The organism is Ruegeria sp. BG9 (assembly GCF_056538305.1).
Genome location: NZ_JBQFSY010000002.1, coordinates 225,373 through 337,448, shown reverse-complemented (window position 1 = coordinate 337,448; position 112,076 = coordinate 225,373). Strand labels below are relative to the sequence as shown.

At 57.7% G+C, this 112,076-nt stretch carries 116 protein-coding genes, 3 tRNA genes and 1 pseudogene (2 of these 120 only partly in view); 58 read left to right on the top strand and 62 right to left on the bottom strand.

Going from position 1 to position 112,076, the window contains the following annotated elements:
- Positions 1-920 carry the 5' portion of an HlyD family secretion protein gene (locus ACR0I8_RS05340; RefSeq protein WP_170689365.1) on the bottom strand. It extends 76 nt beyond the left edge of the window, so the window shows 920 of its 996 coding nt (coding positions 1-920); its start codon is at positions 918-920; the stop codon falls past the left edge of the window.
- A 270-nt stretch (positions 921-1,190) separates the two neighbouring features.
- Between ACR0I8_RS05340 and ACR0I8_RS05335 the strand changes: the two genes are divergently transcribed.
- Entirely contained in the window at positions 1,191-2,894 is a 1,704-nt protein-coding gene (locus ACR0I8_RS05335) for an alkaline phosphatase family protein (protein WP_170689366.1), read from the top strand.
- Between the two features lie 88 nt (positions 2,895-2,982).
- Here ACR0I8_RS05335 and ACR0I8_RS05330 read toward each other — a convergent pair whose 3' ends face one another.
- From ACR0I8_RS05330 to ACR0I8_RS05320, 3 genes are all read right to left on the bottom strand, one after another.
- Complete coding sequence (locus tag ACR0I8_RS05330) at positions 2,983-3,840, bottom strand: DUF302 domain-containing protein (RefSeq protein ID WP_170689367.1); 858 nt, start codon at positions 3,838-3,840, stop codon at positions 2,983-2,985.
- Positions 3,841-3,856: 16 nt separating this feature from the next.
- Positions 3,857-4,294 (bottom strand): DUF4345 domain-containing protein, encoded by a 438-nt coding sequence (locus ACR0I8_RS05325; protein ID WP_480702827.1) that lies wholly within the window; start codon positions 4,292-4,294, stop codon positions 3,857-3,859.
- Positions 4,295-4,357: 63 nt separating this feature from the next.
- A complete protein-coding gene (locus ACR0I8_RS05320) occupies positions 4,358-5,920 on the bottom strand; it encodes an arylsulfatase (RefSeq protein WP_170689368.1) in 1,563 nt (520 codons plus the stop codon).
- 205 nt (positions 5,921-6,125) lie between these two features.
- Here ACR0I8_RS05320 and ACR0I8_RS05315 point away from each other — a divergent pair.
- Positions 6,126-6,881: pseudogene (locus ACR0I8_RS05315) on the top strand (IS5 family transposase).
- A gap of 176 nt (positions 6,882-7,057) precedes the next feature.
- On the opposite strand, the gene ACR0I8_RS05310 reads toward ACR0I8_RS05315, so the two are convergent.
- A complete protein-coding gene (locus tag ACR0I8_RS05310) occupies positions 7,058-7,975 on the bottom strand; it encodes a homocysteine S-methyltransferase family protein (protein WP_480702825.1) in 918 nt (305 codons plus the stop codon).
- Between the two features lie 433 nt (positions 7,976-8,408).
- Here ACR0I8_RS05310 and ACR0I8_RS05305 point away from each other — a divergent pair.
- The 8 genes from ACR0I8_RS05305 (at position 8,409) to ACR0I8_RS05270 (ending at position 13,170) form a co-directional block, all read left to right on the top strand.
- Positions 8,409-8,502, top strand: a tRNA-OTHER gene (locus ACR0I8_RS05305).
- Positions 8,503-8,521: 19 nt separating this feature from the next.
- Positions 8,522-9,028, top strand: a complete 507-nt coding sequence (locus tag ACR0I8_RS05300; protein ID WP_170515988.1) for a eukaryotic translation initiation factor 4 gamma — start codon at positions 8,522-8,524, stop codon at positions 9,026-9,028.
- Entirely contained in the window at positions 9,028-9,207 is a 180-nt protein-coding gene (locus ACR0I8_RS05295; protein WP_170689370.1) for a hypothetical protein, read from the top strand. Before ACR0I8_RS05300 ends, ACR0I8_RS05295 begins: the two co-directional genes overlap by 1 nt.
- Positions 9,208-9,210: 3 nt before the next feature.
- A complete protein-coding gene (locus ACR0I8_RS05290) occupies positions 9,211-10,269 on the top strand; it encodes a hypothetical protein (protein WP_170515984.1) in 1,059 nt (352 codons plus the stop codon).
- The gene (locus tag ACR0I8_RS05285; RefSeq protein WP_170689371.1) at positions 10,262-10,426 is read left to right on the top strand and encodes a hypothetical protein; all 165 of its coding nucleotides are present in this window, start codon (positions 10,262-10,264) and stop codon (positions 10,424-10,426) included. The genes ACR0I8_RS05290 and ACR0I8_RS05285 overlap by 8 nt, the downstream gene beginning before the upstream one ends.
- A gap of 144 nt (positions 10,427-10,570) precedes the next feature.
- Complete coding sequence (locus ACR0I8_RS05280; protein WP_170689372.1) at positions 10,571-10,885, top strand: hypothetical protein; 315 nt, start codon at positions 10,571-10,573, stop codon at positions 10,883-10,885.
- Between the two features lie 294 nt (positions 10,886-11,179).
- On the top strand, positions 11,180-11,677 hold the full coding sequence (locus ACR0I8_RS05275; protein ID WP_480702823.1) for a hypothetical protein: 498 nt from the start codon (positions 11,180-11,182) through the stop codon (positions 11,675-11,677).
- Positions 11,678-12,231: 554 nt separating this feature from the next.
- The gene (locus ACR0I8_RS05270) at positions 12,232-13,170 is read left to right on the top strand and encodes a helix-turn-helix domain-containing protein (RefSeq protein WP_170689374.1); all 939 of its coding nucleotides are present in this window, start codon (positions 12,232-12,234) and stop codon (positions 13,168-13,170) included.
- A gap of 154 nt (positions 13,171-13,324) precedes the next feature.
- Here the strand turns inward: ACR0I8_RS05270 and ACR0I8_RS05265 are convergent, their stop codons facing one another.
- The 4 genes from ACR0I8_RS05265 to ACR0I8_RS05250 form a co-directional block, all read right to left on the bottom strand.
- Complete coding sequence (locus ACR0I8_RS05265; RefSeq protein ID WP_480702821.1) at positions 13,325-14,278, bottom strand: glutathione S-transferase C-terminal domain-containing protein; 954 nt, start codon at positions 14,276-14,278, stop codon at positions 13,325-13,327.
- 76 nt (positions 14,279-14,354) lie between these two features.
- On the bottom strand, positions 14,355-14,921 hold the full coding sequence (locus tag ACR0I8_RS05260; RefSeq protein ID WP_170689376.1) for a hemerythrin domain-containing protein: 567 nt from the start codon (positions 14,919-14,921) through the stop codon (positions 14,355-14,357).
- A gap of 372 nt (positions 14,922-15,293) precedes the next feature.
- Positions 15,294-16,109, bottom strand: coding sequence for an alpha/beta fold hydrolase (locus ACR0I8_RS05255; protein WP_170689377.1), 816 nt, complete (start codon positions 16,107-16,109; stop codon positions 15,294-15,296).
- Between the two features lie 201 nt (positions 16,110-16,310).
- On the bottom strand, positions 16,311-17,156 hold the full coding sequence (locus ACR0I8_RS05250) for a LysR family transcriptional regulator (protein ID WP_170689378.1): 846 nt from the start codon (positions 17,154-17,156) through the stop codon (positions 16,311-16,313).
- An 86-nt stretch (positions 17,157-17,242) separates the two neighbouring features.
- Between ACR0I8_RS05250 and ACR0I8_RS05245 the strand changes: the two genes are divergently transcribed.
- The 4 genes from ACR0I8_RS05245 (at position 17,243) to ACR0I8_RS05230 (ending at position 20,689) form a co-directional block, all read left to right on the top strand.
- The gene (locus ACR0I8_RS05245; protein WP_170689379.1) at positions 17,243-17,710 is read left to right on the top strand and encodes a cytochrome c; all 468 of its coding nucleotides are present in this window, start codon (positions 17,243-17,245) and stop codon (positions 17,708-17,710) included.
- Positions 17,711-17,723: 13 nt separating this feature from the next.
- On the top strand, positions 17,724-18,632 hold the full coding sequence (locus tag ACR0I8_RS05240) for a c-type cytochrome (RefSeq protein ID WP_480702819.1): 909 nt from the start codon (positions 17,724-17,726) through the stop codon (positions 18,630-18,632).
- A gap of 165 nt (positions 18,633-18,797) precedes the next feature.
- Positions 18,798-19,679, top strand: a complete 882-nt coding sequence (locus ACR0I8_RS05235; protein ID WP_170689381.1) for a cation diffusion facilitator family transporter — start codon at positions 18,798-18,800, stop codon at positions 19,677-19,679.
- A 158-nt stretch (positions 19,680-19,837) separates the two neighbouring features.
- A complete protein-coding gene (locus ACR0I8_RS05230; RefSeq protein WP_480702817.1) occupies positions 19,838-20,689 on the top strand; it encodes a hypothetical protein in 852 nt (283 codons plus the stop codon).
- A gap of 75 nt (positions 20,690-20,764) precedes the next feature.
- Here ACR0I8_RS05230 and ACR0I8_RS05225 read toward each other — a convergent pair whose 3' ends face one another.
- A complete protein-coding gene (locus ACR0I8_RS05225) occupies positions 20,765-21,412 on the bottom strand; it encodes a response regulator transcription factor (RefSeq protein WP_170689382.1) in 648 nt (215 codons plus the stop codon).
- Entirely contained in the window at positions 21,409-22,812 is a 1,404-nt protein-coding gene (locus ACR0I8_RS05220; RefSeq protein ID WP_170689383.1) for a sensor histidine kinase, read from the bottom strand. The genes ACR0I8_RS05225 and ACR0I8_RS05220 overlap by 4 nt, the downstream gene beginning before the upstream one ends.
- Before the next feature lie 146 nt (positions 22,813-22,958).
- On the opposite strand from ACR0I8_RS05220, the gene ACR0I8_RS05215 reads away from it, so the two are divergent.
- From ACR0I8_RS05215 to ACR0I8_RS05205, 3 genes are all read left to right on the top strand, one after another.
- Positions 22,959-23,591: a hypothetical protein gene (locus ACR0I8_RS05215; protein ID WP_170689384.1), complete on the top strand. Its 633-nt coding sequence runs from the start codon at positions 22,959-22,961 to the stop codon at positions 23,589-23,591.
- A 427-nt stretch (positions 23,592-24,018) separates the two neighbouring features.
- A complete protein-coding gene (locus tag ACR0I8_RS05210) occupies positions 24,019-24,225 on the top strand; it encodes a cold-shock protein (protein ID WP_170328727.1) in 207 nt (68 codons plus the stop codon).
- Positions 24,226-24,297: 72 nt separating this feature from the next.
- Positions 24,298-25,311 (top strand): fatty acid desaturase, encoded by a 1,014-nt coding sequence (locus ACR0I8_RS05205; protein ID WP_174839946.1) that lies wholly within the window; start codon positions 24,298-24,300, stop codon positions 25,309-25,311.
- On the opposite strand, the gene ACR0I8_RS05200 is transcribed toward ACR0I8_RS05205, so the two are convergent.
- Both ACR0I8_RS05200 and ACR0I8_RS05195 read right to left on the bottom strand, forming a co-directional pair.
- On the bottom strand, positions 25,303-25,551 hold the full coding sequence (locus ACR0I8_RS05200; RefSeq protein WP_039524390.1) for a ParB N-terminal domain-containing protein: 249 nt from the start codon (positions 25,549-25,551) through the stop codon (positions 25,303-25,305). The genes ACR0I8_RS05205 and ACR0I8_RS05200 overlap by 9 nt on opposite strands.
- Before the next feature lie 74 nt (positions 25,552-25,625).
- Complete coding sequence (locus ACR0I8_RS05195) at positions 25,626-26,315, bottom strand: hypothetical protein (protein WP_170644446.1); 690 nt, start codon at positions 26,313-26,315, stop codon at positions 25,626-25,628.
- Positions 26,316-28,100: 1,785 nt separating this feature from the next.
- On the opposite strand from ACR0I8_RS05195, the gene ACR0I8_RS05190 reads away from it, so the two are divergent.
- Positions 28,101-28,628 (top strand): hypothetical protein, encoded by a 528-nt coding sequence (locus ACR0I8_RS05190; protein WP_170692022.1) that lies wholly within the window; start codon positions 28,101-28,103, stop codon positions 28,626-28,628.
- A 253-nt stretch (positions 28,629-28,881) separates the two neighbouring features.
- Here ACR0I8_RS05190 and gyrB read toward each other — a convergent pair whose 3' ends face one another.
- On the bottom strand, positions 28,882-31,299 hold the full coding sequence (gyrB, locus tag ACR0I8_RS05185) for a DNA topoisomerase (ATP-hydrolyzing) subunit B (RefSeq protein ID WP_170643552.1): 2,418 nt from the start codon (positions 31,297-31,299) through the stop codon (positions 28,882-28,884).
- A 102-nt stretch (positions 31,300-31,401) separates the two neighbouring features.
- Positions 31,402-31,974 carry a TetR/AcrR family transcriptional regulator gene (locus ACR0I8_RS05180; RefSeq protein ID WP_170689386.1) on the bottom strand — a complete coding sequence of 191 codons (573 nt, stop codon included), beginning with the start codon at positions 31,972-31,974 and terminating at the stop codon, positions 31,402-31,404.
- 100 nt (positions 31,975-32,074) lie between these two features.
- Here ACR0I8_RS05180 and ACR0I8_RS05175 point away from each other — a divergent pair, with 100 nt between their 5' ends.
- Positions 32,075-32,641 carry a carboxymuconolactone decarboxylase family protein gene (locus tag ACR0I8_RS05175; RefSeq protein WP_170689387.1) on the top strand — a complete coding sequence of 189 codons (567 nt, stop codon included), beginning with the start codon at positions 32,075-32,077 and terminating at the stop codon, positions 32,639-32,641.
- Here the strand turns inward: ACR0I8_RS05175 and recF are convergent.
- From recF to mutM, 6 genes are all read right to left on the bottom strand, one after another.
- Positions 32,638-33,735: a DNA replication/repair protein RecF gene (recF, locus tag ACR0I8_RS05170; RefSeq protein ID WP_170689388.1), complete on the bottom strand. Its 1,098-nt coding sequence runs from the start codon at positions 33,733-33,735 to the stop codon at positions 32,638-32,640. The two genes, ACR0I8_RS05175 and recF, sit on opposite strands and share 4 nt — an antisense overlap.
- Positions 33,736-33,794: 59 nt before the next feature.
- On the bottom strand, positions 33,795-34,916 hold the full coding sequence (gene dnaN, locus ACR0I8_RS05165) for a DNA polymerase III subunit beta (RefSeq protein WP_170689389.1): 1,122 nt from the start codon (positions 34,914-34,916) through the stop codon (positions 33,795-33,797).
- 224 nt (positions 34,917-35,140) lie between these two features.
- Positions 35,141-36,517 (bottom strand): chromosomal replication initiator protein DnaA, encoded by a 1,377-nt coding sequence (gene dnaA / locus ACR0I8_RS05160; RefSeq protein WP_480524057.1) that lies wholly within the window; start codon positions 36,515-36,517, stop codon positions 35,141-35,143.
- A gap of 530 nt (positions 36,518-37,047) precedes the next feature.
- Positions 37,048-37,311, bottom strand: a complete 264-nt coding sequence (gene rpsT / locus ACR0I8_RS05155) for a 30S ribosomal protein S20 (protein ID WP_142638226.1) — start codon at positions 37,309-37,311, stop codon at positions 37,048-37,050.
- 227 nt (positions 37,312-37,538) lie between these two features.
- Complete coding sequence (locus ACR0I8_RS05150) at positions 37,539-38,315, bottom strand: enoyl-CoA hydratase (RefSeq protein ID WP_170689390.1); 777 nt, start codon at positions 38,313-38,315, stop codon at positions 37,539-37,541.
- Positions 38,316-38,381: 66 nt separating this feature from the next.
- Positions 38,382-39,233 carry a bifunctional DNA-formamidopyrimidine glycosylase/DNA-(apurinic or apyrimidinic site) lyase gene (gene mutM, locus ACR0I8_RS05145; RefSeq protein WP_170643547.1) on the bottom strand — a complete coding sequence of 284 codons (852 nt, stop codon included), beginning with the start codon at positions 39,231-39,233 and terminating at the stop codon, positions 38,382-38,384.
- A gap of 86 nt (positions 39,234-39,319) precedes the next feature.
- On the opposite strand from mutM, the gene ubiE reads away from it, so the two are divergent.
- Together ubiE and ubiB are read left to right on the top strand one after the other, a co-directional pair.
- On the top strand, positions 39,320-40,072 hold the full coding sequence (ubiE, locus tag ACR0I8_RS05140; protein ID WP_170689392.1) for a bifunctional demethylmenaquinone methyltransferase/2-methoxy-6-polyprenyl-1,4-benzoquinol methylase UbiE: 753 nt from the start codon (positions 39,320-39,322) through the stop codon (positions 40,070-40,072).
- Complete coding sequence (gene ubiB, locus ACR0I8_RS05135) at positions 40,073-41,602, top strand: 2-polyprenylphenol 6-hydroxylase (protein ID WP_170689393.1); 1,530 nt, start codon at positions 40,073-40,075, stop codon at positions 41,600-41,602. It begins immediately after the preceding gene.
- Between the two features lie 97 nt (positions 41,603-41,699).
- Here ubiB and ACR0I8_RS05130 read toward each other — a convergent pair whose 3' ends face one another.
- Positions 41,700-42,875, bottom strand: coding sequence for an acetyl-CoA C-acyltransferase family protein (locus ACR0I8_RS05130; protein ID WP_170689394.1), 1,176 nt, complete (start codon positions 42,873-42,875; stop codon positions 41,700-41,702).
- 118 nt (positions 42,876-42,993) lie between these two features.
- On the opposite strand from ACR0I8_RS05130, the gene ACR0I8_RS05125 reads away from it, so the two are divergent.
- The 6 genes from ACR0I8_RS05125 to ACR0I8_RS05100 all read left to right on the top strand — a co-directional run bounded on the left by ACR0I8_RS05125 (position 42,994) and on the right by ACR0I8_RS05100 (position 48,619).
- Positions 42,994-43,557 carry a helix-turn-helix domain-containing protein gene (locus ACR0I8_RS05125; RefSeq protein ID WP_170689395.1) on the top strand — a complete coding sequence of 188 codons (564 nt, stop codon included), beginning with the start codon at positions 42,994-42,996 and terminating at the stop codon, positions 43,555-43,557.
- Between the two features lie 100 nt (positions 43,558-43,657).
- Positions 43,658-44,845: a glycine C-acetyltransferase gene (locus ACR0I8_RS05120; RefSeq protein WP_170689396.1), complete on the top strand. Its 1,188-nt coding sequence runs from the start codon at positions 43,658-43,660 to the stop codon at positions 44,843-44,845.
- Positions 44,842-45,792 carry a cysteine synthase family protein gene (locus ACR0I8_RS05115; RefSeq protein ID WP_170689397.1) on the top strand — a complete coding sequence of 317 codons (951 nt, stop codon included), beginning with the start codon at positions 44,842-44,844 and terminating at the stop codon, positions 45,790-45,792. The genes ACR0I8_RS05120 and ACR0I8_RS05115 overlap by 4 nt, the downstream gene beginning before the upstream one ends.
- Positions 45,793-45,811: 19 nt before the next feature.
- Positions 45,812-46,840 (top strand): L-threonine 3-dehydrogenase, encoded by a 1,029-nt coding sequence (tdh, locus tag ACR0I8_RS05110; protein WP_170689641.1) that lies wholly within the window; start codon positions 45,812-45,814, stop codon positions 46,838-46,840.
- A gap of 64 nt (positions 46,841-46,904) precedes the next feature.
- A complete protein-coding gene (locus ACR0I8_RS05105; RefSeq protein WP_170689398.1) occupies positions 46,905-47,780 on the top strand; it encodes a tryptophan 2,3-dioxygenase in 876 nt (291 codons plus the stop codon).
- Positions 47,780-48,619 (top strand): alpha/beta hydrolase, encoded by an 840-nt coding sequence (locus ACR0I8_RS05100; RefSeq protein ID WP_170689399.1) that lies wholly within the window; start codon positions 47,780-47,782, stop codon positions 48,617-48,619. Before ACR0I8_RS05105 ends, ACR0I8_RS05100 begins: the two co-directional genes overlap by 1 nt.
- Before the next feature lie 28 nt (positions 48,620-48,647).
- Here ACR0I8_RS05100 and ACR0I8_RS05095 read toward each other — a convergent pair whose 3' ends face one another.
- The 7 genes from ACR0I8_RS05095 to pip all read right to left on the bottom strand — a co-directional run bounded on the left by ACR0I8_RS05095 (position 48,648) and on the right by pip (position 56,955).
- Positions 48,648-49,412, bottom strand: a complete 765-nt coding sequence (locus ACR0I8_RS05095) for a caspase family protein (protein ID WP_170689400.1) — start codon at positions 49,410-49,412, stop codon at positions 48,648-48,650.
- Positions 49,413-49,671: 259 nt separating this feature from the next.
- Positions 49,672-52,146, bottom strand: coding sequence for a translation initiation factor IF-2 (gene infB / locus ACR0I8_RS05090; protein WP_170379973.1), 2,475 nt, complete (start codon positions 52,144-52,146; stop codon positions 49,672-49,674).
- An 8-nt stretch (positions 52,147-52,154) separates the two neighbouring features.
- Positions 52,155-52,778: an RNA-binding protein gene (locus tag ACR0I8_RS05085; RefSeq protein ID WP_170689643.1), complete on the bottom strand. Its 624-nt coding sequence runs from the start codon at positions 52,776-52,778 to the stop codon at positions 52,155-52,157.
- A gap of 23 nt (positions 52,779-52,801) precedes the next feature.
- Positions 52,802-54,412 carry a transcription termination factor NusA gene (gene nusA, locus ACR0I8_RS05080; RefSeq protein ID WP_170379972.1) on the bottom strand — a complete coding sequence of 537 codons (1,611 nt, stop codon included), beginning with the start codon at positions 54,410-54,412 and terminating at the stop codon, positions 52,802-52,804.
- Positions 54,412-55,002 (bottom strand): ribosome maturation factor RimP, encoded by a 591-nt coding sequence (gene rimP, locus ACR0I8_RS05075; RefSeq protein ID WP_170689401.1) that lies wholly within the window; start codon positions 55,000-55,002, stop codon positions 54,412-54,414. The genes nusA and rimP overlap by 1 nt, the downstream gene beginning before the upstream one ends.
- A 160-nt stretch (positions 55,003-55,162) precedes the next feature.
- A complete protein-coding gene (locus tag ACR0I8_RS05070) occupies positions 55,163-55,981 on the bottom strand; it encodes an ABC transporter substrate-binding protein (protein ID WP_170689402.1) in 819 nt (272 codons plus the stop codon).
- Positions 55,978-56,955 (bottom strand): prolyl aminopeptidase, encoded by a 978-nt coding sequence (gene pip / locus ACR0I8_RS05065; RefSeq protein WP_170689403.1) that lies wholly within the window; start codon positions 56,953-56,955, stop codon positions 55,978-55,980. Before pip ends, ACR0I8_RS05070 begins: the two co-directional genes overlap by 4 nt.
- Before the next feature lie 49 nt (positions 56,956-57,004).
- Here pip and ubiG point away from each other — a divergent pair, with 49 nt between their 5' ends.
- Positions 57,005-57,751: a bifunctional 2-polyprenyl-6-hydroxyphenol methylase/3-demethylubiquinol 3-O-methyltransferase UbiG gene (gene ubiG, locus ACR0I8_RS05060; RefSeq protein WP_170689404.1), complete on the top strand. Its 747-nt coding sequence runs from the start codon at positions 57,005-57,007 to the stop codon at positions 57,749-57,751.
- 397 nt (positions 57,752-58,148) lie between these two features.
- Here the strand turns inward: ubiG and ACR0I8_RS05055 are convergent, their stop codons facing one another.
- The 4 genes from ACR0I8_RS05055 to ACR0I8_RS05040 are packed head-to-tail and all read right to left on the bottom strand — an operon-like array spanning position 58,149 to position 60,494.
- A complete protein-coding gene (locus tag ACR0I8_RS05055; RefSeq protein WP_170379967.1) occupies positions 58,149-58,589 on the bottom strand; it encodes a MarR family winged helix-turn-helix transcriptional regulator in 441 nt (146 codons plus the stop codon).
- Positions 58,590-58,603: 14 nt separating this feature from the next.
- Positions 58,604-59,434, bottom strand: coding sequence for a carbon-nitrogen hydrolase family protein (locus tag ACR0I8_RS05050; protein WP_170689405.1), 831 nt, complete (start codon positions 59,432-59,434; stop codon positions 58,604-58,606).
- Complete coding sequence (gene grxC, locus ACR0I8_RS05045) at positions 59,434-59,691, bottom strand: glutaredoxin 3 (protein WP_170379965.1); 258 nt, start codon at positions 59,689-59,691, stop codon at positions 59,434-59,436. The genes ACR0I8_RS05050 and grxC overlap by 1 nt, the downstream gene beginning before the upstream one ends.
- Positions 59,692-59,729: 38 nt before the next feature.
- Positions 59,730-60,494, bottom strand: a complete 765-nt coding sequence (locus ACR0I8_RS05040) for a double zinc ribbon domain-containing protein (protein ID WP_480702812.1) — start codon at positions 60,492-60,494, stop codon at positions 59,730-59,732.
- On the opposite strand from ACR0I8_RS05040, the gene ACR0I8_RS05035 reads away from it, so the two are divergent.
- Both ACR0I8_RS05035 and hemH read left to right on the top strand, forming a co-directional pair.
- Positions 60,475-61,305 carry a methyltransferase domain-containing protein gene (locus ACR0I8_RS05035; protein ID WP_170641876.1) on the top strand — a complete coding sequence of 277 codons (831 nt, stop codon included), beginning with the start codon at positions 60,475-60,477 and terminating at the stop codon, positions 61,303-61,305. The genes ACR0I8_RS05040 and ACR0I8_RS05035 overlap by 20 nt on opposite strands.
- A gap of 56 nt (positions 61,306-61,361) precedes the next feature.
- Positions 61,362-62,411: a ferrochelatase gene (gene hemH, locus ACR0I8_RS05030; RefSeq protein ID WP_170689407.1), complete on the top strand. Its 1,050-nt coding sequence runs from the start codon at positions 61,362-61,364 to the stop codon at positions 62,409-62,411.
- A 75-nt stretch (positions 62,412-62,486) separates the two neighbouring features.
- Here the strand turns inward: hemH and ACR0I8_RS05025 are convergent, their stop codons facing one another.
- Positions 62,487-62,669 (bottom strand): hypothetical protein, encoded by a 183-nt coding sequence (locus tag ACR0I8_RS05025; RefSeq protein WP_170379961.1) that lies wholly within the window; start codon positions 62,667-62,669, stop codon positions 62,487-62,489.
- Between the two features lie 140 nt (positions 62,670-62,809).
- Complete coding sequence (locus ACR0I8_RS05020) at positions 62,810-63,409, bottom strand: L,D-transpeptidase (protein ID WP_170379960.1); 600 nt, start codon at positions 63,407-63,409, stop codon at positions 62,810-62,812.
- Between the two features lie 169 nt (positions 63,410-63,578).
- On the opposite strand from ACR0I8_RS05020, the gene dalA reads away from it, so the two are divergent.
- Positions 63,579-64,094, top strand: a complete 516-nt coding sequence (gene dalA / locus ACR0I8_RS05015) for a divisome-associated lipoprotein DalA (protein WP_170379959.1) — start codon at positions 63,579-63,581, stop codon at positions 64,092-64,094.
- A gap of 69 nt (positions 64,095-64,163) precedes the next feature.
- Here dalA and ACR0I8_RS05010 read toward each other — a convergent pair whose 3' ends face one another.
- The 7 genes from ACR0I8_RS05010 to ACR0I8_RS04980 all read right to left on the bottom strand — a co-directional run bounded on the left by ACR0I8_RS05010 (position 64,164) and on the right by ACR0I8_RS04980 (position 68,942).
- Positions 64,164-64,628: a PTS sugar transporter subunit IIA gene (locus ACR0I8_RS05010; RefSeq protein WP_170379958.1), complete on the bottom strand. Its 465-nt coding sequence runs from the start codon at positions 64,626-64,628 to the stop codon at positions 64,164-64,166.
- A gap of 57 nt (positions 64,629-64,685) precedes the next feature.
- Positions 64,686-65,249: a ribosome hibernation-promoting factor, HPF/YfiA family gene (hpf, locus tag ACR0I8_RS05005; protein WP_170379957.1), complete on the bottom strand. Its 564-nt coding sequence runs from the start codon at positions 65,247-65,249 to the stop codon at positions 64,686-64,688.
- 252 nt (positions 65,250-65,501) lie between these two features.
- Positions 65,502-66,260, bottom strand: a complete 759-nt coding sequence (gene lptB / locus ACR0I8_RS05000) for an LPS export ABC transporter ATP-binding protein (RefSeq protein ID WP_170379956.1) — start codon at positions 66,258-66,260, stop codon at positions 65,502-65,504.
- A complete protein-coding gene (locus ACR0I8_RS04995; RefSeq protein WP_480554985.1) occupies positions 66,260-66,754 on the bottom strand; it encodes an LptA/OstA family protein in 495 nt (164 codons plus the stop codon). Before ACR0I8_RS04995 ends, lptB begins: the two co-directional genes overlap by 1 nt.
- 3 nt (positions 66,755-66,757) lie before the next feature.
- A complete protein-coding gene (locus tag ACR0I8_RS04990) occupies positions 66,758-67,357 on the bottom strand; it encodes an LPS export ABC transporter periplasmic protein LptC (protein ID WP_170379954.1) in 600 nt (199 codons plus the stop codon).
- Positions 67,358-67,368: 11 nt separating this feature from the next.
- Positions 67,369-68,331: a KpsF/GutQ family sugar-phosphate isomerase gene (locus ACR0I8_RS04985; RefSeq protein WP_170379953.1), complete on the bottom strand. Its 963-nt coding sequence runs from the start codon at positions 68,329-68,331 to the stop codon at positions 67,369-67,371.
- Positions 68,328-68,942, bottom strand: a complete 615-nt coding sequence (locus ACR0I8_RS04980) for a ribonuclease D (protein ID WP_170379952.1) — start codon at positions 68,940-68,942, stop codon at positions 68,328-68,330. Before ACR0I8_RS04980 ends, ACR0I8_RS04985 begins: the two co-directional genes overlap by 4 nt.
- Positions 68,943-69,075: 133 nt before the next feature.
- Here ACR0I8_RS04980 and ACR0I8_RS04975 point away from each other — a divergent pair, with 133 nt between their 5' ends.
- From ACR0I8_RS04975 to ACR0I8_RS04940, 8 genes are all read left to right on the top strand, one after another.
- The gene (locus ACR0I8_RS04975) at positions 69,076-69,330 is read left to right on the top strand and encodes a metal-sensing transcriptional repressor (protein WP_170379951.1); all 255 of its coding nucleotides are present in this window, start codon (positions 69,076-69,078) and stop codon (positions 69,328-69,330) included.
- Between the two features lie 3 nt (positions 69,331-69,333).
- Entirely contained in the window at positions 69,334-70,548 is a 1,215-nt protein-coding gene (locus ACR0I8_RS04970) for an MFS transporter (protein ID WP_170689408.1), read from the top strand.
- Between the two features lie 49 nt (positions 70,549-70,597).
- Positions 70,598-71,026: an Lrp/AsnC family transcriptional regulator gene (locus tag ACR0I8_RS04965; protein ID WP_170379949.1), complete on the top strand. Its 429-nt coding sequence runs from the start codon at positions 70,598-70,600 to the stop codon at positions 71,024-71,026.
- Positions 71,027-71,099: 73 nt separating this feature from the next.
- Positions 71,100-71,798, top strand: a complete 699-nt coding sequence (locus ACR0I8_RS04960; protein ID WP_170689409.1) for a lytic transglycosylase domain-containing protein — start codon at positions 71,100-71,102, stop codon at positions 71,796-71,798.
- A gap of 18 nt (positions 71,799-71,816) precedes the next feature.
- Entirely contained in the window at positions 71,817-73,895 is a 2,079-nt protein-coding gene (gene flhA, locus ACR0I8_RS04955) for a flagellar biosynthesis protein FlhA (RefSeq protein ID WP_480702860.1), read from the top strand.
- Positions 73,892-74,665: a flagellar biosynthetic protein FliR gene (locus ACR0I8_RS04950; protein ID WP_170689411.1), complete on the top strand. Its 774-nt coding sequence runs from the start codon at positions 73,892-73,894 to the stop codon at positions 74,663-74,665. The genes flhA and ACR0I8_RS04950 overlap by 4 nt, the downstream gene beginning before the upstream one ends.
- A complete protein-coding gene (flhB, locus tag ACR0I8_RS04945; RefSeq protein ID WP_170689412.1) occupies positions 74,662-75,747 on the top strand; it encodes a flagellar type III secretion system protein FlhB in 1,086 nt (361 codons plus the stop codon). Before ACR0I8_RS04950 ends, flhB begins: the two co-directional genes overlap by 4 nt.
- On the top strand, positions 75,744-76,124 hold the full coding sequence (locus tag ACR0I8_RS04940) for a hypothetical protein (RefSeq protein WP_170689413.1): 381 nt from the start codon (positions 75,744-75,746) through the stop codon (positions 76,122-76,124). Before flhB ends, ACR0I8_RS04940 begins: the two co-directional genes overlap by 4 nt.
- Before the next feature lie 5 nt (positions 76,125-76,129).
- On the opposite strand, the gene ACR0I8_RS04935 is transcribed toward ACR0I8_RS04940, so the two are convergent.
- Genes ACR0I8_RS04935 through ACR0I8_RS04895 form a run of 9 tightly spaced genes read right to left on the bottom strand, consistent with a single transcriptional unit; the run spans position 76,130 to position 80,675 of the window.
- On the bottom strand, positions 76,130-76,639 hold the full coding sequence (locus ACR0I8_RS04935; RefSeq protein WP_170689414.1) for a flagellar basal body-associated protein FliL: 510 nt from the start codon (positions 76,637-76,639) through the stop codon (positions 76,130-76,132).
- A gap of 9 nt (positions 76,640-76,648) precedes the next feature.
- On the bottom strand, positions 76,649-77,380 hold the full coding sequence (flgH, locus tag ACR0I8_RS04930; RefSeq protein WP_170689415.1) for a flagellar basal body L-ring protein FlgH: 732 nt from the start codon (positions 77,378-77,380) through the stop codon (positions 76,649-76,651).
- On the bottom strand, positions 77,380-77,796 hold the full coding sequence (flgA, locus tag ACR0I8_RS04925; protein WP_170379941.1) for a flagellar basal body P-ring formation chaperone FlgA: 417 nt from the start codon (positions 77,794-77,796) through the stop codon (positions 77,380-77,382). The genes flgH and flgA overlap by 1 nt, the downstream gene beginning before the upstream one ends.
- Complete coding sequence (gene flgG, locus ACR0I8_RS04920) at positions 77,796-78,581, bottom strand: flagellar basal-body rod protein FlgG (protein ID WP_170689416.1); 786 nt, start codon at positions 78,579-78,581, stop codon at positions 77,796-77,798. The genes flgA and flgG overlap by 1 nt, the downstream gene beginning before the upstream one ends.
- Before the next feature lie 16 nt (positions 78,582-78,597).
- A complete protein-coding gene (locus tag ACR0I8_RS04915) occupies positions 78,598-79,308 on the bottom strand; it encodes a flagellar hook-basal body complex protein (RefSeq protein WP_170689417.1) in 711 nt (236 codons plus the stop codon).
- Positions 79,308-79,580, bottom strand: a complete 273-nt coding sequence (locus ACR0I8_RS04910) for a flagellar biosynthetic protein FliQ (RefSeq protein ID WP_170470932.1) — start codon at positions 79,578-79,580, stop codon at positions 79,308-79,310. The genes ACR0I8_RS04915 and ACR0I8_RS04910 overlap by 1 nt, the downstream gene beginning before the upstream one ends.
- Before the next feature lie 3 nt (positions 79,581-79,583).
- The gene (gene fliE / locus ACR0I8_RS04905; protein WP_170379937.1) at positions 79,584-79,874 is read right to left on the bottom strand and encodes a flagellar hook-basal body complex protein FliE; all 291 of its coding nucleotides are present in this window, start codon (positions 79,872-79,874) and stop codon (positions 79,584-79,586) included.
- 12 nt (positions 79,875-79,886) lie between these two features.
- On the bottom strand, positions 79,887-80,273 hold the full coding sequence (flgC, locus tag ACR0I8_RS04900) for a flagellar basal body rod protein FlgC (RefSeq protein WP_170689418.1): 387 nt from the start codon (positions 80,271-80,273) through the stop codon (positions 79,887-79,889).
- 12 nt (positions 80,274-80,285) lie between these two features.
- Positions 80,286-80,675: a FlgB family protein gene (locus ACR0I8_RS04895; RefSeq protein ID WP_170689419.1), complete on the bottom strand. Its 390-nt coding sequence runs from the start codon at positions 80,673-80,675 to the stop codon at positions 80,286-80,288.
- 87 nt (positions 80,676-80,762) lie between these two features.
- Between ACR0I8_RS04895 and ACR0I8_RS04890 the strand changes: the two genes are divergently transcribed.
- The 6 genes from ACR0I8_RS04890 to ACR0I8_RS04865 all read left to right on the top strand — a co-directional run bounded on the left by ACR0I8_RS04890 (position 80,763) and on the right by ACR0I8_RS04865 (position 87,994).
- Complete coding sequence (locus tag ACR0I8_RS04890) at positions 80,763-82,100, top strand: FliI/YscN family ATPase (protein WP_170689420.1); 1,338 nt, start codon at positions 80,763-80,765, stop codon at positions 82,098-82,100.
- 87 nt (positions 82,101-82,187) lie between these two features.
- A complete protein-coding gene (locus ACR0I8_RS04885; protein WP_170689421.1) occupies positions 82,188-83,027 on the top strand; it encodes a flagellar motor protein MotB in 840 nt (279 codons plus the stop codon).
- Positions 83,028-83,118: 91 nt separating this feature from the next.
- A complete protein-coding gene (locus ACR0I8_RS04880; protein WP_170689422.1) occupies positions 83,119-84,414 on the top strand; it encodes a flagellar hook-basal body complex protein in 1,296 nt (431 codons plus the stop codon).
- Between the two features lie 27 nt (positions 84,415-84,441).
- Entirely contained in the window at positions 84,442-85,893 is a 1,452-nt protein-coding gene (gene flgK, locus ACR0I8_RS04875; protein ID WP_170689423.1) for a flagellar hook-associated protein FlgK, read from the top strand.
- A 2-nt stretch (positions 85,894-85,895) separates the two neighbouring features.
- Positions 85,896-86,903 (top strand): flagellin, encoded by a 1,008-nt coding sequence (locus ACR0I8_RS04870; RefSeq protein ID WP_170689424.1) that lies wholly within the window; start codon positions 85,896-85,898, stop codon positions 86,901-86,903.
- Positions 86,900-87,994: a flagellar basal body P-ring protein FlgI gene (locus ACR0I8_RS04865; RefSeq protein ID WP_170689425.1), complete on the top strand. Its 1,095-nt coding sequence runs from the start codon at positions 86,900-86,902 to the stop codon at positions 87,992-87,994. The genes ACR0I8_RS04870 and ACR0I8_RS04865 overlap by 4 nt, the downstream gene beginning before the upstream one ends.
- 24 nt (positions 87,995-88,018) lie before the next feature.
- On the opposite strand, the gene ACR0I8_RS04860 is transcribed toward ACR0I8_RS04865, so the two are convergent.
- From ACR0I8_RS04860 to ACR0I8_RS04830, 7 genes are all read right to left on the bottom strand, one after another.
- A complete protein-coding gene (locus ACR0I8_RS04860; protein WP_170689426.1) occupies positions 88,019-88,663 on the bottom strand; it encodes a DUF1523 family protein in 645 nt (214 codons plus the stop codon).
- 10 nt (positions 88,664-88,673) lie between these two features.
- The gene (locus ACR0I8_RS04855; protein ID WP_170379920.1) at positions 88,674-88,940 is read right to left on the bottom strand and encodes a hypothetical protein; all 267 of its coding nucleotides are present in this window, start codon (positions 88,938-88,940) and stop codon (positions 88,674-88,676) included.
- Between the two features lies 1 nt (position 88,941).
- Complete coding sequence (locus ACR0I8_RS04850; protein WP_170689427.1) at positions 88,942-90,279, bottom strand: DUF6638 family protein; 1,338 nt, start codon at positions 90,277-90,279, stop codon at positions 88,942-88,944.
- A 454-nt stretch (positions 90,280-90,733) separates the two neighbouring features.
- Positions 90,734-91,027: a hypothetical protein gene (locus ACR0I8_RS04845; protein WP_170689428.1), complete on the bottom strand. Its 294-nt coding sequence runs from the start codon at positions 91,025-91,027 to the stop codon at positions 90,734-90,736.
- Positions 91,027-92,958 (bottom strand): ATP-binding protein, encoded by a 1,932-nt coding sequence (locus ACR0I8_RS04840; RefSeq protein WP_170689429.1) that lies wholly within the window; start codon positions 92,956-92,958, stop codon positions 91,027-91,029. Before ACR0I8_RS04840 ends, ACR0I8_RS04845 begins: the two co-directional genes overlap by 1 nt.
- Before the next feature lie 54 nt (positions 92,959-93,012).
- Positions 93,013-94,131, bottom strand: a complete 1,119-nt coding sequence (locus tag ACR0I8_RS04835) for a hypothetical protein (protein ID WP_170689644.1) — start codon at positions 94,129-94,131, stop codon at positions 93,013-93,015.
- A 270-nt stretch (positions 94,132-94,401) separates the two neighbouring features.
- Positions 94,402-95,481 carry a coiled-coil domain-containing protein gene (locus ACR0I8_RS04830; protein ID WP_170689430.1) on the bottom strand — a complete coding sequence of 360 codons (1,080 nt, stop codon included), beginning with the start codon at positions 95,479-95,481 and terminating at the stop codon, positions 94,402-94,404.
- A 260-nt stretch (positions 95,482-95,741) separates the two neighbouring features.
- Between ACR0I8_RS04830 and ACR0I8_RS04825 the strand changes: the two genes are divergently transcribed.
- Positions 95,742-97,217: an NAD-dependent succinate-semialdehyde dehydrogenase gene (locus ACR0I8_RS04825; protein ID WP_170689431.1), complete on the top strand. Its 1,476-nt coding sequence runs from the start codon at positions 95,742-95,744 to the stop codon at positions 97,215-97,217.
- A gap of 194 nt (positions 97,218-97,411) precedes the next feature.
- Here ACR0I8_RS04825 and ACR0I8_RS04820 read toward each other — a convergent pair.
- Positions 97,412-97,487 (bottom strand) — tRNA-Thr (locus ACR0I8_RS04820).
- A gap of 165 nt (positions 97,488-97,652) precedes the next feature.
- Here ACR0I8_RS04820 and ACR0I8_RS04815 point away from each other — a divergent pair.
- The 4 genes from ACR0I8_RS04815 to arsB are packed head-to-tail and all read left to right on the top strand — an operon-like array spanning position 97,653 to position 101,758.
- Complete coding sequence (locus ACR0I8_RS04815; protein WP_170379903.1) at positions 97,653-98,480, top strand: arsenate reductase/protein-tyrosine-phosphatase family protein; 828 nt, start codon at positions 97,653-97,655, stop codon at positions 98,478-98,480.
- Between the two features lies 1 nt (position 98,481).
- The gene (locus ACR0I8_RS04810; protein WP_170689432.1) at positions 98,482-99,480 is read left to right on the top strand and encodes an ArsJ-associated glyceraldehyde-3-phosphate dehydrogenase; all 999 of its coding nucleotides are present in this window, start codon (positions 98,482-98,484) and stop codon (positions 99,478-99,480) included.
- Complete coding sequence (arsJ, locus tag ACR0I8_RS04805) at positions 99,477-100,742, top strand: organoarsenical effux MFS transporter ArsJ (RefSeq protein ID WP_170689433.1); 1,266 nt, start codon at positions 99,477-99,479, stop codon at positions 100,740-100,742. The genes ACR0I8_RS04810 and arsJ overlap by 4 nt, the downstream gene beginning before the upstream one ends.
- Entirely contained in the window at positions 100,739-101,758 is a 1,020-nt protein-coding gene (gene arsB / locus ACR0I8_RS04800) for an ACR3 family arsenite efflux transporter (RefSeq protein WP_170689434.1), read from the top strand. The genes arsJ and arsB overlap by 4 nt, the downstream gene beginning before the upstream one ends.
- An 8-nt stretch (positions 101,759-101,766) precedes the next feature.
- Here arsB and ACR0I8_RS04795 read toward each other — a convergent pair whose 3' ends face one another.
- Complete coding sequence (locus tag ACR0I8_RS04795; RefSeq protein ID WP_170689435.1) at positions 101,767-103,173, bottom strand: bifunctional enoyl-CoA hydratase/phosphate acetyltransferase; 1,407 nt, start codon at positions 103,171-103,173, stop codon at positions 101,767-101,769.
- Between the two features lie 110 nt (positions 103,174-103,283).
- A complete protein-coding gene (locus ACR0I8_RS04790; protein WP_170379894.1) occupies positions 103,284-104,312 on the bottom strand; it encodes an AraC family transcriptional regulator in 1,029 nt (342 codons plus the stop codon).
- 114 nt (positions 104,313-104,426) lie between these two features.
- On the opposite strand from ACR0I8_RS04790, the gene ACR0I8_RS04785 reads away from it, so the two are divergent.
- From ACR0I8_RS04785 to ACR0I8_RS04775, 3 genes are read left to right on the top strand one after another with little or no spacing between them, the layout of a single operon-like run.
- Positions 104,427-106,190: an acyl-CoA dehydrogenase family protein gene (locus ACR0I8_RS04785; protein WP_170689436.1), complete on the top strand. Its 1,764-nt coding sequence runs from the start codon at positions 104,427-104,429 to the stop codon at positions 106,188-106,190.
- Positions 106,191-106,212: 22 nt separating this feature from the next.
- Positions 106,213-107,022: a methylthioacryloyl-CoA hydratase gene (gene dmdD, locus ACR0I8_RS04780; protein ID WP_170689437.1), complete on the top strand. Its 810-nt coding sequence runs from the start codon at positions 106,213-106,215 to the stop codon at positions 107,020-107,022.
- Positions 107,023-107,038: 16 nt separating this feature from the next.
- Complete coding sequence (locus ACR0I8_RS04775) at positions 107,039-108,652, top strand: AMP-binding protein (protein ID WP_170689438.1); 1,614 nt, start codon at positions 107,039-107,041, stop codon at positions 108,650-108,652.
- An 85-nt stretch (positions 108,653-108,737) separates the two neighbouring features.
- On the opposite strand, the gene ACR0I8_RS04770 is transcribed toward ACR0I8_RS04775, so the two are convergent.
- Positions 108,738-108,812 (bottom strand) — tRNA-Thr (locus ACR0I8_RS04770).
- Between the two features lie 83 nt (positions 108,813-108,895).
- Here ACR0I8_RS04770 and ACR0I8_RS04765 point away from each other — a divergent pair.
- The 5 genes from ACR0I8_RS04765 to hisD all read left to right on the top strand — a co-directional run.
- Positions 108,896-109,051 carry a hypothetical protein gene (locus ACR0I8_RS04765; RefSeq protein ID WP_170379886.1) on the top strand — a complete coding sequence of 52 codons (156 nt, stop codon included), beginning with the start codon at positions 108,896-108,898 and terminating at the stop codon, positions 109,049-109,051.
- A gap of 6 nt (positions 109,052-109,057) precedes the next feature.
- Positions 109,058-110,326, top strand: coding sequence for a UDP-N-acetylglucosamine 1-carboxyvinyltransferase (murA, locus tag ACR0I8_RS04760; protein ID WP_170689439.1), 1,269 nt, complete (start codon positions 109,058-109,060; stop codon positions 110,324-110,326).
- A complete protein-coding gene (locus tag ACR0I8_RS04755) occupies positions 110,323-110,799 on the top strand; it encodes a DUF2948 family protein (RefSeq protein WP_170470878.1) in 477 nt (158 codons plus the stop codon). The genes murA and ACR0I8_RS04755 overlap by 4 nt, the downstream gene beginning before the upstream one ends.
- Before the next feature lie 70 nt (positions 110,800-110,869).
- Entirely contained in the window at positions 110,870-111,316 is a 447-nt protein-coding gene (locus ACR0I8_RS04750) for a GNAT family N-acetyltransferase (protein WP_480702804.1), read from the top strand.
- Between the two features lie 53 nt (positions 111,317-111,369).
- Positions 111,370-112,076 carry the 5' portion of a histidinol dehydrogenase gene (gene hisD, locus ACR0I8_RS04745; protein WP_170689440.1) on the top strand. Its footprint extends 595 nt past the window's final position, so the window shows 707 of its 1,302 coding nt (coding positions 1-707); it begins with the start codon at positions 111,370-111,372; its stop codon lies beyond the right edge, outside the window.

The window sequence follows — 112,076 nt, the reverse complement described above, 5'->3', positions numbered from 1 at the left end:
GCGACACCGCGCAGACCGGTTTTGACGTGCTCAATCCGACTTTCAACCAAGTCTATTGGGATACGGACGCGAACGCGAAAAACCAGTTGCTCTCGCTCATCCAGGGTTTCGACCTGTTTGGGGGTGAATTGTGCCTCGGGAGAAACAAAGCTCACGTATGCAGGTATCGCATATTCCGGCAAAGCGTCGAGCACGATGCGAGCCTCAGCTCCAATGGGCAAAAGTCCAGCTTCACGCGCCGGAAGAAAAACTTCCATGTAAACATTCTCAAGGCCAAGAATAGTCAGGATTGGTTCGCCCGCACCAACCACCTCTCCGGGTTCTGCAAGCCGGTAAAGCACGCGTCCGGGCAAAGGTGCCACTAGAGCGCTGTCTTCAATCTGTGCCTCAATCCTGCGCACTTCCGCCTCAGCGGCAGCAATACGGCTTTCTGCCGTTGCAACTCGGGCTTTGGCGGCGCCCAATACTGCTGTAGCGACCTTATGAGTGGTATCGCGATCTTCAAAAATAGTTTTGGAGATGTTTTGTCCTGCCAGCAACGCCGTGGCACGATCAAGCTCTTGCTCAGCCCTGCGCTGTTCGCTTTGGCGTTGCACTACGAGCGCTTCTGCTTCGGCCTTTGTTTGATTTGCCAAGGCTACTTCGGCTCTAGCCCGATCCAGGGCGGCAGATAGCTCATCTATGTCCATTTCGGCCAGGATTTGACCGGTTGCGACCATACTGCCTTCTGTTGCCGTTACCTTCGCAACCCGACCTGCACTAGTTGGTGCTATTTCGACTTGTTCCGCTTCAACCCGCCCGTTTCCTTGCACAAATCCGACCGGCAATTCATCGCCATCCTCGGCAACAACGACATACAGCAACGCACCAGCAATTACTAAACCAGCCAAAATAAGAAAAACCGATAGGTTTTTGGTCATAGCGTTTCACCTGAAACAGGGTTTCTGGCACAGAGTTTAGTGTCTCAAAAGACTCAAAGCCTTGTTTTGGATCAAAACCGATCCGGGCACCTCAGTTCCAAGCAATTGTTTAGATGAACACTGGTTTGGGTGTTGCAGGCTCTTTCGCGGTAGGTCGGAAGAAGTAGACTTGAAGCGTTTGTGTTATCAGTTTGGTATTGAAACGGGTTGTTCTAACGCGCAATTGCGGTCGTCGCCAACCTGCTACGCAATACAGCGAAAGGAAGAATTATGACCAAAACACTGAGAGCTTGTTTGTCTTTGTGGTTGGTTGCAATCGCTCCTGCGTATGCGCAAGAACCTCCTCGTCTTGTTTTGCAGCTGACCGTTGACGCGTTTCGGGGCGATCTGCCGACACGCTACTTTGAGAAACTTGGGGAGGGTGGCCTCAAGTATTTACTAGAAAACGGTGTACACTATCTGGACGCCCATCATTGCCATGCCAATACAGAGACGGTTGTCGGACACGCCACATTGGCGACCGGGGCAACACCGGCAGTGCACGGGATGATCGGAAACATCTGGTTTGACAGAACTTTGGACCGCGTTGTCTACAACGTTGAAGACAGCACCGCTGCGCTTCTTGGAGATGGCGCTGGCGTCAATGACGATATTGAAATTGACCCAACACAGGCGGCAGCTGGCACAGATGGCCGGTCACCACGCGCTATGCTTGTTACGACGCTTTCGGACGAGTTAAGCGCTTCCACTGCTGGTGCGGCCAAGGTCTTTGGAGTTTCAATCAAAGATCGTGGGGCTATTACAATGGCGGGACAAAGCGGCAAAGCCTTCTGGTTCTCAAAAGCCGCAAATCGTTTTGTCACAAGCTCCTATTACTACGACAAATACCCGGATTGGGTTTCCGCATGGAATGACGCATCGCCGAGCGCCTCCTTTGAAGGAACCTCTTGGGAGTTGATGCACCCAAAGGAAACCTATCTCTTTGGCGACCGCGACAACCAACCATGGGAGACGGATGTCGCCGGGTTCGGCATAACCTTTCCTCATCGCTATTCCTCGACGCAAAATGGGTTTGACCCGCTAGAAAATCCCTACTTTACGACCTTTTTAACACTTAGTCCCGCTGGCGACGATCTGACGGCGAAATTTGCCAAACGATTGATTGATGCCGAGGATATCGGGCAAGATGCGGTAACGGATTATCTGGCGATTAGCTTCTCGTCCGTGGATTACGTCAACCATGTGTTTGGCCCCTCCAGTCTTGAAGCCGAGGACACGATATACCGCCTCGATCAGACTCTCATGAATCTATTCGCGTTTATCGACGAACGGATTGGGCTGGAAAACGTTTTGATCGTTCTATCGGCGGACCACGGCACCACCGATGCGCCGGGCTATTTGGAGAGTGTTGGTATCCGAACTGGCCTTGTTGCTCCGGACACCTGGGACCCGACGGAACAGATAGCCAAGCTTAAGGAGCGGTTTGGGATCACCGGGAAATTGCTTGAAGGTTATAATCACCCCTATCTCAATATCGCCCCCGAAGTATTGGCTCGCAGTGATATTGATTTACCCACGCTGGAGTCAGCTATTGCAGAAGAGCTTCTATCCTTTCCCGATGTGGCATTCGCCGTCCCCAGTACGGCTATCGAAGCAAACCTCCTACCCGATACCGACATCATGCGCTTGGTCCGCAACAACTACCACCCCACCCGATCCGGGAACATATACGTAGTCTTCAAACCCGGCTGGTTCATCGCAGACTTCGATGGTCTGTCCGTCACATCCACCCACGGGTCACCGTGGCGCGGTGACACACATGTGCCGATTATCTTTGCTGGAACGAACTTAAAACCGCAACGAGTCGCACGCCGTGTTTGCACGACTGCTCTCGCATCCACACTGTCTGCATTATTGAGCACGGCACGTCCTAATGGTGCGAGCGGTGAAGTGTTACAAGAAGTCTTGGATTAGACCGCTGTGAAGCGCGAGTCCTGATATTGAAGCAAGCTAGGCAAAACCGCGACGGCATAGGGTTTCTATTGCGTTTTCCTAACAGCGGCTACTCAATTGCTTTTTGAAATGTTGCGGTAAGCCGTTTGTTCAAACCGTGGTGAGGTTCGGCTGAAGAACCGTAGTGCAACTCCGCCAAGGCAGCGATGTCATTGAAAATGACTACGGAGCCGCCCTCTTCATTCGCATAAACCAGTAGTTTTTGGCAAAAGGCATCCAAACCAATTGCTGGAAAGCCCGCCATTGCCACGCCACCGGGTGCTGGTCCGCCGAACAGCAAGAGAACCGTATCCGGTAGCGCCACCCCCAGTTGGGAAGCTTCGGTCGCAAAATCGATTTCTCCAAACCAGACAGTATCGTCCTGCTCCATCACGGCTGTCCTGAGACGTTCGACTGCCTCTGGTACGCTGAGCTGAGATCGCAGCTCGATGATCCCGTAGTCGGTAAACAACCCGTTGGTCGGCGCTGGTGTTGCTTCCAAATCGTTTAGAACTTCGAGCATCTTGCTCTGAAACGCACGCAACGAAGAAGCGTCCGTGAGTCCATGCCGGACTTTGAGAAATTGCGAGTCTGTGTAAGCGATCTGTGGGCTACCATCCTGAGCAAAGGAAAGTACGCGAAAAGGAAGGTCCAGTCCTGCTCGCACGTTCCCTTTCAGAATGGGCGTGTTTATCTCTGGAACAGAGAAAATGAGTCCGCGAGATGCTGGCATTTCTACGCCTTCGGCTTTGGCCAGGCGCGCGTGATCTATCGATGCGATTGGAGTAGCTCCCGCTTCGGCAACGGCAGTCTCAATCCCTAAGAAGTTTTCGTCCACCGCAGTCTGGGCAGATGAAGATTGTGCAAAAGCGGATGTCGAAACTGATAGAGTTGCAATCATCGAGAAAACAAAGCCAAACCTCACCATTTTACTACTTCCTATTTCACCGTACTTTTTTAAGAGAAACCGCCGCCAGAGCTGCAAAAGCTATCTCGGCTGCAAGATAAAAGAGAAGTATCCCGTTCGGAACTCCATCGATAAGGATGCTTAGTATGCGTCCAACGGCCAGTCCTGACATAAACAAAAAAAGAACCCACAGCGCGGGGCGTTGTAATTCTGGTTTTGAAGCGGCTGCCAACCAAAACAAAGCGTTTGCCAGATAAAGACCCATAATCGCTCGGAAGACATGCGTCTGATTCGTTCCTTCTACCGGGAAGCCCAGCAAAACTGGGATCGAACTGCCTGGCATCAGACCATACGATAACGCAATTGGCACGAGACCAACGGCAGCAAGCAAAAGGACTAATCTAGCACTCATGGAGGACTCCTTCTGGTAGAGGTTTTGCTTTTTTGCATAATTACCAATCGGTTTTTGGGGCATCCGATGATCCGAGCCGGATGCCCACGCCACTGTCAGAAAAGCATATTGAATGCCTCGCTTCTTCTACTGAGAGATGCCGCCTTCGGTTGATGTTTGTTCCTCAACATGGTCTTGATTGGCGACCGGCTTCCCGCGCGGAGGGAACTCCTCGAAGGTAGCGAGATGTGTCTGCACTAGACGGGCGGCTGGACCGAATGCCCACATTTTCTCGCCCATCCAGCGGACGTACATCCCGCTTTCATCCGCAGCTTTCTCATAAGGATCGCGGCGAAGGTTGAAAAGCAAGGGGGCGACCAACTCTTCCTTCGGGCCTGACCAGCCATGGTTTTGAACGACAAAGTGCGCTTTCCAATCGTTGTAGCGTACTGCTTGGAGGTCCGTACCCTGATAGTAAATCAGCTCGCGGCGATTGCTCTCTTTATCCTCACCTGTCAGGTAAGATAGTTGGTTGTAGCCATCGAGATGCACTTTATAGCCTTCATATCCCTCTAGGAGCTTCTCTCTTAGATCTGTCGGACCTCCAGCCGCAGCTACAAATGTTGGCATCCAGTCCATTCCGCTGAAGATGCCGTTCAAGACTTGACCTTCAGGAATTTTGCCCGGCCAGCGAATAATCGCAGGAACTCTAAAGCCACCTTCCCAGGTAGTACCCTTTTCCCCATGAAACGGTGTCGTACCACCATCAGGCCACGTCAGTGTTTCCGGGCCATTGTCGGCGGTGAACATCACTATGGTATTATCGGCAACTCCCAGATCCTCAAGGTGGCTGAGAACGTTACCAACGTTGTTGTCCAACTCCTTCATGACAACATCCTGAAGTCCGCGCCCATTGCCCAACATAGCTTCGTATTCGGGGCTTAGATGGGTCCAGACGTGTGCACGGGCAGGAGCCATCCAGACAAAAAACGGAGTGTCCGACTCTACTGCACGGGAAATGAAGTCCTTCGTGTAAGATGTCACTTCGTCATCCAAAGTCTTTTGGCGCTCCGGAGGCGCAGGCCCGTCATCAATGATGCGCTGCTTCCCGACTTTTCCAAATCGCGGGTCGACCGTTTCGTCTTCTTCTTCTGTTGCAAAAGAATGAATGATGTTGCGAGGCGCAAATTGCGCATTGAACTCTGGGTCGTCTGGCCAATCCGGATCAGACGTATATTCCATAGCATTCAAGTGATACAGCCAGCCCCAATACTCGTCGAAACCTTTTGTAGTCGGTAGGAACTCATTGAGGTCGCCTAGGTGGTTTTTTCCGAACTGCCCCGTCGTATACCCCAACTTTTTCAGGAACATCGGAAGCGTTGGGTCATCTGGGTTTAAACCTATTGGATCGCCCGGAAGCCCTACAGTGTGCATCCCCGTCCTAATGGGCAATTGTCCAGTCATGAAAGCTGATCGACCAGCAGTACAACTTGGCTCGGCATAATAATCTGTGAGACGAGCGCCCTCAGATGAGAGGCGATCCAAGTTCGGCGTCTTGATGCTTTTGACACCTCCGTGGTAAACGCCGACGCTCGCCCAGCCCACGTCGTCTGCCATGATGACAAGAATGTTGGGCGGGGCATGCTCGTCGGCCCAAGCTCCAGTGAAAGCAAAGCAGACCGCACCCGCTACTGAGATAAGCTTGTTCATTAAGACCTCCCGACACGCAATTTCTCACCAACGATAGGAAAAACATCGGCTTGGAGGAACAGTCTAATTTGTTAACTTTTTGGGCACAGCACCTTGGTGCAAGAAATGTCTTCGGCCGCAAAGTCTGCAGTGCGGTCATTAGGGTCAGGACCCATTGATTTCCGCTTGGCTGCGTGATTCACGGTTCGAAAATCGAGCGGTGACCATTTCTGATCTTTTCTGGCTGACGGATGCGCAGATGGCGCGTCTTGAGCCTTTCTTCCCCAAGTCCCACGGCAAACCACGCGTTGATGATCGACGTGTTTTGAGCGGCATTATCTTCATTAATCGCAATGGGTTGAGATGCGCGATGCCCCTTCGGCTTATGGCCCACACAAGACGCTCTATAACCGTTGGAAGCGGTGGAGCGACAAAGGCACTTCGCCCGGATGATGGCCGGTCTGGCTGCCGAACACGGTGAAGAGAAGACTGTGATGATCGATGCCACCTACCTGAAGGCCCACCGTACCGCAACCAGTTTGGGCGTCAAAAAAGGGGGCGTGGACGCCAGATCGGTCGCACCAAGGGCGGCATGAACACCAAGTTGCATGCCATCTGCGACAGTCGGGGACGTCCGCTCAACCTGTTCATCACCGCCGGTCAGGTCAGCGATTACATTGGTGCGCGGGCACTGCTGAGCAGCCCGCCGGATGTCGATTGGCTGCTCGGGGATCGTGGCTATGAAGCCGATTGGTTCCGGGAAACGTTGAAAGACAAAGGGATACGCGCCTGCATCCCTGGCCGGAAGCAGCGGAAGAAACCGGTTAAGTACGACAAGCGTCGTTACAAACGGCGCAACCGGATCGAGATCATGTTCGGCAGGTTGAAGGATTGGCGGCGTGTGGCAACCCGCTACGACAGGTGCCCGAAGGTTTTCCTGTCAGCAATCGCCCTCGCAGCACTCGCTATCTATTGGCTATGAGTCCTGACCCTAGAACGCGTTTGGTCCACGGTCTATCAAAGCAAAATCAAGCACCTGTCTTGACGCTTCGCCTGCATTTTATCGGAATTTCTTCTCTGTTCACTGATTTTCCCGTTAAAGCCTATCATCAAGCTTCACGCATACGGTGATACGCCGCCGTAAGTAAAATAGCAGCGCTATCTGCGACCTACCTCCAAAGCCATTTCCCTCAGGTGTCGCATATCCGTACCGCAGCAACCGCCAAACACCCTGATAGACGGGTTTTCCCGCAGGACATCCGCAATTTCTTGGCCGAGCTGCGCGGGATCTCCTTCATCCAAGGTATCGGCCTCATCCAATTCTGCGTGCGAACAACTTGATGCATTGGAAACAACACCTTTGAGCCTTGGATGCGCGTTGAGCGCGTCGGCAAAGTGCGTCGGGTGTGCGCAGTTGACCATGTGGAACAGAGCTGCGCCGTCTGTTTCTGCTTCGATCTGGTCTATGGCATCAACAAGTTTTGTGCCGTCAGCCAAACAGCCATCGGTTTCGACGACCAATGACAAAATGATGGGTAAACCAATATCTCTTGCAGCCAGAACACAGCCAGCAGCCTCGCTTAGGCGGTTGAACGTGTACGCGGTCACCAGATCAACACTGGTTTCTTTCAGAACAGCGAGTTGCACACTGTGGTAGCTGCGCGCCTGTTCAACTGTCATGGGTGGGACGTCAGTGTAAGGATCGTATCTTGGGCCAACGCAGGCGGAAACCAAAACGTCTTCCCGCCCAGAAGCATTGCGCACCTCCTCCATCAGTGCGACACCATCCTTGTTTACCTCACGAAGACGTTCAGCATCGTAGCCCAAAGGTGCAGCACGGTCGGCATTGGCCATCCATGTCGGTGCGTCGAGAATGCACCCAACACCCATATCGCCGGCCAATTGCACGAGCGCTTGCATTTGTCCGGCCAGAACAGCCCGGGTGTCAGGCTTCTCCAGCAAGGGAAACGATGCAAAACCCGGAAGCTCGATACCGTGATTAAAAATCAGGTCCGTACCTGTACCTGCATAAACCAAAAATTTCTTGTCACCCTCGCCTGGAAGTCTCCGCGCCATTTTGCACCCCTCGAACACCGGCATTACTCCGCATCCACAATAACAATGATCAGATCTTCTGCAAAACTGAGGTGTTTACTTGTCCGTTCGGACGCTTTCTGCATTTGCGGTATCGGCTAGGCATATCTAGGCGCGAACCACCGGAGATTCTGAACAAGCGTGGCTGTACCGTTCTAACCTTGAACATCGAGTATCGAATCGTCTCACTATGTGAGACCTACAGCATGCTGACCAACCCTCCAAATAAGTTGCTTCAGTCATTTGGGCACACGTTAAGCTAGAAGGTTCCCAGAACTACGCGGTGAATCTCGGGCTGGCGCGCACTCTGTCTTGACATGGTTATGCGAACTGGTTCAGCTTGCGGTCATGACGTACACACGCATCCACTGCCATCGAATATCGGCCTGAGGTCGATAACCCACGCGAAATCCGCGGGAGGCAGCATTGGTATGCGGGCGAGGCTTATATCCTTGTAATTGCTCCAGATTAGAGTGCACGAGTCGGTTCGATTCCGACGCCTCCTACCATCCTTAGGAGGTGTCCGACATGGCGGACGGCGTCACGAACACAATTGATTTCAACGACATCAAGCAATCGGTCGAGGAGAACCTCGGAAGCACACCCGAAGGCTGGTCCGGCTTGGTCACGGTGCTCTTCACAGAGGTTAAGGAATACTGCGATCTGAAGGGTGCCACCTACCCCTTTGTCCTTCAGATCAAAGAGAAAATCGGCGAGCTCCGCATCTACCACCGGTGTGATGATCGACAAATTCAGTCGATGATCGCTGCGACGATTGCGCGTGCAAATCACAGCTGTGAACGATGCGGGAATAGTGCCGAGACCCAACTTCTGGACGGCTGGTACAAGACACTTTGTTGCTGGTGCGCGCATGATGTCGCGAGCAAGCGCCACCCTAAAAGGAAGAGGCTTTTTGGCGTTCGAAAAAAGCCTGCTCGAGATCGAATGACCTGCTCAGTTTGTGGCTATTTCGGTCAGATCGACCGAACGGATGACCGTAATCGGTGCCCTGCGTGCGTGAAGAAGGAATGGTGATGACCGCCGAACAACAAGTGACCTTCAATAAGATTATGGAAGACTACGATGATGAGAACTACGCCCGGAAGCTCATGAATACGGGCTCACTGGACACCGGTCATGTCCCGCTGATTGCCCTTTGCCAGATCTTGAGAGGGGTCTTCCATCTCAACAAGACCAAGTTCTGGAGAATGTGACTGATGGATGATGTCGAAAAGAGTTGGAAGGAATTCCGGGAAAAGGTTCGAGGTGTGATCGAGGAGCATGGAGCTCCAGATGATCTCCGCTCATTTGACGCCTGGTACGCCGAAGAGATGCGTTTGGTGATGGCGCACAACTACCCAGCTCCGCACGTCTCTGACGTCACATGGTCGGCGGAGTGTCTGCATGTCGAGTGTGAAGACCGCGAAGTGGTCGACCGTATGATGAATGCTATGGCGGAGGTTTCACACGATCTCAAAGAGGCGCGGGCCCGGAGGTCAGTGATGGGCAGTGTTGTCGACTGGAATGATATTCATGGAAGCGTCTTCAAGCAGCTTGGTGAGTATCGTGCCGGGTGGGTGGAGCAGCTTACGCTTGCACTTGAGAAAGTGAAGAGGTTGATCGACGAGCAGCCCGACCTGTTTGGTGATGAACACCCGTCCATCGTTCAGATCAAACAGAAATTGGGAGGCTTGCGCGTCTATGAGGGCCCAGGCTGCAACCAGGCTACGAGTGAAGAGATTCAATGGCGTGTCGCTCAGATTGAGCAAACCTGTGAAGGTTGTTCTAATTCTGCCCAACGCCAGACCATCCTTGGGTTTGTGACGACGCTTTGCAGCTGGTGCTACAATGATGCTCTGCGGCGGCGATTTGAGGGCGCCGAAGAATCCTGGCCCGACAGCCTGAGGCTGGACATTGTGAAAAACTATCCAGACCTCGTTTCTCCGGATTGCGCATCTCTTGTTCCTGCTGTCGGAAAGGGCTGGCTCGTGATGATTTCGCAAGCACTCCACAAGCTTTCCTTCAGTCAGGATTTCAGGGCACTGGACCCTGGAACTATTCAGATCTCGGATATTAAGAAAGGCCAGGATGGCAAGATTTCCATCGGTTTCAGTCGATACCACGATCTCATTCAGGAGTACGCTGACTGGATGAAGTTTCGATGCGGTGTGACGTGTGAAGAGTGTGGCCACGTTGGTGACATCGTTCGGACAGCCGACAGGTCTCAAGTGCTCTGTTCTCACTGTTACTGTACTCGGAAGACGTCTGATGGGTGATGACGACGACGTTGAGCTGGATGAACAAACCTTGCGTTTGCTTAGGCTTCGGGAGGCTGAAATTGCGGCCGGTCGAGCAAAACTAACCAAGCCGATCTCAGCGGATGAGATCCGGGCGCGAAAGGTGCCTGATCCGAAGGGTAAGCCAGATGAGTGACGAGACTACAGAAGCGGAAATCTCAATTTTCGTAATCTGCGAGACTTTGGTGAACGGCCAACTTCGAGAGACTGAAGGAAAACAGATCACTGTAAAACCAAACAAGGTCTTAGTATTGGCGATCAGTGTCGAGGATGTTGAGCGATGACAGATGATTTTTCAGAAGAAGAAGAAATCTTCGGGCGCCCCTTACAGGATGTTCCTCTGGATGACTTGATCGCAGAGTTGCAAGCTCGTCGCAAAGAGGGTCCGGAGGTCTGGCTTGCATTGCGCAAAATGATTTTCGAGCAAATCGCCGATTTTGCACAGCGTCCGACCGACGCGCCCAAATGGCGGGATGAATGGGTCAAAGAGAACACCTGGGATCTAGTGACTGACGACGATGATGTCGAGATCACTGATGGTAGCGGCAACGTGTTCGACGACCTCGGGATCAAAGACCCAAGGAAGAAGACTTAGTGATGGGGCCCGAGCATTTCAGCTTGATCTTATGCGCCGTGATCATTGTCGCGTTGGCGATCTACGTCAGACACATCGTCCACACTGCTGGAAAAGATCGCGAAGTCGATCCAGAGCAAGTGCAAAGGATCATGCGAGATCTGGACTACAGCCACCTGGACCAAGTGATGAACCGGCGAAGGAAGGGGTAGCGGGGTGTTGAAGGTAGTTGTCCATGTCGGCGAAAACGAGGTCGCTCGAGCCATTGCTGAGAACGATTCAGAACTCGCGGACGTGTCCGATTACAATATCCGAATGAACGAACGGGCCGCTAAAGAGCTGGGCATTAAAGAAAAAGGCCTTGGCGGCCGGATTAAAGGTCACCCTCGAAATCTGACGGTCTGGGCGCTCGTTCGCAAGATCGCAGACCTTTGGCTTGCGGGGACCGGCGCGGGCGAAGAAAGCGTTCAGGCAGAGCTGCTGCCGTTGATCCGTGAGTCCATTCGCGAACCTGAAGAGAGGGTCGAAAAGGAATCGAACCAGAGCGAAGATTGGAATGCTGTGATCAAGCAGATTTCTGATTACGAGCCGTATTCCCTGGGCTTCTACACTGACAAATTTGAGTCGTGGACAGCGGACGAGATCGAAGCTCTTCGATGTGATGTGGTTGAGACAGCCACAGAGGAAGAACTAATGGCCGAGGTCGAACGCCGGCGAAGAGCTGGTCTAGTGCCCAATGAGGCCTCGAATGATGGCTTCTTAGATCTGGTTGATGGCCTCTGGGGCAAACTCGATACAGACCCAGACCGCTAGTACAGCTTACCTGCCGCCATTACCCAAAATGTAACATAAGAAGTCTATGGCGACTGTCGTTGTAGTAGTGCGCGCTTCTTCTAAGCGCCTCTCCTGCTAGGAACCAATGCGCCCCGGACAAGCATTTCGCCAACACTGCTCTGCGGAACCATGTACTACCAGTCTCTACGATGAGCATGGTTGACCGCAACCAGCCCAAAGCGGACCTTTAATATCCAACTTTGCAATTCAAGTGTTGCGAGCAATGCGGGTCATAAGGGCATTGCAAGCTGAACGTTTTTGCTGAGCCCCGATATCATGATCGACTGCCTATTAGTTCTATTTTCTTGCTTCTCTTGCTCGTCGTCCACGACCTTTTCGACCACGCGGTCCCGCAAAGCATAGCATTTCAAAAAGTGACGCAAAGGGTATCGTCCAGTAGGGCATAGTCTTTCTCCATAACAAAGGTCGACGATGCTCACGCTGCCCGAGCCCGTGGCCGAAACCCACCGACCACAACCGTAGAAACCTGTAAGAAACCCGTAAGAAGCTTGGGCAAAGCGAAGACTTTTGGCATGCTGGTGCTGTTGAACCCAGCAGTTACCAATACCAAAATGAAAAATTGGACGTCTCTTTTTGCTCAGAAACTACGTTCCCATCGAATTGGCAGCGGTCGCCATGGCCGTATGACGCAAGAGGAACTGGCGATGATACTCAACGTAAGTGTCGACGCCATTAGCAAATATGAGCGCTCGCTGTCGTATATTCGTGGTGACCTTGAGTACCAACTGCAAGAAAAGCTCGGTTGGAGCTTAGAGGATGTGGTTGCTTGCCGAGCGGATTGGGAGGCCGGGCGACCACAGCATTCAGGGTCTGCCTATCGTTTGTTAAACAATCAGGAAGTGCTTAACGAATTCGGTGGCTCCTCATCGGCGGTAACAGAAGCCGTGGCATGCATGGAGGTGGACCATGGAGATGGCTTACCCAGTGGGTTTTCAGCCGCTGATACGGTATGGCGTGACATACAAAAATCGGGCCTTTTGTCTGGACCCTATGTAATGCTTGGGTCGAAAATCGTTGGGCACGTTGGCTTGATATTTCCAAAGTCCGATCCCGAAAAACGTTTCTTTGAACTACTGTTCGATGAAGCGGAGCTTACACCGGATCATCTGAAACGTCCTTTGTTGCCAGGGGACTACTTTGCATATTGCCCGGCGATTTATGTTGCGCGTGGACATGAGAATGCGACTCGCTTGCTCCTCTCAGGTTTTGTTTCAGAGTTGGAAGAGCTTCTCGACAGAGAGATCTTTATTCGTGAGATTGGAGCAATCTCAGTGAACGGTCTTGGAACTCAATTGTGCGAGGATCTTGGCCTCAAGTTTCTTGGAGCTCACCAGAGATACACTGGTTTCGGGGTCTGGACTTTGCATTGCTCGGATATAGCCAATTCAATTGTTGGGCGTCGAAGTGCTAAACTTCGAGATGCTTACCTAAATACACTCCCGCCAAGTTGACGCTGAAAGTTTCCAGTTCCGCTTCGGGTTGAGGTGCTCAACCAAACGAACTCGCGGTATTGCGAAGTATCCGAGCGACTTGGCTAGGAAGCTCACTTTCGTCATCTTGGGCCAAAACCGCATATGCTGCGAAGGCAATACACCTTGACGAGGCCTACAGTGTTGCGAGTTCAGGGTGGCTATAGGCCTCTGGGTACGACATTGGTTTGAAAGGCCCATTGGGCACCACGCAATTCCAACTGCGCCCGAAATAACCCTGGCGGCAATGTACAAGAGACCCTGCCTCGGCAATTCCGGGCAACGCGTATACACGGCACAGCCACCGCCACAAGTATGGGTAATCCAGGATTCGGGCACCATTAAGTTTCATTCGCACATAGTAGACGGGATCGTGACGATAGAGAGTTGGGAACAGGCGAAGATCTGCTTCTGAAAAGTGGTTGCCTGTCAAATAGGACCTACCATCTGAGAGATGCTCCTCCAAATATTCGAGTGTCTCAAAATAGGCGTCAAAGGCTGTTTCATAGATCGTTTGATCAGACGAAAACCCGGCCTTGTAGGCACCATTGTTAATCGCTGTATAAATCCGTTCGTTCAGGTCGTGAATTTGGTGAAGCGGCACTTCGTCTGGGTAAAGCCTAACGCGTTCAGCTGCTGGGATTGTGCTGCCAAGAGAATCCGCTGAGGCGTCCAGCATTCGGACAATTTCAGCGCTTTCGTTGTTCACAATGCGCCCTGCAATCTTGTCATACAGGATTGGAAGGGATTGCTCTTCAGAGCCTTCGGTACGATAGATTTCTTTGGCAAGGCGCAGTCCTTTGCCGGTGCCGGTCTCACTCGTGCATTCGGGCAAAGCCTCACCTGTGAGCGAAGCAATCCGATCAGGTGCAAACTCCCATAGGTTTGGCGCCTCTGGATCGTCGTCGCCAGTGCGGTTTGGAAATGCAACGTCCATGGTGATGCTGTTTTGAAGGCCCAACACATTTCGCGCCAGCGTGACTCTGTGACACCACGGACAATTCAGTGCTACGAACAGGTGATAGCGATCAGGTTCTGCCGGAAACACTGGATCGCCAATAGCGTGGCGAAAGCCGCTGACACCGCGCACGAATTCACCCCGTGCGCGGCGCTTTTTGATATCGGTCTGGTCTTCTTCGGTAGACGTGTCGGTCATGACTTCAGCATCATCCTCTCAGCCGGTGATGCAAGATGATTGGCACGGCCAATTCTTCTTCATCGCTGAGATGCCGTTTCAGGAACGCTTCAATCGTGTTGCTCGTCGCATGGAGCTGTCCGGCTTCATCGTAAGCTTGAGCCTCATCAAGCGCGGATAGCTTGATCACACGGTTCGCCGTGCCGGTGAAGTCACTCAGCACCGTATCCAGATCGAAGTGATCCTGTTCCAGCAACTCAAGCCCCGCATCAAAACGAGGGTCCGCAGCAGATAGTTCAGGGAAATAGCTGCGATCTTCCCAGCCGTGATGGCCATGCAGGTTCCCAACCAGGTTGCCGCCATAGTAGGACAGCCGCCCCACGTAGTCGTCCAACCCCATCTCGTTGCTCAAAACCCCTTCTGTATCCAGGCGAATACGTTCCGCCACTCGGCGGAACATCTCATGCGCGCCGAGCCAATGCTTGGTTTTCTCTTTGAAACCTGGATGGGCTTCCCAACTGTCGCGGGGGTATTGGTCCAAGAGAAACCGCATTTCTTGAGGCATATCGTCTTGGCGAATGGTATATGTATCGAGCATCGGTTGTCTCCTTTCAGGCCAAAGATGGGAGGTCAGGCAACCGCTCGCCACTAGCGAGAACGCACAGTCACTATGCGTCAGCGAACCCCTGCAAAGTCGGTCCAACACAAACCAGCGTCCTTGCGCTTCTAGGCTTCGATGCCGTGCTGGATGAAGTCTTTCAGCTCTCTACGGCTAGAGGTGCGGGCGAAAACGTAAGCTTTAGAAGCGAGACTTGCCTAATATGAAAATAGACGACTGCGCGACTTGGAAATCAGACTTTCATCTGGGCTTGAGGTGTAAAACTCCGACCCGCCTCTGCAACGCATAGCCAACCCAATATCGCTTGCGGTAGCTCGTGTGCCGATCTAAGCAGCCAACTGCTCATCGGCTTCAGTTTTTTTGGCAGTTCGCTCTTCGGATTGTGCGCTCGATTAGTTCTGTCACCTGGTCAGGCGTTTCAATAGAAGACGAGTGGCCCGCTCTGCGAAACACCACCAGCTCAGAACTCTTGATTTCTCGACGGATGCGCTCGGACCTTTCGGGAACTGTCGCCACATCTTCGTCCCCGACGCCAATCCCAACGGGAACTTTAATGTTGACGAGAAGGTCAATGCAGCCCGCCCGTTCGATCACGCCTTTGACTGCACGTGTAATGCCGATCCGATCATTTCCCGTAATAGCCTTGGACCATCTGGTTTTTTCCTCAGTGCGTTCAGTGTCCTCGAGAAACGTGCGGCCAAACACAATTGGCATCACCCGTCCAATGACAGCCCATAGTCCAATCCATCGTGCCACAAAGTTCAGCATTCTGTAGCGCGGAGCGTTTTGGGAATCTTCAGGATCGGCGCTTGTTTCAAGCAGGGTCAGTGTTTTGACCAGGCTTGGCTCCCGCGCGGCCAATCTCATCCCGACAAATCCGCCCATGCTTAGTCCAACAAAATGGCACGGCTTTGCATCCAGATGCTTGATCAGTGCAGCTGCGTCCGAAGTGAGTGTGTCAATGTCATAACCGGCATCCGTAACGCCACTCCTGCCTTGCCCTCGATGATCGAATGTAATGCACCGATAGCGATCTCGTAGTTGAGAAACCTGCGCTTCAAACATCGCTCCACTGAACAAAAGGCCATGAGAAAAGACGACCGTCTCTCCTTTGCCACCCGTATCATCGTAGTGGATCTGTGCACCGTTTAGGCTAACCGTCGGCATTGAATTCTCTTTGCTTAGGAATGACGAAAATAACAGAAATCTGGCGAAAGTTCACTAGAGCCTTCCAAATTTGGTTCGCAAAGCCTTTTCCCAAGCCCTATCCAATGGACTGTTTGCAGCCAAAAGCAGGCATTTCCGACTGGGCTTTGCAAATTTGGAAAGTCAAAATTGCATGATATCGAATATCTGTGTTGCATCAAATCACTTAGCTAGCGCTTCTGATATGCGTTCAACTAACGCCTTCTGAACAACGGCAAACCTTGGGGTTTGCGCAATTTCCTCTAACGTCGCAACCCACAGGGGAACCTCAATCTTAGGACATACGACCTGCGACCTTTTAAGGCGGGTATCCACGTCGCCAAAAATTGACGGCAGAAAAGTTTTACCAGCTCCTGAGGCAGCCATCTGCTGTAGCACCAGAAAACTGTCTGCTCCGTTGGTCATTTCGTCAGAGTCCACATTCTCCGCTAGCCATTTAGCTGGGAGGGAACGGCTCAACGCTCCGTCAAGCCTCATCCAATTGCGATTGGGGCAACCATCGTCAAAGACGCCAAATGACAGCGTTCCCGCGCGCTGCCCGATCAGTCCTTCCCCGAGCTTTATCGATGGGCGCACAGCAATGTCTGCTGTCAGTCGGGAAAGATCATGGTGGCTGTTCTGGCTTAGCAGAGTCAGTTTCAAACCTGGGTAAAGGGCTGAGATCTCGTTTATGATGCGAGGGAGAACAATCTGACAAAGACTATCGGTCGATGTAATGCGCACCTGACCCATAGGAGAGCGATTTGCTCCGACAACTGCCCGCTCCACCGACAGCACTGCTTCTTGCACGCTTTCCATGGCCGAAAAGATCGCACTGGCTTCGGGGAGAATGGAGTATCCTGACGGGCTTTTTTGAAAAATCCGGCAGCCATTGCGCTCTTCGAATGCGGCTACTCTGCGCAAGACTGTGGCATGCGTGACGCCCATGGCCGTCGCCGCCGCGTTCAACGAACCGTATTTGCTTACGGCTAGCGCGTATCGAATGTCATCCCAGTTTTCGTTGTTCATAAATTAACAAGTGACGACCAATAACAAACAATTACAAGAAAATTCGTTCAAGCTAACATTCGGAGCATTGAACAGGGAGACACATCATGATGAAGCAGTACTCAATCTTCGCGGCGGGTCTTTTGTCATTGGCCGCAATTGGCACAGCCATCGCCCACGAAAGTGAAAACCCGGCTGTGAAGGCTCGAACCTCGATCATGCAGCTCTATGCCTTCAATCTTGGTACACTTGGCGGCATGGCCAAAGGCGAGGTGGACTATGATGCCGTGGCCGCGACACGGGCTGCAAACAACCTTCTTGTGCTAACGCAGATCGATCAATCCGCAATGTGGCCTCCGGGATCTGACAATGTGTCCGATCCGTCCTCCCGCGCGCTACCTGCGATCTGGGAAAACTTCCCTGACGTTGGTGCGAAAGGGCAGGCCATGGCAGACGCCGCGGTTGCGATGCAAGCTGCGGCTGGCCAAGATGTTGATGCCCTGAAAGCGGCTATGGGAGATCTGGGTGGAAGCTGTTCGGCATGTCACAAAGCGTACAGAGCACCGAAAGACTAAATGGTAGAAAGCTGTGAAGCGGTTTTTCCTTTTCACTGCTTTCGCTGCACTTTTGGTTGGGTTGGCCGGTTTGGTGCTGACCCGACCACAAAGAATGGATCAATCTCAACTTGACGATTTAAACCCAGATCTCGCCAGAGGTGAAATCGTTTTCCACGCCGCAGGATGCGCATCCTGTCATTCAGCGCCGGATGCGGTTGGTGAAGAGAAGCTCATGCTCTCCGGTGGTCGCCGGTTTGAGACGGAGTTTGGCACGTTCATCGCCCCCAACATTTCCAGTCACCCAGAAGTCGGTATTGGGTCCTGGTCTGCCCTGGATCTGGCCAATGCCTTGATCCATGGGACCGGAGCCGAAGGGCAGCACTATTTTCCAGCGTTTCCCTACACATCTTACGCCAACATGTCAGCGGATGACATCGTTTCGCTTCACGCATTCCTCGACACTCTGCCGCCAGCCACAACTGCAAGCGTTCCGCATGAGGTAGGTTTTCCTTTCAGTGTTCGTCGTGGATTGGGGGGATGGAAACTGTTGTTCATGACACCAGGCTGGGTAGTCGAAGGTGATTTGACCGACCAACAAAGACATGGAAGGTATTTAGTCGAGGCGCTGGGTCATTGTGCTGAATGCCATACCCCGCGAAATGGCTTAGGTGGTCTGAAACGAGACCTTTGGCTGACAGGTGCACCAAATCCAAACGGGAAAGGTCGCATCCCGGGCCTCACCTCAGACCAGCTTGATTGGTCCGAGGCTGACATCGCCGAGTACCTGAAATCCGGCTTCACGCCGGACTATGACAGCGCAGGTGGTGAGATGGTGGACGTCATTGAGAACACATCGCGCCTCACGGATGAGGACCGTTTGGCGATTGCCGCCTATCTCAAAGCTGTTCCTGTTTCGTCGACGGGGCTTCCATCAGAGTAACAGTCGTTCGGCGCCATGCTGCGGGGACCAGATGCTGTTGCCGGTCGCCAGTAGGAAGCCGTGAGGCCTATTCCCTTTTCACCAAACACCTGTTTTACGTTTTGAACATCGGAGCTCACCAATCACCCGAGTTTCTGTTCATGATTGACTGAGGGTCGCGGCCAAATGACACAAAAAATCGCTCTTTGGTCCATTCCAATATCCATTGCGGTACTGGCCCTAAAACTGTTGGCTTGGTGGCTGACGGGCTCAGTGGCTTTGTTGTCGGACGCAATGGAATCTACCGTGAATGTCGTTGCCGCGCTGTTGGCGTATTTCGCAGTTCGGGTCGCGAACAAGCCCCCTGATGAAAACCACCCGTTTGGTCACAAAAAGGCCGAGTATCTTTCCGCTGTCGTCGAGGGCGTGCTGATTGTGCTGGCGGCGTTCTTGATCATCAGAGAAGCTGTGCTGGCGCTCCCAAACCCGCATCTGGAGGATGCGCCGCTGCTCGGCATCATTGTCAATGTCATTGCAACGGGTGTGAATGGCGCGTGGGCCTACCTATTGCTCAAAATCGGCAGGCGGGAGGGGTCGCCTGCTTTGGAGGCAAGCTCTCGGCACATTTTTACGGATGTCCTGACTTCAGTTGGTGTTATCGCAGGTCTGCTACTGGCGCTTGCCACCGGCTGGCTGATCCTCGACCCGATCCTGGCAATTCTTGTTGCGCTGAACATCTTGTGGGAGGGCTGGAAAGTTATTCGGGCGTCCGTCGATGGCCTCATGGATGCGACCCTTTCGGATCATGACTTGCAGACCGTTTCTAATGCAATCGAAGCAAATCTCGGCGCAGCCTTAGAGTACCACGACCTCAAAGGGCGCAGGTCCGCAAATGTCATCTTCGTGGAGTTTCATCTTGTTGTGGACGGCACAATGCCAGTAAGCGCGGCGCACGATATATGCAATGACATCGAGGAAGAATTGGAGCGTTTGTACCCGGGTTCCGTCTTTGTCATTCACCTCGAACCTGATGACGAGTTGAAGGGTGACGGGGTTAACTCCCATTAAACTTGTCATTTGGCTCTACAAAAAACTATCGGCTTGACTGATCTGATTAAGACGTTCGGCCTGAAATTCGTCAGACCTAAGCCCGATGTGAAAAAGCCGGACCAGAATTAACCTGTCTTCAATGTCACGAAGCGTGATGCTCAGAATTGGAGGCGAAAATGAAAATTCAAAGAAAGCTGGGTCAACTTCTAAGTACTGCAGCGTTGGCTTCGTTGATCGCGGCGACGCCTTATGTGCCAGCGTTCGACGCCGATGGTCGCCTACATTTTGAACCGTCATATGCCTTTGCCAAGAGCGGCAGGGGAAGCGACGGGGATGGTCGCGACGATGATCGTGACGACAACTCTGGGTCTGGCAGTAGCGGCCGTGGTGGTGACCGGGACGACAACTCAGGTTCGGGCAATAGCGGCGGTGGCGGCGACCGGGACGATGATCGGGATGACGATAGAGACGATGATCGCGACGACGACAGAGATGATGACCGGGACGACAATTCGGGATCAGGCAAAGGTGGTCGCGACGACGATGATGATGATGACTCCAAACGCTCCAATAGAGGCAGCGGAAAGAAGGATCGGTCTCAAACAGGGGGCAATCCGTCGGGTTCGGCTGGGATAACGAAGGTCGAAACAAACGCTAACGGTATTGAAGTGCGGTACGCCGACGGAACCAAGGAGGAGATCGAAAACGGGCGGTATGAGAGAAAGAATGCGCAGAACCGAACTGTTGAGGAACGCCCCGCGACCGGCGCTGACGTCTCAAGGCTTCGGTCTTTGGCAAATGGTATCTCAATCGACAACGTGCGCTCTTCTGGGCAAGGCGGCACTGTTGGAAGTCGGCCCACGAAAATCGAACGCCAGGGCAATAATATCGAAGTGAACTATGCCAATGGTTGGAAAGAGGAGATCGAGTTTGGGCGCTACGAGTTGAAAGACCCGTACAACCGGACTGTTGTTGAAAGAAACGCAACGGCCTCTGATCGCCAGAGGTTGCAGTCGGTTGCCAACTGAGCCGCAACTTTAGTCAATACTCCGTTGGCGGCGTCTCTTAGTGAGAGGCCGCCATCGCCGTCAAAGAGACCGATTTTAATCTCCCTTGTTCCAAACATTATGGGCAATAAGCGCGGCCTCTACCCGATTTCGCGCATGAAGCTTGGACAGGATTGCCGTCATGTAGTGCTTCACGGTCTTTTCCTGAAGGTCTAACTCATCAGCGATTTCACGATTACTCAGTCCTTTGGCCACACGTCGAAGTATTTCTTCCTCACGATGCGTAAGGTCATCGAGAATGCAGCTGTTAGTAGACATGCCGGTGTCAGCATTGATTTGCAGCAATACTCGTGAAGCCAAGCCCGGAGAAACGAACCCTTCACCTGCGGCGATGCTGCGCAAGGAAGCGGTTAGTTCGCTTGCGGTTACTCCCTTCACAATGTACCCAAGCGCGCCCGCTTCCAAGGCGTCCGCGACATCGCTGCTGTTCTCTGAGACCGTCAAGATTGCAATGACGGGTGGATTTTCCATTGCCGCAATTTCACGTGTCGCGCTTATCCCGCCACCGGGCATAGAGAGGTCAAGAATAGCTATGTCCGGCTGATGCGTGCCGACCAGCGACACTGCCTCTTCAGCACTGGACCCAGCGGCTAAAACTTCGAAGCCATCAGCTTCATCCAACGTGCGTTGCAAACCATCCCTGAATATCGGGTGATCATCAGCTATTACGACAGATGTAGTCATGACGTGCCTAAATTTCTGGGAAAGAGTGTCATAGCAATGGTGGTGCCTTCGCCCGGTCTCGATGCGACTTCGAACCGCCCCCCAATACTCTCGACCCGATCTCGCAAGCCCATTAACCCCTGGCCACCATCGTCTCGCAATGCGGTTTCTTCTGACTTGTCAAATCCAGGTCCGTCGTCTGTGACCTTCACAACTATGCAGTCGCTCTGCGCCTCAGAGATAACAGTGCACTTGGAAGATGGAGCATATCTCGCGGCATTGGAAAGCGTCTCCTGAAGGAACCGAAAAACGCACAGCTTGTCGGAAAATGACAACTCTGGGGCCTGGCGACCTTGGAATGAAATATCTGGTCGCAACGGGCTGTGTTCGGCATGATCCTCTACGGCTCTCTTCACAACATCGACGAGTGACAAGCTGTCGATATCTGGCGCGGACAGCCCTCGCGATATCGCACGAATTTCAGCCAGAGATTTTTGCAAAGACTGCTGAATTTCCTCTGCCTCTTTAGGCCTATCGGCCTCTTTGGAAAACGCCGCCTCCAGTCTAAGGGCGGCGAGCGACAAGTACTGCGCAGGACCGTCATGCAGTTCGGCACCGAGTTTCCTGAGGAACCGATCTGTTTGCGTGGCATATCTTTCTGACGCCTCGACCACACGCGAGCGCAGCCGGGCATTCTGCTCGGCCATCCTCTCACTTTCTGTCAGGCGCTGTTTAAGAAGAGCCCCCTGTCGTCGAATTGTTTTGTCACCAATTGCGACGATGGAAAACAGAACAATCGTACTCGCCAGAAATGCGGAACCGACGACCAACCAACTTGTTCGCCTGGCCTTGGCTAGGTCTAACTCCAGCTGATCAGCTCTTTCGTAGAACTCCGCAACTGCGATGATCTCGCCAGACCAGAGTTCGCGGATCGGGCTGTAAACTTCAAGTAGTGGTATCCCCAATGCCGCCTCAGCGGCGCTTTCGGCATGATCAAGCTCTTCGAAAGAGCCGGAGATGTCACCGCTCCACGCTCGCCTTAGATCAACCGTTGGATTGAAACGGTTTCCAATGATGTTTGTATCAGAGGCATGCGCAATCACACCGCCTTGCTTCCAGAATTTGTAGGAGACAATGCGGTCTCGCATTGGCTGGGTCATGAAAATCTCGTCCAGCGCCAGGCTCGCTTGCTCCGAAAGGCGGTCGCCATGTGCCAATTCCTGGCTGAGCGGGGATACTACACTTTCCATATACAGCGCCGCAGAGTTGGCAGAGTTTTGCACGACGGCGTTCTGGATTCGATTAGACACCCAGACCCCGACGATTGCGGTAGCAGTACCCATCACGAAAATGCTGGCCGCAAGGAAGACTCGCGACAACGACCAATTGCCAATCGTCAGGTCAGCTACTTTCGTTCTCATCGTGAAATCAACTATGAACTACAATCTGTTATCGCACCACAGACCTTGGTCTGACGTCATTTAGCTAAATCTCAGACCCTGAGCTTCCGCGCAGCGGCCAGAGGCACAAAGCCTGCAAGCCTTAGCAATCCGATGTCCGCGGCGAAATGGTTAGAACAAAACCGACCGATCTTTTTGAATCAAAGCCCGACTGGCTGGCCATGATGCACGTTATTTTGCTTTCAAGGATAGATCGGTATGACCCCAAGAAATCCAAAGAGATAGCTGATGCCGTTCTTTCAGGGGAGTTGTCTCAAGCGGATACAAAATCTATTCTTGATGAACCTCGATTGGCGGAGAAGCCCGCGGTCGTGATTGCCAGAGGTGGTTTTGGCGGCCAGCGAAGAACCCGAGACTTCGAAGTAAGCGCAAAAATGCTTTTCAAACAGAACCCTAATGACATCTTCAATGTGGAAAATTTGACTGTTCGAGAAGGCAGAACGTTCGAGCCTCTTGCCACAGACTTAATCGTATACGAAGGCTCGGAGCCTTTTTCAGCGATTGAGATCAAAGGCCCAAGGAATAGAATTGATCCTGGCCACCTGATTGACCAACTGGCAAGAGCAGCACTTCTTTTGAGAAAGGTTCCTCAAGTACTATACGTTGTTCCTGAGCAATCTGAGTACAAACTGGGTGAACTTGTGGCGATACGCGACAAACTCGAAATCGAAGGAATTAAATTTGGGACATTGCCGGAGAAAAGTCGGCTCACACCAAAAGATCTAAAGGTTCTGGGATGATGTACTCTCTGAATGTTGGCTGTTATGCCGCGCGCGAAGGTCTGCAAAGCGCAGAAAGCGGACTTTGCAAAGTCTCGCTAAGGCACCAAAACGGACGCTTATCGCTGTCTCGTATGCAGCAGGTTAATATCCCAAAAATGATCGTTAGTCTTCTGTGCCGCTCACCCAAGCCACCTTCAAGTTTGGATCGAAGAGCAACGGTTTCACCTCGACTTGCCTAGTTCTAAGCCAGACAGGCTCAAATTCTCTGTTGTCCGCCAAAGCATCAAGGCTTGTATCGTGCGTAGTCGAAGTCCATATACACGAGGCTTACGTTTTTCTTTTTCGACCTGCTGTCTCCCCAATTCGGCGTTCAGTCTTTCGATTCAGACCGACCACGCCGAGTCGCCGCAATGATGCGGGCGGCACGTATTAGGAGACTTCCACCATGGCAAATGGCACAGTAAAATGGTTCAACTCAACCAAAGGTTTTGGCTTTATCGAGCCTGAAGATGGCAAGCGCGACGTGTTCGTGCATATCTCAGCAGTTGAACGTTCCGGCCTTAGCGAATTGAAAGACGGCCAAAAGGTTACTTTTGACGTCGAGGCTGGCCGTGACGGACGCGAAAGCGCCGCCAATCTGGCACTCGCCTGACCTTTTGCGGGCACCCCATAAGGGTGCCCGTTTGAACAATGGGCGACAATAGGCCGTCGGAGACCAAGTAAGTTGCAACCTAAAGACTGGACGCGGGTGCTCGCGCAATACCGTGTGCCCGATGCGAAGCGCAGTGTTTTTGAACTTGCGATCACTGTTTTCCCCTTATTCGCGCTATGGGCCCTAGCGTGGTTTGCGTTGTCATTTAGCGTCTGGATCGCAATATTGCTGGCCATCCTGAATGCCGCATTTCTGGTCCGTATCTTCATCATCATGCATGATTGTGGTCATGGATCTTTCTTTAGAAGCCGCAGCGCATGCAATTGGACTGGCCGGGTTCTGGGTGCTCTTACCGTTACACCTTATGACGTTTGGCGGCAAAGCCATGCGATTCACCATGCCTCAACCGGTAACCTTGATCGGCGTGGTATGGGTGACATCCCTACATTGACCATTGAGGAATACCTGAAACGGAATTGGTTCGGGCGTGCCGCGTATCGTCTGACCCGGAACCCCGTCTTCCTGTTCGGTGTTGCGCCGATCTATACGTTCTTTATTCAATACCGCTTACCTGTTGGCTTCATGCGGTCGGGCTGGCTGTATTGGGCAAGTGCGATGGGAACAAACGCCGCAATTGCAGGGTTCTTGGCTCTGATTTTATGGGCCGGAGGCTTTGAGGTGGTGGCGTGTGTTTTCCTGCCAACCGTGATTGTCGCATCATCGATTGGTATTTGGCTTTTCTACATTCAACACCAGTTCGAACACACGACCTGGGACCGGGAAGAGGGCTGGAACCTTCAGAACGCCGCGTTCTATGGTAGTTCTCACTATGCCTTGCCTGGCATCTTGCGGTGGTTCTCTGGCAACATTGGTGTGCACCATGTTCACCACCTCGCCAGCCGCATACCGTTCTATCGGCTAAACGAAGTTTTGCGTGACCATTCTGAGTTGGAAAACTGCCAGCGTATTACTCTATATGAGAGCTTTCATTGTGCACGATTGCATCTTTGGGATGAAAGAAGTCAACGTCTGCTGACATTTTCCGAGGCTTTGTCGAACGCCAATTCCAATAGGCATTTAGTGTAGTCTGGCGCGTACCAGATAGGCTTCGACCGTATCACCACCCAAGGCGCGAATGGCCTCTAGTCGGTGAAGGCCTTCAATCAGCACGAACCTCTTGTTGTCCGAGCGTATCTGTATCGGGGTCTTCTGGCCGTTCTTCAGGATATCTTCGGCCAACGTCAGAACTTTTTGTTGATCAAGCGTTTTCGCCCGTTTCACAGGTACATAGATCAGGTCGAGCGGATATGGTCTTTTCTCCAACATAAGCTACGTGAGCAACCTTTCGTGCATTTGTTCCGGTTCAAAGTTCGCTACAAGAGCTGGGTCTGGAATGTACGTCATAGAACCGAACGAACAGCGTCGCGCAGTTCCTGATGCATAATCCAGATTGCTGGCTCATCTTCACTTTCGATGTGAGAAAATGCCAAAACCTGCGCGGCGCCATCATTCTGTGCCGATCCAGCTTCGGGAAGTTCGAGTTCCAGATATTCTGCGATCAATAGTCCGACTTTCTTGAAAACTTTGATGGACGCCTCGCGCGATTTGTAACCGGCTGCCTGAGACAAGTGACCAATGGTCAGACCTTCCTTGCCTGCGATTGTAAGTGCTTTGAGTATTGTAACCTGCGCAGGGGTGAGCCTGATCTGGCGCAATGCCTCGACGTATTCTCTTTTACTGGGAACAAGGGTGCCGGAGTTTCCCTCAAATCGGCGTTGACCGCTACGCGTCCTGTCTCGTTCTTCGAGAATTTCTTTCAAGGCTTCAATGGCCAATGCCGGTGTTTCACCAACTGCATCAGCAATCATTGCCTGCGTTTTAGCTGGTGGCTTGGGGAAGGCGCGCGCAACGCTGTTACCGCTCAGAATACCAGCCTTAATCAAGTACTTCCCGAACTCTTCTTCAATCACACCAGATACGTCAGCGTTCTGCGTTTTACGAACACTGCGGTCCTGAAATGCTCTTTGGTCCAGACCGCGAGCTGACGTCTTTGAAGCCGGAAGGGTTACTTGAGGGGCATTTTTACGCATCAGAGAAACACCACTACAACTATCGCCACAACAAAAACCGCTAACGCGATAAACATCTTAACTATGTAGGACCTGCGATGAGCCTTTTCGGCTTTGAGCATTTTGCCCAAGTTTTCGTCTATCGAGTTGTGGTTCACGGCTTGGTCCTTCCGGATATGTCGGGCGAGATTGATTTCCATTAACCTATTGTCGCGGCACATTTTCGGTGCACGTATCGTTCTGTCGTGTGAACGGCCGATTGCATTCCCAACCATCACCTCTTCGATTCAAATGAGCGTTTGAAGGCACAAGGATCGCAACGCACCTGTCCCGGTTTGCGCGAAAACCACGTTCACATTTCCATCCGGAATAGGTTTCAGGTGCAAGGTACGCATGCTGCGGAACTGCCACAGGCTCACAGCCGCTATCCGCTGCCCTATAACCTCTGAGACATACCCATCCTTCTGAGCTTCTTTTGTCGCTCAGACGACCGTTGCTTGGGACACTAATCGCAACACAATCCTGATCTTCCTTGCGAAACCCCCAGTCACAGTGTATCTCCTGCGCGCCAAACCGGGTTTCGACGTACCCGTTTTGAGGCGCAATCAATTCTTCGCATTTTTCTCCGACACGCTGGAACAGCCGATTGCACTCCCATCGATCTCCGGTCGATGCAAGATATCCGTTATTGGGAACTGCTATTTCCTCACAAAGATCTCCAACACGCTGGAATCCATGGTTGCATTCCCAAACTGGACCAAAGGCACTGCCGGTCAAATATGCGTTTTCTGGTACGTCCGTTCTTTGACAGGATCCGTTCTTGTTATCGAAACTTTCGTCACAAACAGATCCGTCGGCATTGCTGGCGACTTGAGCAGGAAGCTTCGTTCCTGTGAGCAACACCAAAAGTGTCGGGATCAAACAAAGAATGCAGCGCGTAAACACGATGAACGACTGATTGAAACGGAACCTGAGACCTGATCTATCGGTCATTAAGCACGCAATTTATGAGCCATGTGCTGTTCATACGGCGCCTTCTTTCATGGGTCACGAGATGACTGGAGCATGTCAAGTGACAGTTGCGAATGCTTGCGAGGAACGAGCTCATAGCGAAGACCCCAGCGAAACCCGTTCCTATGCTGAGGCACATGCTACAATTAGTCTGAAGGCCATTGGATTATCGTAACCGGCAGCATCGCGGCGGCGAGTAATTTTTTACCAATGCACTCTTGTCGTTCCTAGTCTGTGAAGAGTCAAGGACGCACGCTCGTCAAGAAGCGTGTGCTGCGGAATGGTCAATTTTTGAGACCGGCGAGTTATTAGGTGGTTAAGAGAATAACTGAGAGGCAAAATTCACTTTGGGGCAATTTAGGTTGACAATTCGTCTGTGAAATCGCCGGATTTCTTGGGCAACAATCTTGGAGGTGGTGAACGCTCGCCGCGCCGGCCTATTGCCGACACCGAACTAGGAGATTCGCAATTTCTATCGACAGTTTTGCGGACACTGAGATTGGAAAACACCTCGCCGACGCTGCACGTCGTTGCCGTATGGTTTTCTTCACTGGATTACCAGCGTCTGGAAAGTCATTTCTGTTGCGCCAGCAAATATCCATTTCGGTCTCGTTGGGACGACGCGTACATATCATGCGGTGGGATACAGGACTCGCGGCGTTTCAGACCGAAGACATACTCGCAAAGTACCCAGATGTTTCAGATGGAACTCATCCGTTGATCCGAAAGGCAGCCGGATTGTGGGGCCGGAGAGCCCTAGCGCGATGGCTGACAGAGACTACCGATCCCACTGACATGATTGTCGGTGAAGTCCCTATCATCGGAAACAGGTTTTCCGAGTTCATCCAGGCGCAGCCGGATCAGGTTGAACCAGCCTTAGCATCCGAGGCAACCACCTTCATCTATCCTGTTCCTACAAAGAGTTTGCGCGCCAATCTCGAAGCCATCCGAAGGTCTACGTTTGCGAACCCAAAACACCCTGATGAGGCCAGAGATGCGCCTCCATCGACAATGGAACTGGCTTGGCGTTTGACGTGTACCAAGGCCGCAGAATTGGGTTTGATCTCTGAAGCGGACAGTCATTCTCCGTACGAGGAGATGATTTATTTGCGGTTTTTTGAGCACCTACTGCACCATCGAAACGCCATTAGAATTGGGGTCGATACGATTTATTCAAATGCCGGATCAGCCCATGATCTGGATGCGAACGTCTTAGAACTCAGTGCTAGCTCAGACGAAGTAAAGTACGCAATCGCAGAGGTAGAGACTACCTTTACAGTCGAAGCAGCCGCCCGAGAAGTTGAAAACTGGTATCGGGTGTAGCCTCGGACAAAGGTCTGTTCGGTTGGCATTTCGGAATTTGCAAAGCTTGGTTGCGAAGGTCCGCTTTGGGCTGGGAGCGGCCATCCGAAAACCTTCCCCGGAAATATGGCGATGGCGCTAAACAAGCAAAGAATGAGACCCGAAGATATAGAACCTCGAACTAAGGAAGTTGAAGATTAATACGCCCAGAGTTTTGGGCCAAAAATGCAAATCTTTGGGCGAAATGCAAAGCTATGGGCGCACCTACAAGTTCTCAGAAATCCAGATTCTCAACGCTCAGAGCATTCTGCTGAATGAATTCACGGCGTGGTTCCACCACGTCACCCATCAGTTTGGTGAAGAGATCATCCGCTTCAACCATGTCATCCACACGTACCTGCAACAGGGTGCGTGCGTCCGGGTCCAGCGTGGTTTCCCATAGTTGATCGGGGTTCATCTCGCCCAAGCCCTTGTAGCGCTGAAGCGACAGGCCCTTTTCGCCCTCTTCCAAAATGGCGCGCAAAAGGTCCAGCGGGCCGTGGATCGCCTGCATCCGGTCGCGGCGGATTAGAGTAGCCGGAGTGTTGTAAACTTCCTGCAGGCTTTGTGTGAAGCTGCCGGTCTTGCGGGCCTCGCCCGAGCGCAGCATCGGGCCGTCCAGCGTACGGACCTCTTCAACGCCGCGAAGGATGCGGGCCAGACGGATGCCGTGATCCTGCGTGATACGGCCCTGCCAGCCGCGCTCGTATTCCAGCGCGATCAGGTCGAGACGGGCGGCAACCTTGTCGGCAACACCTTGCAGGTCGGCATCGACAGCACCGGGGACAAAGGCACCGGCCACGGCGGCCTGTTCCAGAATGTGACGCGGGTAGTGAGTTGGGAAGGCATCCAACACGCGTTTCAACTGGCGCGCTTCGTCGACAACGCGGGTCAGGTCTTGGCCGACGATTTCTTCGCCAGAGCCCAACTTCAGAACAGCACCCTCTACCCCCTGATTGATCAGATAGTCGTCCAGCGCGGCCTGGTCCTTCAGGTAAACCTCTGATTTACCACGTGAAACTTTATAGAGCGGCGGCTGCGCGATGTAGAGATAGCCACCTTCAATCAATTCCGGCATCTGACGGTAGAAGAAGGTCAGCAGCAGGGTTCTGATGTGCGCGCCATCGACATCCGCATCGGTCATGATGACGATCTTGTGGTAGCGCAGCTTTTCGATGTTGAACTCATCGCGGCCAATGCCGGTGCCCAACGCCATCACGAGGTTCCCGATTTCCTGAGACGACAGCATCCGATCAAACCGCGCACGCTCGACATTCAGGATTTTCCCGCGCAAGGGCAGAACGGCCTGAGTCAGACGATCCCGGCCTGTTTGGGCGGAGCCGCCCGCCGAGTCACCCTCGACCAGGAAAACTTCGGTTTTGGACGGGTCTTTCTCGGAACAGTCCTTCAGCTTCCCGGCCAGATAATTCACATCCATCGCCGTCTTGCGGCGGGTAAGTTCACGCGCCTTTCGGGCGGCCTCACGTGCCAATGCGGCCTCGATGATCTTGCCGACGATACCCTTAGCTTCATTGGGGTTCTCTTCGAACCACTCGGCCAGCTTTTCGTTCATCAGGCCTTCGACTGCAGGGCGGACTTCGGACGACACCAGCTTGTCTTTGGTTTGGGAAGAGAATTTCGGGTCCGGCACTTTCACCGACAACACGCAGGTCAGACCTTCGCGTGCATCGTCGCCGGTAAAGCTGACCTTTTCCTTCTTCGCGATCCCGCTGGACTGCGCATAGTTGTTGATCGTCCGGGTCAGAGCGCCGCGGAAACCGGCCACGTGCGTGCCACCGTCCCGCTGTGGGATGTTGTTGGTGAAAGGCAGAACCGTCTCGTGGTAGCTGTCATTCCACCACATGGCGATTTCGACACCGATATCGTCCCGCTCGCCCTTGATATAGATTGGCTCGGGCATGGCCGGGCTTTTCGACCGGTCGAGGTATTTGACGAATTCCTTGACGCCACCCTCATAAAACAGCTCGGTCTCCAACCGTTCGGCAGGGCGTTCGTCGATCAGGATGATGCGCACACCCGAGTTCAGAAAGGCCAGCTCACGCAGGCGTTTCTCCAGCGTCTCAAACGAGTATTCGAGGTTCGAGAACGTATCTGTCGAGGCCAGAAAGCGCACCTCGGTCCCGGTGCGGTCACCGCATTCGCCGACGACTTTTAGATGCTCAGCGGTCTCACCACGCTCAAAACGCGCTACGTGCTCTTTGCCCGCGCGCCAGATGCGCAGCTCCAGCCATTCGGACAGAGCATTCACAACCGAAACGCCCACGCCGTGCAGACCGCCCGACACCTTGTACGAGTTGCTGTCGAACTTACCGCCCGCGTGCAGCTGGGTCATAATAACCTCGGCCGCCGAGACGCCCTCTTCGGGGTGAATATCCACCGGGATACCACGGCCGTTGTCACTAACCGAAACGCTGGAATCGGCGTGAATTTTCACAGTCACATGATCGGCATGACCGGCCAGAGCCTCATCAATTCCGTTATCAACGACCTCGTACACCATATGGTGCAGACCCGAGCCATCATCCGTATCCCCGATATACATACCGGGACGTTTGCGAACCGCCTCTAAGCCTTTGAGAACTTTGATGGAATCTGCGCCGTATTCCTGGGGTGCCTGTGCGTCTTCGGACATGCCGTTAGTACCTATATTATTTTGGTAACTTATACGTTTTCTGGTGGGGAATGTCACGCGCTCCCCCAAGATTTTGTGGTTGAGATCCGATTTATCTGCGGATCAAAGCCGATCGAGGTCTGCCGCGATATCAGCTGCAATTTCGGCGGCGTTGACGTCGTCCCGTTCGGCCGTCAATCGCAGGCCCAGAAGGTCCGACTGATAGCGCGCAGCAAGGCGTTCGGGATCGTGATCAGGGCTTAACTCTCCGGCCTTTTGGGCGCGGCGAAACAGGTCTGCGAAACAGGATTTCATTGCGATCATATGCGCGCCTGCCTGACCGGCCAGATCGTGATCCTTTGCGTGCAACTCGGCATAGGTCTTGGCCAGCATACAAGCTTTGGTCGGCAGGTCAGAGGCAGCAATCACGCGATAGGGCTGCGCCTTGAGCGCCCCGAGCGGCCCCAGTTCCTCAGCCAAGGCCAGCATACTGGCAACCCCGTCATGCGCGTAGCGCTCCAGCGCCAGCGCATAGAGGGCATCTTTCGAACCAAACGCCGCATAGAAACTACCCGGCTTCAGCTTCAACTCGCGCTCAAGGTCCTTCAGCGACGTCCCGGCCCAGCCGTGACGCCAGAAGATATCACGCGCCTGCGCGATCAGAGCGTCTCGGTCATATGCGGGTTTACGTGGCAATAGATCACCAATTCTTGAGTGCTTGCTCAAATATATACTTGAGTGATCGCTCAAGAAACCCTAAATACGACTCATCGCGCCAGAAATCAGGAGTTTTGACATGGCCAACTTCCCGTCTCACGACCTCGAATCCGCCCCTGAGGGGTCCAAACCGCTGCTGGAGAAATCGCAAGCCGCCTTTGGCCGCCTGCCCGGTCTGCACAAGGTGATGGCGGAAAGCCCGCAGCATCTTGAGGCCTATCAGGTTCTGCACGGCCTCTTCCTGCAAACCGATTTCGACAATGATGAGAAAACCGTGGTTTGGCAGACCATCAACGTTGAGAATGACTGCCACTACTGTGTCCCCGCCCATACCGGCATCGCCAAGATGATGAAGATTTCGGACGAGATCACCGAAGCCCTGCGCAACGAAACCCCGCTGCCGACTGCCAAGCTGGAAGCGCTGCGCACCTTCACCCTGCAAGTGATGGAAACCCGCGGCAACCCGACAGAAGAACAGCTGCAGGCTTTCTTTGACGCAGGCTATTCGCACCGCGCTGTTCTGGATGTCGTTCTGGGTCTGGCGCAGAAAACCATGTCGAACTACGTCAACCACATGGCCAAGACTCCGGTCGATCAGGTCATGCGCGGCTTCTTGTGGGAACGTAAAGTCAACGAACCGGCCTAAGTCGACACGACCGAGCCCTCATCGCCTTCGGTAACAACCAGCGTTTGGGCCCGGTCGCCCAATTCCGCAAACAGCTCAGGCCCGGTGCCCGTCATCCAGGCCTGAGCGCCCAGCGCACAGATCTCATCATAGAGCGCTGCGCGTCGTCCTGCATCCAGATGCGCGGCTACCTCATCCAGCAACACAATCGGTGGTGCACCGACCATTCCCGCCAGCGCCCGTGCGTTTGACAGGATCAGGGACACCAGCAGCGCCTTCTGCTCACCCGTGGAACAATCCTTGGCCGGAACCCCTTTGGCAGCGAACACCCCGTACAGGTCCGAGCGATGCGGCCCGACCAGAGTCCGCCCTGCTGCAAGATCGCGGAAACGGCTTTCGCTCAGCGCCTCGCGCAGATCATCGGCCGTCTCGGGCATCGCGCCTTCCGTTTGGATCAACTCCAACTCGGCTGAAGGAAACGCCGTTTCGGACTGATCCTGCGCGGCACGCAAATGGTCTAATGCGGCAAGACGCGCCGCATGGATCCGATGCCCCGTCTCGGCCATCTGACCTTCCAAAGCCGTGTACCAATGGGCATCCCGGACCTGATCTTTCAATAACCGGTTCCGCTCACGCATAGCTTTCTCATAGGTCAGCGACGCTTCGGCATGTGCGGGATCAAAGCTCAGCGCGATGCGGTCCAGAAACCGCCGCCGCCCCTCAGCCCCTTCGATCCACAGCCGATCCATCGACGGGATCAACCACACCACGCGCGCGAGCTTGCCCAGATCAATCTGACTGGCAGCCTTGCCATCAATCCGAACTTGACGCGCAGCGCCACCTTCGGACCACGTATCGATCTCATATCGCCCGCCCTGCGCGTTCAGCAGACCGGACAGTTTCCAGCCCAAGGCCTCAGGCCGCCGGGTCATCTCCGCCGCGCTGGCCCGCCGCATCCCGCGACCGGGCGAGAACAGCGACACCGCTTCAAGGATATTGGTCTTCCCGGCCCCGTTCGGCCCATGGATCGCAACCGGGCGCCCATCCAAAGACAAACGTGCCAGCTTATGAGACCGAAAATGCGAGACCGTAAGCTCGGTCAGGGCCAATCCCATGACCCCTCCCTTCTTCTGTTCAAAAATACCTCCGCCGGAGGCGTCGCGCGCCAGCGCGATCAGACGCGCATCGGCATGACAACGTAAACCGCGCTTAGATCATTGCCTTCGCGCATCAAAGTTGGGTCACCGGCCGAGTTAAACAGGAACACCGCGTTCTCACGATCCACCTGCGATGCAATCTCCAGCAGGTATTTCGCGTTGAACCCGATCTCGAGACGTTCATCGCCATAAGCAACGGCCAGCTCTTCCTCAGCCGCGCCACTATCCGGCGCATTGACCGACAACACCAGCTTATCGGCATCCAGTTGCAGCTTCACAGCGCGCGAACGCTCTGACGAAACCGTTGCAACCCGATCCACGGCTTGCGCGAACTCGGCAGCATCCACTTCCAGTTGGCGCGTATTGCCCTGCGGAATGACGCGTGTGTAATCGGGGAAGGTGCCATCAATGACCTTCGAGGTCAGCGTGATATCCGGCGTGGCAAAGCGCACCTTGGTTTCGCTGACCGAGACAGCGATATCCATCTCGTCATCGTCCAACAGTTTGCGCAGCTCACCCACGGTTTTACGCGGCACGATCACACCCGGCATGTCCGCAGCGCCATCCGGCAAGTCTGCATCAATCCGCGCCAGACGGTGGCCATCGGTGGCCACACAGCGCAGAACCTTGCCGCCTTCGGACCCGTCCGCGACATGCATGTAGACACCATTCAGGTAGTACCGCGTCTCTTCGGTCGAGATGGCAAATTTCGATTTGTCGAACAAACGACGCAGCAACGCCGCCGACGCGGTGAAATTTGACTGATATTCCGAGGACGCCATGACCGGGAAATCCTCTTTCGGCAAGGTCGCCAGAGAGAAGTTCGACCGCCCCGCCTCGACCGTCAGACGGCCAGCGGCGCTGTCGGCCGTCAGGGTGACCAAAGCGCCATCAGGCAGTTTACGCACAATTTCATGAAGGGTCGTAGCGGCCACAGTCGTCGCACCGGGTTTTTCGACCTGCGCAGGCGCTTTGTCGACAACCTCGATATCCAGATCGGTGGCTCGGAACAGGGCTTGGTCGCCTTCGGCCTCAATCAGTACATTGGCGAGGATCGGGATCGTGTTGCGACGTTCCACAACGGATTGGGCCTGGGAAACGGCCTTGAGAAGGGTGCCGCGTTCGATGCTGATCTTCATACCCTCTGTTCCTCTGACTTGCGTGCCGAAAATGGGCGGGACTGGCACGTTAGCGTCTCAGCCCTGAGGCACAAGGATTTTTTACCGATTTCTGGGTGGGAATACCCCGGTGGTCAAGAGGTACGCGCGCGAAACGCGTCCATTCCTCCGCAACCGTGGAGAATAGCGCACAAGAAAATGCCCCGGACGCACTGGCCCGGGGCATTTACCGACAATGGTGCGGCTCAGGCCTCTAGCGAGCGGCGCAGCATTTCCACGTCTTCTGCGATCTGACCATCGGTCGTTTTCAGCTCTTCGATGCGCTTCACCCCGTGCATGACGGTTGTATGGTCGCGCCCTCCGAAACGGCGGCCGATCTCAGGCAGAGAGCGGCTGGTCAGTTGCTTGCAAAGATACATGGCCACCTGACGCGGACGAGCATAGGACCGCAGGCGCTTGGGGCCGATAATGTCGGACAGGCGAATGTTGTAGTAGTCCGACACTTTGCGCTGGATTTCTTCGACGGTGATCTTGCGTTCTGAGGCGCGCAGCACATCCGCCAGACAGTCCTGCGTCAGTTCCATGTCGATCTCACGCCCCACTAGCGAGGCGAAGGCGAACAGACGGGTCAGGGCGCCTTCGAGAACGCGTACATTGGTCGAGATGCGATGCGCCAGAAACTCCAGCACGCCATCGGCGATGACCAGATCGGGATAGGTGGCGATATGCTGCTGGACCTTATTCTGCAGAATGCCCAGGCGCAGTTCGTAGTCGGTGGGATGCAGATCAACGACCAGACCACATTGCAGGCGTGATTTCACGCGATCTTCCAAATCCTTGATCTCACCCGGTGCGCGGTCGGCCGAGATGATGATCTGTTTGTTCTGGTCCACCAGAGCGTTGAATGTGTGAAAGAACTCTTCTTGGGTCGAGTCCTTGCCCGCGATGAATTGCACATCATCGACCATCAGCACATCGACCGAGCGGAACAGATGTTTGAAATCCATCATCCGGCGTTCGCGCAGAGCCTGAACAAAGCGGTACATGAACTGTTCCGCCGACAGATAGAGCACGTTCAGCTCGGGGCTTTTGGTCTTCAGCTCCCATGCGATAGCATGCATCAGGTGGGTTTTACCCAGCCCAACACCACCATAGAGAACCAGCGGATTGAACGTGACCGGGCCACCTTCGGCTACGCGGCGGGCGGCAGCATGGGCGAGCTCGTTAGGTTTGCCGACAACAAAGCTGTCAAAGGTAAAGCGCGCATCCAATGGTGCGGCCTGCAGATCCTCGAGCGCCGCATTGGCGGACTCCGCAACGGGCGCCGCAGCTGCGGTCAACTTGGGTTCATCCGTGACAACTGCCGGTCGGGTGGTCGAATTGGCTGCCGCCTTGAACGCAAGACGTTGGACGGTCTCACCCGCGGTATTCAGTTCATACAGAATCAAATCTGCGAAATTCTGGCTGACGTAATTCCCCATGAAGTTGGTTGGCACCGAGAACACGGCTACACCGTCCTGCAGCTCCTGAAATTCCAGAGGCTCAATCCAGGTGGTGAAGTTGTTCTTGCCAACGGCCTTCATTAGTTTGTTACGCAGTTGTCCCCATTTCTCTTGTGTCATCAAGCGCCTCACGCATCCCATTTTTTTTGACCTGTCGGTCTTATCAATCGTCGCCGGTTTCCCGGTCATTGACGTTCACGCACAAGGGTACCCTGCGCCGGACTGTCCCATCCGGCGGGTAAATGAATACTCAGCATGCACAAATCGTATCCCGCAGCAGGATCCCGGAAAACCGGGGCACGCGTCGTAACCCAATTGTTTGACAGGGCTGAGATCATCGGAAAACCCGAGACCCAGAGCAGATCGTTTCACCGGCCAAGGCCGGTTTTCGAACGCTGGTTCCTGCTGTCTGACTAATGCCCGTCAGTCAGATGGCTGGAACAGCCTGTCCCCCCAAGCGAGTGAATCGCTGACTCAGTGGTAGCAAGATGTTGCCTGTCGCGGCAACGAAACTCTGATATTGACTCGGGGTTCAGGGCGAAAGAATCTCTCGACTTCGTGAGGTCGCGGCTTTCTGGCAACAAACAAGAAAGGCGCCGCAATGCGCGACGCCTTTACGTAGGAAAACGCTTGACGTGTTCCAGCGGGAATCAACCCAGCGCTTTAACGCGTGCCGACAGGCGCGACATTTTACGCGATGCGGTGTTCTTGTGGAAAACGCCTTTGGTGACGCCACGCATCAGTTCAGGCTGAGCTGCGCGCAGAGCTGCGGTTGCAGCGTCTTTGTCGCCCGATGCGATCGCTTCTTCAACTTTGCGCAGGTAGGTGCGGATGCGCGAACGGCGCGCTTTGTTTACGGCGAAACGCTTTTCGTTCTGACGAGCGCGTTTCTTTGCTTGGGGCGAATTTGCCATGTGTCTCTGACCTTTGTTCGGTACGATTGTCTAGGGTTGCGCGCCACGGAATTATCCGCACCGGATCAGAAATCACGAGTGTGAGTCGGGCCAGGCGGGCCGCACGCGCATGTATGACGGCGGTCTCTACCCAAGTTTTACAGGTTTGCCAAGCCGATTCTTACCCCGGTACGCCAACAAAAAAAGGCAGGCCACAGCCTGCCCTTTCGAAATTCCTTGTCGCGACCCTACTTGTCGCGGAATTGCGCGGCGCGTTTTTCCAGAAACGCCGCCATGCCCTCTTTCTGATCTTCGGTGGCGAACATCGAATGAAAAACGCGACGCTCGAAAAGCAGACCTTCGCTAAGCGGTAGCTCATAGCTGCGATTCACTGCTTCTTTGGCGGCTGCAGCCGTCAGCAGAGATTTCTCAGCAATCTTATGGGCTGCACCCACAGCTTCTTCGATCAGCTTTTTCGCAGGAACCACGCGGCTGACAAGACCCGCGCGCTCGGCTTCTTCTGCGTCCATGAAGCGACCGGTTAGGTTCATGTCCATCGCCTTGGACTTCCCAACAAAGCGCGTCAGGCGCTGGGTGCCGCCGATACCGGCTATAACACCCAGATTGATCTCGGGCTGGCCGAACTTGGCTGTATCGGCCGCAATGATGAAATCGCACATCATGGCGACTTCGCAGCCACCGCCCAGCGCGTAACCCGCAACCGCCGCGATGATCGGTTTGCGAATGGCCGAGACACGCTCGTTGACCGAGGCAAACAGGTCGGTGCTGAACACATCGACAAAGCTCATCTCGGACATTTCCTTGATGTCCGCACCTGCGGCAAACGCCTTTTCCGAGCCGGTCAGCACGATGCAGCGCACCTTGTCGTTTTGATCCGCCTCTTCCAGCGCGTTGCACAGCTCACCCACCAATTGGGTGTTCAGCGCGTTCATCGCATCTGGTCGGTCGAGTTTGATAAGGGCGACGTGGTCTTCGATTTCGACGATGATCGTCTCAAAAGCCATGAGGTATAAGCTTCCGGTTGTTCCGTTCAGGTACGATTCCTTAACACGCGATTTCGCTGGATCAAGCTATCTTTGGCATTGCGCACAGTAGAAGGATGAGCGACCGGACTGGGTGATTCTCTTGATTTCGGCACCGCAACCCTGGGTTCGGCAGGATTCGCCTTCGCGGCCATAGACATCGAAGCTGTGCTGAAAATATCCAAGTTCTCCATCGGCTTGACGGAAATCTTTCAGTGACGATCCCCCTGCTTCGATCGCGTCCTGCAACACCTGCCGGATGATCGGCACAAGGGCTGCGACACGCGCCGCAGAAATTTGTCCGGCTTTGCGACGTGGCGACACCTTGCCGCGATAAAGCGCCTCGCAAACGTAAATATTCCCCAACCCGGCAACGATTCCCTGATCCAGAAGTGCCGATTTGACCGGCGTGTTCTTGCCCTTGAACGCATCAATCAGGTGCTGTTCGTGAAAATCATTGCCCAATGGCTCTGGCCCCAGAACGGACATCAGTTTGTGGTCTTCTGCGGTTGCGGTTGGCAGTAAATCCATGGCCCCGAACCGGCGCGGATCATTGAACGTCACGCGGGCACCATTGGCCATGTGGAACACGACATGGTCATGCTTTTCGGGCATTGGATGGTCATGGACGAACTGCCCCAACGGGTCACCTGATACCGTCATACGCCCCGACATACCCAAGTGAATCAACAACGTCTCGCCACTGCTGAGATCAGCCAGAATGTACTTGGAACGTCGCCTTAGCCGATCCACCCGCTGTCCCGTCAATCTCTCGGCCATACGCTCCGGGAAGGGCCAGCGCAGATCGGGGCGGTTTACATCAGCACGCTCGATTACCACCCCTTCCATCGCAGGGGTCAGGCCGCGTCTTACTGTCTCGACCTCAGGCAATTCGGGCATTAGATGGCTCCTATTCCAAAGGGCCGCATTGTGCCCGCCTCTGATGGCCCTATAACAGAGGCGAAATTCGACAAACGGCAAGGCAAATGTCCGACAACAGCGACAAGACCACTCATTTCGGGTTCGAAACCGTCCGCGAGGCCGACAAGGCCGGGCGCGTACAGGGCGTTTTCAACTCGGTGGCCTCGAAATACGACGTGATGAATGATGTCATGTCGATGGGCATCCATCGGGTTTGGAAAGACGCGATGATGGACTGGCTTGCCCCGCGCCCCGGTCAGCGCCTGCTGGACGTCGCAGGCGGCACCGGAGACATCTCGTTCCGTTTCCTGAAACGCGCGGGCTATGGCCACGCCACCGTCCTGGACCTGACCGAGCCGATGCTGGTCGAGGGCCGCCAACGGGCTGAGGCCGACCAAATGTCGGATAGCCTGAACTGGGTCGTCGGCGATGCGATGTCTCTACCGTTCGAGGACAACACCTTCGACGTCTACACGATCTCCTTCGGCATTCGGAACGTCACTCGCCCGCAAGAGGCGCTGAACGAGGCCTACCGCGTGTTGAAACCCGGCGGCCGCCTGATGGTGCTGGAGTTCAGCCAGTTGCCCAATGACGGTCTGCAAAAGCTCTATGATCTCTATAGCTTCAACGTCATCCCACGCATGGGCAAACTAATCGCCAATGACTACGACAGCTATCAGTACCTCGTGGAATCGATTCGCAAGTTCCCTGATCAAGAGACGTTTCTGGGCATGGTTCGCGCCGCCGGTTTTGAGAACGCCAAGTACCGCAACCTGAGTATGGGAATCGCCGCGCTGCATTCCGGCTGGAAGATCTAAATGCGTGGCCCTCACAACATCATACGCCTGATCCGAACAGGCGCCACGCTAGAGCGCACGGGCGCGATGAATGTCGTGCTGGACGCGTTCGAAGCCCCCCGCGCGGTCCGTATCTTGGCCCATACGCTCGGCAAACCGTTTCAATGGCTTGGGTACAAGGGCGACCCTGAGATGCCCCCTGCCACACGCGCCCTGACCGCACTGGGTCCGGCGTACATCAAATTCGGACAGGTCCTTTCGACCCGCCCAGACGTGGTCGGCAACGAGCTGGCCGAACAACTGCGCGTATTGCAGGACAAGCTACCCCCGTTCCCGAAGGCCGAGGCCATGGCTGAGGTAGAGAAGGAGCTGGGCCAGCCAATCTCGGAAATGTTCAGCGAGTTCAGCGAACCGATCGCTGCGGCCTCGATCGCTCAAGTTCACAAGGCCAAGCTGACCAGCACAGGAGAGGACGTCGCTGTCAAAGTCCTGCGTCCGGGCATCGAACGCGCTTTCCGCAAGGATGTCGACGCGTTCTATTTCGCTGCCCGCATGGTGCAACTCTGCGCCCCCGGCGCGCGCCGCCTGCGCCCAATGGAAGTAATCGAACACTTCGATGGCGTGGTACGGGGTGAGCTGGATCTGCGTCTGGAAAGCTCAGCAGCCTCGGAATACGCCGCCAATACCAAGGATGATGCCGGGTTCTGGTTGCCTCCGGTCGTGTGGTCTCTGTCCGCGCGCCGTGTCATGACGCTCAGCTGGGCGGATGGCATCCCGCTTGGCGACAACGACGCTCTGGACGCCGCGGGCCATAACCGCAGCGATCTGGGTGAGCGAGTCCTACGCCTGTTCCTGCTGCACGCCCTGCGCGACGGCTATTTCCACGCTGACATGCACCAGGGCAACCTCAAGGTCGCCGCCAATAGCGATATCATCGCCTATGACTACGGCATCATGGGCCATATCGACGAATACACCCGCCGGGTCTATGCCGAGATCCTGTTCGGCTTCATCCGCCGCGATTACAAACGCGTGGCCGAGGTTCATTTCGAGGCCGGATATGTCCCCGCCAATCAAGACGTCGACGAATTCGCCCGGGCCCTGCGCGCTGTCGGAGAACCCATCTTCGGCATGGACGCCACCCATATCTCGATGGGCCGCCTGCTGAACTACCTGTTCGAAGTCACCGAACGCTTCGGCATGGAAACCCGGACCGAGTTGATTCTGCTGCAGCGCACCATGGTTGTGGTCGAAGGCGTCGCGCGTTCACTCGATCCACATATTAATATTTGGGAGGTCGCCCGTCCGGTCGTCGAGGATTACATCAAGAAATCCATCGGCCCCCGCGCAGCGCTCCGCGACTTTGGCAAAACCGCTTTGGTTCTGGCACGGTTCGGCCCACGTCTGCCCGCGCTGGTGGAAGACGCCCTGATCGCTCAAACCCAAAAAGACGACCAGACCAACTCCCGCCTGTGGTCCAAAGCCCTTCCCGCCACGCTCGGAGCCGTGGTAGGCGCTGCTTTGGTCCTGTTGCTAACAGCGTTCAGCTAGACGCAATCCGCCTGCTTCATCTGGCTGAAAATATCCTCGGGGGGAATCGCGCCCAGCGGCGCGATGGGGGCAGACAGCCCCCCGCCAACATCTGCAATCAGAGAAGTTCAAAGGCAATGGCGATTCCCTGGCCGCCACCGATACACATGGTCACCAGACCTTTAGAGCCGCCGGTGCGTTCAAGCTCATACAAAGCCTTCAACGTGATGATCGCTCCGGTTGCACCAACGGGGTGGCCCAGCGCGATGGCACCGCCATTCGGGTTCACCTTGGCCGCGTCCAGACCCAGCTCCTTGTTCACGGCCAGCGCCTGCGAGGCAAACGCCTCGTTGCTTTCAATCACGTCGAAATCTTCAACCGACAGACCAGTGCGCGCCAGCAGGTTCTGGACCGCCGGAACCGGACCAATACCCATCACCTCGGGGCGGACACCGGCGTGGCCGTAACCCAGAATACGCGCTTTCGGCTTCAGACCAGCCTTCTCGGCCGCGTCCGCCGTGGCCAGAACCATCGCCGCCGCACCGTCATTGATGCCTGAGGCGTTACCCGCCGTGACGCGGCCATCTTTCTTGAACGCTGGACGTAGACCCGCCAGCGCCTCAATCGAGGTCGCCTTAGGATGCTCGTCGACCATGAAATCAACCATGTCGCGCTTAACCTTGACCTGAACCGGCGCGATCTGGCTCTGGAAAAATCCTGCCTCAATGGCCGCCGCAGCACGGGTCTGGCTGGTTAGAGCAAACTCATCCATCTGCTCGCGCGTGACCTGATGCTCATCGGCGACATTTTCAGCCGTCACACCCATATGACCGGTGCCAAAGGGGCAGTTCAACGCGCCCAGCATCATGTCGAGCGACTTGATATCGCCCATCTTGGCACCCCAGCGCGCCTGCTGCAGGATGTAGGGGCTGCGCGACATGCTCTCAGCCCCACCAGCCACAGAAAATTCGGCATCACCCAGCATCAGTGATTGTACCGCGGACACAATCGCCTGCGCCCCCGATCCACACAGGCGGTTCACGTTCATAGCGGGAGTTTCGACCGGGATACCTGCCTGTTTGGCCGCCGCACGCGACAGATACATGTCGCGCGGTTCGGTGTTGATCACATGACCAAACACAACGTTGCCAATCTGGCCGCCTTCGACGCCCGACTTCTCCATTGCGGCTTCGGTCACAACGGTCGCCAGATCAATCGGTGCGGTCGAGGCTAGAGCACCCCCAAACGTTCCAACCGCCGTACGGGCCCCATCCAGAATGACGATATCTTTCATGTCTCTTCTCCTCTTGGATTTGGCGGCACTATTACGCCCAGTTGGCGCGTTGTCCTATACGACGTACCGTCACAAGCAGAATTGACAACCCACCGTGAAAAGCGCATCAGATTCCGTCATGACGGAAAACACAGACGATATCCTGACCCTTCTGCCCGCCCGCCTGAAAGAGGCGCGTCGCGCCAAGGGCCTGTCGCTGGAAGCTGTTGCAAATCTCAGCGGCGTGTCCCGCTCGATGGTCAGTCAAATCGAACGGGGCGAAAGCAGCCCAACCATCTCGACCCTGTGGAACCTGACGCGGGCCTTGCAGGTGGATTTCGCAGGGCTGCTGGAAGAGACCAAGACCTCGGATCAGATCGAGGTTCTGCGCCAGGCCGAGGTGCCCAGCATCGACAATATGGGACAGAACTGCCGCATCCGTATCCTGTCGCCCCCGGAAGAGGCCGGAGGACACGAGGTCTACGACATCCGCTTTGACCACGACGGCACACTGAACAGCCAGCCGCATGCCCGCGGCACACGCGAACAGTTGACAGTTCTGGAAGGCGCGGTGCGCGTCACCTCGGGCACTGCGATATCTGAGATGCAACAGGGCGACACCGCCCGATATGCAGCTGATGTGACCCATTCCATAGCCTCGAAAGGCCCGGCGCGGGTCTTTCTGATTGTAAAAAATGCCTAAATTCCGCCTTCACGGAAATTTTTCCCGTATAGTGTAATTCTCCTATTTGGGAATTGCATCCGTTATGTTAGACATCCGACTCAGATGAACGGAGGTCGCCATGGCAGATGCATTCCTGTCCTATATCACGGACACCCTCGCGCAGATCGAATCCGAAGGTCTGTATAAACGCGAACGCATGATTACATCGCCTCAGGGCGGCGAAATCACGGTGGGTGACAAACAGGTCATCAATCTGTGCGCCAACAACTACCTTGGTCTTGCCGATCATCCCGCGCTGATCGACGCAGCCACAACAGCGATGGGGCCCAAAGGGTTCGGGATGGCCTCGGTCCGATTTATCTGCGGCACGCAGGACATTCACCGCGAGCTGGAACAGAAGCTGGCCGAGTTCCTGAACAAGGATGACTCGATCCTGTTCGCCGCCTGTTTCGACGCGAACGGGGGGCTATTCGAACCCCTTCTCGGCCCCGAAGACGCCATTATCTCGGACAGTCTGAACCACGCCTCGATCATTGACGGGGTTCGGTTGTGCAAGGCCAAGCGCTATCGCTATCTGAACAACGACATGAACGACCTCGAAGCCTGGCTGAAGCAGGCGCGCGAGGATGGGGCGCGGCATATCATGATCGCGACCGATGGCGTGTTCTCGATGGATGGCTATCTGGCCAACCTGCCGAAGATCCGTGAGCTGGCCGATAAGTATGACGCCATCGTCATGGTCGATGATTGCCACGCTACCGGGTTTATGGGACCGAACGGCGCGGGCACGCCGGATCATTTCGGTGTCGATGTCGACATCCTGACGGGAACCTTGGGAAAAGCACTTGGGGGGGCAATCGGCGGTTATATCGCCGGGCCGCAGCCAGTGATCGACCTGCTGCGGCAGCGGGCGCGGCCCTATCTGTTCTCGAACTCGCTGCCGCCCTCCATCGTCGCCGCCGGGATTGAGGCCATCCGTCTGGTCCAACAAGACGACATGCTGCGCGCGCAGCTGTTCGGCAATGCCAAATACTGGCGGGCGGGGCTGGAGAAGCTGGGTTTTGACCTTCTGCCCGGTGAGCACCCGATCATTCCGGTCATGCTGGGAGACGCAACTTTGGCGCAGGATATGGCGGCCCGGTTGTTTGATGAAGGTGTCTATGTATCGGGCTTCTTCTTCCCTGTGGTCCCGCGCGGGCAGGCCCGGATCAGAACCCAGATGAACGCCGCATTGACGCGGCAGGAGCTTGACCAGGCGCTTGCCGCTTTTGAGAAAGTCGGCAAAGAGCTTGGGGTCATCAAATGACCCTTGCCTCTGTCATCGACGCCATCGGCAATACCCCTTTGGTGGACCTGTCGCGAATCTGCCAGCAGCTTCAGCTGGACGGTCGCATTCTGGCCAAGCTTGACTATCTGTTGCCCGGATTCTCGAAAAAGGACCGCGCGGCAAAATCCATCATCGAAATGGCCCGCGCTGACGGAACGCTTGCGCCTGGGCAAACTGTGGTCGAACTGACCTCGGGCAATATGGGAACCGGTCTGGCGATTGTCTGCGGAATAATGGGCCATCCCTTTGTCGCAGTGATGAGCGCCGGGAACTCGGTCGAGCGTGCGCGCATGATGCGGGCGCTGGGGGCTGAGGTGATTATCGTGCCTCAGGCCCCGGGCAGCAAACCCGGTGAGGTTTCGGGCGCTGATCTGGCGCTGGTGGATGAGGCGGCGCAGAAAGTTACAGCAGAACGCGGCGCGTTTCGCGCAGATCAGTTTGGTCATTCCGGCAACCCCAAAGCGCATGCAACCGGCACCGGGCCGGAAATCTGGGACCAATCGAGCGGCGCTGTCACGGCCTTCTGTGATTTCGCCGGTTCAGGCGGCACCTTGGCCGGAGCAGCGGCATTCTTCGCGCCGCATGGCGTGCGGTGTTACGCCATCGAACCCGAAGGCGCACGGGCCTTGGCTGGTGAGGTCGTCGACATGCCCGACCATCCGATACAGGGCGGCGGCTACGCCATGGCTGACCTGACCCATATGAACGGCGTCCCCCTCGCCGGGCACCTTTCGGTATCTGGCAACACGGCCCGAGATTGCTCCCGGCTGCTCGCACGCAGCGAAGGGATCTTTGCCGGATACTCGGCCGGTGCGAACCTAGCTGGTGCGATCGAGCTGCTGCGCGGCCCGGAGCGTGGCGGCTGCGTCGCGATCGTAATTTGCGACAGTGGCCTGAAATACCTGTCCACCGATTTATGGGAGTAGTGTAATGCGTCCCAATACAATGAAAGCACTGGAGAAATCCGAACCCAAGGAAGGCCTGTGGATGATCCAAGCACCGGTGCCCGAGATCGGCCCGGATGAGGTACTGATCCGGATCAACAAGACCGGCATCTGCGGGACCGATATTCATATCTGGAACTGGGACGACTGGGCGGCGGCAACCGTGCCCGTTCCGATGATCACCGGCCATGAATTCGCGGGTGAGATCGTTGAGATCGGCCGCAATGTAACCGGGCTTGAGATCGGGCAGCGCTGCTCGGGCGAGGGCCATCTGATCGGAACGGACAGCCGTCAGAGCCGCGCGGGCAAGTTCCACCTCGACCCCGGCACGCGCGGAATAGGCGTCAACGAACAAGGCGCGTTTGCGCAATATCTTAAACTACCAGCCTTCAACGTCGTCCCACTGCCCGACGACGTGCCAGACGAAATCGGAGCCATTCTCGACCCTCTGGGAAACGCCGTTCACACCGCGCTCAGCTTTGATCTGCTGGGCGAGGATGTGCTGATCACGGGCGCTGGACCGATTGGCATCATGGCTGCTGCCGTCGCCCGCCATGCCGGCGCCCGCAATGTGGTCATCACTGACATCAACCCCGACCGCCTGAAACTGGCCGAACACGTGGTGCCAACGGTCCGCACAGTCGACGTCTCCAATGAGGACCTGCAGGATGTCATCGCCGAGCTGGGATTAAAGGAAGGTTTCGATGTGGGGCTGGAAATGTCCGGCTCGCAAATCGCGCTGGACCAGATGGTCGAGGCGCTGGTGATGGGCGGAAAGATCGCTCTGCTGGGTATTCCGCCGGGCAAATCCCCGGTCGATTGGTCCCGCATCGTGTTCAAAGCCATCACCATCAAGGGCGTCTACGGGCGTGAGATGTTCGAGACCTGGTACAAGATGATCGCAATGCTGCAAAACGGCCTGGATGTCAGCCGCGTGATCACCCATCAGATGAAAGTCGACGATTTTGCCGAAGGGTTTGCCGCTATGAAATCCGGCCAATCCGGCAAGGTGGTTCTCGACTGGACCTGACCCTCTGGCGCTGCGCGGGCTGACCCCTTACACATCGGGGAACCTCAGGCGTTTGGAGGAGCAAATGAGCGACACTGACAGGTATCTGGAACGCGGGATCGAAGACTCGCTGGTCACCGATTTCACCGAAACCCATCGCAAAAGCTATGGCGATTTTCTGCAACTCAAGACCCTGCTGAACCTGCAGAAGACATTTCAGGACCCCGCCCAGCCCGACGAGATGTTGTTTATCATCATCCATCAAGTCAGCGAGTTGTGGCTGAAGCTGATGCACCACCAACTGGTCGAGGTGCGCCGCTTCCTGCAACAGGACGAGTTTGGTCCGGCGATGAAAAACCTCGACCGCATCAAAGCCATCCAACATCAGCTGATCGCGGCCTGGGAAACTCTGCTGACCATGACGCCTGCCGACTACATGACCTTCCGCAACGCTTTGGGCAGTTCCTCCGGGTTCCAAAGCTATGGCTACCGCCAGATTGAGTTCATTCTGGGCAACAAGGACCCCTCGACACTGAAGGTTCACGCCCATGATCCCGAAGTAATGGAGATACTGAACGCAGCCCTTACCAAGCCGTCTCTCTATGACGAGGTGCTGCACATGCTGGCCCGCCAAGGCTTCGACGTGCCGCAGGACCTGCTGGAGAGAGACTATGCGCAGCCCTACTCCGGCGATCCTCGGGTGGTGAAAATCTGGGTTCAGGTCTTTCGCGACACCGAAAAACACTGGGAGCTTTATGCGCTGGCAGAGAAGCTGATGGATGTGGAATGCCTGTTCCAACGGTGGCGGTTCGATCACGCAACCGCCGTTGAACGTGTTATCGGGATGCAGCCGGGAACAGGAGGCTCCAGCGGCGTCGGCTTTTTACGCAAAGCATTGGAATTGCGCTTCTTCCACGATTTGTATGATATGCGCACAGAACTGATCTATGCGGGGGACTGATGCTGTATCGCGGGTTTTCACAGGCTGAACTGGAACAGGAATATTCGCCGAGATCAATGATCGGCGGTGATCTGACGCCTTACATTGCAAGCTATAGCGCCCTCAGTGCGCAAGCGAGGGCCATTCTGACGGTTCAGGAAAATCTGACCTATGGCGGAGGCCCGGCACAGGTTCTGGATTACTTCCCAGCCGCCGGAGCAGGCGCGCCGCTGCATGTCTTTATCCATGGCGGCTATTGGCAGGCCCTCAGCCAGCGCGAGTCCGCCATGATGGCACCGGCGCTGATTGAAGCGGGTCAGGCTTTTGCGACACTGAACTACACTCTGGCCCCTGATGCCCGCATCGCGGACATGATCGAGGAGTGCCGTGATGCGTTGCTCTGGTTGGCGACGCAGGCTGAGTCGCTGGGGTTTGACCGCAGCAGAATAACTTTGTCAGGGCACAGCGCCGGGGCGCAATTGGCTAGCATGGTTATGGCGCAATCTGCGAACGCTCTGGCCCGCGCCGGGTTGCGGGTGCGAGATGTGATCCTGATCAGCGGGGTCTACGATCTGGAACCGATCAGCCTGACCTCGGTCAACGACCCGCTGCAACTGACACCGGTTGAGGTCAATGACCTGTCCCCCATACGTCACGTACCACTACCCGGACCGCGCTACCACGTGACCGTGGCCGAGAGGGACACACCGGAATTCATCCGCCAAAGCCGCGACTACGCCGAGCACCTGCGAAAGGCCGGACACTCTGTCAGCTTCGATCTGAAAAAGGGGATGCAGCATTTCGACATCATCATGCATCCCGGGACGTTCACAGCTTCAAAGCAGTCGGAAACGTCCTAGCCTTCGCGATGCACGGGGCTGGCCTCTGTCAATTCAAACTCGGGTCCTTGATGCCAATCCGTATGTTCAGGGATGACCGGGCCCAAGGGGATTGCACTCCGTCCGTTTCGCCAATCACATCCGTGCGCACCTTATCAAACATCTGCTCAAGGGTGAGACCTCGGGTTCCGATCGCACGCGCAATGGCTGCTGTGTAGGGGCTGTTGGCTCCGGTCCCGTCCAAAGCGACGTCGCCGGGTCCGGTGGCATAGGCGATCAGGTTGTTGGTTCGAGCCGTCATACGCGCAAGCCCGTCGCCGACATCCAGTGCACCGTCCGTTTCACTACCAAAAGGATTGTCGCGGCAAGCGTCCAGAATCATGACGCTGACTGCCTGAGGCGTGTGAATGCGATCCAGAACCCACTCGGCCGGGACAGCCTGGTCCGCAATATCGGCCTCGGACTGAATGTTCACACCCAGCGGAAGAAGGAAGTTGAACTCATCACTGCGCACGCCGTGCCCGGCAAAATAGAACACTGCAAGGGCCTCGGACCCCGCTGCACGCACGGTGCTGGCAAAAGCTTCAACCTCCTGCTCCATCTCAGCGCGGCTTGCATCCGTCAGAGTCGTGACCGTAAATCCCGCACCGCGCAGCTCTTCGCTCATCAAGCGCGCGTCGTTCACAGGGTTGTCGAGGGCGGGGACACTTGTGTACCCAGCGTTTCCGATCACGAGGGCGAACCGCTCATGCGCCAATGCGGGCCCGGCGATCAGGGTAATGACAAAGCAAAGTGCTAAAAAAATACGCGTCAATTCTATCTCCAAATCCTGTCGAACGAGAAAAGCAGGTCTCTTCGTTTGGCCCTTAAGTGCTGCGGGTCCGTTCATTCCCGACCAACAGTAAATCAAGACCGGGCCTCGAAAGTCCATATACGAACTTGTTACAGCCCCCTGCATAGCTTGAATGTAACGAGGAACACGTTGAACCAAAAAATAGACGTAGATCGCGATGTGCCAAAAAAACAGCGGCCCAAGTCGAGCCGCTGTTTTCAAACTTACTTGCAGAACCGGATTAATCCAGCGTGCGGGTGACTTCTTCGCGCTCGAAGATTTCGATCACGTCGCCTGCGCGGATATCGTCGTAGTTCTCGAACGCCATACCGCATTCCTGACCCGACTGAACCTCGGCCACTTCGTCCTTGAAGCGCTTCAGCGTCTTCAGCGTGCCTTCGTGGATCACCACGTTGTCGCGCAGCAGACGGACGCCTGCGGAGCGGCGGGCAACGCCTTCGGTGACCAGACAGCCAGCAACTTTGCCCACACCAGTGACCTTGAAGACTTCGCGGATCTCGGCGTAACCGATGAACTTCTCGCGGATTTCTGCACTCAGCAGGCCGGAAGCGGCGGCTTTCACGTCATCCACGAGGTCATAAATCACCGAGTAATAGCGGATCTCGACACCTTTCTGGTTCGCAGTGTTCCGCGCCGATGCGTTGGCACGGACGTTAAACCCGAAGATCGGTGCACCAGAGGCTTCTGCCAGACCGACATCCGTCTCGGTGATCGCACCCACGCCCGAGTGCAGAACGCGCACGCGCACTTCGTCGTTGCCGATCTTCTCCATCGCCTGGACGATGGCTTCGGCCGAACCTTGTACGTCCGCCTTCATCAGAATCGGCAGCTCGGTGACGTTTTCGTCTTCCTTGGCCTTCTGCATCAGCTGCTCAAGGGTGGTCGCGGCACCAGCGGCGGCGCGTTTGTCCTTGGCGGCTTGCTCACGATAGGCAGCAATCTCACGCGCCTGCGCTTCGGTCTCGGTCACGTTCAGAACGTCACCCGCCTCGGGCGTACCGTTGAGACCCAGAACCTCGACCGGAACCGAGGGGCCAGCCTCTTTAACGCGATCGCCCTTGTCGTTGATCAGCGCACGGACCTTACCGTATTGCTCACCCACAACGAAGATATCGCCTTGGCGCAGCGTGCCGTTCTGAACCAGAACGGTGGCCACGGGGCCACGACCCACATCCAGCTGCGCTTCGATCACGGCACCCTGGGCGGCGCGGTCGGGGTTGGCTTTCAGCTCCAGAATTTCGGCCTGCAGCGCGATGGCTTCCAGCAGTTCGTCCAGACCCTGACCGGTGATGGCCGAGACTTCGACGTCCTGAACCTCACCCGACATTTTCTCGACGATCACCTCATGCTGAAGAAGATCGGTCCGCACCTTGTCCGGGTTTGCATCTGGCTTGTCGACCTTGTTGATCGCCACGATCATCGGCACTCCGGCCGCTTTGGCGTGGTTGATCGCCTCGATCGTCTGCGGCATCACGGCGTCGTCTGCCGCCACAACCAGAACCACGATATCCGTGACCTGAGCACCGCGCGAACGCATCGAGGTAAACGCCGCGTGGCCCGGGGTATCCAGGAAGGTCAGTGTGGTGCCGCCATCGGTTTTCACCTGATAGGCGCCGATGTGCTGGGTGATGCCACCGGCCTCACCTGCCACAACGCGTGCGTCGCGGATTGCATCAAGCAGCGAGGTTTTACCGTGGTCAACGTGACCCATGATCGTGATGACCGGCGGACGAGGCTGCAGATCATCTTCGCTGTCTTCGACTTCTTTGATGACGTCTTCAACATCCGAATCGGAGACACGCGTGACCTTGTGGCCAAACTCTTCGATGATCAGTTCCGCAGTGTCAGCGTCGATGGTCTGGTTCTGAGTAACCATCATGCCCATCTGCATAAGCGACTTAACAACATCAGCCACACGTTCGGCCATACGGTTGGCGAGCTCTGAGACCATGATGGCCTCGGGCAGCTGAACGTCACGGATGACCTTTTCGCGTTCAACCGAACCGCCCATAGCTTTCTGACGCGCACGCTCTTGCTTGCGCTTCATCGCGGCCATCGAGCGTTGGCGGTTACCTTCGCCACCAGTGGCCTGACCCAGTGTCAGCTTGCCCGAACGGCGGTTGTCGTCGCGGCCTTTGCCACGACCGCGCTGTTCACGCTCGCGATCCTGCTTGCGCGGAGCAGCCGCAGGTGCAGGCTTGCTGGCCGGGCTACGGGCCGCTTTGGGCTCTTCCGGGGCCGGGGCGGCAGCAGCGCGTTTGGCAGCTTCTTCTGCCTCTTGTCGCTTGCGCTCTTCCTCTTCGGCCTTGGCGCGGGCTTTCTCTTCGGCCTCACGCTGTTCGCGTTCCTTGGCCTCTTGTTCCGCACGGCGACGGGCGCGTTCTTCTTCACGCGCCTTTTCAGCTGCCTCACGGGCGGCGGCCTCTTCGACCTCGCGCGCTTTGGCGGCCTGCAATGCCTTCATCCGGCGGGCCATTTCCGCGTCGGAGATCCCGGCAGGACGGCGCGACGGATCACCCGAGGGCGTTGCTCCGCCACCCGGCTTTCCGGCACCCGGCTTGGGGACCACCACGCGTTTGCGTTTGGTTTCCACCACGACATTCTTGGTACGTCCGTGGCTGAAACTCTGTTTCACATTTCCGGGGCGTGCCCCGCCACGAAGACCCAATGTCTTTTTGCCGTCATTATCGCTCATAAAGCTTCTTACCCTTCCGCGCGGCCCCTGCCGCCGTCATCCGTTTCGCGCAAGCCACGCAGGCGCTGCGCTTCCTCTACAACACGTTTGGCGAGTCCGCCAGAGGCCAGCGCCGCATGAATCACGGTTTGGCGCCCAAATGCCGCCCCTAACTCGTCTGCCGTGAGCCATCCAATGTATTTTCCGAAGTGCGGCGTGCTGAGTTTCGACTTACCGCGCCCCGATCCATCGCTGGCCTGAATCAGTACCTGAGCCTCTTCCCGGTCCAGCCACGTCTTGACCTTTTCATATCCGGCGACCGCATCGCCGGACTTGCGCGCCAGGCTGAGAAGCTCAACCACACGACGCGCGACTTGTTTTTCGACCTCATCAGCCAGGTCCGCTTGTGCCGAGACCTGCGCCTTGAACCCGCGCGAGAACAGCTTTTTGCTGACCGCCTTGTCCAAGGCTGCGCGATCTGCCGCCACATAGACCCCACGCCCCGGCAATTTCGCCGCGACATCGGGATAGACCTGCCCATCCGGCCCCGTCACAAAGCGGATCAGCCCGTATTTGGGCTGAACCTCGCCCGTGGCGATGCACTTGCGCTCAGGTCCCTCGGACCGATCCTTATGGACGCCACCGCGACCCATCTCAGCCACCCGAGGCCCTGAGATCAGGCCTCGGCCTCCTCTTCGGCATCAACGTCTTCTTCTGCCTGCTCCAGCTCGGCCGGATCAACCCAGCCCAACATGATACGAGCAGTCATGACCAGATCCTGCGCCTCTTCCAGCGTTACGCCGAACGGCTCAAGCACACCGTCATCCTTGATACGCTCACCATCGACCGTGGTCCAGCCACCGGCCAGTTCCCAGTCAGCACAGGTTGCGAAGTCTTCCAAAGTCTTCACATCATCCTTGGCCAGCGCTTCTACCATCTGGGGTGTCAGGCCTTCGAATTCAATAAGGCTGTCCTCGGCACCCAGAGCGCGCGCGGCATCCAATGCGGCTTTGGCCTGCGCCTCAAGGAAATCGCGGGCACGGGCCTGCAGTTCCTGCGCGGTGCCTTCGTCGACGCCGTCGATGACAAGCAGTTCGTCCAGCTCAACATAGGCAACCTCTTCGAGGTTGGTGAAGCCTTCGGAAACCAGCAGCTGCGCAAAGAACTCGTCCAGATCCAGGCTGTCCATGAACAGCTGGGTGCGGGCTTCGAATTCTTTCTGACGACGCGCCGATTCCTCGGCTTCGGTCATGATGTCGATGTCCAGATTGGTCAGCTGGCTGGCCAGACGCACGTTCTGACCACGGCGGCCAATTGCCAGCGAAAGCTGCTCTTCAGGGACAACCACTTCGATCTTGCCGGCTTCTTCGTCCAGAACAACCTTGGAGACCTCGGCGGGCTGCAGCGCATTCACCAGGAAGGTCGGCTGATCTTCGTTCCACGGGATGATGTCGATCTTTTCGCCCTGCAGCTCGTTCACAACGGCCTGCACACGGCTACCGCGCATACCAACGCAGGCGCCCACAGGGTCAATCGAGCCGTCATACGAGATCACAGCGATCTTGGCGCGCGAACCAGGGTCACGGGCCACGGCCTTGACCTCGATGATGCCGTCATAGATTTCCGGCACTTCCATTTTGAACAGCTCGGCCATGAATTCCGGCGCGGTGCGCGACAGGAAGATCTGGTGGCCACGAACCTCGCGGCGAACTTCTTTGATGTAAGCACGCACACGGTCATTCGGGCGATAGCTTTCGCGGCCGATCTTGTCATTGCGGCGCAGAACGGCCTCGGCACCGCCCAGATCGACGATGACGTTGCCGAATTCTTCACGCTTGACCGCACCGTTGATGATAGTGCCCGCACGATCCTTGAATTCTTCGTACTGACGGTCACGCTCGGCTTCGCGGACCTTCTGCAGGATCACCTGCTTGGCGGACTGAGCCGCGATACGGCCCATTTCAACCGGCGGAACCTCTTCAACGAACACGTCGCCAACCTCAGGCGATTCCATGTACTGACGTGCCTGCTCGACGGTCATCTCGGCCTGGTAGTTTTCCAGTTCCTCTTCCTCGACCACGGTGCGGACGCGGGTAAAGGTCGCCTTGCCGGTTTTGCGGTCGATGGAGACACGAATGTCCATTTCCGCGCCATAACGGCTCTTGGCGGCACGGGCGAGCGATTCCTCCATCGCTTCGACAACCAGACCCGGGTCGATCATCTTTTCGCGGGCCACGGCCTCGGCGGTCTGCAGCAGCTCCAGCTGGTTGGCTGAGGTGATTGCCATCAGTTCGTCTCCTCTTCGGACCCTTCGGTCTCAATCTCGTCGAAAGCGTTTTCGTTCAGGGCACCGGCGTCCTTGCGCTGGCGCAGCATTTCCTTGATCAGGTCGTCGGTCAGGACCAGCTTGGCGTCGCTCAGCCAGTCGAATTGCAGACCGATGGTGATCGTTTCAGACCCTTCGGGGATGTTGATCAGAACCTCATCCCCTTCGATCCCGGCCAATTCACCCTTAAAGCGGCGGCGACCGTCGATCAGCTCGGCAGTTTCGATCTTGGCCTCATACCCTTCGAAGGTCTCAAAGTCTTTGAGACGGGTCAGAGGGCGGTCGATACCGGGGCTGGACACTTCCAGCGTATAGGCGTCAAGGATCGGATCCTCGACATCCAGTGTGGCGCTGACTGCGTTGGAAATCTCGGCGCAGTCATCCACTTCGATACCGCCATCGGGCTTGTCGGCCATGATCTGCAGCGTGGTTTGCTTGCCGCTCATCAAACGGACGCGGACGAGTTCATAACCCAGATCCTCGATCACGGGGGTGATGATCTCGGCCAGTCGCCGGTCAATGGCCGCTTTGGCTATCAGGTCGTTTGTCATCAGGTTCTCTACCCTATCGATCGGGCACAAAAAAACGGGCGCGCGGCCCGTCGAATTTTCCGGTGGAGCCTTGAACCAGAAGTCCAACGCGCCGCTGTTGCAACTGCATATACGCAGGAGTTCCCGAGTCTGCAACCCCCGGCGCAATTCGTGATCGGATTTACGCCAACCACCACCGTTCAGCAATGCGGCCATCGTCAAGCGTCGCTTTGCCGATCTGCCTCGGCATCCCGACCTGAGCCGCCACGGCCAGCGCCATATCCGATTCGCTAGGGTAGTAGCGCAGCCCCCGTTGGGATTTCAGTTCGCCCCTTTCGGGCAGGGCGGCAATGTCCACATACCCGTCGCGCAAGGCTTCGGCACGGACGCGCGCATCAGGGATCACGATGATTTCCACTGTATCGGCCCAACCGGCCTGACCGTCCTTGTAATGGCCGGCAACTTTGCGGCCCAGGAAATGACGCCCATCCTCGGCCCGCTCGACCCGGTAGCATCCGGTCCCGTTGGCCGCGTGTAAAGGCGTCACCGCCTGCCCATCGCGCGCTACGACAAAGCGGCTGTCGGCCAGCAGGAAGGGAAGACCGGGATTGGCCTCGGCCAGTTCCAGCCGCACGTGATCAGCAGCCAGGGCCTCGGCCTGACCAAGTTCAGCCAGCACGGCCACAATATCATCAGCGTGCAGCGCCGTTCCATTGTGGAACGAGACGTCTTGGCGCAGATCAAATCGCCAGATGCGCGCATTGTCTTCGGTCTGCCACCCAATCGCCAACTCTCCGCGCAATGTGCCATCCGGTGCAATCTCGGTCAGGGTGTCGAACACGGCCCCACGGGCCAACTGCTCCAAACTGTCATCGCGCGGAACTGCCAGCCGCAGCGCGCCACCTTTCTTCGGAGTATCGGCCAAAGACGCGCCCGTGGCCGCCAGCAGCGCTGCGGCGGCACCCGAGGCAAACAGGGCACGGCGGTCCATCCGGGTCATGCCACCCCCTCGGCCACGCGGTCCATGATGCGGACCAGCTCGGCACTTATTCCAGGTTCCGACAGGGCGTGGCCTGCATGCCGAACCATCTTCAGTTCGGCATTGGGCCAGCGCTCGGCCAGCGACCACGCCGCCTGAGGCGGGCAGATCATGTCATAGCGCCCCTGCACGATATGTCCGGGGATATGCGCGATGCGAACCATCTGATCCAGAATCTGCCCGTCCTTCTGTAGAAAGGCACTGTTGGTGAAATAGTGATTCTCGAGCCGCGCAAAGGCCCGCGCATATTCACCGGGGCTTTCACCGGTCGATCCGTTGGAATGGATCGACGCCAGGGCGTTCTCCCACGCCGACCAAGCGCGCCCATATAGGACTTCGGTCGCCCGGTCGCCCGAGAATAGGCGTTTGTTGTAGGCCGCAATCGTGTCCGACAGCTCTTCCTCGGACAGCAGGGCGGTGAATTTTGCCCACTGCTCGGGCCAGAACTTGCCCGCGCCGCCGCCGTAGAACCAATCCAGCTCGGCCTGCGTCGCAAGAAAAACCCCGCGCAGGACTAGACGGCTGACGCGATCCGGATGCGCCTGCGCATAGATCAACGCCAGAGTCGCGCCCCAGCTACCGCCAAACACGGTCCATTCGTCAATATCCAACAGCGACCGCAGCCGCTCGATGTCCTCAACCAGATGCCACGTCGTGTTGTCTTCGACCGAAGCATGAGGCCGCGATTTCCCGCATCCGCGCTGATCAAACAGAATCACCCGGAAGACACGTGGATCAAAGTACCGCCGCATCGCAGGGCTGCAGCCACCGCCCGGCCCCCCATGCAGCACAACCACCGGCACCCCGTCGGGATTGCCACTTTGCTCCATATAAATCTGGTGCCCATCGCCCACACTGACCAACCGCTGATCAAAAGGATCGATCGGCGGGTAGAGATATTGCACTGCGCGCTTTTGGTCCGGGTACTTGTCCATTATGGCCCTATATAGTCCTTAAGACGTAAAAGAGCATACGGAGACAGGAATGCAAGCGCATCCGAACACGGTCGACCCATCCGAGATCGCTAAATTCGAGGCGATGGCAGCGGAATGGTGGGACCCGCATGGGAAATTCAAACCTCTGCACATGCTGAATCCGTGCCGACTGGACTATATCACACAGCAAATTGCGGGTGAGTTTGACCGCGACCTGACCGCGCCTATGCCGTTCGAGGGCCTGCGCCTTCTGGATATCGGCTGCGGCGGAGGGCTACTGAGTGAGCCCATGGCTCGCCTTGGGGCCGAGGTCGTGGGGGCCGACGCCGCTGCAGGCAACCTGCCCGTCGCGCGCATCCATGCCGAGCAATCCGGGCTTGAGATCGACTACCGCCACACCACCGCCGAGGACATGGCCGCCGCGGGAGAGCAATTCGACGTGGTGCTGAACATGGAAGTGGTCGAACACGTCGCCGACCCGCTTAGCTACCTGACCGCCACGCAACAATTGCTGAAACCCGGCGGGCTCGAGATTTGCTCGACCATCAACCGCAACCCGAAATCCTATGCCATGGCCATCTTCGGAGCCGAGGTCGTCATGCGCTGGCTGCCACGCGGCACACATGAGTGGAACAAGTTCATCACCCCCGATGAGCTTTTCGACCTGCTGCGCCAAGCCGGGCTGGAGCCAGTTGACCGCAAGGGGTTCGTGTTCAATCCAATCCTGTGGAGCTGGTCGATCTCAGACCGCGACCTCAGTGTGAATTATGTGACGGCGAGTGTGAAACCAGGGTAGATTCAGCACAAATATGCGACCGATCAGCAACTGGACAATTGGGTGGTTCCTTCCGCTCTATGATCGAAATCCGCTTGTAGGAAGCGTGTTGGGCTTAGCGTGCATATTTTTTGCGCTCATTGCGATTGGTGTGTTCATGCTTGCGATCAAAGAGAACGCCGGAACTCCGATTCCGACAACCGGGCTGGTATAGGCGCCTATTGTCATCGTGCTGTTGAAACCTTTGTCGATGGTCATATGCCTAGCGTGCGAATTCCTATGACGGAATTTTGGCGTAAATTCTCTTCTGAGAGTTAAAGGTTGCCCCATTCGCGGAAGATATGAACCTGCAGACTTGAGCAAGGTCCTCTCGCGCCCTAAAGAATCCATCACTGGTGCAGAGTAGCATTTCTCACCGCTACTCCCCCTCCAACTGCAACCGCAAATCCCTCAATACGGGCAGCGTGCTGCGGACGCGCTCCAACCCCAGCTCTCCAACCACGCGGTTGATCAGCGGGGCAATCGAGGAAATCGCCTGATCGCGCGCGCGGCGGCCAGCGGGGCTGATCGCGACCATCTTGCGGCGGGCGTCGTCCCAGTCTGGGCGGATGTGGATGTACCCGGCCCATTCCAGCTTGGCCAAAGTGTTGGTCATCGCCCCTCGGGTCACATGGAAGGTGCTGGCGAGTTGCGCGGGCGTCCGTTCTCCTCCGGCATAGGCCAGATGGTTCAGCACCGAGAAGTGTGAGATTTCCATGCCCTTGGGCAGCACCCGGCTCAGCCGGTTGCGCAATAGCTGGTCGGCGGTCAGGATCTCGCTGAAAAGCGTGACCGCAAGGGCATTGGTGTCGTCTGTCATGGTCCGGTTCTGGTTCAGGGGCCGTCAAAAGCCCGCACATGGGTCAATGAGGGCACGCGACGGCGCGCCTCGGACACAGAACTATCATTCAATTCGAAAAAGTGAATGCCCGGATCGGTCCCTGCGTCGATCAGAACCTCTCCCCAAGGGGCGACGACCATGCTGTGACCGTGAGTGTGGCGGGTTTTGCCCCGCGTTTTGGAATGCGTGCCGGTTTGCGCGGGGGCCAGAACCCAGCAGCCGGTCTCAATCGCGCGGGCGCGCAATAGCGATTCCCAATGCGCGGCCCCTGTGACAGGCGAAAACGCCGCCGGAACCGTCAAAATCCGCGCCCCGGCTTGCGCCAGCGCAGCATGCAGATGCGGAAATCGGATATCATAGCAGATGGTCAGGCCGATCTTGCCGAACTCCGTCTCGGCGATGACGGCCTTGTCACCGGGGCGGTAATTGGCCGATTCGCGGAAAGTCTCGGTCTCGGTCACTTGCACATCGAACATGTGGATTTTGTCATAGCGCGCCACGATCTGACCTTTGTGGTCGATCATGAAGCACCGGTTGGCAAAGCGGCCATCCGCATCATGGGTCTTGATCCCCAACGAGCCGATCAGCAGCCACACACCCAGCTCGGCCGCCTGCGCCCGCAAACCGGCCAGCGTGGTGTCGTCTTCCTCATGCTGCAACACCTCGCGCTGCCGGGTGGTGCTGTTAGACACGCAATTCGTGACCTCGGGGGTCAGGATGAACTGCGCGCCCTGCTCGGCGGCCTCGGCCATCATGGCGCGCACCATTTGCAGATTCGCAGCCGGATCGTCCGACGAGGTGATTTGCAGCAGAGCAGTCTTCATCACGCCGCCAGAAGACGGTCCAGCTTGCCCTGACGATCGAGCTCATAGAGGTCATCACAGCCGCCCACGTGATCGGGGCCGATGAATATCTGAGGCACAGTGCGTTTGCCGCCGGCACGTTTTATCATCTCAGGCTTGCGCTTGGGGTGCATCAGCACATCGATTTCCTTGAACTCGACCCCCTTTTGCTTCAGCAGGCGCTTGGCCGCGTGGCAGAAGCCGCACAGAGGCGATGTGTAGATTTCAACAGGTTTCATAAATCCGTCCCTTCGGGTTTCACACAATCTTGTGCGAATTAGGCATCCTTGGCAACGCGCGCCAGCACCAACACGAAAATATGATTTGCCCCAACGGCAAGGCATGCCCGCGTACAGGCTGCCAGCGTGGCACCCGAAGTCATCACGTCATCCACCAACAGGATATCGCGCCCCGCGATACGCTTAGACCGTTTGGGATGAGGCGCAATGACCCCATCTAATGCCTCAACACGTTGGGCAGCCGTTTTCCCGTCCAGAACCGGCGTGCGCGCCGTTCGCACCAGCAGGTCCGGGCAGACCTCCAACCCGGTCTCGCGCCCGAGATGCTGGGCCAGAAGCGCCGATTGGTTATACCGCCGTTTCACCAGACGGGACCAGTGCAGCGGTACCGGCGCGATCAACATGTCGGGCCTCAGAACCTCTCGGCCCGCCTGCGCCATCCAGCGCGCGGCGGGTTTGGCCAGCTCGGGGCGGTCGCCATGTTTCAACGCCAGGATCAGGGATTTCGCCCGCCCCTTGTACAGCAACGCCGCGCGCCCGTCCTTCCAAGGGCGTGGCGTTTTTCTGCAATCGTCACAGTCGATCCGAAAGCCGTCCCGTTCTCCGGGGACGCGCATGCCGCAACTTTCGCAGACCGTGCCGCCGATGAACGGCGTGTCCCGCCAACATGTGGCACACAGGCCAAAGTCGGATTCGGTCAGCTCTCCGCAGCTCATACATCGCGGGGGATAGATCAGGTGCAACGCTGTTTGAACTCGGGGCCAAATGCGATACCTGCGGGGTATGAAAATGCCTGCGTCCAATGCACCCTCTCTGTTCGACCGAGCCACCCTGCGCCACCGCCGCGCGCGGGCTAAGGATGAGGCCCTGTTCCTGCACCGCGCCGCTGTCGACGAGGTGCAGGATCGGCTGAGCATGGTTAACAGAACCTTTACAGCGCCCGCGATTGTGACCCCGTTTGCGCATATCTGGCAGGATGCCCTGCCCAGCGCGACACTCGTGGCGGATGAGGAAACGCTGGCGCTTAAGCCCGGCACGCATGATCTGGTGGTTCATGCGATGGCCCTGCATTGGGCCAATGACCCTGTCGGCCAGCTGATCCAATGTCACCGCGCCTTACGCCCGGACGGGTTGCTTCTGACCGTCTGTCTGGGCGGAGAGACCCTGCATCAGCTGCGTGCGGCCCTCGGGCAGGCCGAGATTGAGGTGACTGGTGGCCTCAGCCCCCGAATCGCTCCGATGGGAGAGCTGCGGGATTTAGGCGCTCTGCTGCAACGCACGGGGTTGGCGCTGCCAGTGGCGGATGCGGTGCCTGTGACGGCAGAATATCGAGACTTGAGCCATCTGATGCAGGACCTGCGCGCGATGGCCGAGACCAACGTGCTGACCAACCGATTGAAATCCCCGACCCGCCGCAAGGTGTTCGAACGCGCGCAGAGCATCTACGCAGAACACTTCGCGACGCCTCAAGGCCGCCTGCCCGCCACGTTCGAGCTGATCTGCCTAACCGGCTGGTCGCCCGACGACAGCCAACCCAAACCGCTGCGCCCCGGATCCGCCCGGATGCGCCTTGCCGAAGCCCTTGGTACCGATGAAGGCAAACTGTCCGATTGACGACCGGACATTTCCCCTTATCTCAGGCCAGACCTAGAAAATGCAGGAAGACCCAAATGTTTGACGCCACACGCCCCGTGCATGCACCAGCCGACCACCCCAAGGTTAAAATGGGGCGCGTGGGCATCCTGCTGGCCAATTTGGGCACGCCCGATCACTACAGCTATTGGCCAATGCGCCGCTATTTGAACGAGTTCCTCTCAGACCGCCGTGTGATCGACTACCCGGCGTGGAAGTGGCAGCCGATTCTGCAGGCGATCATCCTGACAAAGCGCCCCTTCAGCTCGGGCGAAGCCTACAAGTCGATCTGGAATCACGACAAGGGTGAAAGCCCGCTGATGACGATCACCAAGGACCAGACCGCCAAGCTGCGCGATGCGATGCAGGCCCGCTATGGCGATCAGGTGATGGTCGATTTCTGCATGCGCTACGGCAATCCGTCGACCAAATCCAAGGTCCGGAACATGGTGGCGGAAGGCTGCGACCGTATCCTGTTCTTCCCGCTCTATCCGCACTATGCCGGGGCCACGACGGCAACCGCCAATGACCAGTTCTTCCGTTGCCTGATGGAGGAACCATGGCAACCTGCCAGCCGCACGGTGCCCGCCTATTACGACGAACCCACCTATATCGAGGCGTTGGCCCAATCTGTCGAACGCGCCTATGCCAAGACGGAGACCAAACCGGATGTGCTGGTCTGTTCCTACCACGGGATGCCTGAACGCTATCTGCAACAGGGCGATCCCTATCACTGCCAATGCGTCAAGACCTCAAGATTGCTGAAAGAGCGGCTCGGCTGGTCGGACGATCAGCTGGTTTCAACCTTTCAATCGCGCTTTGGCCCTGAGGAATGGTTGAAGCCCTATACAGTCGACCACGTGGCCGATCTGGCGAAGCAAGGCAAAAAGAACATCGCCGTGATTGCGCCGGCCTTCTCGGCCGATTGCATCGAGACGTTGGAAGAGATCAACGAAGAGATCAAGGAAAGCTTTGAAGAGGCTGGCGGTGAACACTTCACCTATATCCCCTGCCTCAATGACGATGATTCGCATATCGCCGCTTTGGGCAAGATCATCGAAGACAATCTGAACGGCTGGCTGGACTAACCAGCCCCGACAACTGGACATGAAAAAAGGCGGTGGAAAGCTCCACCGCCTTTTCTCTGGATATTGCTCGTCGAATTAGCTTGCTGCAACAGCTGCGGCAACTACAACCAGCAGGATCAGCGGCAGGATGATGCCCTGCGACGTGCCCTGGGTTTCTTCAACAACAACAGGTGCCTCAACAACCGGCTCTTCCAGGTTACCGGCATAAGCGGTCGAAGCAGCAGCGGTCAGTGCAGCGGCGAGAACGAGTTTTTTCATATTAACCTCCAGAATCTGCACGGCTCCAGTCCGCGGAACCGCACATCTAAGACTTACCTCGTGATATTTTTCTAATCAGCAAAGCGGTTGGAATGCAATTGCAACTTGCCGATTAATCGAGTCGGTGAGCGAAAATGTCGTCAAATTAGCAACACTTGCGTGCCAACCTTCGCCATTGAGAACAGCTCGGCGATGTCTTCATTAAACAGGCCGATGCAGCCGTTCGAAGATTTCCGCCCGATCTTGCGCGTGTCATGGGTGCCGTGTATGCGGTAATACTTCCACCCCAGATACAAAGCGTGCGTTCCCAATGGGTTATCGGGGCCGGGCGGGATGTAATCGGGCCATTCGGGGTTTCGTCTCTTCATCGACGGCGTCGGAGACCAGCTTGGCCCCTCAACCTTGCGAATGACGCTGGTGCGCCCGCGACGGGTCATTTCCTCGGTCAACGGAACCGAAGAGGGGTAGAGTTTGTATACAGATTGATCACTTGACCAATAATGCAGCGCTCGTGACGTGGTATCGACCAGAATGGCCCCGTTTCTGGTGTTCGAGAAATAAGGCCGCCAGTCCTGAGCGCGGAATCCCGAGACATTACGCCGGACCGGCGCTTCGGGTTCAGGTGCAGGTCGCAGCGGGTCGCCCGGGATGTACTGCGCGATCGCAGGCGCGGCCAGCAGAGACGAGGCTCCGGCCAGAAACCCCCGGCGGGTCGAAAGAGGAATGTGCTTTTTGACCATGACAAAAGGTCCTTCGTTATGGCGAAATGGAAAATCTGGCCCATTTTATTGCCAGAATGCTTCAGTCGCAAACCAAACCGGCATAATCATGCAGGGTATGGTCATTGTGCGTTTGCTCAAGACAGCCTAGCGCGTTATGCCCGTTAGCGACACAATAATCAGGTCGATCATGACGCGTATCTTTTCTTTTCTGTTGATTTGCCTTGTCGCCTTGGCGGCATGTACCGACACGAGCACCACGGCGCTAGGTGCCGACGGTCGCCCCTTGCCCTCAGTTTACAAAATCCGTGGCAACCCCGAGAAGCTGCAGTTCCGCATGCTCGATTCGGTGAATGCGCTGCGGCAGGCGCAGGGCTTGCAGTCCGTACAACTGAACTCTCAGTTGAACGCGGCGGCCGCGACGCATTCCAAGGATATGGCCCGGCAGAATCGCCCCTGGCATTTCGGATCGGATGGCTCTTCCCCGATCGACCGCGCGGCACGCGTGGGCTATTTCGGGACATTCCTGGGTGAGGCGATCTCGGAAACCTATGAGACGGAAACCGAGACACTGGCCGCGTGGATGCAGGAACCCGGCCCCCGTTCCGTGATCCTGGACCCAAAGGCCACCCAGATGGGCTTTGCTTGGCATCAGGAAAACGGCGGTAAGATCTGGTGGACGCTGGAAATGGGAACCGGAGGCTAACACCCCACCCCTTCCAAAAAACAAAAAAAGCCCGCGGTTTTCGCGGGCTTTTTGTAATTTCACTAGGATTTAAGCGGCTTGCATGGACTGCGCTTCGGTCAGGATCGCGTATAGCTTGACCGGATCGGGGTTCGCCCGAAGCTTGGCGCAAACAGCGCTGTCACGCAGGGTGCGCGACACCAGTGCCAAAGCCTTGAGGTGATCCACACCCGCCTCTTCGGGCGCAAACAGCGCAAAGGCGATATCCACCGGCTGGCGGTCAACTGCACTAAAGTCGATCGGCTTTTCAAGCATCACAAAAACGCCCGAGACCGACTCGATCCCGCCCAGCCGCGCATGTGGCAATGCCACGCCATGACCCACACCCGTGGGGCCGAGGCTTTCGCGCTCCAGCAGGCAATCCACGACGACCTGGGTATCCAGGTCCAAAGCACCGGCAGCGACGTCGCCGATTTCCTGAAACAGCCGCTTCTTGCTAGACGCGGCAGATAACACACGTACTGCTTCGGGCTTGAGAATGCTCGAAAGCTCCATGATCATGCTCCATAGCGGCCTTTGCGTGCTAAGGCCGATCTCTCTCAACTTGCCTGTTTAAGGATCAATCCAGCCGATATTGCCGTCATCGCGACGATACACGACATTCAACCCATCCTTGTTCTCATTCCGGAACACTAACACCGGCGCTCCGGCAAGTTCCATTTGCATTACGGCCTCACCAACGCTGAGCGATGGGATCTTTGTTTCCATCTCAGCCACAATCATGGGCTGTAGCGATTCGGGTTCATCTGCCGTGTTCGATTCGTCAGAGGCGAGGATATAAGAGGACGCCCCAAAGAGTTCAACAGGCTCAGAACGATCCTTGTGATGGTCCTTCAGGCGGCGCTTGTAGCGGCGCAACTGTGTTTCCATCTTGTCACAGCATGCCTCGAACGCTGCATAGATCTCGGTTGCGTGGGCCTTGGCCTGAGCGGTCAGGCCGGTAGATAAATGTACTGTAGTTTCGCATACATATTCATGCGCCGAACGGGAAAAGACGACATTGGCGTCGGTCGGGCGCTGGGCATATTTGCCAACAACTTCGCCCAGTTCGGTCTGCACGTGGGTCTGCAGGGCCGCACCGATGTCGATCTGTTTTCCGCTGATTTGGTAACGCATGTGATCTCCTTCACAATTCACACCCATTCTGACGTTGCGTCACGCAACATGCTTGTTTTTATCGGGTGGGGGATATCGACATTTTGATCGGTTGCTGCCGTCCCAGCCCTTCAGCGAAGGGGTATCGAGATCCAGACTGGAACCGAATAAATGCCATACCCCAATTGAGACAAGAGGCGGCGGAAGAGTCAATCAAAACAGAGGTGTATATACGCGATTTCCGCTAAGCGTCCGGCGAAAAATCGCCCAACCCTATGAAATACGGAAGTTTTCGCCCAGATAAACCCGGCGCACGTTTTCGTTCTCAACGACCTCGTCAGGTGTACCTGACATCAGAACCTGCCCGTCATGCAGGATATAGGCGCGATCCACGATCTCGAGCGTTTCGCGTACGTTGTGATCGGTGATCAACACGCCGATCCCACGCTTCTTCAGATCAGCCACCAGATGCCTGATATCCCCCACACTGATCGGGTCAACGCCCGCAAAGGGTTCGTCGAGCAGCAGATATTTCGGATCGGCGGCCAGACAGCGCGCGATCTCTACCCGGCGCCGCTCACCACCGGACAGGGCAAGCGCGGGCGCACGGCGCAGGTGTTCGATCGAGAAATCCGACAGCAGCTCCTCCAACCGCTCTTTCCGGCGATGGGCGTGCTTGACGGTGATATCCAGAACCGAGGCGATATTGTCCTCGACGCTCATGCCGCGAAAAATCGACATCTCCTGCGGAAGATAGCCGATCCCAAGACGAGCGCGGCGATACATCGGCAGCGTCGTGACATTCTGCCCGTCTATCGTGACCTTACCGGCTTCGGGGAAAACCAGCCCGGCGACGGAGTAAAAGGTCGTCGTCTTACCCGACCCGTTCGGACCCAGCAGTGCGACTACTTCGGACCGGTCGAGCGTCATGGACACATCCCGGATCACAGTTTTTTTCCGATAGGATTTGCGCAGTTTCTCGATGCGCAGACCTGCGCTTCCTTCCGCGACAGACAAGGTTGGGGCAGCCATCAGTTTCCGCCACCCTGCTGAAGAATGGTTTTGACGCGGCCCGTCATCGTTGCGGTGCCCGAGGTCAGGTTCGCAACCATCTGGTCGCCGCTGATCGTGCTGGGCCCCTGTGTCAGCAGCACGTTGCCCTTCATCACGATCACACCTGTGTCGATGGTGTATTCCGCCTGATCCCCTTCGGCGGCATCCGGAGGGCTGACCAGAACGACATTCTCGGTCGCTTCCATCCGTTCAATGGATGAGCGGTCCTGACTGTAGATCACCAGAACCCGCTCAGCCGACAGGCGCATTTCCCCCTGAATCACGATCACATTGCCGAGAAACTCGGCCGATCCATCCTCTTGATTGACGTTCAATGAGTCCGAGGTCACCTCGACCGGCAGGCTGGGGTCGGCCTTGACCGAACCGAATGCAACCTGCGCTTCCTGTGCGATGGCAGAAACCGGGCCCATCAACAGAGCCATGCAAACAAAGAGAAATCGAAAATAGATCACAGGTTATCTTTCTGCTTTTGTTGGCTCATATACCAACTTCACGCCGTCTGTAAAAAGAATATGGACCGGTCCGTCCTTTTTTTCAGTGCCAAATTGCATACGACCGGCAGAGAATGTTCCGATGACGCCGGTGCCATCGACCTGACCGGGAGTGTCGCCACGTATTTCTTCCAGCGATGTATTCAAAAGGTCGGTCGTGACCTGAATGCCGTCCGAGGTGGTAATCACCACATCGCCAACAAAAGTCGCCGTCCCCTTGTCGGGCCGGATCAGGCCCGAGTTGGAATCCAACTTGATCTCACCGCCGTTCAGCATCCCGAAACGCCCACGAAACTGCGATGCCGTCGGCTCTTCGCCCTCGGACCCTTGGACCACCCTGGTCGACTCAATCTGGACCTCTTCGCCTTTTTTGGTAGTGCCGCGGTAGTTGGGTTGCGTAATAACCTGCCCAGCCAAGCGATCTTCGATATCCTCCTGCGAGAAGGGCACCGAGACATCAGTCTCGATGCTGCGCGACAAAAGGAAAACGGTGGACAGCAAGACAATCGCCGTCAGAGGCAACAGCACCTTGAGGAACTGAACCATGCGGGAATAGCGATCCACCGTTTCACTCCCTAACCCAGACCGACGCGCAGGCAATCGTGGATATGCAGCAGACCCTGCGCCTGCCCGTCCGCGTCAGGATCAACCACAAAAAGCGATGTGATCTTGCGGTCGTTCATGATGCCCACGGCCTCTTCCGCCATGGCGTTGGGTGCGATGGTCAGAGGATCGCGGGTCATGACCTCATCCGTGGTCTTGTTTAAAAGCCCGTCCATATTGCGGCGCAAATCGCCATCGGTGACGATGCCCAAAAGGCGATCCGCATCATCTGTCACACCCACCACGCCAAAGCTCTTCTGGCTCATGACCAGCAGCGCCTCGCTCATGGAAGTCCCGGACCGCACCACGGGCAGATCGGCATGCATGAGGTCGCGCACCGTGGACAGCTGCGCGCCGAGTTTGCCGCCGGGGTGGAAGGCGCGGAAGTCCTCGGGCTTGAAATCGCGGTGTTTCATCAGCGCGATCGCCAGCGCATCGCCCATGGCCAACGTCAGCGTGGTCGAGATCGAGGGCACCATGCCGAACCCGCAGGCCTCACCCATGGACGGGATCAGCAGATGCACGTCAGCCTGTTTCATCAGCGTGCTTTCCGGCTTGCTGGACAGGCCGATCAGCGGAATGCCAAAGCGGCGCGTAAAGGCCAGAAGGTTGACCAGTTCCGGCGCCTCGCCGGAATTCGAGATCGCCAGAACCACATCATCCTTGGACACCATGCCCAGATCACCGTGGCTCGCCTCGGCTGGGTGGACGAAATAGGCGGGCGTGCCAGTCGAGGCCAATGTGGCCGCGATCTTGTGACCGATATGGCCCGACTTGCCGATACCGCTAATGATGATGCGACCGTTGGCCTGCAGGATCAGCTGCACCGCTTCGGCAAAATCCTCGTTCAGGCTTTCGACCAGCACGTCTAGTGCGCGGGCCTCGTCGGTGACAACCTGACGGGCGGTTTTCAGGAATGCTTCGATATCAGTCATGAGTGCGCAAAAATATCAGTTTCGGGCCAGCCTGCGAGGTCGAGTTTCGCACGCATCGGCAGGAAGTCAAAACAGGCCTGCGCCATCTCGGTCCGACCTTCGCGGGCCAGCCGTTTGTTTAGCTCATCCCGCAAGCGGTGCAGGTACAACACGTCCGAAGCCGCGTATTCCAGTTGGGCCTCAGACAGGGTCTCGGCGCCCCAATCGCTCATTTGCTGCTGCTTCGAGATATCGACGCCGATCAACTCCTGACAAAGGTTTTTCAGCCCGTGGCGGTCGGTATAGGTGCGCACAAGGCGGCTGGCGATCTTGGTGCAATAGACCGGTGCGGCCAGTGCCCCAAAGGCGTGGTACATCGCGGCGATATCGAAACGCCCGAAATGGAACAGTTTCAGCACGTTGGGGTCTTCCAGCATCGCGCAAAGGTTCGGAGCCTCGGTTTGCCCCTTTTCAACCTGAACGATATGGCTGTCGCCGTCGCCGCCGGACATCTGGATCACGCACAAGCGATCCCGATGCGGATTCAGCCCCATGGTTTCACAGTCGATGGCCACGATCGGCCCAAGGTCCAGCCCGTCGGGCAGGTCGTTTTTATACAGGTGGTTTGCCACAGAGGTTTCCTTTGTGCGGTCTCGACCCCGAGATAGGCGGTTTATCCGGCAAACTCAACGCTGAGCCTGTAGCCGGGCATTCTGTCGCTGGATGGGCTTGATATTATCCCCATGGGGGGGATATGGATATATCATGACCAATCACACGCATGAATCGCACCCGCAAATCACCGCCCGCCTGAAGAGGGCGCATGGGCATCTGGCGAAAGTCATTGCCATGCTCGAAGATCACGCGCCCTGCTCCGACGTTGCCCAGCAACTGTTCGCCGTCGAAAAAGCAATCACCAATGCCAAACGGGTTCTGATCCACGATCATATCGACCATTGCCTGACATCCGAGGACGGATCGGCCATCGAAGATTTCAAAACCATCACAAAGTACCTCTGACCAATGCTCGGCATCCTGCAAAATCGCACCTATCGCCACCTTCTGGCAGCTCAGGTCGTTGCGTTGACGGGGACCGGGCTGGCGACGATCGCGTTGGGCCTGCTGGCCTATGATCTGGCGGGCGAGGCTGCAGGGATGGTGTTGGGCACGGCTCTGACCATCAAGATGGTCGCCTATGTGGGGATCGCCCCACTGGCGGCGGCGTTTGCGGAACAGCTCGACCGGCGCAGGATGCTGGTGGTGCTGGATCTGATACGGGCTGCGGTCGCCCTGTGCCTGCCCTTCGTGTCCGAGGTCTGGCAGGTCTATGTACTGATTTTCGTCCTGCAATCGGCCTCGGCCGGGTTCACCCCCGCGTTTCAGGCCACGATTCCCGATGTCCTGACGGATGAGCAGGACTACACGCGCGCGCTGTCCTTGTCGCGCCTTGCCTATGATCTGGAAAGCCTGCTCAGCCCCATGCTGGCGGCTGCGTTGCTGGTCTTTGTCAGCTTTGACACGCTGTTTTGGGGGACCGGAGCTGGGTTTATTGCCTCCGCCCTGCTGGTGGTGTCCGTTGTTCTGCCCTCGCCCAAACCCGCAGAGCGACGCGGAATATACGACCGGACAACGCGCGGCATCCGCATCTATCTGTCGACAACACGTTTGCGCGGCCTTCTGGCACTCAGTTGGTCTGCAGCGGCGCTGAGCTCTATGGTGATCGTCAATACTGTGGTCCTTGTGCGCGCGGATTTGGGCCTGTCCGAAAGCGCCGTGGCCATAGCTCTGGCCGGATTCGGCGGCGGCTCGATGATCGCGGCCTTCATACTTCCCTCTCTGCTGGATCGGTTCAAGGACCGCCGGGTCATGCTGACCGGGGCGACACTTGGCGTGCTGGCCATGGCCGGAGCAGCCATGACATCCGGAGCACTCACCCTACCGCTGCTCACGGCCTTCTGGGCCTGTGTGGGCTTCGGCTATTCAATGACCCTGACACCCTCAGGCCGCCTTTTGACCCGCTCGGCCCGTCCCGAAGACCGACCCGCCGTATTTGCCGCCCAATTCACCCTATCCCATGCCTGTTGGCTGGTCCTCTATCCGCTATCGGGATGGCTGATGACCCGTTTCGGCGCCACTGTGGTCATGACCACAATAACCTGCGTTTCTGCCTTAGGAATCGCTGCTGCACTGATCATTTGGCCGCGGTCCGACAAAGCACCCTCGGCGCAGAAGCCTTGAGCCTCCGGGCGCTTCTGCTCTAAACCAAAGCGACCCTGCCGGAGGCCCCATGGATCAGCTCGACCGCCGCATCATCACCGCACTGCAGCACAATGCCCGTGAATCAACCACGAATATCGCGGCCAAGTTGGGCGTAGCTCGCACTACCGTGCATGAGCGGATCAAGCGCATGGAAGAGCGTGGCGTGATCGCGGGCTATTCCGTTCAATTGCACGCCACCGACGATACCCCGCGCGTGCAGGTGATCGTGATGCTTGAGGTCCAGCAAAAGGAAACCACCCGCATCATCAAACGGCTTGAGGCCTACCCCGAGGTCAAACGCTGCCTGTCGATCAATGGCGAGTTTGACCTGCTGCTGTCCGCCGAGGCCCCCCGGATCGAGGATCTGGATATTCTGGTCGATGAATTGGCTAAAATCCCCGGTGTTCTGCGCACCAATACCAGCGTCGTGTTCGGGCGTCGGATCGACCGAAAATGATGGGGCGATAACCCTCTGTAAACCGATGACTGGCTAGCTTGGCCCGGAATGACCCGAATCCCGGACCGGCAGAATGCCCCATCGTTTCGTCTCGATTATCGTTGTGCTGACGCTTGCGCTGATTGCGCAGGCCGGGCGTGCCATGCCAGATGCCCGAGCGGGTGATATCTGCGATCAGGCCGCACGCCGCGCGGCACTGTCCGAAGGCGTACCACTGGACGTCCTGCGCGCTATATCGCGGGTCGAGACGGGGCGCACCCATGATGGACGGCTACAACCCTGGCCCTGGACCATCAATGTCGAAGGGCAGGGCTATTGGTTCACCTCCGAGGTTGAGGCAAAAACCTATGTTTTCCGGATTTTCAAGGCCGGCAAGCGCAGCTTTGACATCGGGTGCTTTCAAATTAACTACCGCTGGCACGGCAAGGCCTTCCGCTCGATTGATGCGATGTTCGACCCGCAGGAGAACGCCACCTACGCCGCAAGGTTTCTCAAAGACCTCTATACCGAGCTTGGATCCTGGCCCGCAGCCGCCGGGGCCTATCATTCTCGCGCGCCTGCTTTGGCCGAGGCCTATCGCGATCGGTTCCAGACCGTTCTGGCGCAGCTGGACGGCTCCGTTCCGCCGCAAACTCATGTCGCGTCACGGGACCCTTTTACCGGCGCAGCAGCCCCGCTGATCCCGGCGCAACGGGTTGAATCCAATGGCGGGTCTCTGGGGTCTCTGGTTCCCGCGGCGGGTGCGGCCACCGCCTTTATCGCATTCAACTAGGAGGTCAGCGTGCCCACCATGAACGCCCGGTCCCTGTTCTCGCCCACCGTCCTGTTGGCACTGGCGCTGATGACCGTCATCGTGATGATGATCCTGCCAATGCCCGCCTGGGTGCTGGATGTGGGGCTGGCCGCCTCCTTCGCGCTGGCCATTCTGATATTCACCCTGACGCTGTTCATCGAACGCCCGCTGGATTTCTCATCCTTTCCGTCAATCTTGCTGGCCTCGTTGATTCTGCGGCTGTCACTTAACGTCTCATCGACCAAACTGATCATCGGTCAGGGCCATACCGGGCCAAATGCGGCGGGCAACGTGATCGAAGGCTTCGCCAATTTCGTGATGGGCGGCAGTATCTTTCTGGGTCTCGTAGTGTTCTGCGTCCTGCTGATCGTGAATTTCATGGTGATCACCAAGGGCGCCGCGCGGATGGCCGAGGTCGGCGCGCGTTTTGCTTTGGACGGAATGCCGGGCAAACAGCTGGCCATCGACAGCGACATGTCCGCCGGGGCCATCGACCACCAGCAAGCCAAAGAGCGGCGCGAACGCGAACAGCAGGAGACGACCTTCTTCGGCTCGCTCGACGGTGCGTCTAAATTCGTCAAAGGCGATGCGGTTGCCGGACTGTTGATCACGCTGCTGAACCTTGTGATGGGACTGGTCATGGGCGTGATCGTACATGGCATGCCGGTCACATCTGCCTTTGAAACCTACGCCATTCTGACCGTGGGCGATGGTCTGGTTTCGCAAATCCCGGCGGTGATCATCTCGATCGCCTCGGCGCTATTGCTGGCGCGCGGCGGCACGCAGGGCGCGACCGACAACGCCATCTTCTCGCAACTGGGCAAACACCCGGCTGCGCTGGGCACGGTGGCTGTGTTGATGGTTCTTTTCGCCCTCGTCCCCGGCCTGCCCTTCCTGCCCTTCATGCTGGGCGCGGGTGTCTTGGGATACGCGGCCTTCAGGGTCCATCAAAAACAGAAGGCCGAGGTGCTTCAGGCCCAGACCCCCGCGTCCGAAGCGGAAACCCCTGTTTCGCAAGCAATCGGAGATATTCTGGATCTGGACGACGTGCATCTGGAATTCGCGCCCGACCTTGTCAGCATGGTGCTTAATCCCGGAACCGGGTTGGACGCGCGCATTGCGAATATGCGGACCTATGTGGCCTCGACCTTTGGCCTCATCCTGCCCGAGATTCGCCTGACCGACCGCGCCGAACTGCCCACCGGCACCTATGTCATCAAGGTGCAGGGCGTCGAACAGGCACGTGGCGTGCTGAACCCCGATCTGGTGTTGGCGCTGGTGCAGGACGGGCATGAGTTTCTGCCCGACGGCAATGACGTGACCGAGCCTGTCTACGGTGCCCCCGCACGCTGGATTCTGCCCAAAGATCAAGAGGATGCCGCCCTGAACGGGGCCACCATCGTCTCACCGCCCGAGATTCTGGCGACCCATCTGCTGGAGATCATCAAGCAGAACTTCTCACGCCTGCTGACATTGAAGTCCTTGCGACGTCTGTTGTCCGAAATGACCCGCCTCAGCGATCCTGTCCGGGCCGAGGCAAATCGCAAGCTGCTGGATGAACTGATCCCCGACAAGGTGCCGATCGATACGCTGCACGCGGTTCTGAGGTTGCTGCTGGATGAGCGTGTCTCGATCCGCAACATGGCCCTGATCCTGGAAAGCGTGGCCGAAGCACGCCTGACCACCACCCAGCCCGAAGGCATTTGCGAACTGGTCCGCCAGCGGCTGGGCTTTCAGCTGGTGGCCGAGATGAAGCGTGAGGATGGCTCAATCCCGCTGATCCAACTGGCCCCCGAATGGGAGGATACGTTTGCCAGCTACCAGATTGACGGCCCAGCCGCTGGGCTGGACGTGGCATTGCCCCCCAACCTGTTCAACAAGCTGGCCGACGGTGTGGTGGACAGCGTCGCACAATCCGCCGATCACGGGTTGTTTCCAGCCGTCGTGACCTCGACCCGCCGGCGCCGCCTGTTGCGCTCGATCATGCAGGCGCGCGGGGTGTCCAATCCGGTTCTCTCCTTCGAAGAAATCGGGCTCGAGGCTCGCCCCGCCCTGGTCGGAACCGTACCCGCATGATCGCCCTGCCGCCCGAGCTGTTGGGACAACTCGGCACGGGGCTGTGGCATGCGTTTGCCGTTTTTCTGAGGGTGTCCGCTGTGGTCACCCTCTTGCCCGCTTTTGGCGAACGCAGCATCCCGGTCCGGGTCAAGCTTGCGGTCGCCGTGGCCTTTACCCTGATCGTGTTGCCAGCGGTGCCCTCCCAGCAATCCGGTCCGGGCCTGCTGCCGATGGCGCGCCTGGTCGGCACCGAGGTTCTGGTCGGCATGGTTCTGGGCATGGGGTTGCGCCTGTTTGTGCTGGCCCTGCAGACCGCCGGGTCCATCGCGGCGCAATCGACGTCGCTGTCCCAGCTTCTGGGTGGCGCGGCCGCCGATCCGGCCCCCGCGCTGGGGATGTTCCTGACCCTGGCCGGACTGGCCCTAGCAGTACTGATGGGGCTGCACATCCGCGTTGCCGAGTTCCTGATCCACAGCTACGCCATGTTCCCGATGGGGCGGGCCCTCTCGGCCCCTGATCTATCACAATGGGGCGTCAGGCAAGTCGCCCATAGCTTTGGGTTGGCCTTTGCGCTTGCCACTCCGTTCGTGATCGCCTCATTGATCTACAACCTCGCCCTCGGGGTCATTAACAGGGCGATGCCGCAGCTGATGGTTGCCTTTGTCGGCGCCCCGGCGATCACCTTTGCCGGGCTGTTCCTGCTGTTTGCCGGAGCGCCCTTGATCCTGTCTGTTTGGGCGGATGCGTTGTTCTCATTCACCCTCAACCCGCTGGAATCCGGTCGATGAGCGCGGACGACGACAGTGACAAGTCCTTTGACCCGACGCCACAGAAGCTTCAGAAAGCGCGCGAAAAAGGTGAGGTAGCAAAGTCCAACGATCTGTCCGTTGTTGCCGCCTATACCGGTTTGCTGATCGCGCTACTGACGGTCGGAAAGTTTACAGTCGATCAGATGGGCACATTGTTTGTGGTTCTGATCGACCAGTCGGATGACATCGCGCAGCTTGTTACTTCGGGGCCTGCATCAGCACCGGTCGCCGGAATGCTGAAAGGCGCGCTTTTGCCGGTGGCCCTTCTGTTTGCGCTTCCGACAGCAGCGGTTCTACTGAGCCTTATCGCCCAGCGTGCGTTGATTTTTGCACCCACCAAGTTGCAACCCAAACTCTCGCGGATCTCGCTCCTTTACAACGCCAAGAACAAGTTCGGGCGGAGCGGGCTGTTCGAATTCGCCAAGAGCTTTGCCAAACTGGTGATCTACGGCACTTGTCTGGCCCTGTTCCTCAAGGCCAACCTGACCGAGATCGTTTCCGCCAGCGCCGCTCCAGCCCACAGCTCGATCCTGCTGATGATGAACCTGCTATTTCGCTTTCTGTTCATTGTAATCGCCATCGCGCTTGCGATCGGGGTCGTCGACTACGTTTGGCAATATGCCGAACACATGCGCAAGAACCGGATGTCGCGAAAGGAAATCCAGGATGAGACCAAGGACGCCGAGGGCGACCCGCATGTCAAACAACAGCGCCGCGCACGGGCGCAGGAGATTGCGACCAATCCGATGATGGCCGATGTGCCTAAAGCCGACGTCGTGATCGTGAACCCGACCCACTATGCGGTCGCTTTGAAATGGTCCCGGGGGCCTGGGACGGCCCCTGTCTGCGTGGCCAAGGGTGTCGACGAGGTAGCCGCCGCGATCCGGTCGGCTGCGGGCGAGGCGGGCGTTCCCATCCATTCGGACCCGCCAACGGCGCGCGCGATTCACGCGACCGTCGAGATCGGGCAGGAGATCGCCGAAGAACACTATCGCCCGGTCGCTGCTGCGATCCGTTTTGCCGAAGCCATGCGAAAGCGCGCGAAAGGACAGATTGGATGAAACGCCACGAACTGCCCGCCCTGAAATCGGTCACCGAAGCGGTCTATCAAAGCGAATATCAAAAGCTGCGCCCCGTGTTGGAGGCCGAAGCGCGTGTGCAGGCTCAGTTGGCGCGTCTTGACGCACAGGTCGTGCAAACCCGTCAGGACAGTGCGGTGACCGATGGGTATCAGATCACCGGAACCGATGTTTTGTGGAATGGGTGGGAGGCCGCGACACGGCGGCAATTGAACATGGAATTGGCGCGATGCCGGGCACAGAAGCTTGCAGCCATGCAGCAACTGCGTCAGGCCTTTGGGCGCAAACAAGCCGTTGAACGTTTGAATGACACCCTCAAGGCCGAACAGAAACGCGCGCAGTCACAGCCCAAACCGTGACGACCTCAGGTATCCTGGCGGCTGACACTCATGATCAGGACCTTGGAGACATCGTCACCTAGATCCTTCTTCGCCACCTCAAGCAGAGATTTTCGCAAGGTGCCGAGGTTGTCGGAATGCGTGAAAGCACCGTCGAACCCTCCGGTATTGGCGTGATCGAACAGCACTTGCAGAAAACCGTCCCGCAGCTTTGGCTCGATCGCGTAGAAGGTTTCGGTGATGGCCGAGTTTGCCTCAAGGCTCAGGGACATGGTGACGAGGGCTGAGATCTCCTCATCCTCCACAATCGGCACGACAAATTGCTTGGTGAGCTTGAGGTATTCGAAGCCTTCGCCCTCACCCTTTTTCTCCTTATCCTTGGCATGCTTTTCCTTTGTTTCCTTTTTCGCCTTTTCAACCTTTTCAGGCCCCTCGGTCTCTTTCTTCGTTTCACCGGACCCAAGGAAGGTCCCGGCGCCGATGCCGGCGCTCGTGCCAATGATCAGAAAGATCACGGGAAGCAGTTTTTTGATCATGAGAGCCCCTTAGAACGGCAAAACGGTATCGAGAATCTGCTGGCCATAGCGCGGCTGTTGCACATCCGTGATCTGCCCGCGACCACCATAGGACACACGCGCCGAGGCAATTTTGTCGTAGGTAATCTCATTCTTGCGAGAGATGTCCTGCGGGCGCACATAGCCTGCGACCAGCAGCTCTCGCAGTTCGAAATTCACGCGCAGCTCTTGCGCGCCCGAGATCGAGAGAACTCCGTTCGGCAGCACATCGATCACCGTCGCGGCCACGCGCAGGGTCAGTTTCTCATTCCGTCGCACCGAACCGCGGCCAGAGCTTGAGGCCTCAGACTCGATCCCAACGGCCTCGTCGAACGAGGCCCCTTCGGCCAGTTTACCCTGTGCCCTTTGTGGCAATCCGAACAGGTGCGGCACCGACAGATTTTCAGATCCTGACCGCGACCTGTTGGTGTTGTTGGAAATCTCAGCCTCTTCATCCAGCTCAATCACGACGGTCAGGATATCGCCTTTCTTGATGGCCCTCTGGTCACCAAGCAGCGACTGCTGCCCCCCACTCCAAAGCGACGACCGATCCACCGTTCGCTGCGGTTGAGTATGCAAGGGCAGGCCCGGCCACAGCATCGCCACCTGTTCCGGCGAATCCTCGGTCGGGGTGAAGCTGGGCGGTTTGCCCAGGTGATCCAGTCGCCCGCAGGCCGAAATCGTAAGTACCGCAAGAAGAAGGGGTTTTGACAATCCAGACATCATTTTACCTCGATTTGACCATCAGACCGGATACGGCCCGTAACTGTTGTCCGCGAGGACAGGTTCATTACACGAATTCGGTCCCCCACCGCGCCTCGGCCCAGCGCGCGGCCTTCGGTGGTGATCGACAGCGGCTGGCTGCTGAACACCAGAACGACCAGATCATTGCGATCCACAAGCGCGGGTGGTCCGACATCCGCCGCGCGAATGGGGCGGCCAGGATAGAGTGCGGCGCGGGCCTCCTGCCCGATCAGCGCATTCGGATCGGTTACAGCCCCCGGCAGGTCACGGGCCTTTGTCTCAAGATCCGCGGGCGAGATGATCTCTTTCGCGCGGATCGTCCGGGTCGGCACCACAATCTCGGCGAGGGCCCCAACTGGCGCCATCAGGGCCAGGCTCAACAGCAAAACACGCATCAGCGCACCTGCGTCGTTGCGCTCATCATCTGATCGACGGCGGTGATGACCTTGGCGTTCATCTCATAGCCCCGCTGGGCCTCGATCAGTTCCGTCACCTCGCGCACAGCATCGACCGAGCTGTCCTCAAGATACCCTTGCCGCAAAGTGCCCAATCCGTCCTCTCCCGGTACGCCCTGTACCGGTGCGCCGGAAGCCTCGGTCTCTTTGAACAGGTTGCTGCCAATGGCCTCCAGGCCCTTGGCGTTTGAGAAACTGGTCAAGGTGAACTCACCCAGGCGTTGGCCTTCGGGGACATCGTCGAAATAGGCGTAGACCTCGCCTGAGGCATTGATCGAAATGGACCGTGCATCGTCCGGGATTGTGATCTCGGGTGAGACGGCGAACCCGTCCGATGTCACGATCAGCCCTTCGGCCGAGCGTTTCAAACTGCCATCGCGCGTAAAGGCGGCCTGACCGTTGGGCAGTGTCACCTCAAGATAGCCGCGCCCTTCGATGGCCACGTCCAGATCATTGCCAGTCGCCGACACGGCCCCTTGCGCCAGCTGCACTGTCACGGCGGCCGGGCGTACGCCCAAACCCAGTTGAATACCTGTTGGCAGCACCGTTCCGTCTGAGGCATTGACCGCGCCGGCCCGCGCCATCTGTTGGTAGTGCAGATCCGCGAACTCGGCCCGGCGCGCATTGTATCCGGTAGTGTTCATATTCGCGAGGTTGTTCGAGATCGTCTCGACCCGCATTTGCTGCGCGGTCATACCCGTCGCCGCGATTTTCAATGCCCGCATGGGATGTCTCCTTATCTTAGCGCATCAGCGCCTTGAGCGCGCCGCGTACCCGTTCATGTTCGGTTTCGAGAAAGCTCTGACCCAGTTCGTAAGCGCGCTGGATTTCGATCAGCCGGGTCACCTGAGCGATGGCGTTGACATTTGAGCCTTCGAGAAATCGGTGCAGGACAACCGGCTCATCAACGGGGTCAATATTGCCTGTCGCGTTGAACCGCGTATTGCCCTCACGCACCAGATCCTTGAGGTCCTCGACGCGGTACACCCCGATTTGACCCAGCAATTGCCCCTCGACACTGAGCGTGCCGTCGCTGCCCACATCAATCGAGGCCGCATCGGGCGGGATAAAAACTGGCGAACCATTGCTGTCCAACACCCGCGCGCCATCCGGGGCGACCAGATCGCCCTCGGCATTGGGGGAGAAACTGCCCGCGCGGGTCAGGCGGTTGCCTTCGGGTGTTTCCACCATGAAGAATCCGTCCCCCTCGATGGCAAAGTCGAACTGCCCTCCGGTTTCGGTCAGGACACCTTGCTGGTGGGAGGTATTGCGCGCCTCGGCCCGGCTCATGGACAGGGACGGATTGCCTGGCATGTCACGGACAAATTCCGAGAACACCAGCCCCTGCGCGCGATAGCCGGTGGTATTGGCATTGGCGATATTATTCGCCACCAGCCGCATTTCATTCATCAGCCCGGATTGGCGGGACAGGGTGACATAGGCGGTATCCATCAGCGACCTCCTGCGATCAGCGGAACCAGGGTTCCCGTGAAAAACGTGACAAGTGTCTGGGTCATGAACCCCATCGAAATCCAGAACACGATGACGATGGCGATCAGTTTGGGCACGAAGGTCAGCGTCATCTCCTGCACCGAGGTGAGGGCCTGAAACAGGCCCACGATCAAGCCCGAGATCAGCGCCACCGTCAGGATCGGGACCGAGGTGATCACCGCGACCCAAAGCGCCTGACGGACGATGTCGTAGAACAGACCTTCGCTAAGCATGGCTCAGACCGGCATTCTCAGGATTTCCTGATAGGCCTCGACCACCTTGTTGCGAACGATCACGGCCGTTTCGACCGCAAGTTCAGTCTGGGCCAGCGCCTGCACCAGCGCATGCGGGTCGGCCTGCCCGGTCATCGCAGCCTGCGACATGTGCTCGCTTTGCTTGAGGGTCGTGGCAAAGTCCTGAAACGTTGAACGCAGGCCCTGTGCCATACCTTCATGATCAGGATTGGCCTGCGTTGCAGGGCGGGCCACAGTATAGTTCTGTGCGGCGGTCAGGGATCGGATATCCATTCTGGTTCTCCTTTATTTTCTAAGCAATTCCATAAGCGACGACGACATCTGCCGCGTCTGATCGAACATTTTCAGATTGGCCTCGTAGCTGCGCTGCGCTTCACGCGCGTCGGCGATCTCGATCATCAGATCGACATTCGAACCGAGGTAGTGCCCGCTCTCATCCGCAAGCGGGTGACTCGGGTCGTGAATGCGCGACAGGTCGCGGCGATCCAGTTGCACACGGCCCGCCTGCACCATCGCCCTGCCGTCCTGCTGGACGGTCTCAAACGGGACGGTCTTACGCCGGTATCCGGGCGTATCCGCGTTCGAGATATTCTCGGACACGTGCCGCAATCGGGCCGCCTGCGCGCGCAACGCACTGGCCGAGGCGGATAGGGAATGGGAAAAATCGCTCATATCAAACGCTCCTTACCCGCGGCCCAGACTGGTGCGCAGAATGCCAATGGACGAGCGATAGATCGCCAAAGCGCGGTCGTGCTGGCGCTTGACCTCAATCGCTTTGAGCATCTCGCCTTCCAACGACACGCCATTGCCATTGGGATCGCCATGCGGCTCAGCCTCATACTCGGCCCAGCTTTGCCCGGTTAGGTTGCTGCCGTTCAGATGACCCTGCCGGGTGGCGGTCATTTCGGTCTTGGCCGAGGTGTTTTCGAATGCGGTTTTAAAGGCCTCGATATCGCGGGGCTGGTAGCCCGGTGTATCAGCGTTGGCCATGTTGCGCGCAATGACGGCCTGCCGTTGTCCGGCGTGGGTTGCCATTGCGTACGCTGTCTTAAAGACGTTCAGGTCAAAGAACATCGGGGCTTCTCCCTCGATCAATTTCAATCAAGGCTTAACCCCGATTCCTTTAGAAACCGTTTTCAGAACACAGTTGGAGAACCCACAATGTCCGATCTCGATCCGATGCTTCTGAAATACGAATTCGACAGGCTGTCCGCGGTGCGCCATGTGGGCCTTGTCTCCGGCGTGGCGCATGGGGTGATCGAGGTCAGCGGCCTGACGGACCACGCGCGAATCGGTGACCTGTTGAAACTGCACCGCCGCGCGGGTTCCGATCTTGAGGGCGAAGTTCTGCATGTGGGGGCCGAGCATATCCACATGATTCCCGGCTCTGCGCCCGATGGCGTCAGCCTTGGCGACCGGGTGAGCCTGAAGGCCTCACCCGAGTTTGCGCCGGGGATGCATTGGTTGGGTCGCGTCATTGACCCGTTTGGCCGGGCTCTGGACGGAAAACCGCTGCTGCCGGGGGCGCAGGCGCGGGACATTGTGCAACCTCCTCCGCCCGCCGTGGAGCGCAAACCGCTGGGTGAGCGGATGGCAACGGGCCTGGCAGTGCTTAACACCATGCTGCCGATCGTGCAGGGCCAGCGCGTTGGCCTTTTCGCTGGTTCGGGCGTCGGGAAATCGACGCTGCTGGCGACTCTGGCCCGGTCGATGCAGGCGGATGCGGTTGTGGTGGCTCTGGTCGGGGAACGCGGGCGCGAAGTGAATGAATTCGTGGCCCATGCGCTGGGGCCCGAGGCGATGAAACGCGCTATTGTGGTGGCGGCGACCTCGGATCAGTCCGCTCTGGCCCGACGCCGCTGCGCGTGGTCGGCGATGTCGGTGGCCGAGTATCTGCGGGATCAGGGCCTTAACGTGTTGTTCCTGGCCGATTCGGTCACCCGCTTTGCCGAGGCGCATCGAGAAATCGCCGTGGCGATGGGGGAATCCCCCTCGCTGCGCGGGTTCCCTCCGTCGGTGACTCCTATGATCGCCAATCTGTGTGAGCGCGCCGGTCCGGGCACACAGGCGCTGGGCGACATTACGGCTGTTTTCAGCGTTCTGGTCGCTGGCTCCGATATGGACGAACCCGTTGCGGATATCCTGCGTGGCGTTCTGGACGGTCATATCGTCCTGAGCCGCGACATCGCCGAGCGCGGGCGATTCCCCGCGATTGACCTCAGCCGATCAGTGTCGCGCAGCCTGCCTGCTGCCGCGACCGAGGCCCAGAACCAGATGATCTCGGAAACCCGCAAGCTTGTGGGCAGCTACGAGCAGTCTGAGGTGATGATCCGGGCCGGACTCTATGCCGCGGGGTCGGACCCGGTACTGGATCAGGCCGTGCGTGTTCATGATGAGCTGGACAGCTTCTTCGGCAAAACCGATCCGGAGGGTATTGAGAACAGCTTCAACCGGTTGTCGCTGATCCTGCGCAGGGCGTCGGCAGGCTTGCCACGATGAAGTGAAATCCGAAGCATTTTAAGTGTTAAGCCGCCCTTAAGACCTGCACTGCTACGCCTGTAACTGGGTGATAAAAAGGTGGTGGAGATGGGTGCGCAAACCAATGCGGCGCCAATCATCATCAAGAAGAAGCGTGTATCAGGTGGCGATGGCCATCACGGTGGCGCGTGGAAGGTCGCATATGCGGACTTCGTCACGGCCATGATGGCTTTCTTCATGTTGATGTGGCTGCTAAATGCAACGACCGAAAAACAACGCAAAGGGCTGGCGGATTACTTCTCGCCAACGATTCCGGTGAACCCGGTCTCAGGTGGGGGCGATGGGGCCTTTGGCGGCAACAACATGTTTTCCGAGAAAACGATGGTGATGGACGGATCGGGTGCAAGCGCCCGTTTCCCGACCGATGCCCGGAAGGCGCGCGGCTCCACCGGGGTGGATGCCGACGGCGCAGGCAAAGGAACGACCGAGGAGTTCTCGACGCTCGAGGCGCAGCTATTGGGGCGCACGGGTGAGAGTATGGTGTCGGACAAAGTGCTGAAGCACATCGTCACGCGAGTCACCGACGAAGGGCTGGTGGTCGAACTGTTCGACACCGAGGATCAGCCTCTGTTCGAATCGGGAACAGACAAGCCGACCACGATGATGCGCGCGCTTGCCCTATTGGTGGCCCGATCATCGGATCTGGTGCGCAATGACGTCGCCGTCGAAGGGCATGTCAGCGCGTCTCCGGTGGTTCTGGCCGACAACCCGGCTTGGGATCTGTCCACCGCGCGGGCGCAGGTTGTCCGGCAGCTTCTTGAGGATAGAGGGTTTTCAGAACAGAGGCTTGACCGGGTGACCGGGCACGCGGACCGAGAGTTGTCGAACAGCAATCCCATGGCCGTGCGCAACAACCGGATCGAGGTGATCTTTCTGCGAAATCGCTAAAGGATAGGTGGCATTTTACCTGTTAGCGCGCTGTTAAGGCCCAGCGCGTTACCTGTTGCATCAACGATTGACGCAACAGAAGGGCGTGCCAATGACCATTTCCTCTTCGCTGAATGCCGGTGTGGCGGCGTTGAAGGCCAATGCCAACAGGCTGGCTACGATTTCAGACAACATCGCCAACTCCTCAACCTACGGCTACAAGCGGGTGGAGACGGATTTTCACTCCATGGTCACCTCGGGCCAGGGGGGCAGCTATTCCGCCGGTGGTGTGCGCACTACGAGCCAGCGACTGATTGATCAACGCGGCTCGCTGGTCACAACGAACAACTCGACCGATTTGGCGGTGCGCGGGCGGGGCATGCTGCCGGTGCGGCCAAGCTCGCAGATTGCGGGTGGCTCGAATGAGATGCTGCTGACCACCACCGGGTCGTTTCGCACCAATGATCAGGGCTATCTGGTCACCGAATCGGGTCTGGTGCTTCTGGGATGGCGCGCGAACCCGGATGGCTCGATCCCTGCTGTGCCACGGGATACGCCCGCGGCGCTTGAGCCCATTCAGCTGAGTGTAAACCAGCTGTCCGGTGCTCCGACAACACAGATGAACCTTCGCATGAACCTGCCCGCGACCGCCACAGATGCGGGCGCGCCGGGTGATACGCAGCCTCTGTCCGTTGAATATTTCGACAACCTGGGCAAATCCGAGAGCGTCGATATCGAGCTGGTACCAACCGTTCCGGCAACAGGGTCCAGCAATGAATGGACCATGATCATGCGCGATTCAGCGTCAGGCGGGGCGGTGATCGGCGAATACACTCTGACCTTCACCGACAGCCGGACCGCTGGCGGTACGCTTGCCACGGTCACTCCTGTTTCGGGCGGCGCGTATGATCCGACAACCGGCAGCGTAGTGGTGAACGTCGCGGGCGGACCAATGGAGATCAATATAGGTCAGATCGGCGATGCGGATGGGATCACGCAGCTTTCGGACACCTTCGCTCCCGTCTCGATCACGCGCGACGGGTCAGCGGTGGGAACGATGACCAGCGTTCAGGTCGATGAAAACGGATATGTCTATGCCTTCTACGACACTGGCGTCAGCCGCCGCATGTTCCAGATCCCTCTGGCAGATGTCCCAAACCCCAACGGCCTGACCGCGCTGGATAGCCAGACCTACGCACCCTCGCGTGAAAGTGGCACGTTCTTCCTGTGGAATGCGGGCGAGGGCCCCACGGGTGACCTCGTATCCTTCGCGCGCGAGGAATCCACCACGGATGTCGCGACCGAGCTGACCTCGATGATCAAGACCCAGCGCGCCTATTCCTCAAGCGCCAAGGTGATCCAGACCGTGGATGAGATGCTGCAGGAAACCACCAATATCAAACGCTGATTTTGACCCTCGGAAAGGACCCGTCGGATGAACCTGTCGACAGCTTTGAACAACGCCATGACCGGCCTGACCGCCACCAGCCGGGGTGCGTCGGTCGTTTCCGGAAATATCGCCAACGCCCTGACACCCGGTTATGCGAAACGCTCATTGGAGCTGACCACCAGCCTGATTTCAGGCAATGGCGTCCGCACCGCAGGCATCATTCGGCATCAGGACCCGGTTCTAACGGCCAATCGCCGCGCCACTGACGCCGATCTGTCGCACCAATCCGCTTTGGCCGACTTTCACACTCAGCTTGAAAGGGTCGTGGGCACGCCCGAGGACGCGGCATCTCTCTCCAATCGTCTGGCCGAGTTCGAAAGCAGTCTGATCACCGCCGCCAGCCTGCCTGACTCGGTCGAGCGTTTGGATCAAGTGGCCCGCAGTGGCAGCGACCTGGCCGCCAGTCTGAACCGGGCATCCGAAGGATTGCGGCAGCTGCGCTCGGACGCAGACCGGACGATCGGCTCGCATATCGCCAGCCTGAACCAGACCCTCAGGGATATCGAGGATCTGAACGCAAGAATTCCCGCGATCCGGAACTCAGGCGGTGACATCAATGCCTTTCTGGATCAGCGGCAGGTTCTGATCGACCAGGTCAATGAGCTGATTCCGGTCAATGTCGTCCCGCGCGACAATGACCGTGTTTCTCTCTACTCCGATGGCGGGCTGATCCTGCTTGAAGGCAAAGCGGCTGAGTTTTCCTTCACCACCACAGGCGACACTCAGCCCCATATGACTGTTGGCAACGGCTTGCTGTCGGGGCTGGAGATGAACGGAAACCCGGTCCGGACTAGCGGTGATACCGCTCAGATCCGCGGCGGGGCCCTGGCGGCCCAATTTGAAATCCGCGACCAGCTTGCGCCCGAGGTTCAAACCCAACTCGACACGGTTGCGCGCGATCTCGTGGAGCGGTTTGAAACACCCGGGTTGGATCCAACGGCCTTGGCCACCGATCCGGGTTTGTTCACGGACGGCGGAAACCGTCTGGATTTGACGATGCTGACCGGGATTGCCTCTCGCATCAGCCTCAACACGGTCGTCGACCCGGATTCCGGTGGCGACAGCTGGAGGCTGCGTGCAGGTCTCGGCGCTGCTGCCCCGAACGATCCCGGAGATTCGACCCAGCTGCAAGCGTTCAGCGCCGTTCTGGTTGAATCCCGCCCTGTCGCCGGGGCGATCTTTGGCACCGGAAATATGCGCGCCTCTGAGATCGCCGAGGCGATGATGTCGCGCGTTGGCGCAGATGCCCATGTCGCCGAACAACGCAAAACATTCGCCACCGGTGCCCAGAAGCAGATGCAGCAGCTAGAGGCAGAACAGGGCGTTGATACCGATCAAGAACTGCAACATCTGATGCAGATCGAACAGGCCTATGCGGCCAACGCGCGTCTCATCTCGGTCGTGGATGAGCTGATGGACACCCTATTGAGGCTATAAACATGACGCTGACATCCATAGGCGATCTTGCCCGAGGTTTGACCTTGCAGACCCGGTCCACCCAGATCAAGCAACAGATTGAAACCCTGTCGTATGAAATGTCGACCGGCAAGGTGCAGGACGTCTCAGGCCATCTGGGCGGCGACTATTCGCATCTCCTCGATCTGGACCGCAGCCTGACGCGTTTGGATGCGTTTGGCATCGCCACGTCCGAGGCCAAGCTGTTCTCGGACGCCATGCAGCAAAGCCTCGGCGTGTTCAGTGACTCGACAGGCGAGATGACAGCAACCTTGCTGGCCTTTGGCACGACGAACCACGCTGTGACGCATGAACAAGCCTCGGTCCAGGCCCGCAATGATCTAGACACGATGATGTCCGCGCTGAACACCCGGATTGGCGGTCGCAGCCTGTTTTCCGGCACTGCGACAGATGTCTCGCCGTTGCCCTCGGCCGAGACCTTGCTGACCGCGCTTGAGGCTGAGTTGACGGGCTTGGTGACCGTGACCGATATTCGCAACGCAGCCGAGGCTTGGTTCAACGACCCCGCAGGTTTCGACGCAGTGATATACCAAGGGTCGAACGCCGCGCTGCCATCGATGCAGATTGCCGAAAATGAACGCATTACTCTCGATATCACGGCGACGGACCCTGCGCTGAAGGCGGCGCTCAGGGATGTTGCTATCGCCGCGCTGGTGGCCGACGATGCCTTGGCGGTGCCGAACGATCAGCGCACCGGGTTGTTTAAACAGTTGGGTGTTGCCCTGGCAAATGCGCAGGATGACACGGTCATTTTGCGGGCCGAGATCGGTGCTGCCGAAGCGCGCGTCGAACAGGCGACAAGCCGCAATGCCGCCGCGCGCACCAGCCTGGAATACACCCGCAATGCCTTGATCGAGGCCGATCCTTATGAAACAGCCACCAAGCTTCAGGCCGTGCAGTTCCAACTGGAAAGCCTCTATACCGTCACCGTTCGCAATGCGAACCTATCACTGGTGAACTTCCTGAGATGAGGGTTCTTGTTTTTTTTCTGGCTCTGATGCCCAGCCTTGCGTTCGCAGGCGCAATTCGTCTGAAAGATCTGGTTGATTTCGATGGGGTGCGCGGCAACGACCTGGTCGGCTATGGCCTAGTCGTGGGACTGAATGGAACCGGCGACGGGTTGCGGAATTCCCCCTTCACCGAAGAGATCATGTCCAACATCCTCGAACGGCTGGGCGTGAACGTGAATGGCGAGGATTTTCGCCCCAAGAATGTCGCCGCCGTCCTTGTGACGGCCAGTCTCCCCCCGTTTTCGCGGGTCGGAGGGCAGATCGACGTCACCGTCTCGGCTATCGGGGATTCAAGTAGCCTGTTGGGCGGCACGCTGATCATGACCCCGCTGAACGCGGCGGACGGACAGATCTACGCTGTTGCCCAAGGCACAGTGCTGGCAGGTGGCGCATCGGCTGAAGGTGAGGCCGCGTCCGTTGTCCGGGGCGTTCCCACCTCGGGCGTGATCCCATCCGGCGCGCGGGTCGAGCGCGAGATCGACTTTGATTTGTCCACCCTGACCCAGATGCGGCTGGCCCTGCGTGAGCCTGATTTTACGACAGCGGGGCGGATTGAAACGGCCATCAACCGTGAATTCAATCGCGCCGTGGCCATCATGCGAGATTCCGGAACCGTTGAACTGAACATCGCAGCCACTCAGTCCGTGTCCACAGCGCACGCTATCGGTCGGATCGAAAACATTCTAGTTGAGCCTGAAACCAAGGCCCGCGTTGTGGTCGATCAGCGCTCGGGTACGATTGTCATGGGGCAAGAGGTTCGGATTTCTCGGGTCGCGGTGTCTCAAGGCAACCTGACTTTGACAGTGGAAGAGGCTCCGATTGCCATACAACCCAACCCGTTCGCTGACGGAGAGACCGTCGTGGTGCCCAGAACCTTCGCAGGCATCGAAGAGGAAGAAGGCACCGGCCTGGCCGAGATCCCCGAAGCCACCACCCTGTCAGAGGTCGTGGCCGGGCTGAACGCCCTGGGGGTTTCGCCGCGCGACATGATCGACATTTTGAAAACGATCAAAGCCGCGGGCGCCCTGCATGCCGAATTCATCGTACGATAGAGGCCCCCTTCACGGGTCGGGCCCCTATTTTGATTTCCAACTATCCAGCCAACGGCGGAAACGACCGCGCCGTTCATCGATAGCGTCGCCTGCGGCATAGATCCCATCTTCCATCGACTCGAGCATTGGGTCGATCCGAGCCTGACGGAACCGGCGCCAGCGTACCCAAAGCGCCCAGACAATGGCAGCAAAGACCGTCAGGAAGACAATGTTGAACCACGGGATGATCCGCACGTCCGGCCCGTCGACCGGTTTGATAAAGACGGCGTTAGGGAAGATAGACATGAACTCATTGCGCCAGCCATAATGGGTTACAACAACCCAGTCGGGGTTGTTCTTGTCCGAGATCGCGTCATTGGCCTCGGTGTACAGGTTGGCGGTGTCGAACTTGAAATAGAACGGCCAGCCCCAGCCGGTATCCTCGTTCCGATAGACGATGGGCTTCCCGTTAGCACGGACGGCCTGGATAAACTGCACGTCGCGGTTCGACAGGCTGGCAGATTGGTCTTCGGGCTCGGACCAGAAAATACGGGTCCAGTCGTTCAGATCTTGCCGTTCTTCATAGGTGTTCACGATGCGCACAACATCATGCTGCGGCAGCGAGTATTGCAGGATCACAGCGACACTGCCCCAGAAGATGATAATGAATGCCCATTTCACATAGGCCATGCTGTAACCCTCACATATAATTCACGATGTAGATCAATGCGCCGATTGCCACCCAAGGGACAATATAAACCGCCAGGATCAGTTTGCGCCGGAACGAATTGTCATAGACGTGCAGCCCGCGTTCCACAAAGGCCTCTTTGTTTCCCTGTTTGCCCTTCTCGTCCCACCACGTCTCAAGCTTGCGACGTCGGACGCCGCGCGAATAAAGCGACAGCGCGAAATAGGCAATTGTCTGCAGAACCAGCAGGACCAGAAACAGGCGCATCGCTCCAAACATATCAACTCCTCCCGACGGCGCCCCAAGGTCCGACCCGCGCGATGATTGTATCGCTGACACGATCTTCTCCGCTCATGTCCGGTTCATGACCGAACAGAGCCGCACGGGCACCGGATTTATCCACTTGATACTCGCGGGCCAGAAACTCGGCAACATAGGCCTTTTTGGCCTCGGGCCACGTGGCATAGGTTTTGTAGAACAGCTCTTTGTGACAGATGAACATCTGGCGGGGGTCCAGCGGAGCCAGTTCGGACAGCAACATATTCACCAAATCGCGGTACGGCGTATCCGCGGCGCGCAACGTGTAGAAATACGCCGGATGGTCCGATGTGATCCGCGGCCAAGGCCCCCCATCCGTCGCCCAGCGCAAGAGTTGGGCGAGACCGTGATATGCCTCGGGCAAGCGATCCGAGTGGTTTCGCGCCAAACACCTCATATCGCGGCGATCCAGCCCCATCAGATCAACATCAGCATCTGCGGCGGCGGCAACGGTCAGAAAATCCATCTTTTGCTGAAGGATCGCCGCCGCATCCACGCCGCGCGCCTTCACGATGGGTTCCACCAGATCGTTATAGTCGAGGAATTTAGCAATCTGGTTTCGTTGAGACGGGTCAAACGTGTACTTGATTTTCAGACCATCGGGCTTTTCGCCCATGCAAATCGCCGCCGGGTGATCCATGTCGGGAAACAGGTACAGCCCGCCGAAATGCGCCGTCCAGAAGTTGCGCTGCTCAAACGCAGTGTGGCGGAGGTGGACCGGGTTGCGGGTGACGTCTCCGGTTTCTTTCGCCGTTTCGATCATCCGGGCGATCAGCACATCATCGAACCAGGCATCCTCCTCGGTTTTGAACTTTTCGACCATGCCCGCCAGCTGCTCGGCCTTGCGCAGCGTGCCGCCTGCGGTATCGGCCTCAATCTCGATCTTGCGCAGGTTCAGCAGATCATTGGGCGTGGTGATTTTGAAGACCGAGTTCACCAGCTCTCCGGCCACCGCGTCGGTGGCGGTCAGGGCGAACAATTGCGCCTCGTTCATCTCGATGAAGTCTCGCAGGATATCGCGCGAGGTCGAGAATTTGACGTTCAGCAAAGGCGCGCGTTTCTGCTCGGTCGTCAGCAGGATGAACTGCCGGTTGACCCCGTTGGGGTTGAGGTAGAGCAGGTCGTCCAGCTCAATCCCCACCTCCGGCGAATAGCCCGAGATATCGACATGGAAATCCGTCAACGCCGTAGTCTTGCCAGCCAGATGCTGCAGCGCGCGATTATACCGCTTGACCAGAGCCGGGCTGGAGATGTGGACGAGGTTGCCGAACATCAGGCCTTTTTCAATGAGGCGGATCATTGGCAGACACCTATGCCTATCGAGTTCGATGTAATGCTAAAAAACGGTTTGGCAGGCCCATCTACGTAGACGCTAATTTGAGTCAAAGTTAAGTTTCTGTAACCGGCATCCCCTTTGACGGGGGAGGCGTTAAGGTTTGTGTAGGCAATGATCTTTGCAGACGAGTGCGATGAGCCTTGATCCACTATTTGACGGTTCTTGAAGCTCTCATTTCCAAAGTGGGGATGAAAAACTTTCCCGCTTTCGAGGTCGACTATCAAAGTTTCTCCCAAAATTACGTCTGCGAACGGATGAGGTGCTCGTTGCCCAGCGTCTGAAATCAAGAATACTTCTTGAAACTGACATCGAAGTGAACCGGCCATTGCCTGGGGGGCTAAAAGCATGACCAGAGTTGCAGCACGCCACAGTCGTAGCACTTGCAAACTATTAAATGCTAGGGTCCCAACCACACTATTCACGTCGCCGTCCTCTTGAAACGACCAATAACCACAACCGCCAACACCAACAATGGCAATGCAAGCGCCCGCCCTGTAATCTGCAAGTTGAACCCAAGGTAAGACACCACGCTGCTTTCAAACAGGATCAGGGACTCTTCCCATGAGGTGCCCTCGAACCCGCCGCCCGCATTGACACCGAACTGGGTTAGAAACAGCACCGCCACGGCACCCATAAATCCGATCACGCCCCAACGCAGAGTCAGGATCAGACCCAGTACGAGCGAAAAACCAGAAATCGCGTAGACGAGCATTATCCCTTCCCCTCCAGGTACCGCCGCTTAGCCTCTTCCATACGACCCATTTCACGCACGGCGTTTTCGATGGCGACCTCATCGCTTTTGTCGGCATAGCGGAACTCGCTGTCGGCGTAGCGGTTGATTTCCTGTATCACCATGTCCACCGTGATCGGCTGACGCAGGTCTTCGATCATGGCCTTCTTGGTGTCGTAGTCGCGGAACAGGAACAGGTCGGGGTTCTCCATCCACTCGTCGGGCAGTTCGAAATCCATCGCGCGGACCTTGACCGCGTCGGTGATGTTCTTGATCGCGCGGCCCGTGAACCGCTCATCCGCCTTCTGGATCGCCTTGAGGTAGGTGCCCAGCTTGGCGATCGTGTCCATCTGGCCGATCTCGCAGGAGACCCGGTCATAGACCTGCATCAAAGCATCCTCATGCGGGCGGGCGTGGCTTTCGAAACTGGCGGCGACGGCCTTTTTGATCTCTTGCGCGGCATAGGCGTCGTGTTCGCCCAGCGGGATGTCGTGGTTGCGGCCCATCAGCAGGTGCAGGATGTCGATGTAGTCCTCACGCGTCTGCGGACCGTCCACCAGGAACCGCGCGCCCGCCCGCTGGCGCAGGGCGTCGTCCACGTTTTCAGGGTAGTTCGAGAACATGCCAAAGGTGCAGTTGCCGCGCACGACGGTGTTGGCACCCGCAAAGCTCTCCATCAACACGGCGGTGATTTCCAGCTGCCCGGCCGAGGACTGCCGGTCGCCGCGTTTGCCCGCCAGCTGGTCGATATCGTCGATGGTGCCGAAGCCGATGACCGAGGGGTCGATGATCGTGTTGATAAACGCCTTGGCGTTCTGTCCGGATTTGCCCTGATAGCTGTCGATATTGTCGGTGCTGAGGTTCTGATAGCGGAACGGATAGCCCGCGTTCTGGCAATAGTCGTTGATCAGACCGGCCATCATCTGGATCAGAGTGGTTTTGCCGGTGCCCGGTTTGCCGTCACCCATGAAGGTAAAGATGAACCCGCCGAGTTCCGCGAACGGGTTCAGGCGGCGGTCGAAATCATAGGCCATCAGCATCTTGGCCAACTTCATCGCCTGATACTTGGCGATATGGTTGCCGACCACCTCGTTCGGTTTCTTGAACGTCATGGTGAGCGTGGTGGATTTGGCCTTCGAGGCCGGCTCAAACCCTCGGATCGTCAGATCGTCGGCTTCAATGTGCCAGGCCGCGTTCTGGAACGGGGCCAGATGGTCAGCGGACCCTACGCGCAAGGCGACCTTGTCCATCAGCTGCTCGGCAAAAGCGCTGATAGCGGCGATCAGATGCGCGTCGTCAGGGGCGTGTTTGGTCAGCACCTGATCCAGCTCCCACAAGGCACCGTGCAGGGCAAGCTGGCCATTGTCGGTCAAAACCTCTTCGATCTCGCCCAGATCAACGGTGGTTTCGCCCAAATGGGACGACATGAGATAAGCCAGCGCGTTGCCCAGCACATGAGAGGTGATCAGTGCCTCAGCCGTCAGCAATTCCGAAAACTCGGTCTTGCGCGCAACAGGCAAATCCCCCGCCAGATTGGCCCGCTTCAAATCGGCCAACGGCGTCTGTTCAGCATATGCCTCGGCCACGGCCAGAGCGATGGCAATCGCGCGCCGAATGGCCTGCTGCGCGGTGGCCTGAGGGGGCGAAACCAGCGTATCGCCATCATCCGAGGCCTCGATCCGCTCAACCAGATGCACCCCATCGGCCCGGACAGTGCGCCGCGTCACCAATCCCGGCGTAGTGGACCGAAACCGCCGCCCCGTCGACACGCCCGAGGACCGCTCAACCGCCACATCAAAGGGTTTCGCAATCCGCGGCGCATGTTCGAACCCGTTCAACAAGGCCGTCGCCGCCGAGTAATGCTTGCGAATATCGTCTTCGCGCAATTCCATCTGATCTGACGTCAAACTCATCTCAAAAACCGCCCATGCTTCATCTTTTCAAAAATACTCTCGCCGAAGGCGAAACTAGTAGCGCAACACCTGCCCCGTCTTGCTGACCACGAATTTACGCACATCGGCAAAGCCCGGCGGGTTGCGCTCGGCCAGAACCTGAAACGGCCGCTGAGGCAGAATGATCGACCGCTGCGTCCGCGTCGCCCCGGTCTCGGCCCCTTGCCCTCCAAAGGGGTCCAGCGCAAAGACCTCGCGCTCGACAGTAGAAAACCACCCGACGCGCTCTTCGATGACCTCTTCGCTTTCCAGCTCCTCAGTCGTCCAGGCCAACGCCCAGTCCTGACCTTGCGGAGCTTGCGCGTCCTCCAGCACCTGCCGCAAAGGCCCGGATTGTTCCGTGAAGGCCGAGGAATACATCGGCCCCACGTGAATGCGGCGTAGGTGTTTGGGATGCAGGTCGTCGAAATCCTGATCGAACCCTTTGGCGATGGTCACCAGTTTCAATCCGCCTAAGGATTGCGCCATCAGATGCGCCTGCACCTCGGGCCAGCGGCGTTGATCCTTGGGCAGCGCCGTCTTGCCGCTATCCTCCAACTGCATCAGGTAGATGACCGGCAGATTGATCTGGCTGTCATAGACCGCCCAATGGATCATGAACTTGCGCCGCTCACCCTCATTCCCGATCCAGTGGCATTCGGGATCGTTGCGCGCCCAGAATAGCTGACCTTTCAGCAATTCCTCGTAATAGAGCCTTTGGGACAGCGCAAATTGCAGCTTGGTCGGGATTTCCTGATCGCCGATGATTGTTCGCACCATTTCGGTTTTCAGATCATCTTCCGAGGGCATATTCGCCAGATGCACCTGAGCCTGCTGCGCGTCATTGGCCATGGTTAGCAGCTCGGCCGCCACTGGAAACCCGCTGTCGCGTTTGTCCATGGCGAGGCTGCCAAAGAACCGCCCCGTGTCGCGCCCGACCAGCAGGTATTTCATGCTGAGCGCCCGGAAGGTGTAGAGCAGCCCCGAAAGGTAGCGCGACACGATCTGCACCTCTTGCTTGCTGATCGCGCCCTCAGCCTCCATCGTCGCGGCCACGCGCAGGAGGTGGACGGTGATCACCTCGAATTTGCGGAAATAGCGGCGCGAGGCGAAAGTGTCGGTCAGGCCAACATGGTCTTGGGTCGGGTTAGTCATTTTCAGATTTACCACAACCAATTCCTCGACAGTGATTTAGCCGCCAAGGCAGGAGAAAAACTTCTGAGGTAAGGTACAAGGCGAAGATGATAAGCCCGAAGACCATGCTACTCGGCCCGACATAAAGAGTGAGAAAGCCGAGCAGTTTATATGTTCTGCCGTCAACACCCAACGCATGCAGAAGTGCTGTTAGGCCAAATATAGGAATCGGCCAAACTACCAGAAATAGGCCAAACCTGAGCAGCCTTACGTCGCTTCGACTAAACCACTTCATCCGCCGTACAAGTTCTTATCATGCTTCTCGACAATCGCGGAAAAACGACGGGCAAAGCGTTCGTCCGCCTTGGCCTTTTTCTCCAACACGTCGCGGGCAAAGACCATGTGGTCCTCGTGCGCCTCAAGCATGTCGGCCATTTTCTGATTGGTCGCGGTGCCGATGGCGGCCATTGCCGTCTGCGCCTCTTGGTCGGTCTGAACGCCGATCTCGTTGATGCGGTGGGCCACGTCCTGCTGCTGCGCGGTTTTCAGCGATTTGGTCAGGGCGTCATACAGCACCACGCGCTGTTGCGTGTCTGTCTGCAGCTTGTTGATCAGTACCATCTGCGTCGCCGCCTGATTTTGCAGTGAATCGACCCAGGTCTTGCCCTTTTCGATATAGCGCTCCAGCGTCTGTGACTTGGCCAGCTTGATCTGCTCTTCCTGAACCTTGGCGTTGTATTGCTTGTTCAGCTCGGCCAACTCGGTTTCCAACTGGGTACGCGCGGCGGCGTCCTGTTCGACGCTGATCTTGTTCTCCAAGGTGATTATCGTCGGGTCCATGCCCTGAATCTCGGCCCGCAGCGCCTCGAGCTCTGCAACGGTCGCCTCACGGTCGTCCAGAGTGACGGTCAGGTTGTCCTCGACCTTCACGCGCTGTTCTTCCAGTACGGACAGTTGCCCCTCCAGCAGTTTGACGATCACGTCGGATTTGGCGATCAGGTCCTGCAGCTTGTCGTCAATGTTGGCCATGCGCATCCGCTCCTGCCGCATCGACTCGGATTTGCCTTTCGAGAAGATGCCAACAAACGATTCCCACCCGGTTTTCGAGCGCATCTCGTCGAAATCCTTGGAAAACGCACTGGTGACATCGTCCAGCCCCATGATCAGCTCAGCGATATTGGCGTTCATCACTTCGGTATGGGCATGCACGTCCTCAAGCGTGGCATTTTCGATGTCGATATCCGCCTCGGCCGTACCGATCTTGGCGCGTGCGGCCTCGATCCGTGAGGTCAGGCCTTCGATCTGCGATTGCGACTCACGCACCTTGGACTGAGTCTCTTTGATCAATGCCTCAAATTGCTGGTTCGACATCTACGCTATCCCTTTTTCTTTATATTTCTATATAGATAGGCAATGTAACACTCATTTACATCCCCTATCGCTCGGAAATCTCGAAAACTGTCGCAAACTCCCAAGAGAAATGAAAGCCATATGGGCACCGACAGGGTGCCAAAGTCGCTTCGCGGTGGGAAAGGGCAAACTGGGTTCATCGCCGCGCAACAATGGACATAGACAAAGCGCATGACACCTGCTTGGGTGCGCGCAACGCAAATATTGCCGGAGGCTGACCCATGCTGGACGCAACGACCGATCTGAAATCCCTGCTGAAGAATCCCGACCTTCTGGTGACCAAAGCCTATATCGGCGGCCAATGGGTGGATGGCGATAACGGCACGTTCGCAGTGACCAACCCCGCGCGCGGGGACGTGATTGCCGAAGTTGCCGATGTCAGCCGCGCGCAGGTCGCAGGCGCCATCGCACAGGCCGAAGCCGCGCAGAAGGAATGGGCCAAGCTGACCGGTAAGGAACGCGCCGCCATCCTGCGCCGCTGGTTCGACCTGATGATGGAAAACGCCGAGGATCTGGGCAAGATCCTGACCGCCGAGCAAGGCAAGCCGCTGGCCGAGGCTGTTGGCGAAATCGGCTATGGCGCCTCCTTCATCGAGTTTTTCGGGGAAGAGGCCAAGCGGGTCTATGGCGAGACCATTCCCGGCCATCAGCGCGACAAGCGGATCATGGTGATGAAACAGCCAATCGGCGTGGCGGCTTCGATCACACCGTGGAACTTTCCTAACGCGATGATCACCCGCAAGGCGGGCCCGGCACTGGCTGCGGGCTGCGCCTTTGTTGCGCGCCCAGCGACAGAGACCCCACTGTCCGCTCTGGTTCTGGCGCTGCTGGCGGAGCAGGCGGGCGTGCCTGCGGGTGTCTTCAACGTCGTGCCATCGACTCAGGCCAGCGAGACCGGCAAGGAGTTCTGCGAGAACCCGGGCGTGCGCAAGCTGACCTTTACCGGCTCGACCGAGGTGGGGCGCATCCTGCTACGCCAGGCGGCCGATCAGGTCATGAAATGCTCGATGGAGCTGGGCGGCAACGCGCCCTTCATCGTGTTCGACGATGCCGACCTGGATGCGGCCGTCGAAGGTGCGATGCTGTGCAAGTTCCGCAATAACGGCCAGACCTGTGTCTGCGCCAACCGCATCTACGTGCAGGCGGGCGTCTACGATGCCTTTGCCGCCAAGCTGAAAGCTGCGGTTGAGGCGCTCAAAGTCGGCGACGGACTGAGCGCTGGCACAACCACCGGCCCCTTGATCAACGACGACGCAGTGGCCAAGGTCGAAGAGCATATCAAGGACGTCACCGACAAAGGTGGCGCGGTTCTGACCGGCGGCCTGCCTCATGATCTGGGCGGCACCTTCTTCCAACCCACGATCGTGACCGGCGTGACTCAGGACATGATGGTCGCTCAGGACGAAACCTTTGGCCCACTTGCGCCCTTGTTCAAGTTCGAGGACGAAGATGACGTTATCGCCATGGCCAACGACACGATCTTCGGCCTGGCCTCGTATTTCTATGCCAAGGACCTGAGCCGCGTTTACAAGGTGGCTGAGGCACTGGAGTACGGCATCGTCGGCGTGAACACCGGCATCATCTCGACCGAGTTGGGCCCGTTCGGCGGCGTCAAGCAATCCGGCCTTGGCCGCGAAGGCAGCCACCACGGTATGGAAGACTATATGGAAATGAAATACGTCTGCTTGTCGGTCTGAACTGGAAGACTGCCCCTCTCGTCGCGTTGAGGGGGGCAACTGATATGACAGGGTTTGCTCCTCCTGAAATCTCTCCACTCCTCACAAAAGAGCTAAGATACGTGGATTTGAACGGGCCGTCAGCAAGGCGCGCGTCTCAACAATTCGCGCATCCGGGGTATTCCATTTGGCCGGGGTGTTTATTCAGAAACAAGTGGTGCCGCTGAAGGGACTCGAACCCCCGACCCCATCATTACGAATGACGTGCTCTACCAGCTGAGCTACAGCGGCACCGTTGGTCCTCCGAAGCTGAATTCGGAAGGATGCGAAGGCTTCTTTAATTCGTCAGGTCTGCGCCTGCAAGCCCGGATCAGCGCGCCGAGGCTTCATGAAAATTCTGTGACACAATAGGGTTCCCGGTTGACCACCAATATATATTTCCATAATTCATGAAATATGATAGAAGAGATCACCGATCAGCTGGCCATTCTGGGGCATCCGCAACGCATCACAGTCTTTCGCATGTTAATGCGACGGTTTCCTGACACCGTGCCAGCGGGTGAGCTGGCCTCGGAGCTGGATATCAAACCCAGCACCATGTCGAACTATCTGAATGCGCTGCAAAGGTCCGGGCTGGTGACACAGGAACGCTCTGGCACGTCTCTGCTTTATTCCGTCGACATGGCTAAAGTTCAGGGAATGCTGGATTTTCTGGTCGTCGATTGCTGCCGGGGTCGTCCCGATATCTGCATGCCTTTCACACAGGGAAATGAAGACATGACTGACCGCAAGTTCAACGTCCTGTTTCTATGCGTGGGCAATTCCGCCCGCTCGATCTTTGCCGAAACACTGCTGCGCCAATTGGGTGGCGACAGGTTCACCGTCTATTCCGCCGGAACGCAGCCCGCGTCCGAGTTGAATCCCTTTGCCGTGCAGGTGTTGCAGGACAAGGGTCACGATACTTCGGTCCTGCGCTCCAAGCATATGTCGGAATTTGCGGCCGACGGTGCGCCAGAAATGGATTTTGTTTTTACAGTTTGCAATCAAGCTGCGAACGAAGACTGCCCGGCCTGGGAAGGCCAACCGATCAGCGGCCATTGGGGCATGGAAGACCCGGTGAAAGCCACCGGAACCGATGCCGAGAAAAGCCTCGCCTTTCAAAACGCCTATGGCGCGCTGAAGCGCCGGATCGAGGCGTTTACCTCTTTGCCGGTCGAAAGCCTCGACCGGATCGCTTTGCAATCTGCTGTCGATGACATCGGCAGAACCTCTGTCGGAGACTGAAATGACCACATATGCTGTGAATGGCCTGGGCCGGATGGGAAAGCTGGCCCTGAAACCACTGTTGGAGAAAGGCGCCAAGATCGCCTGGATCAACGATGCGGTCGGAGATGCCGAGATGCACGCGCATCTGTTGGAATTCGACACGGTTCATGGCCGCTGGGACGCCACTTTCGAGCATGATGACGAAAGCGTCACCATCAACGGCACCCGCCTGCCCTTCATCGGCACCAAGGATCTGAGCGCTCTGCCGCTGGACGGCGTCGATGTGGTGATTGACTGCACCGGTGTCTTCAAGACCGAGGCAAAACTGGCCCCCTATTTCGATGCGGGCGTAAAAAAAGTTGTCGTCTCGGCCCCGGTCAAGGACGGCCCGACTGCCAATATCGTGATGGGCGTGAATGATGACATCTACGATCCCGCGACCCATCAGATCGTGACCGCAGCCTCCTGCACGACGAACTGTCTGGCCCCGGTGGTGAAGGTCATCCACGAGAATCTGGGCATCCGCCATGGCTCGATGACCACGATCCATGATGTGACCAACACGCAGACCATCGTGGATCGTCCCGCCAAGGATCTGCGCCGGGCACGCTCGGCCCTGAACTCGCTGATCCCGACCACAACCGGCTCGGCCACGGCGATCACGCTGATCTACCCCGAACTCAAAGGGCGTCTGAACGGCCATGCGGTGCGCGTGCCGCTACTTAACGCCTCACTGACCGACTGCGTGTTCGAGGTTGAGCGTGAGACCACCGTCGAAGAGGTCAACACCTTCTTCAAAGCCGCGACCGAAGGTGAGTTGAACGGCATTCTGGGCTACGAGACCCGTCCGCTGGTGTCAACCGACTACACCAATGACGAGCGCTCTTCGATCGTCGATGCGCCGTCGACCATGGTGGTGAACGGGACACAGGTGAAAATCTATGCCTGGTATGACAACGAGATGGGCTATGCCCACCGCCTGGTCGATGTGGCGCTGATGGTTGGGGCCTCGCTGTGACCGACCGGCCCGAGGGGCTGTCGGCCTATATCGCGGTCACGGCGGCCTATTGGACCTTCATGCTGACCGACGGAGCCCTGAGGATGCTGGTGCTGTTGCACTTTCATACGCTTGGCTTCTCGCCGGTGCAGCTGGCCTATCTGTTTGTCCTCTATGAAATCGCCGGGATGGTGACGAACCTTGCAGCGGGCTGGATCGCGGCGCGGTTTGGCTTGACCTCGACGCTCTATGCAGGGCTGGGCTTGCAGGTTGTGGCGCTGCTGGCGCTGACGCAACTAGACCCTAATTGGGCGATTGGCGCATCTGTGGCCTTCGTCATGATCGTGCAAGGCGCAAGCGGAGTGGCCAAGGATCTGGCCAAGATGTCCTCAAAATCTGCGGTGAAGCTGCTGGCCCCGACTGAGGGCGGCGGGCTGTTTCGCTGGGTGGCGGTGTTGACCGGATCAAAGAACGCCGTGAAAGGGCTGGGCTTCCTGTTGGGCGCGGCGATGCTGGCGACTTTGGGCTTTCAGGCGGCGATCATCGTGATGGCACTCGTTCTCGCCGTGATCCTGTTCGCCGTCATCCGCTTCATGCCCCCCGGCCTGCCTAAAGGGCGCAAGGGCGCGAAGTTCTCTGAAGTCTTCTCGAAATCTGCCAACGTCAATTGGCTGTCCGCCGCGCGGGTCTTCCTGTTCGGTGCCCGCGACGTGTGGTTCGTAGTCGGCATCCCTATCTATTTCTACGCCGTCCTCTCGGATGGTACGGAAGAGGGCAACCGCGCCGCCTTTTTCATGATCGGCACCTTCCTGGCGTTCTGGATCATCCTCTACGGCGTTATTCAGGCCAACGCGCCCAAGATCCTACGGGCCTCAGACCGGTCCGAAGGCGATTTGATCCGCGCTGCACGCAGCTGGGCTGCGATGCTTTTCTGCGTTCCTGCGGCTCTAACACTGGCAGTTTTTCTATCGTCCGGGCCGGAGACATGGCTGACAATCACTTTGGTCGTAGGCCTTCTGGTGTTCGGAGCAATCTTCGCCGTCAACTCATCCCTGCATTCTTATCTGATCCTCGCCTTCACCAAGTCTGAGCGGGTCACGATGGATGTCGGCTTCTACTACATGGCGAACGCGACAGGCCGCCTTTTGGGCACCGTCCTGTCCGGCTTTACCTATCAAGTCGGCGGTCTGCCCCTTGTGCTGGGCACAGCGGCTGTCATGGTGGCGCTTGCGGCGCTCACTTCGGGCAAGCTGACCGATCAAACAACTGAGGCATATTCATGAGCATCTTCGAGCGCTATCTGACCATCTGGGTCGCCCTCGCCATGGTCGGCGGCGTGCTGATCGGGCTGGCCGCGCCCGGTCTGGTCGGCCTGATCGCCGGGGCCGAGGTGGCCAGCGTCAACCTGGTCGTGGCCCTGCTGATCTGGGCCATGGTCTATCCGATGATGGTCGGCGTCGATTTCAAAGCGGTCGCGGGCGTGGCCCGGCAACCCAAAGGCCTGATCGTGACGCTGGTGGTCAACTGGCTGATCAAACCCTTCACCATGGCTCTACTGGCCGTGTTGTTCTTCGATTACGTCTTTGCCCCGTGGATTCAGCCAGAAGACGCAGCACAATACACCGCGGGTCTGATCCTGTTGGGGGCCGCACCCTGCACCGCGATGGTATTCGTCTGGTCGCAACTGACCAAAGGCGATGCGACCTATACTTTGGTGCAGGTCTCAGTAAATGACCTGATCATGGTAGTGGCTTTTGCGCCCATTGTGGCCTTCTTGCTAGGGGTCACCGATATCTCGGTCCCATGGCAAACGCTTGTTCTGGCAACTGTCCTCTATGTGGTTTTGCCGCTGATTGCTGGCCTGATCACCCGCAAGCGGCTGGACTCGCAGAAGGCCATCGACGCCTTCTCTGCCCGCGTCAAGCCGTGGTCGATCATGGGCCTGATCGCAACGGTGGTCATTCTGTTCGGCCTTCAGGGAGAGACGATCCTGGCCAAGCCCATGGTCATCGTCTTGATCGCCGTGCCGATCCTGATCCAAAGCTATGGCATCTTCGCGGTGGCCTATGGGGCCGCCTATGCCCTGAAGGTCCCACACCGCATCGCCGCGCCTTGCGCAATGATCGGAACCTCAAACTTTTTTGAGCTGGCCGTAGCGGTCGCCATCAGCCTGTTCGGCCTAAACTCCGGGGCGGCGCTTGCAACGGTGGTGGGTGTTCTGGTCGAGGTGCCGGTGATGTTGTCACTGGTTGCCTTCGCAAACCGCACGCGGGCCCGGTTTCCCGAACCCGCGACGTAGTAAACCATTCACCGCACCGAATGATCATACAGCACCGCAATCGCCGCCGAGGCGATGCGAGTGCGGCGATCATCGGCGCGGCTGGTCAGCATGATCGGAACATGCGCGCCCAAAACAATCCCTGCGGCCTCGGCTCCGGCCAGATACATTAGCTGCTTGGCAATCATGTTGCCGGCCTCAAGGTCCGGCGCGACCAGTATATCGGCCTGCCCCGCCACGTCGGACTTGATGCCCTTGGTCGTGACCGCGCGCATCGACACAGCGTTGTCAAAGGCCAGAGGGCCATCGAGCATACCACCCGTGATCTGCCCGCGATCCGCCATTTTGCACAGGGCACCAGCCTCGACCGTGGATTGCAGCCGGGGTGTGATGGTCTCAACCGCTGACAGGATCGCTACTTTTGGCGTCTCGATCCCGATGGCGCGAGCCAGATCAATGGCATTCTGAACCATGTCCGCCTTGGTCTGTAGATCGGGCGCTATGTTGATGGCCGCATCGGTGATCAGAAGCGGTTTGGAATAGGTCGGCACGTCCATGACGTAGACATGGCTCATCCGGCGTTCGCTGCGCAAACCATTGGCCTTGGAGACGACGGCCGACATGACCTCATCCGTGTGCAACGCGCCCTTCATCAAGGCCTTCACACGACCATCCCGCGCCAGATGCACCGCCCGTTCGGCCGAGGCATGGCTGTGCGGTGTATCAATGATCTCGAGCCCGCCGATACCCAACCCGGCCGCATCCGCCGCATGTAGAATTCGGCTGCGCGGGCCGACCAAAACAGGCTCTAACAAACCTAAATCCCGGGCCGAGAGCGCCCCCTCCAACGCGCTTTCATCACAGGGATGGACCACGGCTGTGGGCAATGGGTCCATTTTCCGAGCCGCGCTCAGCAATCGGTCATAGGAGGCGCCCCGGTGATGCAAAACCAAATCCGGCATCGCCATTCGGGGTCTTTTGACTTTTTTGTCTGGCGCGATCACAACGGCCTGTCCGGTGATGACAGGCTTGCCATCGCCAGTCGTACAGAGGCAATCCAGAGTGACGTGCTTCTTCTCGGGCTGCTTTTCGGTCACGGTGACGCGCACAGTGACCGTATCCCCGATACCAACGGGTTTGAGGAATTTTAGGGTCTGATCCAGATAAATCGTCCCCGGCCCCGGCAATTGCGTGCCCAAAACATTGGATATCAGCGCACCGCCCCACATGCCATGCGCGACCACCCTGTGAAAGACATCCTCCTGCGCGAAGGCCTCATCCACATGGGCCGGGTTCACATCGCCTGAGACCGCCGCAAAGGCATCGATATCCTGCGCGGTCAGGGTACGGGACAGTTCGGCCGTATCTCCGACGCTGATCTCATCAAACGGCCGGTTTTCGATAAAGCCGATGCCTGTATCCTCATCCGATGACATTCATTCCCCTTTCAATATAAAAGCCAACCCTTGGGCAGACACCCCGAACAGTTGCTGTTCAAAGACCCATAAAGGCTCAATATGACAGAGACATGCAAGCGCCGCGACGGTCAGACTGCGCGATCCTGTGCGCGATACGAACCCGGGCTGCGGTTGGTCCATTTCCGGAACGCGCGGTGAAAATTCGCCGGGGCGGAGAACCCCGTGTCGAACGCAATTTGTTCGATACTGTCGCCGCTTTGCTGCAGGGCGCGGATCGCAATATCGCGGCGCAGGGCGTCCTTGATGTCCTGAAACGAGGTGCCCTCGTCCTTGAGACGCCGGTTCAGGGTCCGGGGCGTCATCTTCAGAGCAAGGGCCGCATCGGGAAGCTGGCTGCTTTTCCAGGACGTCCGATACAGGAACGCCCGGACCTGTAGGCTGTTTGTATGGGCGCGTGAGTTGGTGAAAATCCAGTCGATCGGTGCGCGTTCCAGAAATAGAGACGCCTCAGCCGGACTGCGCGTGATCGGGGGATCAAAGCGGCGCGGATCGAACAGAATGCTGGTCTGCGGGGCATCGAATGTCACCGCGCAGGGGAAGACAACCGCATAGTCCGCCGCAAAACCGGGCCGCGCAAAGGCAAAGCGAACGGCCTTTACCGGCGTTTCCGATCCGCCCAGCCATGACAGCAGCCCATGCGCAAGTTTCAGGATCAGCATATGACCAAAGCGCTGGGGTGCCGTGTCCTGCCGATACGGTACCAGCGAAAGCTCAGCCACCTCCGGCCCGGTGCGTAGATCCAGGTGGAAATCGTCTAGCAACAAGTTCCAGAATGTCGAAAAGCGATACAGCGACGAGGTCAGGCTGCTTGCTTCGCGCAGAACGGTCACAAGGTGCTGCAGGGCGCGCGGCCGAATGGGACGGCTCCACAGGCCCATCATCTCGTCCCCCGTCTCAGGCGCGGCCAGCTGGTACAGGCGAGCGATTTCCTGAAGCGTCACACGCTGCGCAGGCTCTGACGCACTGGCGTGCAGGCCCGAACGGCTCAGCAGGAACTGCATCTGATCTGCGCTGCAACACACTCTCAGCGCCTTAAGCCAATCCTGGATGAAACCGGCAGAAACGGTCGTAAGTGAGATGGGGTCATTACTGACCATGATCGCCCCCAGTTTGGCAATATCGGATAGTAACTTGGCAATATATGAGCTTTTCGGCAAGCTAAACGGCAGGTAAATGACGTAAAACCACAATTACCATTGGGGGATTCTGGCATGTCCTATCAGCCACCCGTACAGGATCTGATGTTCTGTATCGAACACCTGTCCCATTGGGAAACAGTGTCCACTCTGGACGCTTACTCGGACTTCGAACTGACCGATATCGGCGCTGCGCTAGAAGGCTATGCCAGGTTCTGTAGCGAACAGATCGCGCCCTTGTCCCATATCGGAGACACGTTGGGCGCACAGTTTGACAACGGTCGCGTGAAGATGCCCGAAGGGGATGCGCAGGCCTATGCGCAATTTGTCGAGATGGGCTGGCAGGCCCTTACACACCCGCCTGAGTTTGGCGGCATGGGACTGCCGCGTACGGTTGGCGCGGCGGCAGTCGAGATGCTGAACGCCGCCGATATGAGCTTTGGCCTGTGTCCCTTGCTGACCGATGGTGCGATCGAGGCGCTGCTGCTGACAGGCTCGGACGCGCAGAAAGCCACCTATTTAGAGCCTTTAATTGCTGGGCGCTGGTCGGGCACGATGAACCTGACCGAACCCCAAGCGGGCAGCGATCTGGGTCGCGTTTCGACCAAGGCGGTGCAACGCGAAGATGGCAGATATGGCGTGTCCGGCACCAAGATTTTCATCACATATGGCGCGCATGACCTGACTGAGAACATCATCCATCTGGTTCTGGCCCGCACCCCTGACGCGCCCGCCGGACCGAAGGGGCTGAGCCTGTTCATCGTCCCGCAGAAGATGGTGGCAGAGGATGGCTCGATCGGGGCCGAGAATGCCGTGAACTGTGTCAGCATCGAACACAAGCTGGGCGTGCGCGCCAGCCCAACGGCGGTACTGGAATACAAAGACGCCACTGGCTTCCTGATCGGTGAGGAAAACCGCGGGTTGGAATACATGTTCATCATGATGAACGCCGCGCGCTTTTCGGTCGGCGTTCAGGGCATCGCGACATCAGAACGCGCCTATCAGCGCGCCTTGGCTTATGCACGGGACCGGGTCCAGAGCCGCCCCGTGAATGGTCAGGTCAAGGACGCGGTTGCGATCATCCAGCACCCCGACGTGCGCCGCATGTTGATGCGGATGCGCAGCCTCACAGAAGGCGGGCGCGCCATGGCGGCGGCCACAGCCGGGCTGCTGGACATCGCACACCATCAGGATGATCCGGACATGGCCTCTCTGGCCGAGTTCATGGTTCCGCTGGTCAAGGGCTTCTGCTCGGAACGCGCGGTCGAGGTCGCCTCTCTGGGCGTTCAAATCCATGGCGGCATGGGCTTTATCGAAGAAACTGGCGCCGCTCAGCACTATCGCGACGCGCGCATTCTGCCGATTTACGAAGGCACCACCGCCATTCAGGCCAACGACCTTCTGGGTCGCAAGGTCATGCGCGACGGGGGCGAGACCGCCCGCCGGTTCACCGCCCGCATCGCAGCGACCGAAGCCGAGCTGGCAGAAGGCGATGCCACCGCGCAAGCCATCAGCGCAAGCCTTGCGCAGGCACGCGGCACGTTTGAAGCCGCGCTGGAATGGCTGTTGGAAAACAGCCGCAAGGACATCGACGCCGCATTTGCGGGCTCGGTCCCGTTCCTGATGCTGGCAGGTACGCTTGCGGCGGGTTGGAAACTGGCAAAAGGTGTCACCCCGGCGCAGGCTGCGTTGAATGATGGGCAGAACACGCAGTTCATGACCCAGAAGATCGCCACCGCGCTGTTCTTTGCCCAGCATATCCTGCCGGAATGCAGTGCCGAACAAACCCGCATCTTGCACGGCGCGCGCAGCTTACTTGACGCGGCCTTCCCTGAATAACGCCTTTAAAAGGATCTGACTCATGAATGATGTCGTGAACCCCGCTACCTATGAGAACCTCGCGATTTCCGAGCGTGACAACGGCCTCTATGTCGTGACCCTGAACCGCCCGACCAAGCGCAATGCACTGGACGTGGCCACGATCGAAGAACTGATCCGCTTTTTCAGCGGCGCACGCATGGCTGGCGTGCGGGCGGTTGTGCTGACCGGCGAGGGAGATCACTTCTGCGCAGGCCTGGATCTGGTTGAACACTGGAAAGCCGACCGCAGCCCCGATGACTTCATGCATGTTTGCCTTCGCTGGCATGAGGCGTTCAACAAGATGGAATATGGTGGCGTGCCGATCATCGCCGCCCTGAAAGGCGCGGTGGTTGGCGGCGGGCTGGAGCTTGCCAGCGCCGCCCATATCCGCGTCATCGACCCCGGCACCTATTTCGCTTTGCCCGAGGGTCAGCGTGGGATTTTCACGGGCGGAGGCGCAACCATCCGCGTCTCGGACATGATCGGCAAATATCGCATGATCGACATGATCCTGACCGGTCGCGTCTACCAGGGGCAAGAGGCTGTCGATCTTGGACTGGCGCAGTACATCACCGAAGACGGTGGCAGCATGGCCAAGGCAATGGAACTGGCAGACCAAATCGCGCAGAACCTGCCTTTGACCAATTTTGCAATCTGTTCGGCGATCAGCCATTTGAACAATATGTCCGGCATGGATGCAGCTTATGCCGAAGCCGTGGTCGGAGGTGTGGTCAACACCCAGCCCGCCGCGCGCGAACGGCTGGAAGCTTTTGCCAACAAAACCGCCGCGCGCGTGCGGCCCAACAATTAAGACAGGCGGGATCCGGATGCGTCACCATTTCGAAGCTCTTCAAAAGACACGGGCCAACCATGCGCCTTTGTCACCTTTGTCCTTCCTGCGCCGCGCCGAAACCCTGCACGGCGCGCGCACCGCTGTTATCTATGGTGACATCCGACGCAGCTGGGCGGAAACCGCCGCCCGTATTCGCGCGGTGGCCAGTGGGTTGGCCGCGCTTGGCGTGCAGAAGGGCGATACGGTCTCGGTCCTCAGCCCGAACATCCCGGAACTGTTTGAGCTGCATTTCGCCCTGCCTCTGACCGGAGGGGTGCTGAATACGCTCAACACAAGGCTCGAGCCCGAAACCATCGCCTATATTCTGGACCATGCGGACACCAAGCTGGTGATCGTGGACCGGGAACTGGTGCCGCTTCTGTCCAAAGCCTTTGATCTGCTGGGTCGCACAATACCCGTGGTCGAGATCGCCGATCCTGCGGTCACTGGTCAAAGCCCCGGCGGCCAGACCTATGAGGCGCTTACCACAGCTCCGCCCCTGCCGGTCGATCTGCCGGACGATGAGTGGGACGCGATTGCGCTGAACTACACCTCGGGCACCTCGGGCCGCCCCAAGGGCGTCGTCTATCATCACCGTGGCGCCTACCTGATGGCGTTGGGTACGGGCACCGCATGGCAGATGCCGCCCTATCCGGTCTATCTGTCTGTCGTGCCGATGTTCCACTGCAATGGCTGGGGCCATCCCTGGTTGATGGCAATGCTCGGCGGGACGGTTGTCTTTACACGCATCCCGGCCGCAGACCGTATTCTGGAGGCGATCCGCACCCATGGCGTGACCCATTTCGGTGCCGCCCCCATCGTTCTGCAAATGCTGGCCGAAGCCGAAAGCGACGCTGCCCCCATTGATCCCGCAATCCGGGTGCTGACCGCCGGCGCGCCTCCGCCCCCTACGGTCTTGGAAAAGACCCGCGCAATGGGGTTTGACGTCATGCAGGTCTACGGTCTGACCGAGACTTACGGCCACATTTCCCAATGCCTCTGGCAGGAAGAGTGGAACGATCTCAGCCCCGCGGAACAGGCTGAATTGCAGGCACAACAGGGCATCGCTTTTCCGATGGTCGAAGAGGTCACCGTAATCGACCGCGACAACGGCGCACCGGTGCCGCGCGATGGTGCCACGCAAGGTGAGATCGCCATTCGGGGAAACACGGTCATGGCCGGGTACTACAAAGACGCCGAGGCAACCTCGAACGCCTTCGAAGAAGGCTGGTTCTGGTCCGGCGACGGAGCTGTGATACATGAGAATGGTTACATCCAGATCCGCGACCGGCTGAAGGACGTGATCATCTCGGGCGGTGAAAATATCTCATCCGTCGAGGTCGAAGCGGTGCTGTATCGCCATGACGCGGTTCAGGCCGCCGCCGTGGTCGCGATGCCGCATGAGAAATGGGGCGAGGTCCCCTGCGCCTTTATCGAATTACGCGACGGGGCCGAGGCAACCGCTGAGGACATCATCGCTTTCTGTCGCGATCATCTGGCCGGGTTCAAGGCCCCAAAAGCGGTTGTTTTTGAAACACTTCCCAAGACCTCAACCGGCAAGATCCAAAAGTTCCAACTGCGCGATAGTGTCAAAACACTGTCGCTTTGACGTATCTCTGCCCGGGTTTCTCCAACGAAACTCGGGCAAAGCTTCAAACCTTGGCAAACACGTCTCGGTTCTGTCTGGGAAATCATGGTGCTGCTGGAGAGAATTGAACTCTCGACCTCTCCCTTACCAAGGGAGTGCTCTACCTCTGAGCTACAGCAGCATCGTGGGCGGGTGATTAGACTCAAACGAAACGCGGCGCAAGGGTGTCTGGACGGTTTTTTTCGCCTCCTGTAGAGAAAGACCATGGCAGACAAAGATACACCTAAAAAACACGGCAAATCCGGTGATGCACGGGAAGAGCGACTGAAAGCAGCGCTCAAGGCCAATATGGCGCGGCGCAAGGCGCAGGCCAAGGCGCGGGCAGCCTCGGATGACAAAGCCGACAAGGACGAGGGATAAGAGCAGATGGATTCGATTCTGGTGACGGGCAACGGCCCGCTGAACGGTCAGATACCGATTGCGGGGGCCAAGAATGCGTGCCTGACGCTGATGCCCGCGACGCTTCTCAGCGAAGAACCGCTGACGCTGACCAACGCGCCACGCCTCAGCGACATCAAGACCATGACAGCGCTGCTGCAATCGCTGGGGTCCGAGGTGTCCGCGCTGCAGGACGGTCAGGTGATCGCGATGTCCAGCCATGATCTGACCAGCCAGACGGCGGACTATGACATCGTGCGCAAGATGCGGGCCTCAAATCTGGTACTGGGGCCGTTGCTGGCGCGATTCGGGCAGGCGGTCGTGTCGCTGCCGGGTGGCTGCGCAATTGGCGCGCGGCCGATGGATTTGCATGTCGAAGGACTGGAGGCTCTGGGCGCCGAGATCGAACTGAAAGACGGGTATCTGCACGCCAAGGCCCCGGGTGGGTTGAAAGGCGCGGTGCACGAGATGCGCTTTGCCTCGGTCGGGGCGACCGAGAACATCGTCATGGCTGCAACCCTGGCCAAAGGCACCACTGTCCTGAAGAACGCAGCGCGCGAGCCCGAGATTGTCGATCTGGTCGAGTGTTTGCGCAAGATGGGCGCTCAGATCTCGGGCGAAGGGACATCGACGATCGAAATTCAGGGCGTCGACCGTCTGCACGGTGCCACCCATCAGGTGGTGACAGACCGGATCGAATTGGGCACCTACATGCTGACTCCTGCGATCTGCGGTGGCGAGGTAGAACTGTTGGGCGGGCATATGTCGCTGGTCAGTTCCTTCGTGGAAAAACTCGAAGCCGCAGGCGTCAGCGTTTCGGAAACCGAAAAAGGCCTGAAAGTTGCGCGCAAGAATGGTCGCGTGCGGGCGGTGGACGTGGTCACTGAACCTTTCCCTGGCTTCCCCACTGACCTGCAGGCGCAGATGATGGCGCTGATGTGTACGGCCGAAGGGACCTCGGTTCTGGAGGAGCGCATTTTCGAAAATCGTTTCATGCATGCACCGGAACTGACCCGCATGGGTGCGCAGATCGAGGTACATGGCGGGACGGCCACTGTTTCTGGAGTTGAGCAGCTGAAAGGCGCGCCGGTTATGGCCACCGATCTGCGGGCTTCGGTCTCGTTGATTCTGGCGGGCTTGGCGGCAGAAGGGGAAACAACTGTCAGCCGGGTCTATCATCTGGACCGCGGATATGAGCATGTGGTGCGCAAGCTAGAAGGCGTGGGTGCCAAAATCGAACGGATCAAGGGCGAATGACAGACGCAAGTTTTGAAGACGGCCGCGAAGCGCCACTGAATCTGGGCGCCGAAGACGGTGATGACCTGCAGGTGATCTCATCGCTTGCACAGGATGCGGTGTTCCCGGTGACCGAGATGAAATGGCAGCCCTCGCAGCGCCGTTTCGGGCTGTTGCTGAACCGCTTTAGGTGGGAGGACAAGGATGCCGCCACTCGCCGCGACCGACCTTTTGAACGTGTGCAGTCGGTTCTGGTGTTCGACTCGGTGCTATCCGTCGCCAGTCAGGGGATCGACCGCCGCGACACGGATATGGTGATGTCCTTGCTCTCGGTCGATTTCGAGGCGGGCGAGGACGGCGCGGGACAGATCCTGCTGACCCTTGCGGGTGACGGCGCGATCCGCCTGACGGTCGAGGCAATTGAAGCCACCCTGAAAGACGTGACGCGCCCCTATCAGGCTCCCTCAGGCCAGGCACCGCATCATCCAGAATAAACGCGGCATATCGCAGGCCTTCTCCGGACCCGCCTCGGGTCTGGAGCTGCGCCGTGCGACCGTTTTCGATGTGTTCCAGATCAGCCAGGTGTTGATCCGCTCGATCACCCATCTCTGCGCGGCGGATCACCACAAAGACCCCGAACTTGTGGCGCTGTGGACATCCAATAAAGACCCGCAGACCGTTCGCGGCTGGATACAAAGCGGATCGGATATCTGGGTGGCTGAGCTGGCCGGACAGATCGTGGCCGTCGGCGGGCTGCGCCATGGTTCGATGATCTCACTGCTTTATGTCGATCCCGGCCATGTGCGGCGTGGTATCGGGCGGGCCCTGCTGGCCCGGCTTGAACAGGAGCTGGCGGATCAAGGCTGCGCACAGGCCTATCTGGATGCCACCCACACAGCACGGGCCTTCTACCTCAGATATGGCTGGGTTTCGGCGGGCGATGTGGAAGAGTGGCACGGGATGACCCAATTCCCCCTGCGCAAATCGCTGCACCCGGCCGAGAAGGGTTGAGACCAACCCTTACGGGCGATATGTCCCCGTGAAACGCTCCGGAGTGCCAGATCATGCCCGTTTTTCTCGACACCACCTCGCCCGAGTTTGAGGCCGCCTTTCAAACGCTGCTATCGGCCAAGCGCGAAGACAGCCCGGATGTGGATGCGGTGGTAGCCGGGATCATCGAGGATGTCCGCAGCCGTGGCGATGCGGCGGTGATCGAGCTGACCGCAAAATTCGACCGGCTGGAACTGACGCCCGAGACACTGGCCTTTTCGGCTGACGAAATCGCCGAAGCCGTCGCACAGGTGACCCCGGAAGACCGCGCCGCGTTGGAACTGGCGGCAGAGCGCATCCGCGCTTACCACGAAAAGCAGATGCCCGAGGATCATCAGTGGACCGATGAGGCCGGGGCAACGCTGGGTTGGCGCTGGTCGGCTGTCTCGGCGGCGGGTCTCTACGTGCCTGGCGGTTTGGCCTCCTACCCCTCGTCCGTTCTGATGAACGCGATTCCGGCCAAGGTGGCAGGGGTCGAGCGGCTGGCCATCGTCGTGCCCACGCCGGACGGGCAGGCAAACCCGCTGGTCCTGCTGGCCGCGCAACTGTCCGGCGTGGATGAGATCTACCGTATCGGCGGCGCGCAAGCCGTCGCCGCGCTGGCCTATGGCACCGACACGATAGCTCCGGTCGACAAGATCACCGGTCCGGGCAACGCCTTTGTCGCTGCCGCCAAACGTCGGGTGTTCGGCAAGGTCGGGATCGACATGATCGCGGGTCC

Excerpts from the sequence above, each read along its gene's own strand:
- flgG (WP_170689416.1), bottom strand. The coding sequence starts at position 78,581 with ATGCGGGCATTGAAAATCGCGGCGACGGGTATGACCGCGCAGCAAATG.
- flgC (WP_170689418.1), bottom strand. The coding sequence starts at position 80,273 with ATGAGCGATTTTTCCCATTCCCTATCCGCCTCGGCCAGTGCGTTGCGC.
- dalA (WP_170379959.1), top strand. The coding sequence starts at position 63,579 with ATGACGCGTATCTTTTCTTTTCTGTTGATTTGCCTTGTCGCCTTGGCG.
- ACR0I8_RS05115 (WP_170689397.1), top strand. The coding sequence starts at position 44,842 with ATGACCCTTGCCTCTGTCATCGACGCCATCGGCAATACCCCTTTGGTG.
- dnaN (WP_170689389.1), bottom strand. The coding sequence starts at position 34,916 with ATGAAGATCAGCATCGAACGCGGCACCCTTCTCAAGGCCGTTTCCCAG.
- ACR0I8_RS05320 (WP_170689368.1), bottom strand. The coding sequence starts at position 5,920 with ATGAACAAGCTTATCTCAGTAGCGGGTGCGGTCTGCTTTGCTTTCACT.
- ACR0I8_RS04825 (WP_170689431.1), top strand. The coding sequence starts at position 95,742 with ATGCTGGACGCAACGACCGATCTGAAATCCCTGCTGAAGAATCCCGAC.
- recF (WP_170689388.1), bottom strand. The coding sequence starts at position 33,735 with ATGGGATTGGCCCTGACCGAGCTTACGGTCTCGCATTTTCGGTCTCAT.
- ACR0I8_RS04830 (WP_170689430.1), bottom strand. The coding sequence starts at position 95,481 with ATGTCGAACCAGCAATTTGAGGCATTGATCAAAGAGACTCAGTCCAAG.
- ACR0I8_RS05300 (WP_170515988.1), top strand. The coding sequence starts at position 8,522 with ATGGCGGACGGCGTCACGAACACAATTGATTTCAACGACATCAAGCAA.
- ACR0I8_RS05070 (WP_170689402.1), bottom strand. The coding sequence starts at position 55,981 with ATGACCCGGATGGACCGCCGTGCCCTGTTTGCCTCGGGTGCCGCCGCA.
- ubiB (WP_170689393.1), top strand. The coding sequence starts at position 40,073 with ATGCGTGGCCCTCACAACATCATACGCCTGATCCGAACAGGCGCCACG.
- ACR0I8_RS05195 (WP_170644446.1), bottom strand. The coding sequence starts at position 26,315 with ATGCGTAAAAATGCCCCTCAAGTAACCCTTCCGGCTTCAAAGACGTCA.
- ACR0I8_RS05175 (WP_170689387.1), top strand. The coding sequence starts at position 32,075 with ATGGCCAACTTCCCGTCTCACGACCTCGAATCCGCCCCTGAGGGGTCC.
- ACR0I8_RS04840 (WP_170689429.1), bottom strand. The coding sequence starts at position 92,958 with ATGAGTTTGACGTCAGATCAGATGGAATTGCGCGAAGACGATATTCGC.
- ACR0I8_RS04835 (WP_170689644.1), bottom strand. The coding sequence starts at position 94,131 with ATGACTAACCCGACCCAAGACCATGTTGGCCTGACCGACACTTTCGCC.
- flhB (WP_170689412.1), top strand. The coding sequence starts at position 74,662 with ATGAGCGCGGACGACGACAGTGACAAGTCCTTTGACCCGACGCCACAG.
- dnaA (WP_480524057.1), bottom strand. The coding sequence starts at position 36,517 with ATGACACAAGAGAAATGGGGACAACTGCGTAACAAACTAATGAAGGCC.
- ACR0I8_RS05230 (WP_480702817.1), top strand. The coding sequence starts at position 19,838 with ATGAAAATTCAAAGAAAGCTGGGTCAACTTCTAAGTACTGCAGCGTTG.
- ACR0I8_RS05285 (WP_170689371.1), top strand. The coding sequence starts at position 10,262 with ATGGGTGATGACGACGACGTTGAGCTGGATGAACAAACCTTGCGTTTG.
- grxC (WP_170379965.1), bottom strand. The coding sequence starts at position 59,691 with ATGAAACCTGTTGAAATCTACACATCGCCTCTGTGCGGCTTCTGCCAC.
- ACR0I8_RS05220 (WP_170689383.1), bottom strand. The coding sequence starts at position 22,812 with ATGAGAACGAAAGTAGCTGACCTGACGATTGGCAATTGGTCGTTGTCG.
- ACR0I8_RS05250 (WP_170689378.1), bottom strand. The coding sequence starts at position 17,156 with ATGAACAACGAAAACTGGGATGACATTCGATACGCGCTAGCCGTAAGC.
- ACR0I8_RS05270 (WP_170689374.1), top strand. The coding sequence starts at position 12,232 with ATGCTGGTGCTGTTGAACCCAGCAGTTACCAATACCAAAATGAAAAAT.
- tdh (WP_170689641.1), top strand. The coding sequence starts at position 45,812 with ATGAAAGCACTGGAGAAATCCGAACCCAAGGAAGGCCTGTGGATGATC.
- ACR0I8_RS04860 (WP_170689426.1), bottom strand. The coding sequence starts at position 88,663 with ATGGCCTATGTGAAATGGGCATTCATTATCATCTTCTGGGGCAGTGTC.
- gyrB (WP_170643552.1), bottom strand. The coding sequence starts at position 31,299 with ATGTCCGAAGACGCACAGGCACCCCAGGAATACGGCGCAGATTCCATC.
- ACR0I8_RS04885 (WP_170689421.1), top strand. The coding sequence starts at position 82,188 with ATGGGTGCGCAAACCAATGCGGCGCCAATCATCATCAAGAAGAAGCGT.
- ACR0I8_RS05125 (WP_170689395.1), top strand. The coding sequence starts at position 42,994 with ATGACGGAAAACACAGACGATATCCTGACCCTTCTGCCCGCCCGCCTG.
- ACR0I8_RS04775 (WP_170689438.1), top strand. The coding sequence starts at position 107,039 with ATGCGTCACCATTTCGAAGCTCTTCAAAAGACACGGGCCAACCATGCG.
- ACR0I8_RS04810 (WP_170689432.1), top strand. The coding sequence starts at position 98,482 with ATGACCACATATGCTGTGAATGGCCTGGGCCGGATGGGAAAGCTGGCC.
- ACR0I8_RS05210 (WP_170328727.1), top strand. The coding sequence starts at position 24,019 with ATGGCAAATGGCACAGTAAAATGGTTCAACTCAACCAAAGGTTTTGGC.
- flgA (WP_170379941.1), bottom strand. The coding sequence starts at position 77,796 with ATGCGTGTTTTGCTGTTGAGCCTGGCCCTGATGGCGCCAGTTGGGGCC.
- ACR0I8_RS05050 (WP_170689405.1), bottom strand. The coding sequence starts at position 59,434 with ATGAAGACTGCTCTGCTGCAAATCACCTCGTCGGACGATCCGGCTGCG.
- mutM (WP_170643547.1), bottom strand. The coding sequence starts at position 39,233 with ATGCCCGAATTGCCTGAGGTCGAGACAGTAAGACGCGGCCTGACCCCT.
- ACR0I8_RS05100 (WP_170689399.1), top strand. The coding sequence starts at position 47,780 with ATGCTGTATCGCGGGTTTTCACAGGCTGAACTGGAACAGGAATATTCG.
- rimP (WP_170689401.1), bottom strand. The coding sequence starts at position 55,002 with ATGACAAACGACCTGATAGCCAAAGCGGCCATTGACCGGCGACTGGCC.
- ACR0I8_RS05245 (WP_170689379.1), top strand. The coding sequence starts at position 17,243 with ATGATGAAGCAGTACTCAATCTTCGCGGCGGGTCTTTTGTCATTGGCC.
- infB (WP_170379973.1), bottom strand. The coding sequence starts at position 52,146 with ATGAGCGATAATGACGGCAAAAAGACATTGGGTCTTCGTGGCGGGGCA.
- fliE (WP_170379937.1), bottom strand. The coding sequence starts at position 79,874 with ATGGATATCCGATCCCTGACCGCCGCACAGAACTATACTGTGGCCCGC.
- ubiG (WP_170689404.1), top strand. The coding sequence starts at position 57,005 with ATGCAAGCGCATCCGAACACGGTCGACCCATCCGAGATCGCTAAATTC.
- ACR0I8_RS05085 (WP_170689643.1), bottom strand. The coding sequence starts at position 52,778 with ATGGGTCGCGGTGGCGTCCATAAGGATCGGTCCGAGGGACCTGAGCGC.
- ACR0I8_RS05190 (WP_170692022.1), top strand. The coding sequence starts at position 28,101 with ATGATTGTCGGTGAAGTCCCTATCATCGGAAACAGGTTTTCCGAGTTC.
- ubiE (WP_170689392.1), top strand. The coding sequence starts at position 39,320 with ATGTCCGACAACAGCGACAAGACCACTCATTTCGGGTTCGAAACCGTC.
- ACR0I8_RS05275 (WP_480702823.1), top strand. The coding sequence starts at position 11,180 with ATGAACGAACGGGCCGCTAAAGAGCTGGGCATTAAAGAAAAAGGCCTT.
- ACR0I8_RS05010 (WP_170379958.1), bottom strand. The coding sequence starts at position 64,628 with ATGGAGCTTTCGAGCATTCTCAAGCCCGAAGCAGTACGTGTGTTATCT.
- ACR0I8_RS04865 (WP_170689425.1), top strand. The coding sequence starts at position 86,900 with ATGAGGGTTCTTGTTTTTTTTCTGGCTCTGATGCCCAGCCTTGCGTTC.
- ACR0I8_RS05120 (WP_170689396.1), top strand. The coding sequence starts at position 43,658 with ATGGCAGATGCATTCCTGTCCTATATCACGGACACCCTCGCGCAGATC.
- ACR0I8_RS05035 (WP_170641876.1), top strand. The coding sequence starts at position 60,475 with ATGAAAATGCCTGCGTCCAATGCACCCTCTCTGTTCGACCGAGCCACC.
- ACR0I8_RS05335 (WP_170689366.1), top strand. The coding sequence starts at position 1,191 with ATGACCAAAACACTGAGAGCTTGTTTGTCTTTGTGGTTGGTTGCAATC.
- ACR0I8_RS05255 (WP_170689377.1), bottom strand. The coding sequence starts at position 16,109 with ATGCCGACGGTTAGCCTAAACGGTGCACAGATCCACTACGATGATACG.
- ACR0I8_RS04790 (WP_170379894.1), bottom strand. The coding sequence starts at position 104,312 with ATGGTCAGTAATGACCCCATCTCACTTACGACCGTTTCTGCCGGTTTC.
- ACR0I8_RS05200 (WP_039524390.1), bottom strand. The coding sequence starts at position 25,551 with ATGTTGGAGAAAAGACCATATCCGCTCGACCTGATCTATGTACCTGTG.
- murA (WP_170689439.1), top strand. The coding sequence starts at position 109,058 with ATGGATTCGATTCTGGTGACGGGCAACGGCCCGCTGAACGGTCAGATA.
- pip (WP_170689403.1), bottom strand. The coding sequence starts at position 56,955 with ATGGACAAGTACCCGGACCAAAAGCGCGCAGTGCAATATCTCTACCCG.
- ACR0I8_RS04935 (WP_170689414.1), bottom strand. The coding sequence starts at position 76,639 with ATGATCAAAAAACTGCTTCCCGTGATCTTTCTGATCATTGGCACGAGC.
- ACR0I8_RS04785 (WP_170689436.1), top strand. The coding sequence starts at position 104,427 with ATGTCCTATCAGCCACCCGTACAGGATCTGATGTTCTGTATCGAACAC.
- ACR0I8_RS04815 (WP_170379903.1), top strand. The coding sequence starts at position 97,653 with ATGATAGAAGAGATCACCGATCAGCTGGCCATTCTGGGGCATCCGCAA.
- ACR0I8_RS05105 (WP_170689398.1), top strand. The coding sequence starts at position 46,905 with ATGAGCGACACTGACAGGTATCTGGAACGCGGGATCGAAGACTCGCTG.
- ACR0I8_RS04940 (WP_170689413.1), top strand. The coding sequence starts at position 75,744 with ATGAAACGCCACGAACTGCCCGCCCTGAAATCGGTCACCGAAGCGGTC.
- ACR0I8_RS04870 (WP_170689424.1), top strand. The coding sequence starts at position 85,896 with ATGACGCTGACATCCATAGGCGATCTTGCCCGAGGTTTGACCTTGCAG.
- lptB (WP_170379956.1), bottom strand. The coding sequence starts at position 66,260 with ATGGCTGCCCCAACCTTGTCTGTCGCGGAAGGAAGCGCAGGTCTGCGC.
- ACR0I8_RS05330 (WP_170689367.1), bottom strand. The coding sequence starts at position 3,840 with ATGGTGAGGTTTGGCTTTGTTTTCTCGATGATTGCAACTCTATCAGTT.
- flgH (WP_170689415.1), bottom strand. The coding sequence starts at position 77,380 with ATGTCTGGATTGTCAAAACCCCTTCTTCTTGCGGTACTTACGATTTCG.
- ACR0I8_RS05280 (WP_170689372.1), top strand. The coding sequence starts at position 10,571 with ATGACAGATGATTTTTCAGAAGAAGAAGAAATCTTCGGGCGCCCCTTA.
- flgK (WP_170689423.1), top strand. The coding sequence starts at position 84,442 with ATGAACCTGTCGACAGCTTTGAACAACGCCATGACCGGCCTGACCGCC.
- ACR0I8_RS04795 (WP_170689435.1), bottom strand. The coding sequence starts at position 103,173 with ATGTCATCGGATGAGGATACAGGCATCGGCTTTATCGAAAACCGGCCG.
- ACR0I8_RS05020 (WP_170379960.1), bottom strand. The coding sequence starts at position 63,409 with ATGGTCAAAAAGCACATTCCTCTTTCGACCCGCCGGGGGTTTCTGGCC.
- hpf (WP_170379957.1), bottom strand. The coding sequence starts at position 65,249 with ATGCGTTACCAAATCAGCGGAAAACAGATCGACATCGGTGCGGCCCTG.
- ACR0I8_RS05310 (WP_480702825.1), bottom strand. The coding sequence starts at position 7,975 with ATGGCGCGGAGACTTCCAGGCGAGGGTGACAAGAAATTTTTGGTTTAT.
- ACR0I8_RS04975 (WP_170379951.1), top strand. The coding sequence starts at position 69,076 with ATGACCAATCACACGCATGAATCGCACCCGCAAATCACCGCCCGCCTG.
- ACR0I8_RS05295 (WP_170689370.1), top strand. The coding sequence starts at position 9,028 with ATGACCGCCGAACAACAAGTGACCTTCAATAAGATTATGGAAGACTAC.
- ACR0I8_RS04895 (WP_170689419.1), bottom strand. The coding sequence starts at position 80,675 with ATGTTCTTTGACCTGAACGTCTTTAAGACAGCGTACGCAATGGCAACC.
- hemH (WP_170689407.1), top strand. The coding sequence starts at position 61,362 with ATGTTTGACGCCACACGCCCCGTGCATGCACCAGCCGACCACCCCAAG.
- ACR0I8_RS05235 (WP_170689381.1), top strand. The coding sequence starts at position 18,798 with ATGACACAAAAAATCGCTCTTTGGTCCATTCCAATATCCATTGCGGTA.
- ACR0I8_RS04915 (WP_170689417.1), bottom strand. The coding sequence starts at position 79,308 with ATGGATACCGCCTATGTCACCCTGTCCCGCCAATCCGGGCTGATGAAT.
- ACR0I8_RS04855 (WP_170379920.1), bottom strand. The coding sequence starts at position 88,940 with ATGTTTGGAGCGATGCGCCTGTTTCTGGTCCTGCTGGTTCTGCAGACA.
- ACR0I8_RS05025 (WP_170379961.1), bottom strand. The coding sequence starts at position 62,669 with ATGAAAAAACTCGTTCTCGCCGCTGCACTGACCGCTGCTGCTTCGACC.
- ACR0I8_RS04960 (WP_170689409.1), top strand. The coding sequence starts at position 71,100 with ATGCCCCATCGTTTCGTCTCGATTATCGTTGTGCTGACGCTTGCGCTG.
- ACR0I8_RS05325 (WP_480702827.1), bottom strand. The coding sequence starts at position 4,294 with ATGCCCCAAAAACCGATTGGTAATTATGCAAAAAAGCAAAACCTCTAC.
- ACR0I8_RS04890 (WP_170689420.1), top strand. The coding sequence starts at position 80,763 with ATGTCCGATCTCGATCCGATGCTTCTGAAATACGAATTCGACAGGCTG.
- ACR0I8_RS04965 (WP_170379949.1), top strand. The coding sequence starts at position 70,598 with ATGGATCAGCTCGACCGCCGCATCATCACCGCACTGCAGCACAATGCC.
- ACR0I8_RS04950 (WP_170689411.1), top strand. The coding sequence starts at position 73,892 with ATGATCGCCCTGCCGCCCGAGCTGTTGGGACAACTCGGCACGGGGCTG.
- ACR0I8_RS04910 (WP_170470932.1), bottom strand. The coding sequence starts at position 79,580 with ATGCTTAGCGAAGGTCTGTTCTACGACATCGTCCGTCAGGCGCTTTGG.
- ACR0I8_RS05150 (WP_170689390.1), bottom strand. The coding sequence starts at position 38,315 with ATGGCTTTTGAGACGATCATCGTCGAAATCGAAGACCACGTCGCCCTT.
- dmdD (WP_170689437.1), top strand. The coding sequence starts at position 106,213 with ATGAATGATGTCGTGAACCCCGCTACCTATGAGAACCTCGCGATTTCC.
- arsB (WP_170689434.1), top strand. The coding sequence starts at position 100,739 with ATGAGCATCTTCGAGCGCTATCTGACCATCTGGGTCGCCCTCGCCATG.
- ACR0I8_RS04755 (WP_170470878.1), top strand. The coding sequence starts at position 110,323 with ATGACAGACGCAAGTTTTGAAGACGGCCGCGAAGCGCCACTGAATCTG.
- ACR0I8_RS05290 (WP_170515984.1), top strand. The coding sequence starts at position 9,211 with ATGGATGATGTCGAAAAGAGTTGGAAGGAATTCCGGGAAAAGGTTCGA.
- ACR0I8_RS04970 (WP_170689408.1), top strand. The coding sequence starts at position 69,334 with ATGCTCGGCATCCTGCAAAATCGCACCTATCGCCACCTTCTGGCAGCT.
- ACR0I8_RS05055 (WP_170379967.1), bottom strand. The coding sequence starts at position 58,589 with ATGACAGACGACACCAATGCCCTTGCGGTCACGCTTTTCAGCGAGATC.
- ACR0I8_RS04765 (WP_170379886.1), top strand. The coding sequence starts at position 108,896 with ATGGCAGACAAAGATACACCTAAAAAACACGGCAAATCCGGTGATGCA.
- ACR0I8_RS04850 (WP_170689427.1), bottom strand. The coding sequence starts at position 90,279 with ATGATCCGCCTCATTGAAAAAGGCCTGATGTTCGGCAACCTCGTCCAC.
- ACR0I8_RS05260 (WP_170689376.1), bottom strand. The coding sequence starts at position 14,921 with ATGCTCGATACATATACCATTCGCCAAGACGATATGCCTCAAGAAATG.
- ACR0I8_RS05130 (WP_170689394.1), bottom strand. The coding sequence starts at position 42,875 with ATGAAAGATATCGTCATTCTGGATGGGGCCCGTACGGCGGTTGGAACG.
- ACR0I8_RS04845 (WP_170689428.1), bottom strand. The coding sequence starts at position 91,027 with ATGCTCGTCTACGCGATTTCTGGTTTTTCGCTCGTACTGGGTCTGATC.
- flhA (WP_480702860.1), top strand. The coding sequence starts at position 71,817 with ATGAACGCCCGGTCCCTGTTCTCGCCCACCGTCCTGTTGGCACTGGCG.
- ACR0I8_RS04985 (WP_170379953.1), bottom strand. The coding sequence starts at position 68,331 with ATGACTGATATCGAAGCATTCCTGAAAACCGCCCGTCAGGTTGTCACC.
- nusA (WP_170379972.1), bottom strand. The coding sequence starts at position 54,412 with ATGGCAATCACCTCAGCCAACCAGCTGGAGCTGCTGCAGACCGCCGAG.
- ACR0I8_RS05215 (WP_170689384.1), top strand. The coding sequence starts at position 22,959 with ATGGTTAGAACAAAACCGACCGATCTTTTTGAATCAAAGCCCGACTGG.
- ACR0I8_RS05225 (WP_170689382.1), bottom strand. The coding sequence starts at position 21,412 with ATGACTACATCTGTCGTAATAGCTGATGATCACCCGATATTCAGGGAT.
- ACR0I8_RS04880 (WP_170689422.1), top strand. The coding sequence starts at position 83,119 with ATGACCATTTCCTCTTCGCTGAATGCCGGTGTGGCGGCGTTGAAGGCC.
- rpsT (WP_142638226.1), bottom strand. The coding sequence starts at position 37,311 with ATGGCAAATTCGCCCCAAGCAAAGAAACGCGCTCGTCAGAACGAAAAG.